We start from the raw sequence: 115,343 nt of genomic DNA, 5'->3' as shown, positions 1-115,343 counted from the left end.
GTGACTTTAGTATCTGATAAGCTCTGTTAATATTTTCCATGTTTTGGGACTGTCTTTCATTTATATCAGTTTTGCTTAGCTCAATATATTTTTTCTCTAACTCATCAAAGCTGATATTGAAAGTTGGTTCAATTTCAAACAATGTAAAATAGCTGCTAGACATGAAAACTCTCTCCACAACCACATTTTCCTTTCTCATTAGGATTTTTGAAAACAAAACCCGATGAAAATTTTTCTTCTACATAATCCATTTCAGAGCCAAGAATAAACATGACGGATTTTGGATCGATCAACACTTTAACTTTTTGGTCATCACTGCAGTTTTCCTCAATTATCGACTCTAAAGGACGAGTATCATACGCATATTCAATATCATATTTTAAACCAGAACATCCTTTTTGCTTAATTAGCACTCTTATTCCTATTGCTTCTTCCGGTTTCTCAAGGTTAGTATGCTTCTTTTGGTCCAATAAATACCTTATCCTTTCTACTGCTTCCGCAGTTATAGTGATAAGTTTTCTATTCTTTTTTACAGTTTCACCTCCGCCTACTTCTTGATATTCACTCATGCTTCTTAATTCTTTTGCTTACTTTGATAATCATGAATAGCAGCCTTTATAGCATCTTCAGCAAGTACCGAACAGTGTATCTTCACTGGAGGTAAAGACAACTCTTCCACTATTCGAGTATTCTTTATCTGTGTAACGTCACTGATGGTTCTTCCCTTTATCATCTCTGTTAACAAGGAACTTGAAGCAATGGCAGAACCACAACCAAAAGTTTTAAATTTTGCATCTTCAATAACACCTTTGTCATTGACCTTTATCTGCAATTTCATTACATCACCGCACGATGGTGCACCAACTAAACCAGTACCAACATTTGGATCATTTTTATCCAGAGAGCCAACATTCCTTGGATTTTCATAATGATCTAAAATTTTCTCATTATAACTCATAAAATTACCTATAAACTGCTATTTTACATTATAACATATTTAGGTTAAAAACTAAAGGAAAACAATCGTTTTACGTGATTTTTACTTTCAAAATTCCCGTAAAACGACTGTTTAACTTTACAAATACACATAATACGTGTATTTCTTTACAATCAGCGTCTCTATGTTGTCATTAAGTTTATAATTTAAAAAGGAGTATTCCCTTGAGTTTGTTTAGTAACCTTTATAAAGGCTTGTTAAAAACTTCTTCTCGCTTTAGCGACGGGGTGAAAAGTATTTTTTCTGGCAAAAAAAAATTAGATCAGTCGCTTTTAGATGAATTAGAGGAATTGCTAATTAGCATGGACATTGGTCATAAAACTTCTAAGTTGATTATCGATAGGCTCACAAGCATCAAGTTTGACAAGGAAGTTGAACATAATATTATCTCGCAGCAGTTAATGAACGAAATAGAAGCTATATTGAGCCCAGTTGTACAGCCGTTAATTTTAAATAAAAAACCACATATAATAATGGTATGCGGAGTAAACGGTAATGGTAAAACCACGACTATAGGTAAGCTTGCATATAAATATAAGGAGATGGGAAAATCCGTTATGCTTGTTGCGTGTGACACATTTAGAGCTGCTGCTAGTGAGCAGTTAAACATTTGGGCAGAACGTTCTGATTGCTTGATTGTTACTGGAGAGTACGGTAGCGACTCTGCAAGTGTGGCATATAGAGCTGTAAGTCAAGCTATAAAAGATAACGTTGATGTTGTTCTAATTGACACAGCAGGAAGGCTGCAAAATAATGTGAACCTTATGGAGGAGTTATCAAAAATATATAGAACGATAAAGAAATTGGATGATACTGCCCCTCATGACGTTATTTTAGTTCTTGACGCAACTACCGGCCAAAATGCTTATAGCCAATTAGAGGCATTTAGTAAGATGGTCCATGTTACCGGGCTAATCGTAACAAAGCTAGATGGCACCGCTAAGGGCGGAGTAGTAATTGGACTTGCAGAAGCTTATAAGGTAAAGTTACATGCTATAGGAATTGGCGAAAATATAGAGGACTTAAGGGAGTTTACTAGTAAAGAATTTGCTGAAGCATTATTTAATTGTAATTAAAGACTTCTCTTAATTCCCTTACATGACCAAGCTTAATTATCTCAATATCATGAGAAGAATAATTGCCATTTTTAGGCATAATTGCTTTTTTGAATCCTAACTTTTGTGCTTCTTTTAGTCTGAGATCAGCATGCGAGACATTCCTAATTTCTCCTGAAAGTGCAACTTCACCGCAGATTATTGAAGAAGTTGGCAGCGGTAAATTTACTACACTTGAAATAAGGGAAGCAGCAACAGCAAGATCAGCCGATGGTTCCTGTATTTTGAGTCCCCCTGCAATGTTTAGGTATACCTCTTTATCATGCAAAAACATTTTGCAACGAGCATTTAGCACCGCAATGATCATAGCCAATCGATTAATATCCCACCCAACTACTGCCCTTCTTGGGGTTGCCATATTAGTCCCTGCTATTAATGCTTGCACTTCCATTAAAATTGGTCTTGAACCTTCAATTCCTGCAAATACGGCGCTGCCAACTACTTCTCTGTCATGGGCCATCAGAAACAATGATGATGGATTATCAACAGGCACAAGTCCTGCTTCAGACATCTCAAAAACACCAATTTCATTTGCAGGGCCAAATCTATTTTTAATAGTACGCAAAATGCGATATTGATTGCTATTTTCACCTTCAAAATATAATACCGTATCCACCATATGCTCCAGAGTTTTGGGTCCAGCTATTTGTCCATCCTTAGTTATATGACCAACTATTAAAAGAGAAACACCATATTGTTTCGCAAGAATAGTTAATTCATGTGCGCAAGTACGAACCTGAGTTACAGTTCCTGGTGCCGATGTAATTCTGCTATCATACATTGTTTGTATAGAGTCAATTACTAAGAATTTAATACTTTTGTTTTCCTTTATTGTTGCTACTACATCAGTTAAAGACACTGTAGATAAAAGCTTAATTTTAGGTTCATTTATCTTAAGACGCTTTGCTCTGAGACTCACCTGCTCTAAAGACTCCTCGCCGGATACATAAAGACATTCAAAAGAGGAAAGTTGCACAACATTAGCTGCAATTCTAAGCAAAAGGGTGGATTTTCCAATACCAGGTTCTCCACCAATTAAAATGCTAGCACCTTGAACGATACCCCCACCAAAAACTCTATCTAATTCTTCTATTCCTGTTAAAAAACGACTTGGAGTGATAATTTCGCTACCCGATAACGTCTTTATTAAAATTGGTGCAGATATACTTCTTTTGCCCGTTTTTACTGCTATTTCCTCAACAATTGTATCCCAATTGTCACATGCGATGCACTTCCCTACCCACCTACCAGTGCTGTGACCACAGGATTGACATACATATACAGTTTTCATCAAAGCCAAAATTATTTTGTTGTAATTGTAATAAAAATTAGCTGAATATGCGAAGTAAATCTATAGCTAACCCAAGAAAGGGTTCCCTATGTCATACCGCGATTCATTCGCGGTATCTCAAAGCATAGATCCCGCTAACACGTAGCGGGATGACGAGGTCATGCCACCGCGCGAACCGTCATACCGTCACGGTATCTCTTAGCCGCTAACACGTAGCGGGATGACGGTTGTCGTTTAGCCATAAACATTAAGAAATTTACCAAACGAAAAAAAAGGCAAAAGAAGCCCTGGGGTTATTATCCGCTTTAAAATATTGGCGTTTTTTATGTTTTAAACGCTTGACAAGCAAGATTTAGCTGCTTTTAATTGCAACTAACTTACGCTGCAAATGTTTAAGAAATTTACTAAGCAGAAAAAAAGACAAAGAATCCCCGAGTTAGCTAGTCTTTTACTATCTCTGTCGAGTATTGGCATTTTTTGATGTCTTGTAACGCTTTATAAGCGCGTTCAGCTTATTTAGATAAAAATCTAGATGTAGATGAAGTTTTGTAAAGACATACAGTATCTATATACTGCAAAAAATTGAACATAAGACGCCAATACATTAAGTAATCCTTACCTTTTAATCTGCAGATTGGCGAAAGCAAATACAATAGCTTCAGTTTTATGATAAGGGGGCTGGCGAAGGGTGTCAAGCAAGTTTTTTGTTTCTATTCCCAATGTTATATGGTTATGTAATACCAATTCTCATTACTAGTGAATCAAATAAGCGGCATTGCAGAGTTTTTTAATTGTGGAGTGAGAAAGAGAGGTAATAAATTTGCACAAAGCGCTCTCAAGCAAAGCAATTGTGTCGTAGATTTTGTTACGCAAAATGTTCTGTTTTATATATAACCAAAACCTCTCAACAGGATTGAGGTCAGGTGAGTATGGTGGTAGGTATATAATGTCGATATTTTTAGGTACTTTTAAATTTTTTGACTTATGCCAACTAGCACAATCCATGATAAGAAATGCCTCCCTTGTTCCTAAATATTGTGACATCTGCTCAAGGAATATATTCATACAATCAGTATTGACGTTTGAGCTAGAACTTTCTCCATTTCTGGGATTAACTGCACTATAGAGATAAAAATTTTGCCTACCTAGTTTTACCTTAACCTGTGTCCTAATGCCTTTTTTAAACCACCCGTGTCCAATCTTTGAATGTGTCCCAAACCGCGATTCATCGAAGAAAAATAGCTCTTTTTCAGGATACATGACAATAGTTTCATTAAGATTTTTTTTAAATTCCTCTTGTTTACTTTTATCTTGTCCGTTATGCACTGGTCTTGGTGTGATATATGAGAATTTCATTCTTTGCATATTACGGTGTACTGTAGATTTGCTGATATTCAAACCAAACTTTTCTTGAATTCTTATTTTCATTTCTTTTATAGTAATATTGGGGTTTTCCTCTATCCACACCTCAACTTGTTCACGTTGACTTTGATTCAATATAGTTTTTCTACGGCGTTGAGGCGGAGCAAATAATTTTTCTTCTCTGCCAAATTTTAGGTCATGCAGTAAGTGCCTTTCTTGAAATGCAGCATATCTTTGCTACGGCTGTTATACTGTGCTTTTTTGCTGCAATTACAGCATTTAGTTTTTTTGCAACATATGCGTTATTTCTTACTTTCTTCAGCATTTCTTTTGCTGATTCCACCACTTTTTCATCCAATAATTTTGATCTTAATGCCATTTAAACCTCGCTACTTTACTTACTTCAGTATGGCTTTTTTTCTATTATTGTCTATCCGTTACTTGTGTAGCGGGAATTGGTATTACCACGAAGTCTAACTAAGTTCTTGCTTGTCCCTTCCATCGGCATTGCTATCTTTATTTTCAATAAAATTATTGTCCTATGCTCTTTTGATGTTTATTGATAATAAAATTCTGTTTTATCAACCAACATCCTATGCATAATTACAGCTAATTTTCTTGCTACTGCTACAATTGCTTTTTTCATTCCTTTTTTCTTCGCAACCCCAGTTTTTTAATTTAAATGTCCTCTTGGTAACTGTAAGCATTGTTTGTGCAGCTTCATAACATACTTCTACATTCCGGTGGTCCCATCTTTGATATGCTGCCATGCCGATCAACTTCTCCAGAAGAATATTGCCTTGGTGTCAACCCTATATACCCCAGTTGCGGATTAGCCAACGAAGTAAAGCTTAGAAATGCAGCGGCTGTATGGAATATGAAACAAGCGTAGAAAAAATGTGTACCAAAAAATTTATCGGTGATCTATGGCGAGTATGCTCAATCTCAAATTTGTTTTTCAGAGAGCCAAAAACTGTCTCAATAATCGATCTTTTTCTTAACAAAATCTTCTCATTTAGCGCCATTAATGAGTTTTTCATACCCTTTTTTATACTGGTTACAAGCTTTAACCCTCTATCGAATAATTCGTGAAAAAGATCTTTTTTGATATATCCTTTATCTCCAAACAATAATCCAGTCAATTTCTTAGTTAAATTTGGCACAGGTATCAACGTTGCCTTTTATCACCGTAACCCCTTGAATTTCGCCAGTTTCATTGATTACTAGATGTACCGAAAAACCACCCATAAGTAGTCTTTCCAATCTTTGCCAACCCTTTGAAAACTTTGTTTCTCGAGGTCCTTTTTGGATGGCAAACAGCGATAGATGTTGCATCTATGTACGAAATCCCTGTCACTTTTGACTGTTCGCAAAACCATTGCATTAAGAGCGCTAAATACCATAAATCCGCGATTTTAACCTGATAAACCTACTATAGGATGGCAATTTTGGAAACGCTGATTCGTATAATAATTTCAAATAATGCACATAGAAAATTTTAAAATTGTCGCACTTGATATAGCAATATTATGGTAAAAATCTCTGAATGCGTAATCTCTGGCGTTCTGGTTGGTTTTTTGCCACTTGGTAGAAGTTTTTCTGCAAAATTTTCATCGACTGTATTGCAAAAATCATCGACTATACAAAAGATTTCTGTTACTTTCTCTTTCATTGGTAACCTCCTATTTTAGGAATGAATATCAAATACCTCGGAGTTTACCCTATTTCCTTACCTTTTCTATTTTTTCTAATTTACAACTGGGGTTAGCAGTGCTGTGAGAATGGTTGAAAGCGCAAAAGAAAACCTCTCGGAAGTTAAAAATATACTGGTCGATGCAGGTTATACAGGAGAAAATTTTGCAACTAAAATAAAAACGATTATTGGAGCAACTGTAGAAGTAATAAAACGAAGTGAATTACATTCCTTTGCTGTATTGCCACAAAGATGGGTTGTAGAGCGATCTTTCGCTTGGTTAGAAAAATGCAGACGATTGTGGAAAAATTGCGAGCGAAAACTTAACACTAGCCTACAAATGGTCGTTCTTTCCTTCATTTCTCTTCTATTGAGAAGATTTTAAACAGGTTCTAAATCTTTATTTTAAAAATGTCATATTGACCACCGGTACCTGAAAATACTATTCCAATTGATCAGAGCTATCCATTTCCTTAATTTTTGTAACGTTGTCATAGGAGTACTATAACTTTAGTATCAACTATGTTTTATTGTTTTTGCATTTAAAAAAATTTAGCTTATTCAAGCAGCATTTTGCCTTTTTTTGGATGTAGGGATTTTTTAGGAATTGTCTTCTTGAATTCTATGGTATTTTGTTTAACATTGAAACAAGATTCCAGTGTCAGCTACTTGCATGACATTGTTGGTTAATGTTTTATGGCTTTACGATAGCTATACAACTTATCTTAAAAGCAATATAGTGTTTACTATACAATGCATCAAAGATAGTAAGTAAAGTCTATGGAATTTCAAATCGCTACACATTTTCAACCGGCTGGGGATCAACCACAGGCAATCGATAGCTTAATTGCAGGGCTAAATAGCAATAAAAGAGATCAGGTTTTGCTTGGAGTTACTGGTTCTGGGAAAACTTTTACTATGGCAAATGTTATTGCAAGGACAAACAGGCCTGCATTAATTATGGCACACAATAAAACTTTAGCAGCACAGCTTTATGAGGAAATGAAAGGATTGTTTCCCCATAATGCTGTTGAATACTTCATTTCTTATTATGATTATTATCAACCTGAAGCCTATTTACCACAAACTGATACTTATATCGAAAAAGATTCTGCAATTAACGAAAGAATTGAGATGCTGCGTTATTCCACCGTCTGCTCCCTTTTGGAGCGCAGGGATACGATCGTAGTTGCCAGTGTTTCCTGCATATACGGTCTTGGTTCGCCTGAGAGCTACCGCAGCATGATCATACCGCTTAGTGTTGGAAATAAAATTCGTATTAATGATTTCCTGAGCAACTTAACTGATCTTCAATACAAGCGCTCTGATGCCAGGTTTGAGAGAGGATATTTCAGAGTGCGCGGCGATATTATTGATATATTTCCTTCCCATTATGAAAATAAAGCTTGGCGTTTATCGTTATTTGGCGATGAAATAGAAGAAATTTCTGAAGTTGATGCTATAACGGGCAATGTTACCAAAGGCGTAAATAAAATCACCATTTTTCCAAATAGCTATTACATAACCCCGCGTGAGGCTTTGTTGCAGGCAATTGAACTAGTCAAAAAAGAGCTGCATGAACGCTTGGATTATTACTACTCGCAAAATAAGATTGTTGAAGCAAAGCGCCTCGAGCAACGCACTAATTTTGATATCGAAATGATGAGAACAACAGGAATATGTAAAGGTATTGAAAATTATTCGCGTTATCTCTATGGAATGGAAGCTGGGGATCCACCGCCTACTTTGTTTGAATATTTACCCAAAGACGTAATTTTATTTGTTGATGAGAGTCATGTCACCGTTCCTCAGGTTGGTGCGATGTACAGTGGTAATGAGGCGCGTAAAAAGAAATTGATTGACTATGGCTTCAGGCTCCCTTCCGCTTTTGATAATCGTCCATTAAAATTTGAAGAGTGGGAGGGAGTTAGGCCGCAGACTGTTTACATTTCAGCCACTCCAGGAAAGTATGAGTTGGCAAAGACCAATAATGTATTTATAGAGCAAGTTATCCGTCCAACAGGGCTTACAGACCCAATCTGCATTGTAAAACCAATAGAGAGTCAAATTGATGATGTAATTCATGAGGCACAAGTGACAATAGGGAAGGGATTTTGTGTTTTAATCACTACATTGACGAAAAAGATGGCTGAAAATTTAGCTGAATATATGAGTGAATTGAATATGAGAGTGAGTTATTTGCATTCTGATATTGCTGCGCTGGAGAGAATAGAAATTATATACAAATTGAGATCTAAAGAAATCGATGTTTTAGTAGGTGTTAACTTGCTGAGGGAAGGTCTTGATATTCCAGAGTGTGGGTTGGTTGCAATTTTGGATGCTGATAAAGAAGGATTTTTGCGATCGGAAACTTCATTAATTCAAACGATTGGTCGTGCTGCACGTAATGCTGAAGGTAGAGTAATTTTGTATGCAGATAAAATCACTGGTTCTTTAGATCGTGCATTGAGAGAGACCGAAAGAAGAAGAAAAAAACAAGAAGAACATAATATATTGCACAATATTATCCCGAAGACTATAATAAAACCTATATCAAACACCTTACAGGAGAGGGCAATAGCAGAACCGAAAGTAAATACTAATAAGGATGATTTGAGAAAGCAAATGATAGAGCATGCTAAAAATTTGGAGTTTGAAGAAGCAGCAAGAATAAAAAAAATTATTGTAAGGTTAAGTAATATATGATGCTATGGGCATAGCATGAAAGTGTAAATAATTTTATTGATATCTTTATATTAATACTTTTTAAACATTTAGTACCATGCAATACTTACAATGGATGAGAAAAATTAACACCAGTGCTCTCAGGGTCAGCTAATAAAACACTTAGGTGGCTGAGAGCAGTGGATTAGGTACAACTGTTAACTTTTTTCTCCTGCAAGTATTGCTCGATCTTAGTAGCATCCATTTTAGTTCTAACAGTGGAAGTACTGGAGTTCGATGAGACTGACGACCCACCACTAGCTTCTAGTCCATCTTCATCACTTCCAGTATCACTAGTCGATTTTTGTGAAGACGATCCTGAATAATCACTATCTTTAGAATTTGTAGAAGTGTTACCACTAATTTCTTGTTCATCAAAGAACTTAAAAAGTAAGCCTTTTTCTGCCTCCGAAGGTAAACCTGGGTGTAGTTGCTTTCCCTCCTTCTCAGGAGAAGAAAGGAGTAAGTTTAGCTTCTCTTTCCCACCAGGAGTATACAGCAAGTATTTTAACTGTGCATCCTCAAGAGAGTTGGAATCTAGTTTCTTCTGCAGCTTAGGACAAAGAAATGGGCGTAGTTCCTTCTTCTCGTCATTAGTAAGAGGTTTTTCTTGAGGAGAAGCCACTTTTGAGAGTGAAGAATTACGGTGAAGCCATTTTGCTAATTTGTCACGAAATGAACGGTGTGACATATTTTTAGGTTCTACACGAGAATAAATAAGTAAGGATATTATATTGCCTGCCTCAGGAGAGAAAGGTTTGGATATTCGCTCTCCCTCAGGAGACAAAAGTAAGGGTAATCGCTCCTTCCCTTCAGGAGAAAGAACTAAAGGTATCGTCTTTTGCCCCTCAGGAGAAGGTGAAAACAGCAGCTCTTTTCCCTTAGGAGAAAAAAGTGAATGCAGTTGTTGTTTATTCTCAGAAGAAAAAAGCGAGCATAGTTGCTTATTCCCCTCAGTAGAAAAAAGAAAGTCTAGTAGGTTTTCCTGTTCACGAGGATCCGAAATCGAGGATAACTGCTTTCCCGCCTCAGAAGAAAGAAGTAAGGGTAGTTGCTTCTTCCCTTCAGAAGAAGAAAAATAATCTAGAAAACACAAAAAAGCTTTTACTGTTTCATTACTAGCACAAGTAGAAAAATCCGCAAGTGGCAGTGACTGTGGCCGCTTATTGTCTACGGGAGGATTTAGATCTTTCCTTGATTCAGATATCCCTGGAACAGTACTAGTAGTTATAGAAGAATTCGACTGTGGCCACTCAAGCGACCCTAAACCACTATCTACAGAAATTTTAGAACTACGGTCCCCGGGCACATTTGGCTTGCTTACGGCATCTTGTGGCAAGTGTTCTGGAATACCACCAAAAGACGTGTTCTCTAGAGACTCTAATATACTAGATTGTCGTACCTTTGATGGAGTGCTACTACCTGAAAACGAATTACTTTCTGACCCTTTCCGGCTACTCGGAGATTCACTCTGTGGCTTTGCTTTAGAACACTCATCGTTACTTTCTAGATCACTTTCATCAGTAACTTGCTGTTTTTCAGGTTCCTCATTAGAAGCCACAGAATTTAAGGACATTGAATCATTCCATGCTGTAGGAAAAGGAGTCAATGATGGCCTATAGCTCACTTGCTGACCCTGAATCTTTATTAGCATACTTTCATCATCTGCCTGATCACCTTCCAATGCTCTCACACCCACCTGTGAGCAAGCCCCTTGCTCGCTTTTATCATGTTCTTCAGATTTCATACCCAAAATGTTCACATCTTTCAAACATGGAGAACGTGCAGAAAACTCAAGACTTGAGGACTTTTGATCATTCTTTGTCGTAAGTAGAATTGGTTTCGTCGATATTGTGTAATGAACTGGAGGAGTTATAACACGTGGAAAAGAAGTTAACGTTGATGGCAAAAAGTACGAATCCTCTTGCATACTTTCATCTCGTTTATCTATGTACGCGTATGAACTGGATGGCATGTCCGTTTGCTGAGAAGAAGTACTAGCCTGACCTATCTCTTCCCCCAGCACCCCCCGAAAAGGCTCTGTTTCTTTCTCTCTTTCTGATCCTTGCCTGGGATGCTTCTCTAACCCTTCACCACAACTTCGCTTGGGAAACTCCTGTGTCGGTGATGCTTCAGCTAATAGCGTTCGAGGAAGCCCAGGATCAATCTCTATTTGACCATCTTTATTGATTACAGAGTTTTCTATAATTACAGGAATTAAAAGAGCAATCTGTCTATTGGAAAAAGCATATACACCACCAAATCTACCTGATCGTGTGGTTTCAGTTTGACCTTTAATATCAGTCAAAAGATCATAACCAAATTGAGCATTAATCTTATTTGCCTCACCACGATTTAGGTACCTTGAAATATTACCCTCTTTGATTGTAGGTATAAAAGCAAAGCGATCTCCATTACTTATCTTGTCTTTATCGATAAACTCATCATAGTAATACCTGTGGATTGATATTTCAGTTAAGCGAAAGATTAGCTCGCCTATAGCATCCTTGTAGTGTTTAGCTTTCACTTTTAAATTATCACTGTGCTGAAGGTAAAAATTATACCCCACCTCTTTTTTAGAAGCTTCTGTTATATTTCTAATGAAACCAATATTTTCAACATCTTTAACATATACCTTATTGCCATCAATATGATAGAAATCTGAATAACTACAACCATGCTCCTCCATTTGTGCTTGAAGTGCCATCACAAAATACGTTTGCAGATTTGGGCCATTAAACAACAGACATTTTATATAACTAGATGACGGATCCATTTTTGCCTGCTTTATACTTGCGTTTAAAGTCTCTTCAATGCGTTTTTTACCAAGATGATGTTTTTCATCAATTTTCTTAATCACTCGGTCTTCGACATCATTTTCAAATTCCTCAGCAAAGTGCACCTTGAGATTAAAAATTACTCTAGAGTCTATAGGAACTGTGAGCTTAGTTATTCTTGTTTTCTTGTCATACTTTAACCATTTCTTATCAAAGTGAAATGGAAAAGATTCAAGATCAAAAACGTGACAAGCTACAAACTCATCAGAATAATATTCTCTTACTAAGTCTCTTGCCATCTGTGATAAGTACCTCTTTGCAGAGCGCCGACCACAATTAAACTTAACGACGATATTATCGCCCTCCACAACAAAATTAGTGTTGACTTTAGAGCCGTAATTACTAACGTTAAATGCATTAACCAGCTCCTTAACAAAATCTAAACTAGTCATAACTCCTCCCCTATCAAAATATTACTTTTCTTTATTTTTACTCCCAGCCTTATCAGCTTTAGTACCACTCATCCTCGTATAAGGATACTTACCACAATCATCAAACCTACTACGACCCTCGTGCATGTCTGGTCCACCACCTTCTCTAGGATTAGCTTTTAGCCAGGCAGCAGAATCATACCCACCAGAGCCTACCTTAAAACGAGGATCTCCTTGTGAACTAGAGCTCGCTTGTTGTTTTTTATCCATAATACCCTCCGTTAATAAAAATATTATGTAATCTATATATTATAAATAAATCATAAGTGCAACAACTTTTTTGCATTTTCATAAATTTTTTTTCATTTCCCTTTATAACCTCCTTTAGGCTGAACATTTATAGAATTAAGTTCTGATTCTGGTGAAATTTGATCCTGCTCAGCAAGTAATTCACCGCAAATTTTATCTATATCAATTGTTTCTTTGCCAGTATTACTACTCTTTTGTCCACCAATTGACCCTACTGTTTCTTTGCTAGCATTACCACTATTTCTCATATTTTGCTCACCAGTTGACCCTACTGTTGGTGTCTGCCCGCTAATATTCATGCTTTTCTTTTCTGATTTTTCACTAGACCGCCCTGTCTTTTCAACAAATATTGGCCCCTTCTCCGCAGGTTTCTGTGGACACACCTCTTTCTTCTGTTCCTCCGGCTTCGCTTTTTTCTCTTCTTTGTCCACTTTTTGTTTTTGTGAATTTTCATGAGATTTTCTTTCAAGCTCAGTAAGACGCAATAGATGTTTCAAAGGATCTGACACAATTTCAAGTTCTGGTTTGCTCAGAACAACCGGCCTTACAAATCCTGGTGAAATTTCAAAAAGGAAAACTGGCACTTTAGGTTTTTCTCTTTCATCCACTTTCATTTCTACGTTTTCGCAAACTTCTTTATTTTCTTCCTTTAATGATGTTTTTTCTGCTTTTTTATCTTCTTTTTCTGTAGATGCCTCTACCGCAGCCGCCAACTCAACTCCAAACATCTCTGCGAACATTGTAACAATCCATCCGACAACAGCCATTTGTAACCTGAGTTTCAGACCTTGCAATGCAGTTAATCTTTCTAACGCCCTTGCAAACTCTTCTTCTGATAACTCACCACTGCCTAATTTCTCCTGCAATTCTTTTATCTCTTTGTCCAACCTCTGATTGAAACTTAAATCGCGTGCAAAAATCTTCTTGATTAACTCCTTAAGCTTATCACGCAAAAACTTCATTATCGCAGCAATCAGGTTTTTTTCTTTCTTCTCCTTGAGCATTTGGTAGATTTTCGGATCATCTACATCTACTTCAAAAAGGGTAAAGAGAGATTCAAAGAAATTCCAGAAATCTCCGAGTACTCTTCCTTTTTCACCAGTGAAGTAATCCTCATCATCACCTTGCCCGATATGTAGCTCTGCTTGAGATGATATTTCATCGATACAACTAGAAGCCTGACGCTCACACTCGAGCCTCCTGAGCAAATCTTGTCTGGTGAGCTCCTCTATGGCTGCTTTTAGTTCATTTAGCTTCTGCTCTGCAGAGAAATCTTGCTCCCTGATTTTTCCTTGGAAGATCGAGCTACCGTTTCCGTTATTATCTGAAAAATTTTCCATTATTTTTGCCTCCTCAATAAAATTACTGCCTTTGTTGTTACCTGAAAAGCTTTCCACCATTTTTACTTCCTTCATAAAACTTAATAATTTAATTCTACAGTACTAAATATTTAAGAACTATTAATGTAAAGATGTCAATAAAATTATTTACATCTTTACACTATATATATATTATATCATGTGCTATTTAACCTTTCAATAATATTTTTTATTTTTACTGCTTCTTCAAACTCTAGCATGCACTTTTCTTAAATTATCCTTATTAATATTTGCTTTTGCCTCTATCCCACTTTTTCTTGTAAAGTATTTGATATAGATTTTATTATACTCTTTGGCATAACATTTGCAACATACTTTATCTATAAATGGAAATTATTATACTTGCAGCTAGACACAATTTGAAATAATTTACACTATAAAGTTAAGGAACGAGATCCCAGTGTCACGCACTGGGATGACAGCAGTCCTACGTCATACCGCGATTCATTCGCGGTATAGATTCCGCTAACAAGTAGCGGAATGACGAATTTTTGTTTTTCAAATTATCGTAAGTCACTTTAGCTATATCAGACAATAGAGGCAGTGCGTAGAGGAGCTCACCAGACAAGATTTGCTCAGGAGGCTCGAGTGTGAGCGTCAGGCTTCTAGTTGTATCGATGAAATATCATCTCAAGCAGAGCTACATATCGGGCAAGGTGATGATGAGGATTACTTCACTGGTGAAAAAGGAAGAGTACTCGGAGATTTCTGGAATTTCTTTGAATCTCTCTTTACCCTTTTTGAAGTAGATGTAGATGATCCGAAAATCTACCAAATGCTCAAGGAGAAGAAAGAAAAAAACCTGATTGCTGCGATAATGAAGTTTTTGCGTGATAAGCTTAAGGAGTTAATCAAGAAGATTTTTGCACGCGATTTAAGTTTCAATCAGAGGTTGGACAAAGAGATAAAAGAATTGCAGGAGAAATTAGGCAGTGGTGAGTTATCAGAAGAAGAGTTTGCAAGGGCGTTAGAAAGATTAACTGCATTGCAAGGTCTGAAACTCAGGTTACAAATGGCTGTTGTCGGATGGATTGTTACAATGTTCGCAGAGATGTTTGGAGTTGAGTTGGCGGCTGCGGTAGAGGCATCTACAGAAAAAGAAGATAAAAAAGCAGAAAAAACATCATTAAAGGAAGAAAATAAAGAAGTTTGCGAAAACGTAGAAATGAAAGTGGATGAAAGAGAAAAACCTAAAGTGCCAGTTTTCCTTTTTGAAATTTCACCAGGATTTGTAAGGCCGGTTGTTCTGAGCAAACCAGAACTTGAAATTGTGTCAGATCCTTTGAAACATCTATTGCGTCTTACTGAGCTTGAAAGAAAATCTCATGAAAATTCACAAAAACAAAAAGTGGACAAAGAAGAGAAAAAAGCGAAGCCGGAGGAACAGAAGAAAGAGGTGTGTCCACAGAAACCTGCGGAGAAGGGGCCAATATTTGTTGAAAAGACAGGGCGGTCTAGTGAAAAATCAGAAAAGAAAAGCATGAATATTAGCGGGCAGACACCAACAGTAGGGTCAACTGGTGAGCAAAATATGAGAAATAGTGGTAATGCTAGCAAAGAAACAGTAGGGTCAATTGGTGGACAAAAGAGTAGTAATACTGGCAAAGAAACAATTGATATAGATAAAATTTGCGGTGAATTACTTGCTGAGCAGGATCAAATTTCACCAGAATCAGAACTTAATTCTATAAATGTTCAGCCTAAAGGAGGTTATAAAGGGAAATGAAAAAAAATTTATGAAAATGCAAAAAAGTTGTTGCACTTATGATTTATTTATAATATATAGATTACATAATATTTTTATTAACGGAGGGTATTATGGATAAAAAACAACAAGCGAGCTCTAGTTCACAAGGAGATCCTCGTTTTAAGGTAGGCTCTGGTGGGTATGATTCTGCTGCCTGGCTAAAAGCTAATCCTAGAGAAGGTGGTGGACCAGACATGCACGAGGGTCGTAGTAGGTTTGATGATTGTGGTAAGTATCCTTATACGAGGATGAGTGGTACTAAAGCTGATAAGGCTGGGAGTAAAAATAAAGAAAAGTAATATTTTGATAGGGGAGGAGTTATGACTAGTTTAGATTTTGTTAAGGAGCTGGTTAATGCATTTAACGTTAGTAATTACGGCTCTAAAGTCAACACTAATTTTGTTGTGGAGGGCGATAATATCGTCGTTAAGTTTAATTGTGGTCGGCGCTCTGCAAAGAGGTACTTATCACAGATGGCAAGAGACTTAGTAAGAGAATATTATTCTGATGAGTTTGTAGCTTGTCACGTTTTTGATCTTGAATCTTTTCCATTTCACTTTGATAAGAAATGGTTAAAGTATGACAAGAAAACAAGAATAACTAAGCTCACAGTTCCTATAGACTCTAGAGTAATTTTTAATCTCAAGGTGCACTTTGCTGAGGAATTTGAAAATGATGTCGAAGACCGAGTGATTAAGAAAATTGATGAAAAACATCATCTTGGTAAAAAACGCATTGAAGAGACTTTAAACGCAAGTATAAAGCAGGCAAAAATGGATCCGTCATCTAGTTATATAAAATGTCTGTTGTTTAATGGCCCAAATCTGCAAACGTATTTTGTGATGGCACTTCAAGCACAAATGGAGGAGCATGGTTGTAGTTATTCAGATTTCTATCATATTGATGGCAATAAGGTATATGTTAAAGATGTTGAAAATATTGGTTTCATTAGAAATATAACAGAAGCTTCTAAAAAAGAGGTGGGGTATAATTTTTACCTTCAGCACAGTGATAATTTAAAAGTGAAAGCTAAACACTACAAGGATGCTATAGGCGAGCTAATCTTTCGCTTAACTGAAATATCAATCCACAGGTATTACTATGATGAGTTTATCGATAAAGACAAGATAAGTAATGGAGATCGCTTTGCTTTTATACCTACAATCAAAGAGGGTAATATTTCAAGGTACCTAAATCGTGGTGAGGCAAATAAGATTAATGCTCAATTTGGTTATGATCTTTTGACTGATATTAAAGGTCAAACTGAAACCACACGATCAGGTAGATTTGGTGGTGTATATGCTTTTTCCAATAGACAGATTGCTCTTTTAATTCCTGTAATTATAGAAAACTCTGTAATCAATAAAGATGGTCAAATAGAGATTGATCCTGGGCTTCCTCGAACGCTATTAGCTGAAGCATCACCGACACAGGAGTTTCCCAAGCGAAGTTGTGGTGAAGGTACGCTAACAGAGGCTAATATTCAGGATCAGAAAAGATCATCATCGATTCCTTCTTTTAGAGCATGGGATAGTTCAACATTCTTAAATTCTGAAGATTCTCTAAAAGATACGGAGAACATTTGTAATGAGGAACCTGAAAAACAGCAAGTTACTGATGAAAGTGATCGAAAAAGTAGTGATGAGTATTCTGAAGCAAAGTCACAAGATAGTAAATCTCCGAAGAAACATGGGGGTGGTGTTCAAAAAATAAAAAAATTTTTCTTTTCACATTTTAAGAAGCAACATGACGTAAACCTTAAGCGACATGATGAAGGGCGTGATTCGGTGTGTTTGATATCTTCAAGTGTAAGTGCTCCTGGGGGTTCTGTAAGTAAAAAGCCACCTATTTCTAAACGACTTTCATTACCAAATAGAGTAAGAGCAGAAAATAATTCACCCTCAAAAGAGACTTCTCCTGTAAGTTCTCTAGATGGTGATCCAGGCCCGTCACAAGGTACTATTTCGGGGAAAGGGGAGGTACTACCTGTAGAGTATAGATCTGATAACTCTAGTTCTAAAAAAGTTGATAGAGATAGTGGTTTTTGTTCTATGGGTTCTCCTGATGTGCAACATAAGGGAAGTGTCTCTTCAGAGCTTAAACATCCGCAACAGGTAAAGCATACGTCAGAAGCTTTGGGGAAAGAAATTTAGGTTTTTAGATATATCTTAACCACCCAAGTGTTTTATTAGGGTTGGGACCAAAATCCCTGACCCTGAAAGCACTGGTGTTAGTTTTTCTCATCCATTGCAGATATTGCACCGTACTATCCACTTGATCATCGTAGCGAGCTTCTGGGAACATTAAAATTTCGTACTCAAAATCATTGAGCCATACCGCTTGATGCGGCAGAAAAACCCTGCCAGACTCTATCACCGGAACAATTTGATAAAATCGAGTGAGTTTGTCATTGTGTGGCACAATTTCAATAATCGGTAGATCGCTATTTGCTTTTAGCTCTTGTGTTAATTGTTGACTACTCGTTTTTGCTTCGATCAAAATTGCGTGTGGTGCCCATCTTGCAGCTAGTGACAGAACTTGCTCTTTAAGCTTTGGGTACTCAAGCTTTGCTCGATATACATCAAGTAAATAGAATTTATTATCTATTTTTGCCCAGGTGGTGCAGACGCTAAAATCGCTGGAATCGTTTGTTGAAACTGCAGTGTCCCAGCTTTGAGTTACATGTGAGAGATTATCAGGGAAATTTTATAGCGCTTTAGCCACTCTTGTTTTATTATACCACTTGAAAGCGGCAGGGGGTTTTGTTGATATTGAGCAGCAAAAGCGTAACTCCCGAGTTCAACTTTTATCATCTCAACTTCTTCTCTTCCTCCCTCCAGGGGATATAATAACTCATTCTCTTCTCTTGAATATAAACCTTTTTCTTGTGTTATAATTGAGTCGATTATCTCCACTTTTTCAGAAATCATTGGCAAACAAATGTGATGCCATATGTTTTTTGGCTTGGATAAGAGGTGCCCTGTTAAGTCTTCCAGGTGGAGCCTATGCATCACAAGCACAATTACTCCTTTTTTTCTATCGTTGAGTCTCGTTACTAAAGTCTGATCGAACCAGTTTGTGGCACGTTTTCTAAATGTTTCACTCAAAGCTTGAGCAGGGTTAAGCGGATCATTCACAATAATAAAGTCACCACCTTCACCGGTTAATGTTCCTCCAACTGATGTTGCGATTCTGTATCCTCTCTGTACTGTTTGGAATTTGTATTTAGTGTTCTGGTCTTTGGATAGTTCTACCTCTGGAAATAGCTTTTTATACCAATCAGATTGCATTATGCACCTGGTATCGAGCGAATGTTTTTCACTAAGCAACTTAGAATAACTTGCAACTATTATTCTTGCAGTTGCCCAGTATCCATGCGGGCCACGCAACACTCATACATATGGACTTCATTGAACGCGGAGGCATATTGAATATTATGCGCCTTACTTCGCCAGCATTTGCTGCTTCCAGCCTGTCTGCTATGACTTTTATGTACTGATAATCATTATACTCACATCCCGGCACCACTGTTTGAAAGCACAGTTCAATGAATTTTAGAAAGTTCATGTTAGACCTCCTATAGTATCACCCAAGTAACCCCTATGGTGTCATCCAAGTAGCAGACACTGGTTCCTTTATGACGGCGTCATGCAAGTAGCTGACACTGGATCCAGTTTTTATTATACAGCTGCTCAATGTGCTCATTACAGTGAAGTTTCCAGTGTCTGGGCACTGGGATGACATCCTTTGGTTTTTTATATGGTTATGCAAGAAATCTAGTGTAGATTTTAATTTATTTTATAAGATTGAAGTGTTACAGTAGCGAGCTTACAACACTACTGTTTTGTAAATTTAGTGAATAAAATTACTTCTTTAACTTTATTGAAGCGAAAAATTGATTTCCATTGCGGTAAATGAGCAACATTATTGAATCTTTACCGTTTTTCTTTACTGCTGAATCAACTTGTTTTTGAAAATCATTAGTATTTTCTATATCGGTTCCATCTAATTGGATAATAATGTCTCCTTTTTTAATACCACGCAACGTGGCATTACTGTTACTATCTACATTGGTAACTATCACACCTTTTGTAGGTACATTATTTTTACTTTCTTTTGATTCTTTTGGCAGATTTGAAACAGTTAAACCGGTTACATAATCAGATGTTGATTTATTTTCTTCTTGATTGTTATCTTGGCCATCATTTGTAGATTCTCCGATCACAACTTTAATATTAACCTCTTTGCTCTTTCTAAGTAACTTAACTTGCACTTTTTTCTCAGGTCCAGCTCTTGAAACCATTTGAGGTAATTGTGTCATTCTATCGATTTTTTTACCGTCAAATTCTAATAATATATCACCTACTTTAATCCCACCTTTTTCTGCAGGACTATCCTTTACTATACTTGCAACCAATGCGCCTTTTATATCTTTTAAACCCAAGGACTCAGCAAATTCTTTCGTTATAGGCTGAACTTGCACACCAAGCCAACCATGTTTTATTTTTTTGCCACTTTTTAATGTGTCAATAATTGACATAGCTAAATTAGATGGTATGGCAAAACCTATACCCACATTGCCGCCAGACTCAGATGGAGAATAGATAGCAGTATTAATACCTATAACTTTTCCATTTAAATCAAATAACGGTCCTCCAGAGTTACCCCTATTAATTGCAGCATCAGTTTGAATAAATTCATTCATAGTGCCAATACTAATGTCCCTGGACCTTGCAGATATAATTCCTGTGCTTACAGAGCCACCCAAACCAAATGGGTTACCTATTGCCATAACCGTATCACCAACCCTTGCTTTATCAGAATCACCAAATGCAACAGAAGAAAGATCTTTATCAGAATTAATCTTAAGCACAGCAAGATCAGTTCTTGCATCATAGCCTAAAACTTCTGCTTTGAAATAAGTATTATCGTTCATAGTAACTGTGATATCTTTGGCGTTTTTAATAACGTGATAATTGGTTACTATAGTTCCACCTTTATCTATAATAAACCCAGAACCAAGCAACACCACCTCTTTGTTAACACTAGGGCCCCTATCCATAAAAAACTGATCAAAATGCTCAAAAAACTCTCTAAAATCATCAAAAAAATTATTTCCTGGCATAGATGGAACTCTAGTTCTGCTGTTATTTTCTTGTTTGATGATTTGTTCGCTTGAAATATTTACAACCGCAGGAATGAGTTCTTCCACTAAATCGGCAAGTCCTTGATTACAGTTGCATGCAGTAGTGCTAGCATCAACGACCTTTTTTGCATTCCAATCAAACATATTAGCATACGAAGAAAACGCAATTAGAAAATATGCAAATATAGATAAAATAAATGCCTTACTTTTCATAAATTATTTCCATCCTTTATTTAAAATATCTAAAAAGTTATTGTTTGGTGAAAGTACAAATTTAGTATTATTTTCGGCAAATGATTTACTGTAAGCGCTCATAGAGCGATAAAAGTTAAAGAACTCTTCATCAACCTTAAATGCCTCATTATAAATTCTAGTTGCTTCAGCATAACCACGGCCCCTTATTTCGTACGATTCTTTTACTGCACTGGAGATAATTTCCCTTTTTAATTTATCAGCTTTTGATCTAACTTCCTGCCCAGCTTGCTCTCCTTCTGCTCTAATTTCTTTTGCTTCTTTTTCCCTTTCAGTTTGCATACGGCGAAATATTGCAGAACTATTTTCTTCTGGTAAATCTGCTCTCTTAATTCTTACATCTATTATTTCTATGCCAAATTTTTCAGCTTCAGAATAAACTCCACGCTGAATCAATTGCATAACCTCTGATCTTTTTTCATTCAACAAGCTAATCAACGAAAATCTGCCTATATTTTCTCTTATGTGAGCTTCTATAACCGGATATAATCTTCTAACCAGACCTGATTCATTCCTCACAGCCTGGTAAAAAGTAATAGGATTCGTTATTTTATATTTTGCATACGCATCTACTATAATACGTTTTTGATCTGCAGTTATCACTTCTCTTGGAGTTTTGTCAGGACTTAAATCTAAAACTCTTTTATCAAGAAACTCTACACTATTTATGAATGGCAACTTAAAATATAAGCCACTTTCCCTAACATCCCTTACAACTTTACCCAGTTGTATAACTATTGCTTGCTTTGTTTCTTGCACAACAAATATTGAATTAGATAAAGCAATCAATAAAACAACAAATACAGAAACAAAAACAATTTTAATATTACTACTCATGGTTATTTTCCTAAATTTGTAAGAGGTAAATAAGAAAACATACCTTTCAGATCATCAGTTACAACAACTTTGTCTACCTTACTGAAAATATTTTCCATAGTTTCAAGATAAATACGATTCTTAACGAGAGAAGGATTCTGTCTATATTCCTCATAAAGAGATAAAAAGCGATTTGCATTACCTTTTGCTTCATTTATTACTTCATTTTCATATGCTTGTGCATCTAATTTTATCTTTATCGCTTCACCCTTTGCTCGAGGTATAATATCATTATTATAAGCATATGCTTCGTTTATAGTACGCTCTTTGTCTGCACGAGCACTTTGTACATCTCTAAACGAACTGATTACTTTTTCTGGTGGATCAATTTTTTTCATTTGAACAGATAAAATCTCTATACCCATTTGGTATCCATCAAGAATCTGCTGCAATAGAATTCTAGTATCTCTAGAAATTTCTGGTCTGCCTTGACCAAGTGCAAAAGAGATCGTGTTTTTACCTATTATTTCTCTCATGGCACTTTCAGCAGCATTTTTAACACTGAAACCGGGTTTGTAATCCCGCACTTTGAATAAATAGTCCTTAGCATCTCTAACGCGCCATTGAACCTCGAAGTTAACGTTGACTATATTTTCATCTCCAGTTAGCATCACGCCTTCACCGCGATCTGTATCTCGCCCATAAGAACTACTTACCCCAATTTCTTCACGATTTACTTCCTTAACGTTCACTTTAAAAACCTTGCCAATAGGGTAGGGGAAGTGATAACGCAAACCAGGTGTTTCCGTATTAGAATATTTACCAAAGGTAAGTTCTATACTTTCTTCACTAGGATGGACAATATAAAAGCCAGTGCAAGCATAGAACAGCAAAATAATGAAAATGATGAAATAAGGTTTTTTGCCCCTGTTTCTGGTTAATCCATTAAGAAAGAACCTTATATCAGATACAGCTTTACTTAAAATATCTTCATTATTAGGAGTTTTGTTCCCTACCGGTTTCTTTCCCAGATTCCAAGGATTATTATCATCAAACATAATGATTGATTCTATAATTAATACGCTAATATTACTTCTTTAATAAGAAAATGCAAACATAAATTGCTATTTTATTTACAAATTAATCATCAGGATGGAAAACATGATCGTACACTTCCTTTTCTCTATGTAATATGGTCGACTCTATGGAATTTTCTGGCTTTTTTTTGAATTCTTTGTTGTCACTCTTTAAGTGCACTACGTCTTTGTGAAAATGGGAATTATACCTAAATAGTAAAGCTATTATTATTAAAGTTATAACAGCCAAAAAGATGAGTGTTCTTTTTCTATACTTCATAAATGCTGCAGCTTCTTGACCTAATTTTTTATGTTACCACAAAACACGTCAAGCGAAATTATTTGAAGACAAATAAATACTGGCAATCAATTTAACACTAACTTAAGAATCAAGGAATACAATTATAATATATTTAATTAATAGTGAGGTTTAAAATGTTACATAATGAAAAAAATTCAAATTCTGTTGGAACTCAACAAAACCAACCAGAAGATAGTTTTGATTTGAATAAAACGATGCAAAATCTACCAAATTCAGATATTGCTAATGATCCCAAGAAGCTAAAAGAAAGAATTACTGACCTGTTAAAAGGGGATACAGAATTCTCTAAGATGAAACAAGGAGATAAGATTCTTATAGTAAGTGCAGCAAGTGGATTATTTACGGCAGTACTACCACTTTTGGCAGTTGGTGCAACACTTGCTATACCAGGTGCTATAGTTGGTCTTGCTTTATATTTCGCTGTAAAAGTCGCTGTAAAAACAGTTCAATCTGGATATAAAGGGCTCAAGTGGTCAGCAGAAAAAACAGTTGATGGGGCAAAATATACTGCTGGGAAAGTTAAGGACTCATCAACATACGCTGCCGGAAAAGTTAGAGATGGTGCTGTGCATGTTAAAGATAAGGTGAAAGAAGGTTATGAACATTCAGTAGATTCACTGAAAAAAGGCGCTAGTTTTGTAGGCGAAGGAGTGGCAAATAAATTCCATAAGGCATCTGGTGAGACGGACTATTTAGATAAGGTAAAAAGGTTTACTCCAGATGCAATTAAGAAATCTGACGAAATAAGAAATGATATGAAAGCAATTTTTGCTGATAAAGGAAATAATTCTGGGTTAGTGAAAAATATACTTTCTGGAATATCGTCAGAAATTGATTTAAAAATGGCAGAGAAGGCAAAATCAGGGGAGATTGAACATACTTCTGGATGGCAAGTACAGAAAGAATTCATTAATAATTTAAATGAAAAAAGCTTGCATAACTTGTTAACACAAAGGTCATTACCTAAAGGTAGTTATTTCATCGACAGTGTTTTCTCTGAACATTACGATGAAATTAAGAAGGTTATTAAAGAATGTAGAGAAAATCATTTGTACTCAAGCGTAAGCAATATGTTTGACAGAGCAGAGAAAAAAGCTAACAGGCCTTCTGTCAAAAGTTTAACTAGGTCTGTGTCATCATCATTCTCTTCACTGGGAAGAAAAGGCTCTGAACAATCTAACAGCTTGTCAAAAAGCAATTCACTAAATTCTGTAAAGACTGACAGTACTGTTAGCAGCGAAGCGGAATTGTTAAATCCTGCGGAGCATAAAGAAGTAAAAGCACCTTCTTCACTTTGGGATAGGGTTTCATCACCTTTCAAAAGTGGCAAAAAGTCAGAAAAAACTTCTGAAGTTAAATATCAAGTTCTTTCTGAATCAGACACGTTGCCTAGAAAAATAGGAAATAGCACTTTTTACGTTGATACTCCTACTCCAATTGAGAATACTAATAAAACTGCAACAATAGGAGGAAGACCAGGAGTTGCACGACGTAATAGTAATAGCAACCTTACTAGGGTAGGAACTCCAGAAGTACCAACTAGAAGCGCCTCATTGACTAACTTAAATGGACAAAGTTCTTTCAGTGAAGATGTTCTCAGTGATCCTAAAGTAAACCAATATCTTGGTAATTCGAATAAAGGAACTCTAACTCGCAGTAATTCTTTTGATAGTGCAAGAGGTTCATCTGGTCCTTCTACACCAACAAGCTCATTAGAAAGATTGGAACAATCTTTCAGTAAAGATGAAGTTGGGGCAGCAATGGAGAAAAACTTAAAAGAATTTAGTTTAAGTGCTAAAACTGAATCTACATTACACAATTCTTTTAGTAATCGTAATGGTTCTGATAGTGGATTCAATTCACCAACTTCTTCTCCAACACATACAATGTTTACTGAAAATGGCAAGGCAAAAACCCAAGCTGACTTAAGAAAGACAGGTCATCTGGACAAACTGGTGGGACAGCCTTCTACGAAAGTAGCTGTTGACACTGACGTTCAACAGCAAGCTGCACAAACAGCTGTGAAAACGAACTAAACAAAGCTATCCACCTTCTCCAAAAGGATGTTACTCAATGAGTAACATCCTTTTTTGTTTTTAAATTATAGAAAAATCCTAGATCCCAGCGGTATGCGTACAACCGTATGAACATTGTGATTTCTCTGCTAGGAAAGGTGTCATTCGAGTAGCTGACACTTGGATGGCTTTGTTGCATCGCTCAAGTGAAAAGAACTGGCAGTTACTGACAAAATTCATTATAAATAGCCATTTAACTGTTGAAGAAAAAATATGCCACAAAAAATGAGAGTCAGTAACTGCCATGAATATAACAAATTTCTCCAAGAAAGAGGAAGCATTTTTTGTTATATCAATGACGCCATAGAAAATTGGTACGAGAATTGTCCAAAAATGCAGGGCGGCAACTATATTTATAGTGATAAAGTTGTGATTTTGGTGCATATAATCGTCAGTTTCTTTAGAATTGGTTTAAGACAAACAGTCGGGTTTATAAAAGGGTATTTGCAACAAATAGGAAGAGATTTGGAAGTTATCAGCTATTCACAAGCATCAAGAAGGTTTAAGAAACTTAATATTAAGATAAATGATTGCAGAAAATAATATGGAAGATATCGAAATTGCTATAGACAGTACAGGAATTAGTATATACAACAACACTCCTGGTCACAGCAAGGAAAATAGCACTGACAGAAAATATCGTGGCTATGAGCAAACGAGAAAATTGCACGTAATGTTGAATATAAACAACAAAAAAGCCATAGCTGTAAAATACAGTAACGGTGTCTACTCTGATCACTATGGAGCTTGTGATTTGCTAAAAGAAGTTGATTTTCAGCATGCCATAAAAGCACTATATGCAGATAGAGCATGTGATAGGCACAAGTTTTATAAGTTGTGTAACGAATATGATATAAAGACAAAAATTCCACCAATAAACAATGCGGCAGAACATCCAGAAATAGATTATATGTCTGACAGGAATGCTGCTATTAGGTTAATAAAATTATACGGTGAAGATGGCATGAAAGAATGGAAAAAAGAAGTAAATTATGGGAAAAGATCTTATATTGAAGGGTTTTTCTCAAGATTAAAGCAAATATTCGGATTTAGTTTTAGGAATAAATCTGAGATAAATCGAGAAAAAGAACTGCTAATCAAATGCTATTTGCTTAATAAATTCACTGATATTGGTATGGCTAAATTTGAGATAGTTACATGAATTTACCATAAATCACCATCTCATAAAGTGTGATGCAACAAAGCCATCCCAGTGTCAGCTACTTTCATGACACCAACAGTTGATATTGGTTTGTTGCTTTGCTAGCCAACTACTAGCTATGCCTCAAGTTTCCTATTCAAAATTTTCAATATCAAATCCAATTCATTTGGATTATCATACCGTATCATAACTTTACCCTTAGAATTGTTGTCATTAATTTTGATCTTTAAACCAAGTTGAGAAGATATAGCGCCTTCTATTACTGTCATATCTTGATTTCTAGTATATCTCTGCTCTTTTTGATTGTTGTTTTGATGTAGGTCCTTTATCAGTTTTTCAGTTTGTCTAACGCTTAAGCCCTGAGAAACTATTTTTTCTGCAATACTTTCCGCATTTTCAACATTAATCAACGCTCTTGCATGACCCATAGACAATTTTTTCTCATTGATCATTGTTTTCACCCTATCAGGGAGCAACAACATCCGAATCATATTGGTTATGTGGCTGCGGCTTTTGCCTATAGCTGAAGCTAATTCCTCATGTGTATAGAAAAACTCATCTATCAGTTTTCTGTAAGCTTCACCTTCCTCTATTGGATTAATATCTTGCCTTTGTATGTTTTCAATAATGGATACTTCCAAGCATTCCTTGTCGCTCAGATCTTTTATGATAACCGGTACACTATCAAGATTTGCAATCTTGCTTGCTCGCCAACGACGTTCTCCAGCTATTATTTCATAACCATCATCATTTGAATCTTTGCGTACCACGATAGGCTGTATAATGCCACTTTTCTTTATCGAATTTGCAAGTTCTCTTAATGACTCCTCGTCAAAATGTTTCCTCGGTTGAAATTTGCTTGGGTGCAGTAATGAAATAGGCAAATGCTCTTGTCGATCTTCTTTATTATCATAATTATCGCCTATGAGGCCGGCAAGACCTCTGCCGAGGCGTCTATCATCCTTCATACTACGCCCTCGCTTACTAGTTTCTTCTCCTTACAACTGCTCGCGTGCTTTTTTAAAATTTCCCTTGCCAAACTTATATATGCTTGTGCACCAGGACACTTAAGATCATACACAATAGCGGGTTTTCCATGAGAAGGCGCTTCTGATAACCGTACGTTACGTGGAATAACAGTCTCATACAATGGGATGATAGTTTTGTATACTTTATCATTTAAATACTGGCAAATATCGTTTTTAATCTGTTCACTGAGTTTGTTGCGCCTGTCATACATTGTTAACACTATCCCTTCTATTGCCAAAAAAGGGTTTAGGTTATTTCTTTTTATCAGCTCTACAGTTTTAACTAAATGGCTTAATCCCTCCAAAGCAAAAAATTCACACTGAAGAGGGACAATAATAGAATTAGCAGCAGTCAAAGCATTTATGGTTAGAAGCCCAAGTGATGGAGGGCAATCGATGATTATATACTCATAATTATCGCGTATCTTCTCTAATGCGCTTTTTAGCACAAATTTTCCTCGCTCAAGTTGCGATAATTCAATTTCTGCAGCTGATAAATCAACTACTGACGAAATTAGTGATAAATTTGGAATTTCCTTTATATTGAAAATTGCCGATTCTATCAATTTATTTTCGCTGCTTAGTAGTATTTTGTATATATTTTTTTCTTCCCTACTACGATAAGAAATCCCGAGCCCGGTGCTAGCATTTCCTTGAGGATCAAGATCTACCAATAAAGTGCTTTTTCCCACAGCAGCAAAGGCTGTCGATAAATTTATACTAGTTGTGGTTTTGCCAACTCCACCCTTTTGATTTACTATTGCAATAATCTTGCTCACGCCTTTTATCTTATGTATAAAATAATTCTATTGTATATATGCAAGAAACTTTTGCATTAGAAAATTTTTTTGTTGTTAACCACACTAAAATTAGACTGTCTTTTTTGCTTTGTGTAACACACTTTGAACCTTGTTTCCTAATTCATTCAGAGTGAATGGTTTTGGCAAAAAGTGAAAATCTTCTATATTGATGTCATCACTCTTTAAAAAAGCATCTTCTGCATACCCAGAAATAAAAATAACGTTGATATTTGGCCTATGGATCAATGCTTCTTTAACTATTTCTGGGCCGCTCACCTCTGGCATGATTACATCAGTGATTATAAGATCTATGTGTTGACTTTTTTTACTGATTATTTCTAGCGCCTCGCTGCCTATGCTTGCTTCTATTACATCAAATCCTTTTCTTTTGAGTGCTTTAGAGATGAATTCCCTTACTGAATCTTCATCTTCGATTAATAAAATTATACCATTACCTTTAATTTCACTTACTACCGGTTTTTCTGTTTCTTCACTATCTTCCTCTCTATCATTTTCATCTGATATGTAAACCATGGGCAAAAATATGCTAAATTTAGTTCCATGATTTACTTTGCTAGCAACATAGATGTATCCTTCAGTTTGTTTAATAATGCCATATACAGTAGAGAGGCCAAGACCTGTACCAGAGGTAATATCTTTGGTAGAAAAAAATGGATCAAAGATCTTTTCAGTTGTATCACTCGTCATTCCACATCCAGTATCAATTACTTCAATCACAACATAATTTCCATGTTCAATCGCTTCCTTGTCTGGAGAAAACATATCCTGAGGTGTAGAATTTAATGAGTCAATCTTTTGATTAAAGGTTCGTATAGTTAATTCTCCGCCCTTTTCCATAGCAGCACTAGCATTGACTGCTAAGTTAAGTATAACTTGCTCTAATTGCCCTTGATCAGCCCTAATAGCACCCAAGTCTCTACCATAATAAATATTAAATTTTATATTTTCACCTATTAATCTTTTTATCATTTCATAAAGATTAGCTATAGTATTATTTACATCAATAATTTTTGGCTGCAAGGTCTGTCTTCTTGAGAAAGCAAGCAATTGTCTTACTAAATTTGATCCACGCTTTGCATTTTGCTGTATCTGTATTATATCTCCAAAAGATGGGTCACCAGCTGAGTGTTGGAGTAAAAGCAAATCGCAAAATCCTATTATCCCAGTCAATATATTGTTGAAATCATGCGCAATACCACCTGCTAACTGCCCTATAGCTTGCATCTTTTGATAATGCTCAAGCTTTATCTCTAGGTTTTTGTGTTCAGTATTGTCAATAAAATAACAAAGTATGAAGATCATTTTATTATGAAGAAACTTATTGAAATATATTTTTATGTTATTACCGCCGTTGAGCTGTACATCAAAGGACGCATTATTTATTCTATTACTCGAAAAATATTCACGTATTTTCACATGATAACTATCCAATATCAATGTAAAGATTGAATTATTATCTGACCCTGCAAGCTTTATTAGTGCCGTATTTTTCTTTACAAAGTTGCCGTTTATGTCACATTGTGCAATAGCAATTGATGAATTTGCAAAACAAGGGTGTAATTGATAATCAACAAGATTTGATTCGGTTGGTGTTATAAAGCCATATATATAGCTATGGTTGTATTTATCACAAAATATAGCAGTGCTCATATAAGCCTTGAATGGAATACCACTTATAGTAAAAAACAAAATTTCATTATCGGTTATTGTATTGTTATACTTAGATTGAGATATAAAATCACTGATTGAGCTACCTTTTTCCAGTTTTTTCAGTTCAAATATGTCTAAAAATCTTTTATTTACAGATAAAATCACTCCTTTGGCATTTGCAATGTAAGTTCCTATACTGTGTTTTTCTATTAACTCTTCATATATCTGCTCCTTGTTTATCTGTGTTGCTTTTAACACAAAATACCCATCTGGCCTTGCTATTGGCACTAATGATAAATTTAAAATCTTATTACTATTTATAGCAATTTGGGGATTATCTGGTATTGGCTCAAAGAGCAAAAGAAAGTTAGATACTCTATTCTTCTTGTTTAAGGAAATGCATACCTGTACAGAAGAGTTATTTTTTAGTGCATGATAGAGTACTTTTTTGTCTGCTTCTGAAACATCTCCTATTTCAAGAATCTTGCCTAACGTAATGTCATCATCTATTATATGATCTTTAAACCTTTCGTAGAACCTTGCATCAGCATAAATAACACCCTCATCTTTATGTAAAATAAGGCAAAATTCTGTATTATGATTTAGTGCATTTGCAAATATTGCATTTTGAAATTCTATAGTATTAAGTAGGTATCTGTAGCGTTTTACATTATACATCATAAAGAGAGTTGTTAGAATGCTAACTAATAAATTAATCTCTATATTAATATGCTGACTATATATATCAAAAAAGTAGAGTATCGATATTGCTACTGGAGGTAAGAGCATAATAACTGCCATCACAACAATTGACATTCCATAATTTCTTAGTATGAAGTCAACCCTGTTCTCTTTTTTGTTATCTATGTATCTTTTACTCATTATTGTTACTTGGCATTGTTGTACATACGAAAATGTTTTATTATATTGATTTAATTATTATAGATTTATTAACGTCTTTGATAGATAATTATCATCCAAATCTAATTAAGTTCCTTAAATATCAGATATAACAATGTTAATAAGCTAGCGAGAGGGTATTATGGAAAAACAAAGAACACAAGCATTTAAATGGTTCTGTGCACTAAGAGATAAGATCATAGAATCTTTCTTATTAATTGAAAAACAATCATCCGCAGAGCCAAAGATCGAAAAGAGAAAGTGGGATCGCCCAGGTGGTGGAGGTGGTGAATCTACAATTATTTTTGGTAATGTTTTTGAAAAAGTTGGAGTAAACGTTTCAAAAGTACACGGAAAATTTGCAGATTCAGCCATCAATGAAATTCCTGGTGCAAGTGAAAGTAACGGAGAGTTCTGGGCAAGCGGTATATCTTTAGTGTCTCATATGCAATCGCCCCTTATCCCTGCAGCGCATATGAACACAAGGCTGATATATACTTCAAAACAATGGTTTGGTGGAGGAATGGATTTTACGCCAATATATAGAAATGAAGAAGATTGCAAGTATATTCATGAATCAATCAAAATGACATGTGATAGATTTGACACCGGATATTATCCAAAATTTAAAGAGCAATGTGACAATTATTTTTTCTTACAACACAGAAAAGAGCCACGTGGCATTGGTGGCATTTTCTATGATAATCTGAGTTCTGGCAACTGGGAAAACGATTTTGAGTTCACAAAAGCAGTAGGTGAAGCCTTTTTGGAAATTTATTCGCACGTCATACGTAAACATATGCAAAAATCTTGGACAAAAGAACAACGAGAAAATCAATTAATAAAACGTGGCAGATATGTAGAATTCAATCTGTTATACGATCGTGGCACAAGGTTTGGTTTAATGACGGACGGCAATCCAGATGCAATTATGATGTCAATGCCACCACTTGTTAAGTGGTTATAGAGAGCTGCTATTAGTAGAAAATAAATCATCATAGTTTAAAATTGCACCATGATAGTGAGCTTTTATATAGGGGGTATAATCATGGGCATAATAGATAATTTTTTAATTAAATCTGTCAAAAACAATGACATAAAAGGTGTTAAACTGACTCTAATTCTCTATGATGCATTAAATAGTTTTAGAAAATTCTTTTCAAAGACTATGTCTCTCAAGAATACAGGATCATTTGATATAAATAATAATCAAGCTTTAAATCAGGCTTTAGGACATGCTACAGATCACAAAATAATGGAATTGCTGATTAATCGTGGAGCTGATATCCACTCAATAGATGAGAATGGAAAGAATGTTATAATTCGTGTTATTGAGAGTTTAGCAGAATCAAAAAATCTAAAATTGGATAGTGAGAAAAACTTACCAGCAGAGATAATTCTTCACCCCACAGTTTCCTTTTTACTAGGAAAAGGCGCAGAGTATTATTCTACAGATGATTTGAATGTTGAAGCTATACAACAAAAACCTCCTAGAACCTCTGAATATGAGCCAATAACTATGTACGCTGAGGTGAACAACAATGTAATACCACCTCAAAAACCTTCTAGAACTTTTGAGTATAAGCCAAAGAGCACTAATTATGATGCTTTGCCTTCAAAAGAGCCAATTTACGCTGAGGTGTATGATGCTAAGGTTAGTAACTCATTAGGGGAGAATGGTTATTTGAGTGTATCAGAAGAATCTATTTATGCTGAAATATATGATTCACATAAAAATCCACTGAAAATTTATCATTGGAAGATAGTGGTTATTTGAGTATATCAGAAGAACCTATTTATTGCACTATAGATGATCTTTCAGAACAAAAAGCCTGCTAGCCTAAAACAGAAAGAGCCAGAACAGTCGTCAGAACCTATTTATGCTAGGGTAGATTTGTCCAAGAAAAGAGCAGAAAGAAAAGCAAAAGACATAAAAGCTAATTCTGGAACTTGCCATGGGTTAGTGCAAGATAAAGTGAATGATTGGCAAGTGAAGCTAAATGAGCTAAGTGCTAATAAGTCGATAAGTCAGCAACAGACTAATGATCAAAAAATTAAGACCAAGGCTGGCTTTAGTGTAGAAGAAATAAGGCAGAAATATGAGCGTAGAGATTCTGGCTACGATTCTGGCTATGATTCCGATACAAAAGTTGAACAACAATTAGAATTAGCTCCTAAATCTGAGATAGGTTCAGTGAGTATTGAGCATGGAGTAATAGGAGGCTGTTGATATAAGATTACTGATATATCCCTCTAACTATGTGATTCAAAATAATTGAATTGACTTTATATATGTAATCGATATAACCTAGTTAGATTCAAGTTGACTCTTTCGTCTAGTGGTTAGGACACCACCCTTTCACGGTGGTAACACGGGTTCAAATCCCGTAAGAGTCACTCAAATAGAATATAATTAAAGTTTTAAATGGGAAAAATTAGGCTTTATGTTGAAGAAGCTTTATCACAAGGCGTGAGTTTAGCACTTAATCCACAACAAAGTCACTATATTTGCAATGTAATGCGGCTTAAGAAGTATGATAATCTCTCTCTTTTTAATGGAAAAGATGGAGAATGGTTAGGAGAAGTAGTTAATATATCGCGTAAATTGACAAAAATTACACTCAAAGAATGTGCCAAACAACAGCAATATGAGGAAAATTTATACCTGTATTGTGCCATGGTAAAAAGTGCTGCTTTGAACAACATAGTAAGACAGGCAACTGAAATGGGAATAACTTGCATTCAATTTATTTCAACGGAACGTACAGTAGTAAAAAACATTAACCTAAGTAGAGCAAAATTACAAGCAATCGAAGCAGCGGAACAATCCGGTAGGATGAGTATACCAGAGATTTTGCCTCCTATTAACTTTTGCGAATTACCTGATTCCCAGAGTAAAAATTTTGTTTTATGTGATGAAACAGGTAAAGCTGATAAAGTGCTGAAAGGTAAGAAAAATGTTGCTATTATTGTTGGCCCTGAAGGTGGTTTTTCATCTTATGAACTTGATCTTGCCGATAAGTTTTGTCAAAAACTGAGTCTAGGAAAAAGAATTTTAAGAGTCGATACCGCTGTGGTTGCTGCACTAACTTTCACCAATTGGTGTAGCTAGATTTTTAAATATGGCTAAGATAAAGAAATCTGGTTCAGTGTTGCGCGCACAAAAACCCTGTAGACTTTCTACGAAGCAGTCTGTTGTTAAAGAGGAGCTAATAAAAAACATATTCTAAGATAATATTAAATCTCATATTATATTTTTTCTAAAGTAAACAAATGAATCTTGCATTTTGCCTGAGTTATTGATACTCTGAGTAAAGAAGTCGGGGCGTAGCGCAGCCTGGTAGCGCATTTGGTTTGGGACCAAAGGGTCGGGAGTTCAAATCTCTCCGCCCCGATGTTAGTATAATTGTAAGAACGCTGTAACATAAGAGTAATCTCCATCAGTAAGCAAGTAGCTGACACTGGAATGACATTATTCACCATGTAAATTATGGCATATTACATTTTAACGCTCAAGTTTATAAAATAATTGACAATGTTAATTTTCTAATTTATAAATAGATTTTGAAATGATTACCGAAGGAGGTATAGAGTTTGATAGAAGTATCAGTCCATTATGGTGATGTAGACAGAGCTCTTCCAGTATTGAAAAAAACAATTCAAAAGGAAGGAAGAGGGTTGAAAATGAAAAAACAATATCATGAAAAAAAATCAGAAAAAAGAGCTAAAAAGAAAGCTGAAGCTAAAAAAAAGAGGTACCAACAAGAGTGCAGAAGGCAGCGTTATGGTTGGTAGTTTGTACTCAGGTTAATAGTTTATCATTGGTTATTTTATGAATATTCACGAATATCAAGCGAAAGAAGTTTTGCATAAATTTAATGTCCCAGTGCCAAAAGGTTTTGTTGCTACATCTGCGGAAGAAGTAAAGACTCAAGTAAGTCAATTAAAATCTGACGTGTTTGTAGTTAAAGCTCAAATTCATGCAGGTGGTAGGGGTAAAGCCGGTGGCGTAAAGCTAGCAAAGTCAGTTGAAGAAGCTCAACAGTTTGTAAAGGACATGATTGGTATGACTTTAGTTACTCATCAAACAGGGCCAAGCGGGCAGCAAGTAAGAAAAGTGTACGTTGAAGAAGGCTCAAGCATTAAGAAAGAGTATTATTTAAGCCTGGTAATCGACCCGAAGCTCAGTAGGCCAATATTCATATTTTCCTCAGAAGGTGGAATGGACATTGAAGAAGTGGCGAAAAATTCTCCTGCAAAAATTGTGAAATTTGATATTGATTCTGCTACAAGTTTTGATAGCAGCAAGTTAAGCAGCAGTTTTGATTTGAGTCCAGAACAAATAGAAAAGATATCGAACATTGCAAAAAAAATATATGATGCGTTTATTGCAACTGACGCGAGCCAAATTGAAATTAATCCACTGGTTGAAACAAATTCTGGAGATTTTATTGCGCTCGATGCGAAAATTAATTTCGATGACAATGCTTTATATCGTCACCCAGAAATTATGGAACTTCGTGATTATGATGAAGAAGTGAAAGAAGAAATAGAGGCTTCAAAATATGGGCTCAGTTACATCAAAATGGATGGCAGTATTGGTTGCATGGTAAACGGTGCAGGTCTTGCTATGGCAACAATGGATATAATAAAATACTACGGAGCAGAGCCTGCTAACTTTTTGGATGTTGGTGGTGGAGCGAGTAAAGAAACTGTAACTGAAGCATTTAAAATCATATTGTCTGATAGCAACGTAAAAGGAATTCTGGTTAACATATTTGGTGGTATAATGCGTTGCGATATTATCGCAAGTGGAATTGTTGCGGCTGCAAAAGAAATGAGCATTAAAGTTCCTCTAGTGGTTAGATTATCAGGTACTAATTTTGAAGAAGGAAAAAAAATCTTAGAAGAGTCAGGATTAAATATTATTGCTGCAGATGAACTGGGTGATGCTGCACAAAAGATAGTAAAAGAGGTAAAATAAAGCATGTCCGTTTTAGTAAACAAAGATACAAGATTAATATGCCAGGGTTTTACTGGTGCACAAGGCACATTTCATTCAGAGCAAGCAATTGATTACGGAACGAAAATGGTGGGAGGTGTAACTCCTGGAAAGGGTGGTAGCACTCACCTTAATTTACCGGTTTTTAATACTGTAGCAGAAGCCAAAGAAAAAACCGGTGCAAATGCTACAGTTATATATGTACCTGCTAAATTTGCTGCTGCTGCAATACTTGAAGCAATAGATGCAAAAATAGAATTGATAATTTGTATTACAGAGGGCATTCCTATACTTGATATGGTGAAAGTTAAGCGTGCGCTTATCGGCTCAAAAAGTCGATTGATTGGTCCCAACTGTCCGGGAATTATTACACCTGAAGAATGCAAAATAGGAATTATGCCTGGCCATATCCATAAGCGTGGACACATAGGAATTATGTCTCGCTCCGGAACTTTAACTTACGAGGCAGTAGCACAAACAACCGCTGTTGGTCTTGGTCAATCCACGTGTATCGGAATTGGGGGGGATCCAATTCATGGTATGACATTTGTCGACTGTATGGAGCTCTTTTTAAAAGATGACGATACTCATGGTATTGTAGTTATTGGTGAAATAGGTGGAAACGAAGAAGAAGATGTATCACATTTTGTGAAAACAGAAAAAACTAAAAAGCCAATCGTTGGTTTTGTAGCAGGCCAAACGGCACCTCCAGGAAGACGTATGGGACACGCTGGAGCAATCATCTCCTCCAGCGGTGGAAGTGCTGGTGCAAAACTAGAAGTTATGCGGAGTGCCGGGATTGCAATTGCTGAAACCCCTGCAGTAATTGGTAAGAAGGTATTGGAAGTAATGCATCACTAGAATTAGGGTCACAAAAACCCTATATCACCGGTCATGAATACGTTATTTGCCCATTCGATTAATAACTTGCCTCCTGGTAAATTTACTGAAGTATGTTGGGCAACCAGATATCCACGTAGTGTGGATGCAACAAGTGCTGCACAGGCTGCACTACCGCATGATGCAGTAATGCCTGTACCTCTTTCCCAAACTCTTAAAGCTATTTCTCCAGACTTTTCAACTTGTGCAATACTAACATTAATTTTCCGAGGAAATAATGCGTGATTTTCTAGCTTTGGTCCTAAATTTCGCAATGGTATTTCACTTATGTTATCAACAAAAAAAACTATGTGAGGATTGCCAATATTTACTGCAACAGGATCTTTTAGCATTTCAAGCTCTATAGGTAAGTGAAGAGTGTCACACTCAGTAGACAAGGGAATTTCATGCCATTTTAGCAAAGGTTTACCCATGTTAACCTTTATGGATTTATCACCCACTTTAAAACACTCTAAAATGCGTTTGCTTGTTAGCTCAATAATGGAGTATTCAGAACCTTTTTCTGACATTATCAAATATCCAACACAGCGTGCTGCGTTTCCGCACATTTCAGCTCGACTGCCATCAGCATTATAGATATGCATAAAACAGTCTGCAGCATTAGACATTGTTATAATTATCACTTGATCACAACTGCTTTGATCAGCAATTTGTCTATGGTTCCAGTCTAAATTGTTTGTTGAACGTGAGTCTATGATAACGAAATTGTTACCAGTGCCGTGCATTTTGATAAAATTTTCAGAATTTTGGCCACTCATCATAAAAAAATATTTCTTCTATTGGTCTTCTTTTCTTCTTACTTGTTTCAGCACCCTCTTCTTCGTAACCAACCGCTATCACTGACATTACGTTAAAGTCATTGGGTATATTGAACTCTTTCACTATTTTATCTCTATCAAATCCACCCATTTGATGGGCCATTAAGTTCATAACTGCAGCTTGTAACATAAGTCCATAATTTGCTGCACCAGTATCATGATTAGCCCAAAGATTTTCTCCTTTACCTTGTTTACGGAAGTTTTTAGCACTTAAAGATATGATTAACACTTGTGCATCTTTTGCCCATTTTTGATTAGATTCATCAAGGCAATTTAGCAGCTTTTCCCATGCGCTTTGATTGTTCTGTTTGTTGCATATTACGTATCTCCAGGGTTCATCACCAAAACATGAGGGAGTCAGCCTTACAGCTTCCATTAAAATATCCATGTCTTCCTGAGATATTGCTCTTGTAGGATCGTATGAACGTCCGCTGTGTCTTGCTTTCATCAACGATAATAGATCTTGTTTACTCATCATTTTTAATTTAATAGTGCATAAATAATTCATTGTAGCACAATATAAGCAAAATTTAAATTGCAAAACCTCTCATACACATATATTACATTTAATAAGTTATTTTTATTGGGAAGGTATGTTTATAACACAATCTAGCAGCAGATCAACACTGGCTGAAATATTGTCTTGCGTTTTACTTTTATTCTTGATGGCTCAAATAAGCATACCATTGCAGCCTGTGCCTATTACATTGCAAACTTTAGGAGTAATGCTTATTGGGCTTAAATTTAACCGCAGAACAGCATTCTATTCTGTGCTTACATATCTATCACTTGGTGCAGCAGGATTGCCTGTTCTTGCGAATTTTTCTGGTGGTTATCACGCTCTTCTTGGACCAACCGGTGGATATTTAATTGGCTGTTTAGCTGCTGTTATGGTAATGAGCAAAGTAAATGAATTACTGAACTCTAAGTATAAATCATTTGTATGTAATTCTTTAAGTTGTCTGGCTGGTACAGTTGTAATCTTTATTTGTGGTGTTAGTTGGCTTGCTGTTTACTTGGGTCTGGGACAAGCAATAATGGTGGGTGTTTTACCATTTATCCTTCCTGGTTTGATAAAAATTTTTCTACTTGTAGCAGCTTTGCAATATTTGAAAAAATGATAAAATTTCGCCCTCATCATTTCATGTGCACCCTCGCGTTTCGGGGATATGGGTATTCTCAGGGTTTTGTAGAAAATTATAAAAGGATAGCAAGCAAAGTAATTAGTACTCAAATCGAAGTAGTTGGTAACCTTGATAATATCTGTAGTGCTTGTCCAAATCAGACTAAACAAGGTAAATGCACCACACAAGCTAAAGTTTTAGAGCTAGATAGAAGGCATATGGAAATTTTAGGAATTAAAATTGGCGAGACTTTAACTTGGAATGAGGCAGTAAAAAAGATTAGGGAGAAAATGTCTTTAAAGAAATTCGAGTACGCATGTGAGGGGTGCAACTGGCAGCCATATGGAATATGTAAAAATGCCCTTTTAAATCTACAAAGGTAGTTGACAAAATGTTAAGATAAATTGAAGCATTTTTGTGGAAATAAAGCGAAATATGGAAGACAAAAGATAAATGCATTCTGAAAAGCTACACAGCATGTTCGTCCCGCTAATTAATAATATCTTTATTATTGTATGAGATAGGTAATTTAGCATTTATGAATTTGTAATGTGTTACGCATAGCTCAAAGAAATAAGGTTTACTGGTTACACGCTGCAGCCAATGCCACAACACTAGGACCTATGTTTATCTGCATGTTAATTTGCGTTGTGATTTTATGGAGGTCTTCTGTTACCTATGCTAGTGAAAATTTGGAGATACAAAAGGCCTTCGATAGTGTTGTCAAGCATATAAAAGCTGATAAAAAATATAAAGATTTTGATGTTATTGAGAGAAAAAGTGACAAATTTAATATCAAAATTTCGCAGAATTCTGGCAAGAGTTTTGACATATACTCTACTTTAAAAAAAGCAAAAGATTCCTTTGAATCAGGAGATAATGAAGCAGCTATTTCTCTCCTTAATCAGATTATCGCAAAGTTTCCTTATCATAAAAATGCTTTAATTGGATTGGGAAATATTTATTACGCTAATAAAGAATACAAAAAAGCTGTAGAGATTTACACAAGACTGTTAAAAGAACACCCTAGTAACCCTTACATATTAAAAAATTTTCTGACGATAATCTCACAATATGATCCTGATCTGGCGTTGAGTGAAATGTTAAAATTGTATGATATACATAAAAATTATGCTCCTTTATTAGCAAATTTAGGTCTGATCTATATGAAAAAGGAGGATTATGTAAAAGGTAAAGAGTATATGATAACTGCTATTTCCCTCGATGAAAACAATATTTTTTATACTTATAATTTAGCTGTTATTCTAGATAAACTTTCAGATTTTCAAAATGCTACAATATTCTACTTAAAGTTGTTAAACATGGCTACAACTTCGAAAGATGTGAGTGAAAAAATACCTTTATACAAAGTGACAGCAAGACTAAAATTTATAAAACTTCACAGCACGCACCCAAAGATTTCATAAAAGCTTATAGCTTACCTAAAGCTAATTTATCGTATCTGTTCAAGGGAGTGGCTAATGTGCAAATATTGAAGCAAAGTGTGTGACACACAGCTGTACGAACATTTGTTTGCAAAGGTAATTTGCACAACAAATGCATAACTGTACGAACATTGTGATTTTGGCCCATCAGGAGGGTGTCATCCCAGTGCTTGACACTGGGATGGCTTTGTTGCATCGCTACTTATGAAAGGCTAACTATAGTTAGGATTATAAGCAACCTATTGAAAATCTTGTTTTTTTGCAATCAATCTGATCAAATTTAAGAATAGTAATTTGTTATTTATATTAATAAATTTAATTCTATTGAAAATAGCTAAAGCATTGAAATTCTTGAATTTTAGCCGGATTGGTAAATGGTAGTGAAATTTCTTTTACTCAAATTTAGGTATTCATTGACCGTTCTTGTTATAAATACCAGAATAATAAGCTAATGATATTCCCTATCTTTTTTATCTTTAATCCATCATAGCTAGCGATGCAACAAAGCCCACTGGGATCCAGGAATTTTATTAAGTTGGCGAGCATAAAAATAGCTGTTTTATGTAAAAATACAACGTTTTAATGATTATGAAAAAGCTGGATCCCAGTGTCGGCTACTTGGATGACACCATTTATTGTAAGGACTTACCTCACATTTACTCTATGATTATCTTTTTAGATCACCTTGTCTACCTATTTTGCCACTCTGCTGAACGGATACAATTTATTGCTATTTTTGTTTACAATAATAATATTGAGCTATAGAATTAGATCTAAAGGGGCAATTAGCTCAGCTGGTAGAGCATTTCGTTTACACCGAGGAGGTCGGCAGTTCAAGTCTGTCATTGCCCATTTGCTTAACTGAATGTTAGTATTATTAATTACTTCAATTAAAGTATAGAAAATGCAGGATAATATAGTACCAATCTCAATAGTAAAAGAGCTGGAAGATTCTTATCTTTCCTACGCAATGAGCGTTATCATAAGTCGGGCTATACCTGACGTGCGGGATGGATTTAAACCTGTTCACAGGCGCATATTATATGCAATGTCAAGAGCTGGATTCGATGCCGGTAAGCCATATAAAAAGGCAGCTCGTATAGTTGGGGATGTAATGGGGAAATATCACCCACATGGTGATGCAGCTATTTACGATTCCTTGGTTAGAATGGCCCAAGATTTCTCTCTTCTTTTACCACTTGTTGATGGGCAAGGTAACTTTGGTTCGATAGATGGAGATCCACCAGCTTCAATGCGATACACAGAAGCAAGACTTCAAAAAGTGTCGCACTTTTTACTGAATGATATTGATGAAGATACAGTTAATTTTAGGCCAAACTACGATGGAAATGAAACAGAACCAGTTGTGCTGCCTGCAGAGTTTCCGAATCTATTGGTAAACGGTGCAAGTGGTGTTGCAGTTGGTATGGCAACCAATATTCCTTCTCATAATCTTGGAGAAATAATAGATGCTTGTATATTATATGTAAATAATCCTGAAGTTACTTTGGATGAGTTACTTGAAGTGATGCCAGGGCCGGATTTTCCAACTGGGGGAACAATTCTTGGAAGGTCTGGAATAAGATCAGCATTTGCAACTGGTCGTGGATCAATTGTTGTGCAAGGCAAGACTCATATAGAAGATCTGCCACAAGATAGGCAAGCAATAGTGATTGATGAAATACCTTACCAGGTAAATAAAGTAAAATTAATTGAGAAGATAGGTGAGCTTGTAAAAGAAAAAAGAATTGATGGTATAACAGAAATTAGGGATGAGTCCGATAAGTCTGGTATTAGAGTAGTAATTGACCTCAAAAGAAATGCTGAAGCAAGTTTTATACTTAATCAAATATTGGGGCTAACTCCACTAAGAAGTAGTTTTAGTGTTAACACTTTAGTGCTCAATAACAACAGGCCTGCTTTGATGTCATTGAAAGAAATCATAGAGGCCTTTATTGATTTTAGAAAAGAAGTGTTAATCAGGAGAACAGAATTTCGTCTAAGAAAAACGAGAGAAAAAGCTCATATATATATAGGGCTCTACATTGCGGTCCTCAGCATAGATGAAGTGATAAAAATCATCCGCGGTGCAAAAGATCCTGCGGAAGCAAGTAGAGAACTTTTAAATAAAGAATGGAAAACTTCGAATGAAATCAACACTATTATCGAGTTGATTTCAGATAGCGCAAGTTTTTTGAAAGATGGAGTGTATAGATTAACTGAGCTACAAATTAAAGCTATCCTTGATATGAAACTGCAGCGTTTAACAGGCCTTGAAAAAGACAAATTAGAAGCTGAGCTAAGTTCAATGATCAACCTGATAAAAGAATATATCGCTTTTCTTGGCTCAGGAGAGAAGTTGATGAAAGAAATAAAAAACAATCTACAAGAAATAAAGAACAGATTTGCTGTGCCGCGAAAAACTTCAATAGAAGAGTCAGACGCGGACATTGAAGCTGAAGATCTAATTCCACAAGAGGATATGGTGATAACCGTAACTATGAATGGTTATATCAAGCGTGTAAAACTTTCTCACTACAGAACTCAGCGTCGTGGTGGAAAAGGAAAGCTAGGACAGGGATTAAAAGAAGAGGATGTAATCACAGAATTATTTGTTGGAAATACCCATACTAGCTTTTTATTCTTTTCTAACATTGGTCGAGTTTATAGATTAAAAGTTTATAAGTTACCTCTTGCAGAGCCAACCGCACGTGGAAGAGCACTTGTTAACATATTTCCGCTTAGCGATGGTGAAACTATAACTAATATCATGCCATTGCCAAGTGAAAATGACGAAAATCAAAACATAGTTTTTGCTACTGCCTATGGAAACATAAGGCGTAACTCCTTAGCGGACTTTCACTATATTCCAAGCAATGGAAAAATAGCAATAAAGCTCGATGAAGGAGACAAATTAGTATCGGTTAAGGTATGTAATGAAATTGACCATGTTTTACTTTCAACAACGCTTGGAAAAAGTATCAGATTTGTTGTAAGTGATGTGCGTCAATTTAAGAGTCGCAATTCAGATGGCGTAAGAGGTATCAAACTTGTAAAGAATGACAGCGTGATATCCATGACCATATTAAATGGGATAGGTGTAGCAACAGAAACAAAAGAACTTTACTTAAAAGTTCCACTTGCAAAAAGACTGGGGACTGCAATTAATAACTCCATTGATTCTAAATTGGAAAAGACTTTGAATGATTTAGGAATAGATAACGAATTATTCTTAAAACTTGCAGTGAATGAGGAGTTTATATTAACTATTACTGAAAATGGCTTTGGTAAAAGAACTTCTGCGTATGAATATAGAGTAACTAACAGGGGTGGTGTTGGTATCACCAATATTCTTACTACTAGCAGAAACGGTAATGTTGTTGCTAGTTTTCCAGTTGAGCAGGGTGATAATATAATGCTTATTACAGATAAAGGAAAGTTAATTCGCATTTCGGTCAATGAGATTAGAATTGCAGGACGCAGCACTCAAGGAGTCACTCTGTTTAAAACAGAAAGTAGAGAAAAAGTGGTGTCAGTAGCGAAAATTGAAGATCCTGATTCCACTGAAGATAGTATTTTTGAAGTTGAAAACTCTATCTCTTCTCAACCGTAGTACAGGTTAAACAAAAAGCGCAAGTTTTTGTTGATTAATACGCAGTATTTAAATTAAAATATATACTTATGGCTAAGTAAAGATCAATGGACAAAAATTTAACTAAAAATAAAAAACCACTGGCAAACAAAGAGGATAAAAAAACACCTCCTGTTAAAGACCTTACTAAAAATAAGAGTAGGAGAGATTTTATAACATTAACTACATGCGCTATGGCAGGTATAGGAGCTGCAAGCGGACTTTGGCCACTGGTTAAATCTATGAATCCTTCTGCTGAAGTTCTAGCAACTTCCACAGTGGAGGTGAATTTGTCTGGAATTCATGAAGGACACGGAGTAAAAGTAAAGTGGCAAGGTAAACCAGTATTCATTCGTAGACGCACAAAGCAAGAAATTGAGGCTGCAAGAGCTGTGAATGTGAAGAGCTTGAGGGATCCTCAATTAGATGAGCAGAGAGTATACGAAGGAAAAGACGAATGGTTAATTATGCTTGGAATATGTACACATCTTGGGTGTGTACCGGTTGACCACGCTACAAGAGATGGTAATGGTTGGTTCTGTCCTTGCCACGGTTCATATTATGATACATCAGGCCGAGTGATTGGGGGTCCTGCACCGAAAAATATGGCTGTACCTGATTATTTTTTTCCCAGTGAGAATGTTGTGGTAATTGGCAAGAAGGCTTAACGGAACTCGTTAAAAAAAACTCACAGGATCAACATCTATTATCACTGCAATACTCGAATTCAAGTTACAATTTTTAATCCAATATTTCAGCTTTTTTTGTATAGATAAACTGTGTTTATTGTGTATTTTTAATAATACCCTATGCCGATACTTATTGTTTAAAAAATTTATTGCTGCTGGTGATGGGCCAAGAATTTCAAATTCCTTTTTGTCTACACCTACATTTTTTTCCTGGATACAAGTAGTTAAGCTACTTGGATAACAAAGAAGAGATTTTACTATTTCATTCGCTGCTTTTTGTGTTGCAATCTGATTCTTACCACAAATTATAAGCGCTATTAATCTGCTAAATGGTGGCATTTTGGCTTCGCGTCTTGACTTAAGTTCGATTTCATAAAATGAGTCTCTTTTTTGATGCAGCAATGCTTTTATTATTGAACTTTCAGGATTATTAGTTTGCACTATTACCATTCCTTTTTCATTAAACCTTCCTGATCTGCCTGCAACTTGGTGCAATAATTGATACGTCTTTTCCGCTGCTCTTAAATCAGAATTTTCGAGGCTCAAATCTGCATTTATTACTCCAACCAAAGTTAATTTGGGAAAATTGTGCCCCTTAGCAATTATCTGTGTGCCGATTATAATGTTCACCTCTTCCTTTAACACCAAATCAATGATGTTACTAACCGACTTCTGATCGCTGCTTATCATCGCAGTTTTTGCGTTTGGTATTAATTTCACCATTTCTTCAAGTAACCTTTCAATTCCTATGCCGTAGAGGGACAATGGCTGTTCACTTTGGCAATTAGAGCATTTTTCTGGAAGTTTCAATTGATAAGAGCAGTGGTGGCACAAAAGAGCATTTTTTTTCTTGTGATATGTAAGCCAAACAGCACAATTTAAGCAGGAAATTTTATATCCACACTTTTTACAAATTGCCAGTTGTGCATACCCTCTGCGGTTTAGAAAAAGCATAACCTGCTGTTTTTTCTCTATGGTTTGTTTGATGCTTTCAAAAAGCTCAGAGGAGATCCATTGCTTGTTGTTCCTCATATCTACTACTTTAATGAGTGGCAATTCTGCACCACCAAATCGCTTAGTTAGCTTTACATGATTGTAATTCCCGTTTTTAACATGATGAATCGTTTCAAGCAGTGGAGTAGCTGATGATAAAATAATCGGAATATTTTCAAATTTGGCTAAGATTATCGCCATATCTCGAGCATTATATATAATTCCCTGTTCTTGTTTAAAAGATGAGTCGTGCTCTTCATCAACGATAATCAATTTTAGGTTTTTATAAGGCAAAAAAAGCGCTGACCGTGCACCAATAATTATCTGCGCATTTCCATTTGCTATATTGAGCCAATTATTCCGGCGAGTTTTTGGAGTGAGCCCTGAGTGCCATTCAACTAAGTTTTTTGATATCTGACCGCGAACACGATTTACCAATTGTGAAGTTAAAACAATTTCAGGTAGGAGGATTAAAATTTGTGTATTACCTTCTCCTGATGTCATTTCAACATATTCTGGTGTCATACTAGTACGTGGCAAAGACGGTATGCTAAATGTTACAGTGGGTTTTGCCTTGAGTATAAAGGTGTCATTCCAGTGCTTGACACTGGAATCCAGGAATTTTGATTGTAAATTAGGTATTGGTTTTAAGTTAAAACAAACATTTGTAATGAGGTTATATGAAAAACTGGATCCCAGTGTCAGGCTACTCGGATAACACCCTCTTGGTAGACCCAAATCACAATGTTCGTACAGTTGTGTCTCTGGGCACTGGGATGGTAAAGTCTGAGCAGCATTTGGAACGGCAGTGTAATTCTTAATCAATTGTGCAATCACAGAGAGATAAACTTCGGTTTTTCCAGATCCTGTCTCACCGTCAAGCAAAGTCACTGAATACTCGTTCAAATTGCTTATTATTTTATCACTAGCTATCTGCTGTTCAGGGCTTAATTGGCAACTTATTTCACTTGTTTCCTGCTTTTGTTCAACACAAACCAATTTATCTATGTGATTTACTTTTAACACTCCTCCCATTATCACTTTGGCAAGCATACCAATAGGTATTAAATTGTATTGTGCAACCCACTCTGCAAATGCAATCAATTTTGGTCTAATATTTGGTAAATCGATTTTTTGCTCAATAAATTTTAATTCTCGGTTACTTTTATCACTGTATTTCCAAACTATTCCGATTAAGCGTTTTTTGCCAAATGGCACCACTACGTAATCTCCAAGTAAAATCTCAGTATTTTCCTCAATTGCATATGAAAATAACTGATCAATTGGAAGTGATAGTAATACGTCAACTGTTTTTGCCATAGTGATTGAGTTTAACATTGTTTTAAAGAGCTTGTAACTTTATTAAGCCTGGCAATATAGATGAATCGGTACAGAGAAAATCTTAACGTTTAACACATTTTTCATAGTACAGACCGTATGATTGATAAATAAAATGATTTATAGAATTTGTGGAGGCTACCAATGGTCAACGACAAGATTACTTTGAACTTTGAAATAGAAAAAGGCGAACCTATAGATCGATACTACTTTTCTGCACATATAAAGCTTACAGATGAAAGCAAAAATCTTTTGCGGGAGAAGCTTGGCAGTACAATTCAATTCGATAATCTAGATGATCACTTCAATCTTAACCATGAGAATTTTTATATCTACTACAACAAATATAGTGAGCACAATGGTAGAAGTGAGCTACACGTTAGGGATGATAACGGTAAATATTTAACCTCCAATCTTCCACTTAATTACTATGGATTCTCAATGGAACTATCACCTGACGGAGCGTCAATTGCAGATTATGGTTTTTATCCTCTGTATGCAATCTATAACCCAAATCACTATAATAAAGCAAAGGAAAAAGTATTTGATGATCACGGTGAATTGTCACCAATTGCATCAAATGTGTTAGATAATTTTTTAAGCAACACAAATAGCTTAACCACACAAGATATATTACAAAATGTATTCTCACAACTGCAGAAGAAAGCTGATGAAGAAGCAGAAAGATTGGCAAGAGAAAGAGAAGCAGAAAGACAAAGGGAGGAAGAGTTAAATGAAAAGAACGAGGAGTTAAAAGAACTTGTAGAAAAGGATGAGATTAAAATATTCAAAGTGGTAAAAGGTAATGATTTAGGTAATGGGCATTCAGCAGTAGTTTTACAACTTGATGGGGAAGAAGGTGACAAGATACCTCTCGACTCTAGTAAATACTACATAGCAGAGTATAGACACCACCCAGAATGGGAAGGCGATGAATATTTAAATTTTGTTAGCCCTGATAGTGATATGCTGGTTTATTATGAAAACTTATTTTTTGTGCTCAATCAAAGCTCCTACTCAGACTTTGAAAGTGGGTTTTATTCAGAAAACAGAACCGATCCCCATAATTATGCTAAATATTCAAAGGAACCATATTTGAGTGGTGACCAGCTATCTGAAAAATTATCTAATGAATTGGAGGAAGATAGCAATCAGATAGGTACTGAATTTACAATTGATGATGAGCAAGTAGACGAAGAAGTTGTGGTAGAGAGTGAAGCCAAGTCTGGGGAGAAAGGAACGGTTGGTGAGGATAACGCAAAAAATACTATACAGGAAGAAGAATCTAACTATATAGATCAAATGCAAGCGGATGATAGCAGCAGTTATAAACCAGCTTTGCAAAGCAATCGTGATGATTATGCTGATACGAAAAAAGCTCTGCAGGAAAAATTGCATGGAGATGAAATACACAAGCAAAGTAATGAGAAAGCTCAAAAAGATATAGAAGTAAAAAAAGTAACTGTGGAAACTGACAGTAGCAGTAATAAGACTGAAAAACAAACAAAACCAACAGAAGATGAACAAGAAACTGTTATGGCAAGTGTGATAGAAAATATGGATAAAAATTCTGATATTGAAGCAGAAACTTCTAACAGTGTTGCAAATTCACAACATCCCTTAAAAATAAAGACAGGAAGTCCTCTTGAAGTGGGAAAGTATAAGGTGGAGCTGCAAGTGACATATGATGATGTAAAGAATTTTTATGATACCGTACGTGGTAAATATCATGCTGGCGATGGATATAACTACGAACAAGTAATGGTTTTATATAATGAAATTGTTAGGCCCGCTCACAATCATCATTACGAGCTGTTTACTCTTGATGAAGCACATGTTGCTAATGATCACCTGTTTATCAAGGGTCAGGATTTTGGAACTCTAAATGATTTTAATGAGATGTTCTATAAAAGTGATGAGTTAATGTGATGTAAAAAGCAAGATTCAATCTGGTGAACGAGAGTTAACTGACAGAGGAGATTGACACGTATGCCTTTATCTTTAAGATTGTTTATCAAGTATAGACATCAGCTCGCCCCATTCTCTTTTACCAATATTACTTTCTTCTCTAGTAACGTTTTCCCCTTTAATTAATTTGCGAATTATTTCTAGACCAGTTCTTGAAATACAGGCTGATTCTAGGCAATATTCAACAAAGGCATTGTAGGCCAGTGGAACCCATTTTTTTATTATATCCAGCATAACTTCTGCATAAACTCTGATTTCATATTGGGCATGCTTATCAGCTCTAAGCTTCAAAAAATGAAGGAGATTATGCAGATCTATTTTCCAATAAAATTGCGTGTAGTAATTAAGCATTAGGTTAGTTCTGGCAATTTCTCTTGCAAGCCCCTGCTCAATAAATTTTTCATAATGAGAATATACTAAATTAGAGTCATTTGTTAGAGAATCTATTATTTCCTTTGAGGTATCTGGATCAAAAGCTTCCCCGCTACCTTGTTTATTATTGTCAGATTGTTTTGCAACTTGTTCTGGTTTAGGTGTATAAAATTCATTATCAAGTATTGAATACCTTGCTGAATATTCATTCACATTTGCAGTTCTATGCCTTATCCATTGCCTTGCAACAAAAATTGGAAGTTTCACGTGAAACTTAATTTCACACATTTCAAATGGAGTTGTATGATGATGTCTCATTAAATACTTTATAAGTGCTTCATCCTGACTTATCTGTTTTGTTCCCTTGCCATAAGAAACACGAGCAGCTTGAACTATAGCGCTATCAGAGCCCATATAATCCACTACTCGAATAAATCCATGGTCTAATACCTTATGTTCTTCATATAAGATTGCATCTATTTCTTTTACTATAGTTCGTTTGGTTGCTTCATTCATAAAATATCCTCAAGACGAAATGGAGATATCAGCTCTACATGAATTGAGTTTTTCATGCATTGCCTCATATCCTCTCCATAAATGATGTGAATTGTTTATTATAGTTTCTCCACCGGCTACCAAAGAAGCAAGCACCAAAGCTGCTGTTGATCTTAAGTCAGTAGCATATAGATTAGCTCCAGATAAGCTTTTTATTCCACTTATAGTAGCTTTGCTTTTCTCGATGCTGATATTAGCACCTAACTTTCTCAATTCATCTGCATGTGTAAATCTGTTTTCAAAAATGTTCTCTTCAATTACTGATATCCCATCAGCGATGCACATTGCAGACATCAGTTGTGGTTGCATATCACTGGGAAAATTGGGATATGGATCTGTCGCAACGTTAGCAGACTTAATAGAGCCATTTTTTCTGGAAATAACAATGCCTCCATCATACAGTTCAACCATAGCTCCTATAGTCTCCAACTCATTTGTAATACACCTTATATCAGATAGATTTATTCCTTCCAACTCCAACTTACCACCGGTTATTATAGCAGCTAGTGCATAGGTGCCTGCTTCTATGCGATCTGGTATTATTTTATGAACACATCCATTTAGTGCTTCAACTCCTGTTATTATGACCTTTGTATTATCAATTTCAATATCAGCACCCATTTTCTTCAGAAAATCTATTAAATCAAGAACTTCCGGCTCAGTTGCAGCATTGTTTATTGTTGTCACTCCTTCTGCAAATGTTGCTGCCATTATTACATTTTCTGTTGCGCCAACACTTATTTTCTCAAATGTGATTTCTTTTCCTTGTAGCTTTCCTTTCACTGTTGCAATTATATTATAGCCGTCAATTTCAATTTTAGCTCCCATTTCTTCTAATGCTTTAATATGCATATCAACGGGACGCTTTCCAATGTTGCATCCACCAGGAAATGCTGTTCTCGCTTTGCCAAATCTGCTAAGCATTGGACCCAATATTAGAAAAGAAGTTCTTAGCTTACTTGCGGTTTTATATGGCATCACGTGATTGTTGATATTGCTGCAGTCAATTTTCAAAGTATGGTTCGCTTTATAATTTTTATTGTGCATAAAGTTCACTTCTGCTCCAAGACTTTCAAGCAACTTAGACATTAGATGCACATCAATTAAATCAGGTACATTATGCAAAATTACCGGGGAGCTACTTAATAGACTTGCTGCCATTATTGGTAAAACAGCATTTTTTGAGCCATTAATCTTGATTTTTCCGACCAAAGGTTTGTAGTTATTTCTTATTAATATCTTGTGCATTTAATTAGATATAAAGTATAATTCATTAGTTTATTGAAGTCTTACTAAGTATAATAGATTGACCGTAAAAGGCAAAATTTGCTTTTTCTTCCTCATCATCCCAGTGTCATGCTACCTGCATGACACCTGATGCGAATTGCCCCCGAAATTTTATACTATGAATTACTCAAATGACGCTCTCGAGCTTTATCAAACCAAATAACACCAATTGCAACAATGAAATAACCAGCTGCTCCTAATGTAAGGCGAATTACTGCATCGAAAGTTGACAGAGGAGGAGACGGCATTAGAATGCTCAAAACACTATACACAAGATTATTTGTTGCATGAGCAATAGTTACTGGCCAAATCGAGTTGTCTTTTTCAAACAACCAGGTAAACATTATAGACATTGCACAAATATAAAGGGTATAAGCACAAATAGTCGGGAATGTAAAGCCATCCTTCCACAAAGCTGAGCCAGCAACCACATAAGTTGGTATGTGCCATACTGACCAAATAATACCGACAATAATTGCTCTGATATAAAAATTTGATATTTTGCTTTTAAGATTTTTCAAAAGATAGCCACGCCAACCGATCTCTTCACCAAGAGACATAATGATCCACATCACAAAGGTTGATAATAAAACAAATAACATCACTAATGGACTCAAAACTGCACTCAAATCCTTTACACGGTCTAACGTAAAAGACTCTCGGAAAAATGAAAAACCGCAGTAAATTGACAAAAGACCATTGGAAATTAGCATACTTACCAGAATAAGTATAAACCCTAATAGACAGTTTTTTGGCGAACTAAGTTTAAAAAGATCCCTTACCTTCTGTTTATTATAAATGGTTAGCAAAATTGCAACTGAAGCCGGAACAAATGTTGTTAATAATGTTATGTCTTTGAAAGGTAAGCACCAAGCTATAATGCACGTCAAAAAATATGTAATTACAACAAATAATGTACAATTAATAGTGGTTAAATTCATGCATACGCCCATCAATTCCTTTTCTGCATTATTGATCTTTATTCATAAATTGTCAATAAAATACTTCTTCAGGGATGAATAGAATATTTTTTCTTTTTGAATTGCTATTGATAGTTTAATTTTTATATGTATTCCATTTCACAACCGTTTGTCATCCCAGTGTCACGTGCTGGGATGACAGTAGGAGAGCTGCTTGCATGACAAGAGGAGGGTACTGGAATGACAAGAGGAAGACACTGGGGTGACATCAACTAAACTTGTCCAAATATGAGCGATGCATTAGTGCCACCAAAACCAAACGAATTAGAAAGTGCATATTGAATTTTATGCTCCTGAGCTTTAAACGGTACAAAATTTAAATCACATCCTTCTGAAGGCTTGTGTAAATTTAAGGTTGGTGGAATAATCCCATTATTTAATGCAAGAATACTGAATATTGCCTCAACGCTTCCTGCAGCACCAAGCAAGTGCCCTGTAGAGGATTTAGTTGAAGAAACGGGTATTTTATAAGCGTAATCGCCGAACAACTTTTTCATTGCTATCACTTCGATTTTATCTCCAAGTGGTGTTGAAGTTCCATGTGCATTGATATACCCTACTTGATTGGGATTAATTTGTGCACTATGAAGAGCAAGTTGCATTGCTTTAAATGCGCCTCTTCCTTCTGGATGCGGTGCAGTGATGTGGTGTGCGTCTCCTGTGAGTCCATATCCATTCAGTTCAGCATATATTTTTGCTCCCCTTTTTTTTGCATGTTCGTATTCTTCCAACACCAATATACCTGCTCCTTCACCCATAACAAAACCATCGCGTTCTGCATCCCATGGTCTGGAAGCTTCTTTGGGTTTATCATTGAATTTAGTTGATAACGCTTTCATAGATGCAAAACCTGCAATTCCAACTCTACACAGTGCACTTTCTGCTCCACCTGCAATCATCACATCCGCTTCACCAAGTTTTATAGTTCTTGCTGAGTTTATGATTGCATGCGCACCTGTTGCACATGCGGTTACTGCTGAATCGTTTGGACCTGTAAATTCGTATTTAATAGAAATATGGCCAGATATCAAATTTATTAGACTTGCAGGGACAAAAAATGGACTGACACGTCTGGGCCCTTTTTCCTGCATGGTAATAACATTTTCCTGAATTGACGGAAGACCACCTATACCAGAGCCAATAGTCACACCAACACGTTCCCGATTGATATTTTGGCTTTCCAAAATTAATGAATCATCTACTGCCTGAATAGCTGCTGCAATACCGTAATGGATAAAACGATCTGTCCTTTTTGAGTCTTTCTCAGAAATATAATCTAGTGGATTGAAATGGTGCTCAATGTTGTCTGATTGCAACGGCACCTGCCCTGCAATTTTGCAAGCAAGATCAGAAGAGTCAAATCTATCCGTATTGATTGCTTTTATGCCGGATTCACCTTTTATTAGCCTTAACCAAGTGTTGTCAACATCTGCTGCTAGTGGAGTGATTAAACCAACACCAGTGACTACTACTCTTCTGCTCATTTAACACTAACTATTAGCCTTTTTTATTATTAATGTACTCAACTATTTGCTCCATAGTTTCCATTTTTTGTGCGTCTTCATCTGGAATTTCTATCCCGAACTCTTCTTCTGCCGCCATGATGATTTCAACTGCATCTAAACTGTCCGTACCATGCTCCGAAAGCTTTGAAGAGCTGTTGAATTTCTCTACATCCTTACTAATGTGCTCTAGTATAATCTTTTTCACTTTTTCTTCTATGTCTTCTCTAGTGCTCTTTGCTAGTTCGCTATTCACATTTCTTACCAAAAAAATAACCTATTCTTTGATGTTATAAAAAATTTTTATGTTTGCAATATCTTTTATAACTGGTAAACTACAGCAAAGTTTTCTACTGCCCTAGCTGGCTAGCGTTACGTGCTAAACAATTAACAATTCAAAAATGCTAGACGAAACAACAAAAAATTTGCTTATTGTAGAAGTAAACAAACTCTTACCCGAAAATAGCGAGAATAAGCTTATATCAGCTATGCGTTATATACTCCTTGCTCCTGCAAAACATATACGCTCCTTTTTAGTCATAGCTTCATCGCAAGTGTTTAACGCGGAAGCTAAAAAAGTAATATCAGTTGCTGCAGCAATTGAATTTGTTCATGCTTACTCTCTAATTCACGATGATTTACCGTGCATGGACAACAGTGATACTCGCAGAAGCCAGCTAAGCTGCCATAAAAAATTTGATGAAGCAACAGCAGTGCTTGCCGGAGATGCACTACTTACTCTGGCTTTTGAGGTATTATCTTCGTTAAATGAGAAACGCTGTGAGATCATAAAAGTGCTCTCTCAAGCAATAGGAATTAGGGGAATGGTGGGAGGACAGGCTTTAGATATTGACACAGATTTTAACAAAATAAAAGAAATTCATTTGATGAAAACCGCAAAACTATTTGCAGCTTCATGTGAAATAGGTGCTATAATAGGGGGTGCTACAGATGAACAACGGAGAGCGTTATATAACTACGGGATAAACCTAGGGCTTATCTTTCAAGCTAAGGATGATATTGAAGACTACGAACAAGATAAAACAAATAACCTAATGTCTGTGCTTGGTAAAAGTGAAGTAGAGGACTATATAGACGGCCTCTTTAAACAAGGCTTGGATAATTTGAGTGCGCTTTCAGGGGATACTAATTATTTATATGATTTATTGAATCAAGTAAAGAAAGATGGTTAGAAAAATTATATTACAAATGCTTATTTCCGTAGTAATGATTCTCACTTTAACTTCTGCTTTTGTGTTTACTATTGTCTATATAAACAAAGGTAAACCGGAAAAAAAGGACAAGCTTTATGAGATAAATGCCACGCATGGTGGTTTGATACAGACGATAGCATATTACCTAGTGAAGCCAATACTTGAATCAGCACTTGACCGCTATATTGAAAAGCATGGGCTAACAGAATATTTAGAAGAAATGACGCAGCAAAAAGAAGAGGATTCGATAAATTTTTATGAAATTACTGAAGGCAGTGGCAGCAAGGCTTTTTGTGGCCTGGAAGTCCTATTGCAAATATATAAAATTTCTAATAATAACTCAGCAACACTCCCTAGCAAAGTTTCTGATGTTACTTTGAAAATAGGTCAAGATGACCTAAAAGAAGTGAGTTTAGGGGCAATAGGTATGAAAGAAGGCGGAGAGCGTGTAGTTACTATTGCCAATGAGAACAAAATGAATTTTAATTCTTATTACGTCAAACTGATCGAAGTAAAGGATAAATATCCCGACTCAGTAAATAATCTGATGGTTTTTAATGACTTAATTAACAAGACTGGAAAACAAGTAAGGTGCGGTGATGAGATATCGGTTAAATATAGCGTAAAGGAGCATAATGGGGAATATATAGTCAAAGATCAAACAGTGCAATTTAGGGTTGGCGATAAAAAAATACCACTTGCTATAGAGCTTGGAGTTGTGGGAATGAGAGCTGGTAATAAAAGAACTATTCTTTCTCCGCCTGACCTTTTGACTATTACTGACGATATGTTAATAAAAGACATAGATTATGATGAAAAAAATATCTCAATAATTGACTTAAGCTTAGATGTTAAGCAAGAGGTCGCAGCACACCATTCTACTGTTGAAAAACAGCCTAAAGAATATAGCTGAAATTTTAGGTCTACTGGCTAATCTTCTGAACACTCTCTATACTACTTAAAGTAGGCTTTTCGTTTTTCCTAAAGTATAAACTTAGATAAATCAAGCTGCTTCGAAATTGACTCAAGTTTATCTTTTACATACTTGCTGTCTATAATGAATTTTTCGCTATTTTTCTCAGAAGCAATGAAACTTATTTCATCTAAAAGCTTCTCCATGACAGTGTGAAGCCTTCTTGCGCCTATATTTTCCACTTGCCTATTAACTGTAAACGCTATTTCAGCTATGGTTTTTATACCATCATCAGTGAACTCAAGTGTCACATTTTCTGTTTTCATTAAAGCTATGTACTGCTTTAACAAACTAGATTCTGGTTCCTTTAATATTCTTATTAAATCCTCTTGAGTAAGTGCCTTAAGTTCTACCCTGATCGGTAATCTGCCCTGCAATTCCGGTAAGAGGTCAGATGGCTTAGACTGATGAAAAGCACCAGATGCAATAAATAATATATAGTCTGTTTTTACATGGCCATACTTAGTTGTAACAGTTGTTCCTTCAAGTAATGGTAACAGATCGCGTTGCACTCCTTCTCTGTTTACTTCACCTTTTACTTCTGTACGCGCTGCAATTTTGTCTATTTCATCCAAAAATACTATACCGTCATTACTAACAAGATCAATGGCTTCTTTGATTATCTTATCTTCATCCATTAGCCTTTCACTTTCTTCATTAATTAATATTTCACGCGCTTCTTTTACCTTCACCGTAATAGTTTTTGTTTTTTTGCTCCCGTTAAACATCTTGCCCATTATTTCTGTTACATTCATCACACCAACTTGCCCACCTGGCATGCCTGGTATATCGAAAGTAGGTAACATACTCTTGCTCTCTCTGACGTTAATAGAAACTTCTCCGTCCTCAAACTCTTTATTCCTCAACCTTTCTCTAAAAATTTTTTTACTCTCTTCGGTTGCATTTTCGCCTACCATAGAGTTTACTATTGTTTTCTCAGCTAAAATTAAAGCCTTTTTAGCTAAGGCTTTACGGGCTTTCTCTTTAACTAAAACTATTGCTGCATCAACTAAATCGCGTATTATCGAATCAACGTCACGTCCAACGTACCCTATTTCAGTAAACTTCGTTGCCTCAATTTTTATGAACGGTGCACCGGCAAGTTTTGCTAAGCGACGAGCTATTTCAGTTTTACCAACCCCTGTATGACCGATCATCAATATATTCTTAGGTATGATTTCATCACGCAATGGAAATGGAACCTGATTGCGACGCCAACGATTTCTGAGCGCAATAGCAACAGCACGCTTTGCATCATCCTGTCCGATTATGAATCTGTCCAATTCTTTAACTATCTTCTGTGGTGGTAGGTCATCTAACAAAACTTGAGTGCTGTCATTTGAATCAAAACCACTCTTAGTATCTTTATAGAGGTTATCTTTTTCATCGTAGGTGTCACTACTACAAGACCGCCCTTCTGAAAGGGTTATGGGCTGATTGGAAAAATTGGTGCATAAAGTTTTTTGCTTGGAAGACATATCACTCCTCTATCTTTTCAATAACTACATTATGATTTGTATAAACACATATATCGCCAGCTATCTTCATAGCCTTTTTCGCAATTTCCTCTATTGATATTCCTTTAATGTCAATTAAAGCTCTTGCTGCAGATAGAGCAAAATTTCCCCCAGAGCCAATAGCTGCGACTCCATCTTCAGGTTCAAGAACATCACCTGTTCCCGTAATTACTAATGAAATAGATTTATCTGCAACGATCATCATAGCTTCTAATTTCCTCAGATATTTATCCATTCTCCAGTCTTTTGCAAGTTCAACACATGCTCTCATTAATTGCCCTGGGTGCTTGTCAAGTTTAGATTCTAATCTTTCAAAAAGAGTAAATGCGTCGGCTGTTGCCCCGGCAAATCCAGCAATTACGGAATCACCAGAAAGACGCCTAACTTTTTTTGCTCCAGATTTTATAACAGTGTGGCCCAGTGAAACTTGTCCGTCACCTATTACTACTACACTTTTATCTTTTCTAATTGATAATATAGTAGTGCCATACATTTTATTGTTATCGTGTTGAATCATTTTTCTATCACTTTAAATAAGAATCTCATTATACTTTAATCTTTAGTCAAATTTACTAAATATGTTCAACTATAGCTTATAATATAATACCTTCCTTATAACATTTAAAGTGCAGATGCAAAACATAATTCACCCAGATTTGGAAAAAAGTATAAATAATTGGTTCGAAGCAAAATTTAATGGCCTTACATCGCCATTTTATAGCTCTATAGATCTTAGAAACTCTGGCTATAAAATCGTTCCAGTAGACGCTAATTTATTTCCTGCGGGGTTCAATAACTTAAGTGAAGAATCAAGAACGATGGCAGCAAGATTGATAAAAAGCTATTTTAAAAGACATCAATACAAAAAGGTTCTTATAATACCGGAAAATTATACACGCAATAAAATGTATATAGAAAACGTATTTGTTATAGAGAAAATACTACAACTCGCAGGTTTTGAGACTAGAATTGGCCTTTTATATAATGAAGTATACAATTTAATAGAACAGTATGAAACTGTTGTGAAAGAAAACTCTCTGCTAAAGACAACCTCAGGATTTGTGCCTGATGTTATTATACTGAACCGTGATATGACGAGCCACATTCCAGACACGCTGAAAGACGTAAAGCAAGATATAGTACCAAGCCCACTATACGGTTGGCATAGCAGGCAGAAATTTAAGTATTTTGAAATCTATCAAGAATTAGCATCTGAGTTTTGTGGCGAATTTAAAATAGACCCATGGCTAATTTCTGTGCTTACAGAGAGCTGTGATGGAGTTGATTTTGATGATGATTTGTCACTAGGAGCAGTAGCAACTAAAGTTGACCAAATATTATCTCTAGTGCAAAAAAAATATGAGGAATATGAAATAAAAACACAACCTTACGTTTTTATCAAAGCAAGCAATGGCACATATGGGATGGGCATTATAACAGCAACAAGTGGAGAGGAAATATTAAACCTCAATAAAAAAAAGCGTCATAAAATGAAAAAGATAAAAGAAGGAATAGCAATCAATAGCGTTATTATACAAGAAGGTGTACCAACCATTGACATGTTTAAAAGCAGTTCTGCAGAACCGCTAATATACTATATAGGAGATACTCCAACATGTTACTTATACCGATGTAATAGCAGAAAAGATGTATATTCTAGCTTGAATGCCACTGACTGTGAGTTTCATGATGTTAGCCAGGTTGTAGAAGGTAAAATTCTATCACTTTGGAGTATTGTTAGCAAATTAGCAGTACTAGCGTTGGCAGTAGAAATAAAATCTTTTCATCCCTAATTCTTATACCTCTACAGTGCTGTCATTAGAATGACCGTTTATATTATGAACATCATCAAGTTCAGTGGAAGGATCATCATTGACAGGTTGTTGAAACAATTTGTCAAGCTGAACTGCAAGAAATACTGCACTATATATTATGCTGACTGTTACGCTTAAGTTGAAATTATAGATTATACCATTACCTAAGTTTATTGGTATAGTTGGAGTCTCTATCCTTCTTAATATGAAGTTTAATAAACCTAACGACAAAGTTAATGTGCTAATAATAAGGTCCTTCTTACACTCAGCAGACTTTTCAGGATCCTTATTATCCAGATATTCCTTGCATGTATAATAATAGCTTATAGGTTCTGAAATGAACAAAAATAGGATCGTTGAGATTAAGTTAATATAACTTATTATGTCTGTATTGCTTCCAGTGCAAAAATGGATGATTTTCAACATCATTAGCGCTTCTATGGTGCTGCTTGCAAGATTAGCCGATTTACCCACAATTTTTGCCAGCTCTTTTTTACTCTCAGGGTTTCTGTAATCCTTAATTAGATCCTGTAGAGTAAATGCAGAATGGGCAATGTATAGAATAGATGTCGGAAACTTTACTAGTCGAGCAACATTCCGTATAAGAAAGATATTGGATCTATTATTGTCAATGAACTCGCAGCAAAATTGCAGTGAAATCTTACACAATAGGGCTGTTAAACCTGTTGTGATGCAGATTACCTTCCTGAAATCATGATCATAAATATCATGCACCCTTTGTGCGAGTATGTTAGATTTCTTTTTTAGCTTGTTTGGCATGAAATAGTTAATAACTTCCTGTTATTCTATCACATAAAATCCTAAAAGAAAAGCCCTATGAATCAGGACTTTAAGGGAGATTTATGCACAAATCGGCTAAGCATTTTATAAACAAGGGATCGGTACTGAGAGTTGGCACACGAAAGTAATATCCATCCTTGATAATTGCTTTATATTCTATATCAAGTTCAACTAGAGTTTCTGAATGCTCAGAAACAAAAGATATAGGTGATAGAACTACAGGTACACCATCAGCTTTTGCGCGTAATAGCTCACTTTCAGTGCTTGGCTCTAGCCATTTTACAGGACCAATCTTACTCTGATAACATATTGACCAATCTAAGTTATTGATAGCTAACTTTTCTACTATTAACTCTACGCTTCTTTCTACCTGTGAAGCGTAAGGGTCGCCCTTTTTAATGATACTAAGAGGTAAGCTATGGGCTGAAAATAGGACTCTTGGTTTACCGATTTTTCTAGCCAATTTATAGTACTTAGCTATCAGATTAGTGTGAGCTTCAATAAAATCTTGGTTATCATAATAACGGTGAATCATTTTTGTATTGCATTTTAGGCCATACCGTTTAGCATTTTTTTGCCAATTCTCGATGGATGACAGAGTTGTGGTAGTTGAATATTGTGGATACAGTGGCAGCAGAATTACTTCGTCAGGATCAAACTGTTTTACACTTTCAATAACTTCGTCAGCAAATGGACGCCAATAGCGCATGCAGATGAATACCTTGTGTACATGGTTTCTATTTTCGTTTAATTTTAGTTCTGAAGCATTAGCTTGCATTTTTGTATTCTCTAGAATTGGCGATTTACCTCCAATTTCCTCGTATATTTTTCGTGCAGTATTTTCTCGTTTCGCAGATATAAACTTTGCTAAAAGAAACCGAAAGGGATTCGGTAGATTGATTATTCTCCTGTCATAAAAAAGGTTGAATAAAAAAGGACGGACCGCATTTAGTGAATCAGGCCCGCCAAGATTAAATAAGATAACTGCCTTTTTCACCTACGCACTACTACAACAAGTTACTTCTGGGGTGCCTATAAAATTAGCTACACACTCATCAAATTTAGTTATAGGCACTAAATTTCTTACACTGGCATACAATAAGTGGCCTGATCTCTTCAGGTTACTCTTGGTAGATGTGAAGTTCCAATCGAAAAATGTATCGACAAAAAGACTTGGTACCGTTTCAAGAAGTTCAACAGCAGCTAAAGATAGCATTATACAACTTTGCAGGACATTCAGAAGAACCTTGAGGGGAAAAAGTAAAACTTTAACGAAAAGAGAGGTGCTACTTGTTTCATCCAGTAGTCGCCCTGAGTTAGGCGAATTATACTCGGTGTGTTTTCTATTTTGATCAAAGATAGGAAATTTTATAGTATCTTTCTTAAATTCCGCGTCTATTTCTTTTCTACTATGGTTAGTGATTTTTTCCATTAACTTCTCACGCAGATGAAAAGTTCTGACAATAAAACATGTGGCAATCATTAAGGAAGCACATAAAAGTGCGCATTGCATGAGGCTCATACTGCCTAGCATAGCTGGCAGTGCAAAACAAACAAATGGCACTATGATAGCCATTTCAAGAAATGGAATAGTGTTTCTTTTCATTGCAAAAGCAGCACCTTTTTTTAATTCTGTATTATGATGTAAGCTATATTCCAAAAAGCTTAAAAAGGCCAAATTAAAAGTTAAAAATCCTTTTGTTCCACAAAAAAGTGATGACTTAAAGTTACTTACTAATTTTTTAGTAGTAGATTTAGCTTGTTTTTTAGTGGTAGGCTCAGCTTGTTTAGTAGTGTTATTTTTACAACATTCACCCATACAATACCTCCTTGATGGTTTATTCTTAACTATAAATAAAAAACTACTTTTATCAAATCAAAATTTGCAATAAAATGAATCCATAAATATACAATCTTATATAAGGGAATAATATGGCAATTGAGAAGACACTTTCGATATTAAAACCTGATGCAGTAAAAAATAATATTACAGGCAATATAAATTCCTACATCGAACAATCTGGGCTGAAAATCACAGCACAAAAAATGATGTTACTAACAAAAAAACAAGCAGAGCTGTTTTATGAAATTCATAAAGATAGGCCTTTTTTTGGGGAATTAGTAGAGTTTATGACCTCTGGTTCTGTGGTAGTTCAAGTTTTAGTTGGTGAAAATGCAGTAAGTAAATACAGACAAATCATGGGAGCTACCGATCCAAAGCAGGCAGATAAAGGCACAATCAGGGGTGATTTTGCTGATGATATTAGTGAAAATAGAGTTCACGGCTCAGATAGTCTAGAAAATGCTCGTAAGGAGATAGCTTTCTTTTTTGCTGAATGTGAGTTGGTGTAGTCAACTCAGATTGGCGTCATCCAAGTAGCTGACAACNGATTCTTTGTCTTTTTTCCTGCTTAGTAAATTTCTTAAACATTTGCAGCGTAAGTTAGTTGCAATTAAAAGCAGCTAAATCTTGCTTGTCAAGCGTTTAAAACATAAAAAACGCCAATATTTTAAAGCGGATAATAACCCCAGGGCTTCTTTTGCCTTTTTTTTCGTTTGGTAAATTTCTTAATGTTTATGGCTAAACGACAACCGTCATCCCGCTGCTTGTTAGCGGGATCTAGAGATACCGCGAATGAATCGCGGTATGACGTAGATTGCTGTCATTCCAGTGCTCCTTTTTTTGTCATCCCAGTGTCTGGGCACTGGGATGACAAAGGAGAGCTACTCGGATGATACCTTTTTCTACTTAGTTTGGGTTATGCAAGAAGTCTATTATAATCAGGCTTTAAGTGTGCGGAAGTAATTTTTTGCGTTAGAGTAAAAAATTTTTTCTATAGCTAATCAAAGTGGATCAAGAGAAACTTACCACTTTCTTTACAAAGGGTTTGATGTTACCATTTGACTGCCTATTCTGAATTTATTGAATGAACGTTAACATAAAGAATCTAGTTCATGCTTTCTCTAAATTGCCAAGTTTAGGGCCATCATCATCACGCAGGTTAGTTATACATTTACTCCAAAACAAAGAAAAAGTTATGCTACCTCTTGCATCTTTGATTAAAGAGCTAGCAGATCTTATAATAGAGTGTGAAGTTTGCGGAAATCTAGATACTAAATCACCTTGTTCTATTTGTACTAACCCAAAACGTGACACTAAGTTACTGTGTGTAGTAGAAGAATTGGGTGATTTATGGGCGTTTGAAAAAGGAAATATATATTCAGGTTTATACCATGTTTTGGGGGGCAGATTGTCTGCGATAAATGGCATAGGTCCAAAAGAACTCAACCTTGATACTATTCTGAAAAGAGTGACAGAGTCTAAAATTGAAGAGATAATTATCGCAATTAATCCGACATTAGAGGGTCAAGTTACTGCACAATATATAATTGAATTGCTAAAAAATTTGGATGTGAAAATATCACGTCTTGCTTGCGGCATACCAATGGGCGGAGAAATTGACTATCTTGATGAAGGAACGCTGAGGATAGCACTTACTTCAAGACAAGAATATGAGTTAAATATAAAATAAGACATGTGCTTAAAAAAACTTATATCGCTAATAACATTCAAAAAGAAAGAAATAGCGCCACCACTTAAAGTGGTGGCTTGGGAAAATGACCGTCTAAACTATAAGCAATTTTCAGGTAAATTTAACAATATAATTAAAACAATTGATCAGTCTTTTACAATAATATCTTTGGAAGGATATGATGGATGGGGCAAGACGTTTTTTTTGAAAGAATGGGTAAAAGAGTTAAAACAGCAAAATGAAATTGCAGCTTATTATAGTGCATGGGATATCAATGCATTGGACCAACCACTGCCTTCTTTTTTAAATTTCCTATTTGAAGATTTATTTGTATCGTATAAAGTAAAAAGAAGTGTTATACAACAGTTCAAGAACATAAACCAAGAGCTATTTTCTCTAAACACACTAGGAAAGCTGATCAGTAAATCTCCACTTGCTATGCTTTCAGTATTTCTTGATGCTGCAAAAGAGGCTGATAAAAAAGACATAGGTTTTGTCTTGAGTGAATTAAGTCTTCTCCAAAGAAGAAAAGAGAGTACTAGAGATTTTAAAACACAGTTAGCGGATGTGGTTAATAAAATCAGAAAAGACAAAAACATTTATATAATGGTGGATAATCTTGATGTGTGCCGTCCTAAATTCGTTGTCGATTTTTTGGAATCTATAAAGTATATGCTTGATGTGGAGGGGCTGGTTTTCATTATTCCTGTAAGTAAAGATAAGAGTAATGTACAAAGAGCAATCAGCACAATACTTGGACTAAATTTTGACCTAAAATCTTTTACTGATCTCTCTTTACATTTGCCAAAACAACCGATAGAAAAATTTACAAAAGAACTATTTGAAAATATTAAATTACCGAAAAAGTCAAAAAATTTGATTGTAGATAGTTTTATATTTTATGCAGAAAGCCTGTCACTATCGTTAAAAACAATAGAATACTGCGTAAAAAAAATAAAGCTGTGTCTTCTGAATCACACAAGAGAAGAATTACCTGATCCGAATTTGTTTTCATTTTTGGTAATACTGCAATCGATAAATATTGATATATATGAGGAATTAGGTTTTTCATATCAAAGAGCATTGGAAAAAATTGAAAATGAATATAAATCTTTAGTTCTAAATGGTCAAGAAGAATGGGAAAAACTTAAAACCTCTCTAGAAACTGCTTTTGCAGAGAGGGAGTCAAAAATTAACAAAGCTATAAAGGATATACTATTTTGAAAAGATACCCTACCTTCACATATACAAAGATAGGGTAACATTTGATTAACGCCCTTTTACTATGTCATTACCTTGTTCAAACTTTCTGATTAATTCGCTTACATTGACATTAGATAATTTTTTACCTGCAGATTTGTCATTATGTGAAGCATCAGGTTTACGAAGGTCTTCCTTACTGTTACTCCTAGTAATATTACATCTAACAATGTTTGAATTATTAGACTTATCGCTTACATCTGAAATATTGCTTTTTTCACTACATGAAGACGAATTACTCGACATATTGCCTAAGCTAAAGAGCTTTTTACCTTGATAGATTGGATTCCAATCAAGTGGATTATAAGTTTTTTTGCTAGTCTCAACCTTTTGGTTATTTTGCTGTTTAGGAGAAAAACCAAGTTTTTCTCTTTCTTTCTTGCTTAGCGTTTTGAGAAATTTTACGGTTTCTAATTCATCAGTTGCTTGTACTTTATGTAAATCAAAGCTTTTTTGATGGTTATCCTGCTTAACATTTTCCATCATTTTATCTTTTATTGTTCTATCCTCATCATCAGAAGTGCTGCTACTAATATCACTGATACCACTATCCCCTGAATTGCGGCGTTGTTTGTTAGGAGTGCTATGAATGTTGTCTTCCATGAGTTTTTGCATTGTTGGGCCAAATGTTCTTCCAAGATTGCTACTCACTGTTTCATTACTATCATTTGCTTGAGAATGAGGTACATTTCGCTCAAAAATTGCTTTTATTCCAGCAAATTTAGCTTGGGAAGATTTCGGAGGAACAGGTGGGGCAACCATGCCTTTTGAGTTAATCTTTCCTTCATTTTGAGGAAAAATTTTGGATTATTTTTTTCTACTGTAGTATTCATTTTTTTACCTCTAAACCTATTAACTAATAAAAGTATAAACTTAGAGGTATTAATTTTGTAATAACAATGCTAATAGATTACCGCAGTTTCAATAAGCATCACCAGAGGATTCTCTATATAATGCTTAAAGGCATTTAAAAACTTTGCTCCGAGTGCCCCATCAACTGCTCTATGGTCAACAGAGAGCGTTACTGTCATTATTTCTGCTGTTTCTATTTTCTCATTCATAACAATTGGTTGTTTTTTAGATGCACCAACTGCCATAATGCAAGATTGCGGCGGATTGATTATAGCACTGAAGGCTTTTATACCAAACATCCCTAAGTTGGAGATAGTAAACCCTCCTCCTTGAAACTCTTCAGGTTTCAATTTTCCAGATCTTGCTCTGCTTACTAAATCTTTCACTTCTTTTGATATAGATAAAATACCCTTTTTATCAGCATTTTTTACTATAGGAGTAATTAGCCCATCTTCAAGTGCCACAGCGATTGAGATATCTACATTCGAGTATTTAAGTATTTTATTATCTATCCACGAAGAATTTATATCAGGAAATTTTTTCATGCTAAAAGCCACAGCTTTGATAATTAAGTCATTGATTGTTACTTTATTGTTTTCATCTGCTGAGTTAATCTCGTTTTTTAACGATATTAACTTATCAACCTGGCAGTCTACAGTTAAATAAAAATGTGGAACATTTTGTTTGGATTCAGTCAGGCGCTGTGCTATCACTTGGCGTATGTTGCTTACTTCAACTATCTCAGGACTTTCAGTATGTATACCACTGCCTAAAAACTCCAACACATCAGCCTTAATTATGCGACCGTATGGTCCTGTACCTTTTAATTGCTGCACATTAACCCCTTCATTTTGAGCTATTTTCTTAGCTAATGGGCTTATTTTTATTCTACCTTCTGTTGTCTTAGTATCTTCTTCTTTTCTAGATCCCAGTGTCAAGCACTGGGATGACATTGAGAGGTTGGATTCCAGCGTCACGCGCTGGAATGACACCGAAGAATGACTTATTGGCTTTCCGTTTAAATCTTGGTGTTCTGATTTTTGATTATCAACAGCACATTTTGTCACTTCCTTTTTAACTGCACTATTGATGGAAGTTGAGGTATAGTTGTTAAGTGCATTTTCATCCTCCCCTTCTTCCAGCATTAAAGCTATTGGTTGATTTACAGGCACGCCACTTGTTCCTTCTGTTACTAAAATTTTTGCTACAACTCCTTCATCTACAGATTCAAACTCCATTATGGCTTTATCAGTCTCTATCTCAGCAATTACGTCGCCTACTTCAACTTTGTCTTGTTCTTTTTTATGCCACTTTACAATTTTTCCTCCAGTTTTGCTCATTGTCGGTGAAAGAGCAGGCATTAATATTTCTATAGGCATTGATTTTGCATTTAAAGATCTATTCAATTTTTAATTTACTCTTTATCTTATGTCAACCTAATCGTGAATTATGATGAATAAGTCTGTTACACTATCCCTCACGTTATCCCAGTGCGTGACACTGGGATCTTGGTTCAGTACTATTATCCTATTGTTTTTATTATTTAGCCATAGCTTGTTTGCTAACAACTTTGTTTCAACCAAATCAAATAAGATCAACATGAGAACGGGGCCAGGGTTTCACTATCCTGTAAAATGGATATACACTTGCAAAAATCTGCCCCTGAAAGTGATAGAAGAGTTTGAGAGTTGGAAAAAGGTCTGCGATATAGATGAAGACTGCGGATGGATAAAAGGCAATCTTCTTAGTGATAAGCGCTACGCGATTGTAAAAGAAGATACTTATGGATATCAAAAACAGAGTGTAGACAGCAAGATTACTATAAAAATAGACAAATTTGTTGTAATGAAAATAGAAAAGTGTAACGAAGAGTGGTGTTTTCTTTCTACCCCAAAACGCAAAGCATGGGTACAAAAAAAACATATATATGGGGTTGATTAGGTTGACAAAAGATCTGAATTAACACTAGTTTCTAGGCCTTCTGTAGCATGCTCTTCATGTGAAGCAGAGGATGGCACTGACTTCTTCATGCTCTGGAGACTGTACAGGGCTATCACAGAAACTCCTTAACATCTCCTCAGCGGATGAATCTAAAATTTGTACAATAGACTTTTCACTTTGTTCTCTTAGCGATTGATCCACTCTAGAAATCAACTCAGAAAACTCGCTACCTGATTTTTCAGCTTCACTTTTTATTTTACTTTCTATGCTTGCAATATTACCTTGTTCAATTTCTTCTTTTGTTATGTTGAACGAATTTGCAGCATCTTGATATCCAATCTTGCAATTTCCACAACCAATTATGCAAAAAGCAATGGAATTAGATATTTCGCTTGCAGCCCACTTATGTATAGCGTAAGCCAAATAATTGTCATGGTATTTAATGCTAAATTGTTGTTCTATTAGCTCAGAAATTTTATTCTTTAGAGACATAAAGTACCCTCCTTACATTCGTTATACCTTTTTGTTAAGATACAGCAATTACACCATTTACTACATGCTTTACTTTAATTAATTATTAAAACGAGAGCATAATTTTCAGAGTTATATCTTTTTACCTTAACAATTCTTTTTTGAGTTCCTCTTCAATCATCTTAGTTAAACTCGTGTCAAACTCACTCCTCGAAAAATCCCTAACCTCCCCGGGATCATATCGATTTCCTATCATTTTTTCAATAGCATCATTTATTATGTTTATGTCAAATCCCTTTATAATAGTCGTTACCTTCACCTGCCCTGCAGAGCCTTTACCATAAATTCTTTTGCTTTTATCAATGCAACCACCTGCACCAGGTTTACTGCTTCCAAAACCCTTGCTACACTTTACTGTTTCATGCTTGATTTCACCATTTTCTATATATATTATTTTATTATCTTCAGTAACCCGCAATCCTGTTGTTGTGGTTTTTTCTTTTAATTTTACACTATCATCAATTATTGGTTCGGTATAATCCTTATACTCATATATTTTATAGATGCCTCCGCCTCCCATAGTGATTAAATCCTTGCACTCTTGTTTACCTAAACGACACTTTCTTATAAAAATAGGACCCCCATCCTTATCTGTATATTCCTTTTCCCTGTTACCTCCTCCCTGTTCAACTTTAATGTTAATTATAGGATAATCAAGATCAATTTCCAATTCAGCTTTAATATAATCTCCTGGCATTCCTACTCTACTTTCAGTGGAATTAGGTGTGTAAGTGTAAGGTGTATCTTTTATGTGACCTGCTTCACCACATCCCCACACTTCTATTTCAACACGGCTAGATGTTATTTGTGAGCCATCCACATCATAATCTCCACTTCCAAAAACATGGGACTTTTCGCTCTTTTTTTCCGGTTCTTGTTTCTCTTTTTCCAGTTGTTTCTCGATTATCTCTTTTAACTTCTCTTTGAGACCTTCTAAATCGAACCTACACAATTTATCAGCGTAAAAGACCTCCGTTCTGTTTGCTTTAATTGGTGCTTCTTGTTGTGTGACAACGCCATTTGTATTTTGTGAAATCTTTGTATAAAAAGGTTGAGTGTTTTCTTTGTCTACATATCGTGTTGAACGGCTGCATGTTCCAGTAAAGCAGATACAACCATCATCACCTTGATTACATTTTTCTCTATGCTCTACATCCGTCAATTTGTATAGTACTTTCAGTCCTTTACTAGATTTAAATGTATCGTCTATCTCATCATTTCTTTTTACACAGTAACTGCATTCTCTCTTCTTCTGCTCATTTTCATCAGGGAAGAAAACATACCCTTGTTTATTGAATATTATTTTATCTAACTCACTCTGATCTCTGTTTAAGAGATCGGCTCTTTTATTTTCCTTGCTTGGAAGATAATAGAACTGATTTGATTCCTTGGAGTAAACAGCATTGTATTTAGTATATCTTGTTCCCATTAATTTTAGTGGTATTATTTTATTTTCTCTTTTAAGAACAAACTCCTCTGGTTCTGGCTGCCATCCAGAAAGACAAAGCATTTTACTGTTAGAATTTCCTTTATACTTTACTTCTATTTCCGGCTGCCCAGAGTTATTAAATTCACATTGAATAGATTTGTCTTTTAACTTTTTCTCAAAATCATTAAAACTATAAAAACTTCCGCCTTTAGAACATTTAATTTGCACATCAGGAACATAGCCATATTCTTTCAGAACTTTAAATTGTTGCGGATTACTTTCTAATATACCTTCTATAATATTATCAATATTACTATCAGTTGTTTTTGCTACTATTGCTGGTTTTACTACTTTTAAAGATAGGGGGCCAATGTTTATAGGATGGTTGAGGTCAGTATTAACATTAAAAGTACAGGAACCATTACTATAGGTTCCATGTGCTTTAGCACAAGTGCTCTCACTCATCTTCATTTCTACTTTCAATGTATTTTTATTTACTATCTCCACTATCTCAGGTTCTGGAGCAGGTGGTGCAGGAAAACAGCGGACGAACTGTGGATTTTGTTCATTTATACTTTGAGTTCCAAGGTATTCAGCACAGAGCTGGCCCTTTTTTCTATAGGTTTTGAAGTAATAGTGAGTATCCTTATCTGTAACAGTATATGAGTGATTTGGAATGTTCTCATTATTTGAAACAACGTGTGGAAAACCTAACTCTTTTCTTTCCTCCAGTCCGCTAATTATCACCCCAACTCTTGGATCGAAGTAATCATTATCTTCATTTGTTATAGGAACAATTCTAACTTGTGGAGGTGACATCGCAAGTTGTTCACAGAATGGAGGGGGGCTAGGTGCAAGTGGCACAGGAGCACATTTTACTGCCGTTTGGTAGCAGGTATCACAGACTTTTTCCATCTCCCCAGGACGGAAAATATTCTCACCCGAAAATACTCTAGAATCCCATGAAGAAATTCCTGACATACAAGCCCATTTTTGACTGCAAGCACATATTTTAGGAGAGTTAGCGAATCTTCTTTTTTCCTCATCAGTAACACCGTCTGCCCATTCCCATTTAAGACCCCGAGCAATTTCTCCTCCAGCTTTTGTTTTATCTCCTTCCCAGTCGATAAAAGCTGCAGCAGAAACTCCAGCTCCTGTACCTTGCGTTCCATATATCTGGCGGCAGGATTCCCCACTTTGTAAGTCATAACAATAACTTTGTCCATCATAAGCACATACTCTAATTTTGGGATTAAAGTAACCATCAACTCCTTGATCTTTTATTGCTTGCACCTTAATTTCCTTTACCCAATCTCCACCAACTATTGCTTCCAACCAAGTATTACTTTCTACAAATGTTGGACAATCAGCATATCCTTGATACGAAAGACCAAGTATCAAAAAAAATATCAATAAGAAATTAAGCCTTACACTTCTCATAAAATACCGGTAACCACTCATTAACTTCTTCTCCTTTTTCCTTTATTGCCTCGTACATATACTTTATCGTCTCTTTGTTAGCTGAAAGTACATGTATTTCTTGCATATTCTTTAAATCTAAATTTAAAGTTACTAATCCTTTATACTGTTTTATCAAAAATAAACCTTCCTGCGTTGGCGTCTGCAGAATTATATTCAGCTCCTCTTTTGATAAAGAAAATGCTTTCATGTATAATCTATTTGCATTGACGTTCGGCATCAAGATTCTTGTATCAACATGTTTATCTAAATATTGAGTAAATTTGCTAGCAAATGCGAGATTTAAATTTTCAGTACTTAGGATTACTACAACATTTAGTTCCGTCATTCTTTGCATCCAGTTATCAAACTCTTTCTCTGTAGGAAAAATATTACTTATCTCCCATGCTTCATCCAAAACAAGTATTGCAGGCGAGCCATCACATTTTGCCTCAAAAGAATATAAAAAATAGTAAAGTATCACGGACATACATTCCTTTTGTTTTGTAAGGTTTGCGGTGTTGAGAGATATAATTTTTGTTTCCCAGTCAATATCTGATTCATTACCATCTTGAAATAAGTAAGCAAAGTCACCATCGTCACACCATCTACTTATCTTACCCCCAAGGAGCAAGAGCACCTCAGAAATTTGTGAAATAGAACGTGATTCCTTGGGTATAGCAAATATAGAATCCACAATTTTTCTTATCTTTTCTTCTACGTCCACCAAGCTCGTATCGGCTACCATTCTTCTGATCAGTTCAACCAACATATTGCGATTGGAAGCACTATCTTCAATGTTTAGTGGATTAAATTTTAGGCTTTTGTCCTTATATTTTGGATCGATTATGTAATATTTACCACTCACTGCTTTAGTAAAAATTATTGATTTTCCAGTGTTATCCAATATGACAATTCTTGGGTTAAACTTTCTTGATTCTGATAATAGAAAATTAATGAGTGAAGTTCTGCCTGAATTTGGAGCTCCGAGTATCGTAGTATGGCCATTATTTCTTTTTCCATGAAAATTAAAGAAGTAAGGATTTCCTTTTTTTGAGAAAAAAATCATTACCGCTTCTTTCCACCTTCTTCCTTTTAATGTACCTGACGTAAAATCGTGCAGCATAGCAAAGCTGCAAGCGTATTTTGTTAAGATATTTTTCGGTTGCGTAATAAAAGCAAAATTGCCTGGAAGTTGTGCCCAAAAATGACTTTCCATATGTAAATCAGTTCTAAACATCATGAAGCCAACTAATGACATTATAGAAGATAAATCACTAATACTTTCAGCTAACTTATTCCTATCATCTGCAAATATTGTAAAAATAATTTTCTGTTGGCAGAAGTCTATACTAGAGGTCTTTTCAAGCTCTATTATTTCTTCAATTCCTGAGCTTTTAAGTAAGGTATTATCCTCACTAATTTGCAGCATGTTGATTTGTTTTTTAAATTCTTTTATTGCTTTGTTATTACTAGTAAATATCATTATTTCTGTAATGATAAATTCAGATTCAAGCTGCAAGCATCTATCTATATTACCTAAAGAGATTTCCCGGTATTCTTTTATGCTGAAAATAGAGCCAAATTTCTGTTGATTTTCAAATATTGTTTGAAACGTATTGAAACCAAAAGCTATTTTAAAATTTCTAATATATTGCGACAGGTCCCTTTCATGTATTGGATAATCTTTGTGCGTTAATGTAACAATATAGTGGAGAAATTCTATCATTTCAGAATATATTTTACCTTCACTAAACCTTAGACTCAGTTTTTTAGCTCCAAAAGGTCCTAAATCATTTTGAATTACGTCAGTTATCTTTTGCAACTCCTGATGGCTTTCTTGTAAAGACAACTTATGCTTATTCTTTATTCTATTGAAAAAAAACGAATTATTAGTATGCTTGCCAAAATCGCTAAACAATATTACAATGTATAGTTCATTTATATACTGTAATTTACTATCAGTTAGTTTATTAAACCACGTTGAATGTAGGTTGTCAGAGAAGTCTTCAGTTTTATTCCATTTCAAGCTCAGTTTATTGCGCTTTCTAACGGTATGAATCCAAACGGTAAAACACAGGCTATTAATATTTTTTGATATGCTTTTTCTAATTTCAGTTCTGAGGTCGCTGTAGTTATCAACAGAAGAATAATCTTCTAACTTGATTATTTTTAACAATTCTCCCTGTTTTGTTAGTATGGTTTCTTCATCGTAATGACAAGCATAAGGAACAAAATCTAAATCAATGCTTTCTAGTAATGCTAAGTTGTTCTTTTTTTTAAGCTTAGAGTTAACTGTTGGTACTTTTAACTGCATATGCGTATTCAATAAAGATAATTAAAAAAGATAAAAATACTATCTTAATTTTTATCTTTTTTTTCGCTATCGGATTGTAATTTTATATCTTTTGCAAAGTTAAATTTTTCTTTTAAGTAGTCTGTTGCCTTTTCTGTACTACCGAACATCAGGACCAGTACACCAAACATTATCATAAAAAAGATTAGACCTCTGAACACTACTGCAAGTATCACTGCAGCTATACACAACCCTATGATTGTTGAAGGACTCATATTTTCTACAGTATCTTTAACTGAAAATGAAGAAATAAAATTTTTTACCGTTTCTTGTATACCCTTTAATTCATCACTCGCCGAACTTGCTTCGCTAGAATATGATGCAAAAATGAAACTTAATAAGGCTATAAAAACCAAAACTTTATTCAATTGAATGCGCATCAACTAAACACCTTTTAAACATTCCTCAAATATAACAACTTTTATATCAATAGGCAAGAACTGAATTCACTTATCCACTACAAGTAACACATATTTAATTTTTACCGCTGTGAACATGCTGTAAGCTCTTATCATCAACAAGAGGACTCACATTAATGGATGTTAATTTACTTGATAGGAAGTTTGAATGCAATTCAGCTACTGCTGCTATAGCAAGCACTGCAACCATAGCAAGTAGTCCTGCTCCTATCAATCCTGATGTCATTGCTCCTGCAACAATGCACCCTATTGTGGAGAGAGCACAACCTGCTACAAGTGCAACGTGAAGATTTCTGTTATTGGGTTGGTTTTTAAGTAGGATATCTTTCTTAACTTGATCTGGATTTGCTTGACCATCTGAGTTTTCATTTTCTTGCATTTTTGGCTCTTTTTTTACAGTCTGCTCTGGCTGCACTTGAGTCTCGTTTTCTTTTGGGGATTCCAAATTTGATTCTAATAACTCAGTTTTTTCTCCACCCTCTGGTTGTAAGCCATTATCTCCTTCAACAGAGCTCAATGTTGAGTTTAAACTTTCCTCAGATGAAGTGCTTGTTACTAAAGTTAAACTGCTCCTTCTGCTACTTACTGGTGATTTCAAACTTCCTTTACTCGTTCTAGGTGAGTCTATTCCACTATCTGAGTCATTGCCACTACTGAGTTTAGAAGTTTTCTTCTCCTCTATTTCTTTCACAACCTTGCTATATTTTTCAAACACTTCCTCTGCAACATCTGAATTACTAAGTATTTTATTATCACCACTTTTTTTCTCAGCTACATTCAAGGGTGTTTCTTGTGTGTTGTTTTGCTCTTCAATATGTTTTAGCTGCATTTGATCTTCAATATTTTCTTCAACAGCATTTGGTATTGAGCTTACACTGCTGCTCCTGTTAGTAATATCCAAAATTGTTTTTACTATTTTTCCTCTTATTGTTTGTGGTCTTTGTGATTGTTCTCTTTCATTGTTAAATACTGTAGGTACAGCTAGTTCTTCTGATTTTATTACTTCATCTTTCAATGCAGGAAGAAAGTTTTCGATATAATACTTATAATGTTTTTGATATTCCTCTTGTTTTTCTGGTGATTTTTCTAATTGTTCTCTCAGCGATTTTTCTAATTCAGTTAATACCTCAGGACTAGCTCCTTCCTTGAACAACTCTATGCATTTTTTGATAGTTCCATCTCCCTTTTGTGGGCTTCCATATTTATGATTTTCTTTTGTTACCTTTTTGTATATAGTGTCGTGCAATTGTTGGTTAATATCTTTTTTAGAACTTAGCATAGACTCCTCCATACATAACAAAATGTATAGATACCTCTTTAGCGTTAATTTTACATTAAAACTGGGCAATTATGCCATATTATAAATAATTGCGGCAACTTGCTTATTGGAAGGTCGCTTAACTATTTGCTTTCTGGGCTTTCTACTTCTACAGATTTGCTATTAATATGATTCTTTGCTTGTTGAACTAACATATTCACTACTTCTTTTACAGGCTTTTCCCTATCAACCATGCCAACACTTTGGCCAGCCATTAGAGATCCTGTTTCAACATCTCCATCAATTACTGCTCTTCTTAAAGCTCCAGCCCAGAATTTTTCTATTTCAAGCTGCCCATCTTCTTTTGAGATCTGGCCCTTTTGGTATTCATCAATAACTTCTTTTTGACGCTTCATGAAGTCATCACTTGCTTTGTTGGCTATAGCTCTTACAGGAATTACAGGAAAATCAGCACTTATCTGTACAGAAGGTATTGCATTACGTGCGGCCGATTTAATAAACACTTCCTTAAAATTTTTGTGGGCAATTGACTCATTAGTGCAGACAAATAATGTGCCTATTTGACAGCCACTTGCTCCCATTTCTAAGTAATTAACTATCACTTCGCCTCTGCCTATTCCACCTGCAACAAACACTGGTATTTGTTCATTTTTAAAATGAGGCAATATCTCTTGTGCAAGAACAGAAGTGCTCACTGGACCTATATGCCCACCTGCTTCCATTCCTTCTATTATTAATGCATCTACTCCCATTTTTACTAACCTTTTCGCAAGGCTTAATGCTGGTGCAAAGCACATAACTTTAATGCCTGCACCCTTGATTTTTTCTATATTGGGCTTTGTTGGCAGTCCACCGGCAAGCACTATATGGCTCACTTTCGTTTCAATACACACATCTATCAACTCACTCAACTTTGGGTGCATAGTAATTAGGTTTACACCAAATGGCTTGTTAGTTAATTTTTGTGTCTCTATGATTTCTTTTTCCAGTAAGTCTGGGAACATTGCACCACATGCAATCACACCAAAACCACCAGCGTTTGAGATTGCTGAGACCAAGTTTCTCTCTGAAACCCAGCTCATAGCACCACCCATTATAGCAAACTCACTGCCAAGAAAATCTGTTCCTTTTTTCCAGAGGCTACTTAACATATAACCTATATCATACGTTTAAAAATGTTTTGCTTATCTATAAATGTGTGCTTCAAAGCGCCAAGTATATGTAAGATTATAAAGAGTACCATAAAATATGCAAGCATCGAATGTAGCTCGTTAGCCGTGTTAGCTAGATCTTTGTTTTGATTAATCAACAAAGGGATATGGAAAAAATATTTGATCTGTTTGCCAGAAGCAGAAGACATGACATAGCCAGATAGTGGCATTAGCATCATTAAAGAATACAAACCAAAGTGCACTGCTTTACTTATATTGATTACAAACCGAGAAAAATTTGCTGGAAGTGGTGGAACATAAGTAAAGACGCGAAAAAATATGCGTACTATGATTAATCCAAGAATAGTGATACCGCAAGCCTTATGAATAGCGTATATGTTGAACTTAATTTCATTGCTAAGTGGTAAGCTTTTCATATAAAGTCCAGAGCAAAGCATACCGATAATAAAAACAGCCATCAACCAATGGATAACTCTTAAACCTAGGCTATATTTATTGTCTTCCATTTTGATTACTCTAAAGTAGCATTTATATAATAGAAAAACTATTTTTCAATCAAAATTATTAAAGCAATTTAGATTTACCAACAATGTAGCTATACAAATTCGACCCAGCCGGAAGTCAAGGGCACCTAAATCAAGAAACGGATTAAACGAAAAACTTACTTGACACCCTTCGCCAGCGCCCTTATCATGAAACTGAAGCTATTGTATTTGCTTTCGCCAATCTGCAGATTAAAAGGTAAGGATTACTTAATGTATCGGCGTCTTATGTTCAATTTTTTGCAGTATATAGATACTGTATGTCTTTACAAAACTTCATCTACATCTAGATTTTTATCTAAATAAGCTGAACGCGCTTATAAAGCGTTACAAGACATCAAAAAATGCCAATACTCGACAGAGATAGTAAAAGACTAGCTAACTCGGGGATTCTTTGTCTTTTTTCCTGCTTAGTAAATTTCTTAAACATTTGCAGCGTAAGTTAGTTGCAATTAAAAGCAGCTAAATCTTGCTTGTCAAGCGTTTAAAACATAAAAAACGCCAATATTTTAAAGCGGATAATAACCCCAGGGCTTCTTTTGCCTTTTTTTTCGTTTGGTAAATTTCTTAATGTTTATGGCTAAACGACAACCGTCATCCCGCTACGTGTTAGCGGGATCTATGTTAAGGTATAGTAGGGGATCTATGTTAAGAGATACCGCGAATGAATCGCGGTATGACGGTGTAGATGATGGTTAAGTAATTCGTCATCCCGCTGCTTGTTAGCGGGATCTCTTGTTAGCGCCGCGGCAGAATGACGGTTCGTAGCGGTATGACGGTTAAGCAATTTGTCATCCCACTACGTGTTAGCGGGATCTCTTGTTAGCGCCGCGGCGGTATGACGGTTCGTGGCGGTGACGATAAGGTTCCAGTGTCAAGCGTTTGGCATGCAAATTTCCTTAAACGTTCGTAAGCTTAAAACTTTACTTTAGATCAAACTGCTGTATAGTGACTTTATAGCTTTAGTTTTACAATGAGTATACCTAGTATAGAAAATTGTGATCTTCACAATAAAGCCGTCTTACTCAGAGTTGACTTCAATGTTCCTATAAAAGATGGAGAAATTCGTGACGTCACTCGTATTTTGAGAGCATTGCCTACTATTCAGTATTTAGTGAATGCGAGTGCAAAGATTATTATTATATCACATTTTGGACGCCCAAAGGCCAGAGACAATAATCTGTCGCTAAAAAATGTAATTGACACTTTATCGCAGTTACTAAATAAAAAAGTGAAATTCATTGACGATTGCTTTGGTGAAAAAGTACAAAGAGCAGTAAGTGTTATGGATGCAGGAGATATAATATTACTAGAGAATCTAAGATTTTATAAAGAGGAAGAGCAAAGTGACTCAAATTTTGCCAAACAACTAGCATCTCTAGCGGATATATATGTAAATGATGCATTTTCTTGCTCTCACAGAGCTCACGCTTCTATTTCACGCATTACAGAATTTTTACCTTCTTATGCGGGATTTTGCTTGCAAGATGAGCTAAAGTATCTTGAAAAAGCTGTATCATTTAAAGCTAAACCTATTACTGCGATAGTTGGGGGAGCTAAAATATCAACTAAAATAAAAGTGCTTATGAAGCTAACAGAAAAGGTTGATTACCTAGTTCTAGGTGGTGCAATAGCCAATAATTTTTTGTCATTTAGCAAAGTAAATATAGGGAAATCTTTCTTTCAAAATGGTGTTGACGACCTTCTACATAATATTGTTGAAACAGCAAATAAAAACAATTGCAAAATAGTTGTGCCAGAAGACGTTCTGGTTGCAGTAAACTCTGATTACAGCACTAGTATTTCAAGAAGAACTGAGTCCATTTTGGACGGTGATATAATTTTGGATATCGGACCACAAACTTTGAGTACAATAAGCAGTATAATAGCAAGCAGTAAGACTCTGCTGTGGAATGGACCTATTGGTGTTTTTGAACATTCAGCTTTTGCAAGTGGTACAATAGGGGTAATGAAAATCGTAAGTGACTTAACGCACAAAGGAAAGTTAACCAGCATAATAGGGGGAGGCGATAGTCTATCTGCAATAAGCGCTGCAGGCCTTACCGATAAGGATTTTACATATGTTTCCACTGGTGGAGGAGCATTTTTAGATTGGTTAAGTGGCGATGAAATGCCGGGAGTTGCTGCTCTGCAAAAACGATTAGATTAAAACTTTTTTAAATTATTTCTTATAGGCTAGCTTTTTTGTGAACGTGATTATGTCGAAGACAGTTAAACTAATTTTGTGTTTAATAATACCAATAATAGGATTTATTTTTTATATTAAGGATCATTATTTTCACACCGGCTATGTAGAAGAAAATGTTGAAGTCAATTTTGAACCATTTTTCAGTTCACAACCAGCCACCGTTTCAGAATTAACTGACTTCGATAGAGGAGTGTTGAAAGTTTGTGGAGATTGGGGAGCACATCCAGATAAAGAAGATTTCAAAATTTTACTTAGTTGTCCGCAGCATCAAGAAGTAGTGAAAGGAATATATAAGTGATTACGCCAGATGCGGATTTGGAGTTACTTAAAGATGAACTGGCTAACATTTGGTTTACAAATAGTGAAAGTGAAAAAGAAACTATAGGGTTTGGACATATTTTTTGTGGTGAGCCAAACGATAAACTAGGTGGTATGCATTTTGTAGGTAGATATGTTGAAGCTCAAAAAGATAAATGGGCAGGTGCAATTTGGAATGATAAGTCCCTATGCAATAAATCAGATATTAAGCCGCCAGTTTATACATTTGGAATGAAATATTTAGGTAAGGATGGGGAAGTGAAAGTTAAATGCCCAAATGGATACGCATATAACCTTCATGCCGATAATTTCTGCAACTAAGGCGTTTAAGGAATTAGGAAAAGATGGAATGTGTCTATATGAAATGGAAGATGACGATTATCAATCAGTGTTTGTAAGAAAGAATGATGCTATACTCACGTTCTATCCTGACTTAACACCAAAATGTGATGATAAGAGTACTTATTGTAGTTGCGGTAAATCTTAATTTCAAAACCAATAGGGTAAACAAATGATAAAAATGCTATAGGGTGTAGCAAATCCAAATGAGTTAAAATTTTGATTAAAGGGTTTTGTGAATAATAATGAAGAAGGGCATTATTCGTCTAATAAAAGCAATTCAATACTCTTGTGAAGGAATAAAATCAGCTTTTATATCAGAAATTGCGTTCAGACAGGAGTTACTGCTTTTTATAGTATGTGTCTCAATTTGTTTGTTTTGGATGTAAGTAATCTAGAACGTGCAGTAATGATAAGCAGCCTATTCCTGGTGTTAATTGTGGAAATTGTTAACACTGCTTTTGAAACGACAATTGAGCGTATTTCCAGTGAACAACACATACTTTCAAAAAAGGTGAAAGATCTAGGTAGTGCAGCAGTTTTTCTTTCATTAATTAACTTCCTGATAACATGGATGATAATATTGATAGGTTAATACGAATGTTATTAAGATATGTTGTCAAACTCACCAATTAAAGTTTTTATATCTTGCGGTAAATCAGAGACAAATTCCATGTATCCCTTACTTTTGGGGTGATATAAGCCCAGTGTATAAGCATGTAGTGCTTGTCTATTGAAATTACGAATAAAACTAGAGTTTTTAGCATATTTTGTGCTTTTACTACTATTTTTTCCATAAACTTGATCACCAACTATGGAATGTCCTATGTGGCTCATGTGGACTCGAATTTGGTGTGTTCTGCCTGTCTCTAAAGTGCATTTAACGAGGCTTACTTGTCCTATAACTTTTTGCACTAAATAGTGAGTGATTGCTAATTTGCCTGTGATTTTTGTTACACACATCATTTCTTTATTACCGCGTTTGGGAGCAATGTTAGTTTTTATCGTGCCTTGCTGAGAAGATAATGTTCCCCAAACTACTGCTAAGTATTCCCGCTTTATTTTGCGATTCGATAACAATTCAGACAAAAAACTATGGGCTGCTTCATTTTTTGCAATTACCATTAGCCCACTAGTATCTTTATCGAGTCTATGAACAATTCCTGGTCTTACATTAAGGTGAGCGATAACTGCGTTCAAAAGCGTATCATTGTTTGTCCCAGCACCTGGGTGCACTGTTAATCCACTTTGTTTACTCAGAACTATAATATCCTCATCTTCATAGACGATATCAAGTTTTATGTCATAATTAGGCTCAATTGATGTGGATATGTCAGGTTGAACGAGATGTACTATATACTCTTCACCTGGTTTTACTATGTGATCATTATTAATTATCGGTATGCCAAGTAATTTCACCTGCTCATTTTGTATCAATCTTTGAGCTTTACTGCGTGATATGTTGCATTTTTCAGCTATATAGGTGTCTAACCTTAATTTCTCTTTATCATTATTAACACTTAAGGTTATTATTGAGTGATCTATAGTGATTTACCCCGCGCCATTTCCCATGCTGCTTGAACATTTGGGTCTGTAAACATTGTTGCACTAGACTCAATTTGCAGATCACCTTGTTTTTTAATATGGCAAATTGTTTGAGAGCCATCTTTCCAGTAGATTGTAACTTTATTATCAAAATCTCGTAATGTTGCCTCAACCTTTTTTTCTTTATTATCTTTTTCTTCCAGCTTAATAGATTCTAATAAATAATATAGAAAGTCACTTGGTTTGCCGTTGATTTTTTCTTTCCATTCATCTGTTTTTTCTTGTTCAGATTTTTTTTGCTCTAACTTTTCCTTCTTTTGCTGCAGCTTATTTTGTTCTGCTTCCAGCTCTAACTTTCTAACTGTGTCACGTAGTTCTTTGACTTTATTTTCTAATACTAATAATTTATTAGTATTATTTCCATTGTTAGCTTCTAAATCAGGCGTACTTGGTTGAGCTTGCTTCTTTTTTATTTCTTCTAATTCATTCCTTACTACGTTTAATTGCTTCTTCAATTCCGTTTTTTCCTTTTCTGTATCCTCTTTTAACTTTTTTAGCATGCTAAGGAACTCGTTATTATTAGACTGCGTAGTTGATTGAAGCCAGCCTACAAAGCGGCTTGGTTCAAATCGTTCAATTTTACTTCAGCAATTTTAATAGCATTCTCTAACCTAGAAAAAGTACCTTCAATATCTAGTGAATGTGCTTTTTTTGTCAATTCTTTAGTGTTATTTAAAACTTCTGAAATTTCTGCATGTAGCCAATCTAAATCTTTTTTGATGTCTTCTCTGATTTTTTTTAGGTGATCAAGCGTTTCTTTAATGTTAATATTTGCAGGCTTTAAAAGACTATTATCAAGTAAATCGCAAGCTTTTTTAAGGTTACTGTCAAATGAGTTGCAAAGCGGACTAAGTAGTTTTTTCATTAGAGATATTAGTTCATTTTCCCTTTTACCAAGCTTATTTTCTACTACTGATACAATCATGCCCTTTCCAGACCAGTATGGAAATAGAAGACCTAAAGAACTGTGTTTTCTAATAGTATGATTTTCATGATCCACGCTATTACTTATTAGATTGCTAAGTGTTGATATGATGCATAAAAGAATAGCGACTAATAAAGCTATTAATATTATTGGAGCATTAATGGATTGTGATATTGCTGAAACTACTATAATAGTACCAAATACATATGATCCAGTAAACAAGAGAATCCTATTTCTATTTTCTGCTTCTATATCTTCTAGTATTTCTCTCTGCGTCTTAGAAATTGGTAAAACTATTGAAAGCTTTTCCCCCTTTTTATCTAAATTTGTTACAATTTCAATTTTTTCGGCTTCTTGAACAATCTGGCTGTACTGTTCATCAACTTGATAGTTTCCTACTTTTTTATCTATCTCATTCTCTTTTATTTTTTGTGTATTTATAAAGTTTATAACAGCAGTAAATAAGAGAACTATAAGAGGAATAAAGGCAAGAGGTGCTGGCGTGAACGCAAACCCAGCAATACTTACTGTAACAGGCTGAATAGAAAAGGCAGTAAATGCTATAAGAGTAGCAATGGTACTTGCTATCGATATAGTACCAGAATACTTTCTTATAGAGCTCAAAATTCTACTGGGCTGGTCAGAAAGTTTTCTAAATCCTAAAAAATCAAAATAGTCTTTGAAAGGATCTTGAGTGTCTGTAACCATAACATTTTTCTAGTTTAAACTTATTTAGGTATACATTAACCAAACCTTAAAATCAAGTTTCTTAATTTTTCAACATGTGCCAAGGCCTATTGGAGCGCACTGTATTAATCTTTACGTAACGATTTGTTAACCAAACAGAATGTGTGCCATACGTTTCTAGATCAGCATGTTTAATAATTTTAGCGTTGCAAGCTGAATAGTCAAACTCACTTAATTGAATTGTTAAATCAACTTTATCACAATTTTCTGAAATATCTTCTTTTTTATAAGCTAGCAGCACTAATTTATTATTTCCTTTATTATATATGCAGCCATACTTTAGTCTTTTATCTGGATTGCTATATTTTGTATGATTCAAAATTTGGTTCTGTCCGTTTTGCTTTGCCCACGTTTTGATAACAAAATTTCTGCTTTTTCTAGTGAGAGAATATAGTAAGTTATCACTCTCCTTTGCAGCAACATTATCAGCATTTATTAGGATGTCGGGGGTTTTATATGCAGCGCTAAAGCAAATACCTAGTACAATAAAAAAATCCCAAAAAACGCCAATTTCTTTCCCACAAGCACAGCCACAATAACCCAAATGTTATTATAATAATTGATGAGGCAGGAAAAGTACGAATGGGAATAACCAAATACTGAAGACTAGCGATAGCGTTTGTTATATACAAAATGCTGTCAATTGGGCGCTCTATAAGTGGCGCTATAATCCACTCAATACCCAAAGGAATCAAAAAAACATAGATTATTCCAAGTGGAATAATAATTAATGTAACTATCGGTATAGCAACTAAATTTGTGATAATGCCACTAATTGAAAAATAATTAAAATTATATATCGTATACGGAACAGTTGCTAAACTTGCTATTACTCAGCTGATCATTATCGACACAAAATATTTCATTATTTTTATTTGAATAATTTGTTGGCATTGATCTGATAACTGGCAACCAGTGCCAAAACAGCAGAAAATGACATCTGAAAGCCAGGCTTTAAAATTGCTTCTGGTTCTACTGAGAGTATCACTGAAGCAGCAAACGCAATTGCTATTAACCCTCGATATTTTCTCTCTATCATTATTGCAACGAGTACTAAAATCACCATGATGTAGGCACGCTGAGCAGAAATTTGCATACCGGTAATCAACAAATAAAACGTGGTTGGCAAGATAGTAAGGAATGCAGATATTTTCTTGGTGTTATACTTAAGAGTCAAAGTTTCAGATATTGCGAATAAATTACGAAACACTACAAAAAACAGACCAGCAACGAATGATAAATGCAAACCAGATATGGCAAACAAATGTGCTATACCTGAATCTCGTATCGCGTCCATAGTTTTTTGATCTATGCCATCTTTTTTACCGATCAGTAATGCAGAGATTATATCCGCATGTGGTTTCTTGATATTTTGCTGCAGGTTTTCATAAATGTATTGACGGAAAGATTCTATATATTCTTGAAATTTCCTTGCTTCAGCCTTTTTGTGCAGGGCTATTTTGCTTGTTGCAAAGCCTGTTGCACTTATTTTCTGGTAATATGCTATTCTTGCAAAATCGTATGCATACTCCGAGGGCGCAATCTTTAGAGGGAAGAGTTTTGCTGATAATTTTACTTGATCGCCTATTTTAATGCCTTTTTCCACTTTGGTTCTAACTGATATTCTGATGTTATCTAGAGCTCTATCCGGTGTCATTCCAGCGCGTGACGCTGGAATCCATATCTTTTTTTTCTGGATCCCAGTATCAAGTACTGGGATGACAAAAGGGGGCGCTGGGATGACAGGAGAGGATTTTGAGATAGTAGGGGATTTTTCAACAGAAAGCAGAAATTGTTTATATGAGCCCCTGTCGTTAATATCCTTCACTGTGGCAACGATATCTTTTACATATCTCTCTTTATCAAGAATTTGAGTATCAACTAAAGCTGTTCTTAATTTACTAGCTGTAAATCCTATGAGCACTGCAATTAAAGCGATACACAATATCGCGTACCTTTTATACAATATTGCAATCAAAATTAGTGTGGGTAAAAGCAAAAGAAAAATAGATATGCAGCTTGGTTCAAAACTTAGGGAAAAATAGGTTAGAATTCCTACACACTGAAAAACAGGAAACCACAGTATCAAGTTATATTGTTCATTGCGCAGATTGTTACGTATATAACTAACTATTATGTCAAGAAAAGTTAATAAGTGTGTCGATATTTGCATGTGGTGAAATTTTATTTTTCTTTTTTCATTATTTGTATATATAATAACTAAATAAGCAACGACGCGGGATGGAGCAGCTCGGTAGCTCGTCAGGCTCATAACCTGAAGGTCGTAGGTTCAAATCCTACTCCCGCAACCATTTTTAAGGATATAGTTGTTCCACTTTCCAATCGCTTCCCTCAACAAGAGTGTATCTAAATCTAATATGCTTCCTATATTCACCTTCTTGCCAAAATTCAATTACTTTTGGGATTACGCAAAATCCCACCCAAAAATCAGGACGAGGGACCTTTTGATCATAAAATTCTTTATTCTTCAATTCAATAGCTTGCTCAAAATCTTGCCAATCTTTCAGAATGCTCGATTGTTTTGAGCACCATGCGCTAATTTGACTATCACGTGCTCGAGAAGAGAAGTATTTGTCAGTTCTTTCATCGTTTAGAAGTTTAACCTCTCCTTCAATTCTTACCTGCCTAGAAAATTCTATCCAGTGAAACACTAACGCAGCTTTGGGGTTCTCAGTCAATTCTTTCCCTTTTTTACTGTTTACGTTAGTGAAAAACACAAAACCTTCTTTGCTATATTCCTTTAGTAATACCACTCTTGCAGATGGAATACAGTCTTTGCTACAAGTTGCTAGCGTCATTGCAGTTGGTTGTTCACACGGAGAATTAAGTACTGCTTTGTACCACTTTGAAAACAAATCAAATGGATCTTTTTCAAGTGAAAATATCATATCAAAAAATAAAATCTTAATTCTGGCACGCGTTGCAAAAATAAGTGCTACGGCCATTTTGTCGTATAAGTGTTATGATATTATTGCAAATCTTGCAAGGTTTTTGAACTTTACCATATACGTAAAAGTTATTTTGAAAGTATCCAGCAGATCCAGATGGCTGTGCATAATCTTTCAGTGTTGAACCGCCTGCAGCAATTGCATCACTCAGAGTATTTTTTATTTCAGCAGCAAGTTTTTCGCACTCTCTATAGGTCAAGTTTTTTGCTGACCTGAGTGGTGATATACAGGCTCTAAACAAGCTCTCAGAAGCATATATGTTGCCTACGCCAACTATTGATTTATTGTCCATTAACGCTGATTTGATATTCACTTTTTTGTTTTTCAGCAACTCCTGTAAATAGTCTCCACTGAATTCATCCGTGAGGGGCTCTATTCCAAAATCGCTAAAAAATCCGTTTCTTGTTCTTTATTTAAAACGATAACTAATCCAAATCTTCTTGGGTCATTAAAAATTATTGAAGTATTGTCAGAAAATAAAAATACCACGTGATCATGCTTATTCCGCATTTGATCGTGGTCAGCATATATAAGCTTTCCGCTCATGCCAAGATGTATGATTACAGCCACACTACCATCTGTATTCCAGATGGTATACTTACCTCTACGCTTGATGTTGCGTATGACTTTGCCCTTTAGCATATCATCAATATTTTTTGTTATTGGGGCACGTAAATTCCAATTATTCACTATAACATTACTGATTTGCTTGTTTTTAATTTTATCAAGCAAAAAATTAGAGATTACTTCCACTTCCGGTAGTTCTGGCATGATACCTCCTTCAAAACTTAAGTTTCTGATGGTAATTTTGTCGTTCTCAAATACATTCGAGTATTCTGCGGTGCTTTCTCCTAAAAATTCCTCACCACAAACGAGTTTTGAAAGGGTTCTCTGTCTACTCTGTTGCTGCTTTTTTCTTTTCAAAATATTTTGCTTTAAAGCTTTCGCTAATCTTTTTTTCTCCTCTTCTTTTTCCTTATTCTTTTTTGTGTTATTCATTATCATAATATATAAACTTGCCGTTGTAGCTCAGGTGGTAGAGTACGTCATTGGTAATGACGAGGTCCCAAGTTCGAGTCTTGGTAACGGCACACTGATTATACTTATAATATTGCATAACTTGTAAGCAAGGCTTAGAAGAAAGTTACAGAGGTAAGTTGTCATGCTTTTTCCATATCCTTTCTACCTTCTTGTTTTTGAGTAGCTCTAATGCTTTACAAAAGTGATACCTTGTTTTACTTGGCACTATAATGTCATCAATGTATCCATATGATGCAGCAAAAAATGGGTTAGCAAATTTTTCTTTATATTCTTTAATTAACGTTTGCTGATCTTTTTCGTGTCGAAATATAATCTCAACTGCACTTTCAGGGCCCATCACAGCTATTTCAGCAGTTGGCCAGGCATAATTTATATCACCTTTTAGATGTTTCGAATTCATAACAATGTATGCACCACCATACGCTTTTCTAGTGATAAGGCTAATTTTCGGCACGGTCGCTTCAGCGTAAGCGTAAAGCAGTTTCGCTCCGTGTTGTATTATATTATTGTATTCTTGATTTGTACCCGGCAAAAATCCTGGAACATCAATAAGTGTGATGATCGGAATGTTAAATGCGTCACAAAACCTTACAAACCTCGCAGCTTTTCTTGAAGAATCAATATCCAAACATCCTGCAAGGTGCATAGGTTGATTTGCAACAATACCGACAGTATTTCCTCCAATTCTACCAAAACCAGTTATGATATTACGAGCAAAATCAGGTTTCAGTTCAAAGAAATTCCTTTCATCACAAACTTTTTCAATGAGTTCATACATATCATAAGGAGTATTAGGATTGGTAGGAATTAGAGTGTTTAAGGATTCATCAATGTCGTCAACATCATTACAGATTGGTGCAGATTTTGGTGATTCTTGATTATTTGCTGGTAAGAAAGTAAAGAATTCACGCATTTTTAGCAGCATTTCAACATCATTATTGAATGCAAAATCCGCTACTCCTGTTTTGCTTGTATGAATTTTTGCTCCACCGAGGTCTTCGAAACTTACATCTTCGTAGGTAACCTTTTTTACTACATCTGGCCCGGTTATAAACATATATGAACTGTTTTTCACCATGAAAGTAAAGTCAGTTAATGCTGGGGAATAAACTGCACCTCCTGCACATGGGCCCATAATTAAAGAAATTTGTGGTATAACACCCGATGCATTTACGTTTCTTTGAAAAATTTCTCCATAACCAGCAAGAGAATTTACTCCTTCCTGAATTCTGGCTCCACCAGAATTATTTAGTCCGATAATTGGAACTCTGGCATTAATTGCCATATCCATAATTTTGCATATTTTTTTTGCATGTGACGCACCAAGTGAACCACCAAAGACAGTAAAATCCTGAGAATAAACAAAAACTTTTCTGCCATAAATAGTACCATGACCAATCACTACCCCATCACCTAAAAAATTAGCATTTTGCATGCCAAAATCATTTGCATGATGTTTTACGAATTTATCGTATTCTGCAAAAGAACTTTCATCGAGCAATATACTGAGCCTTTCTCTAGCAGTTAATTTCCCTTTTTCATGTTGTTTGGTAATCCTGTCAGAACCGCCTCCTTTTTCAGCTTCTAGTGCTTTGGTTTTTAGATTTTCTAGTATTTTAAAGTCTTGCATACAATAAAGTAGTTTTCAAATTAGTTGTAGACTTTATTAAGTTTACAAACCCTACTAACTATACACATACACTATTGCTATATGCAACAATGTATGTATGATAATTGTTAATGCTCTGGTGATTCATGGTCACTACTTTGAAAATGTTGCGATGTGTCAACACTTTTCATATTAGAAAGAGGTGGACTAACTGCACTGCTTTTTGTTTGTGCAAAACTTTTAGCAGCTTCAACAACCTTGCTTATACGAGGTTCTTTTTCTAGCTCTTTTAGGTACTTTGAGAAGATTTCACAACTTTTGTCATCCATATGTACCATTATTTTACCAAAACTTTCAGCTTTTTCAGAAGATAAAATCATTTCGATCTTTTCATCGCCTACCCTAAAGGTCATTTTTACTTTGCCTTGCATATCATGATATTGCCAGCTTTTTATTCAGATTAGATTATCTCCTTCTCCTATTCGCAATGCACCATATTCTAAGTCCTTAAATTCCGGGGAGTTCATAAATTTTGCAGGAGTGATCACACTTTTTTCTGGACACTGTACATAATAAAATTTATTATCTCTTTCTACTACAATTTCTTTTTTTTTGTCATTTTCAATACTATCACTTACAATTTGTTTTAGACGTGACAAATATTCGCCGCGTTCTTTCAGTATATCTTCTGGCAATAATCTCCGAACTTCTTGGCTCACATCAGTGCCTGTTGAAACTAGATTAAACATTTCTAACATAAGAGGCCGTAGTTTTTCTTTTCCAGTCTCAGTAACATTTTTATCTTGCTCCATGAGGTGGTATAAGATCAGTATCGAATAATCTATTATTGATGACTTTTTTCTCCTTGGAATACATCAACACTAAACATGACCTTGTGCTTTTTTGCATCGTCTATAGATTTTTGAAGTCTCTTTGCTATGTTTTCGATAGCTTCATCATTAGGTAACCGTTCACACAATGGCGTCAACTTAAGGAAAAATATCAGCGATAGTGTATAAAATTTCTCTCTAAATTTTTTATCATTAAATTATCCAAAGAGTGCAAGGGACAGCACTTTTGTTTCTGTTTTATTTCAACAAAGAAGTCTAAAATGTGTCCTTTTTAGGTGAAATATGCAAAAAGGAAAAAACCTTATTCTACAAATTAAAAATATAATATACTCGAAAACTTTTCAGAAAATCCATTGTGTTGAGTTTTACACGAACAAGAAAACTTCCTTTTTCGACAGTATTTTCTATGATTTTAAAGTTAGTTAAAAAAAGTTTGGGAATAGAATGTGAACTTATGGAGCCATTGACATGTACCCTCAAAGCAAGCTTTTTCTAAAGCAAGGTATAAGATTTGCCATACAGGCTTTCAAGAATTTAAGCATCCAAACAGCCTATCAGGATGAACCTGAGTTGGAGAGGCTATAGACTTATTGCAGCAGATGGTTCTGGTATGAGATTACCCAGCTCTGGGGAAATTGTATCCGAGTTTGAACCAAATGGAACAACAGGCACCATTGGCAATTTGTTTGTTGATTTGTGTACTTCGCTAATTTGTAGTGCTCGTCTTGCAGCTTGGAATATAGGTGAACAAACGTTGGCGGCAGAGCAATTACCCGAAGTTATCACTCAAATGCGTTTATTAAATCAAGAGAAATTATTATTTATCTATGATCGTCTTCAGTAAAATTCATTCAGCAGCATTATGATTTGGAAGTAGATTTTATTTTTCGCTTGCAAAAAAGAAATTATAGTAAGCTATGGGAACGCTGGCGAATTAGATTTTGATTTTATATTAGAAAATGAAAAGCTAAAAAATAAAATGAAAGGACAGAAAGTAAGAGTTATAGTGCTGACATTAGCCAACTGAGAAACAGAGTTTGACCGAGACTTTGGAGCAAAGCTTATGTGTTAAGGTGGCACATAGAGGAGTGCTATAAACGACTCAAAGTAGGAGCAGAGTTAGAGAATTTTTCTGGAGAGGCTGTATTACAAGAATTTTGGGCAAACTTGGTCATGTGCAATATATTATCGCTTCATATGTGTGATGCACAAGGGCCTTGGAACCCAGATCAAATTACTGAGTATCGTTTAAATTTTTCAGTTTTATTTGGTGTAATGAGGCAGAAACTCTATCAGGTACTTATTGCGCCAAAAAACTTTCAAGCCCTTTTTAAGTATACGCGCTAAAGTTAAAATCCGACCGGGACAGCCGCAATAAAGTAGATAAGCCTAAACGCCATCATGTCTTTAGGAGAGTTTGCTAATGAAAGTTCTTAAGTTGACGCCATTGGCTGTTCCGATTCGTTATATGACATAAGAGCATCATATATTTCATGCAATGTATTTGAGATGTTTTTTTCCATATGTTGATTAATATGCCCATATATTGTCGTCTCTTCCGAACACTCTGTATCTTTATGTATATGATTTTGTTGCTTTAATTCTTCTCTATCTACACTCTCTATTTGCTCTGACACTAGCATAACTACCCCATATTTTACATAACGAAATAAAAAAATTCTAACTGTAGTATGCTTATATAATCTACGAAGTCAATAGTTAAATTGAAAAGTTTCGGTTATAATTTACTTCATATAGAACATGCCCTTGAATTATGCTAAAAATCGCCATAGTAGGCCTACCAAATGCTGGAAAATCGACCCTATTCAACAGATTAGTAGGAAGAAAAGCAGCAGTAGTGAGTAACATTCCAGGAGTGACAAGGGATAGGCGAGAGGGAATGGGGAGAATTAGCGATTTGGAGTTTAAAGTTATAGATACAGGAGGATGGAACGACCAAACTAATTTTTCACTACAAGTTATTGAACAAATCGAATTTTCTTTATCCAATTCAAACATAATTTTCTTTCTTGTTGATGCAAAAGTGCAAAATGAGCGAAATGAAGAGTTTGCAAAGTGGCTGAAGAGAAAAATAAATAAACCTGTAATACTAGTAGCAAATAAATGCGAGAGTCATAAATCCGAAAATGTTGATTATTTGCAGTTTTTTGATTTTCTTGGCCCGGTGTATATCTCTGCCGAGCATAATCTTGGCATGGTTGATCTTTATGATGCATTAGCTGGTGTTATTGAAAATTTTAACGAGAACACTGAGTTACCTAACAATGAACTGAGTAGGCTGAGGATCGCGATCATCGGCCGTCCGAATGTTGGAAAATCAACTTTTTTAAATGGTTTACTTGCAGAAAACAGACTAATAACAAGTTCAGAGCCAGGTACCACACGTGATTCTGTGGATATTACATATGATCATGATGGAGAGTTAATTACTCTAATTGACACTGCCGGAATCCGCAGAAAGGCGAATGTTGTAGATGGCTTAGAATCAAGATTTGTTGAGAAAAGCATGGAATCAATCAAGCGCTCTCATGTGGTAGTTTTAATGCTAGACTCCCTAGTTGGTATTGAGCAGCAGGATTTATCAATTGGTGAAGCTGCAATTAAGGGAGGGAAAGGGATTATTGTTGTTTTAAATAAGTGGGATTTAATAGGTAAGGATGACAGAAGCAGGTTAATAAAATTTGTCAAACAACAGGAAGTAACCAGGTTATTCTTGGAAGTGCCAACTATAACAATTTCTGCGTTAAAAGGCATGCGCTGCGGTGATGTGATAGATAAGTGTCTTGAAGTGAGTGAATCCTTGAACAAGAAGATCAGCACTGCAAAACTGAATAAGTGGCTCATAGATGCTGTAGGAAAACATTCTCACCCTCTTGTAAAAGGCAAAGCAGTTAAAATGAAGTATATCGCTCAAATTGGTACTAAACCTCCAGCTTTTTCTTTGATATGTAACATACCTGAAAGTGTTGATGAAAGTTACAAACGCTATTTAATTAACGATCTCAGAAAAAATTTCTTTGCAGACGGTGTGCCAGTTAGATTGCTTTTGAAAAAAAATAAAAATCCCTATGTAAAATGAATACTCTGCTTTATACTTTCAGGGATAATTTACTTAAAGTTATGTGTAATAATTCCAGAATTCCTGCAATCTTTCTGCTGTCGAGTGCCGCTGCTCTAATTTTTGCATATGTGCTAGAATATTTTTTCAACATGCTGCCATGCAAGTTATGTACATACGAGCGAATAGTTTACTATATCGCCGGATTACTTGCAGTAGCGTGCATGCTTAAAGACAACAAAATTCTAATCTATGCAATGTTTTGCAGCTACCTCATAGGTGCAGTAATATCTTTTTATCATATAGGTCTTGAACTCCACTTATTTCATGATGTTTTAGGTTGTACAGAGCAAGCAAGTGGTAACGTTAGTATAGAAGAGCTCAGAAATAATCTACTAAATCCTAATTACTCTCCATCTTGTGACAGACCTCATTACGTTCTAGGTGTTTCCTTAGCAACATGGAATCTAATTTATCTCATAGTAGCTCTGTTCGTATCAGGTAAGGTGTATTGTGGAGAAAGAAAGAAATCTAAATAATTTAAGGTACAGCAACAATCAGTTCTTGCAACAGGCAATTAGAGTAGATCACGCTGGAGAATATGGAGCTATTTGCATTTATTCTGGTCAAAAATTTATTCTTAAGAAATCTTCTATAATCAATGAAATAATTGAAATGGAAGAGCAGGAAAAAAAGCATTTTCACTATTTTAATGAGAAAATCAAAGAGCAAAAAGTTCGTCCTACTGTTTTGTTGCCTGTTTGGCGTGTTTTAGGAGTGTCGCTTGGCGTTGCAACTGCCATTATGGGCAAAAAAGCTGCTATGGCTTGCACTGCTGCAGTTGAAGAAGTTATCGGGGAGCACTACAAAGAGCAAGTTTCACATTTAGAAGATGGGGAATTAAGAGAAACTATAAGTAAATTTCGCGACGAGGAGTTAGAGCACAAAGATATTGCAATTCAGCACAATGCTGAAAGCGCATTTGGCTACAACATTTTATCATCATTCATAAAAACAGGCTGCAAAACTGCTATTTACTTGTCTAAGTTAATTTAACTAAGCAGCTTTCTTAAAGTGTTTTAAATGTTCTGATAACAACAGAAACCAGGAAGGAATTCAAGTGTAACAATTATTTTATAACTATATTTACATATCACCATTATTAATAAATAATTAGTATTTGTAAATTAAATACATCTAAAGTATAGACTGCAAAGGAGGCAAAAGTGCGTTTTAATTTAGAAGAGGGAAATGCTCTTATGTAATACCTGCCACAGGTTCACAACTGTACGAACATTCATTTTTGAAGGTAAATTGCACAGCAAATGGTGTCATTCCAGTCTGGAATCCAGAAATTTTGCTTATAACTGAGCTGATAAGCTAAAGGTAATTGTCTTACACTAAAACAAACGTTTTTAATTAAGTTGCATAGAACCAGTGTCTGGGCACTGGGATGACACCCCACTGGTGGTCCAAACTACAACGTTCGTACAGTTGTGGATTCCAGACGGCTTTGTTGCATCACACTTTATGAGATGGTGATTTATGGTAAATTCATGTAACTATCTCAAATTTAGCCATACCAATATCAGTGAATTTATTAAGCAAATAGCATTTGATTAGCAGTTCTTTTTCTCGATTTATCTCAGATTTATTCCTAAAACTAAATCCGAATATTTGCTTTAATCTTGAGAAAAACCCTTCAATATAAGATCTTTTCCCATAATTTACTTCTTTTTTCCATTCTTTCATGCCATCTTCACCGTATAATTTTATTAACCTAATAGCAGCATTCCTGTCAGACATATAATCTATTTCTGGATGTTCTGCCGCATTGTTTATTGGTGGAATTTTTGTCTTTATATCATATTCGTTACACAACTTATAAAACTTGTGCCTATCACATGCTCTATCTGCATATAGTGCTTTTATGGCATGCTGAAAATCAACTTCTTTTAGCAAATCACAAGCTCCATAGTGATCAGAGTAGACACCGTTACTGTATTTTACAGCTATGGCTTTTTTGTTGTTTATATTCAACATTACGTGCAATTTTCTCGTTTGCTCATAGCCACGATATTTTCTGTCAGTGCTATTTTCCTTGCTGTGACCAGGAGTGTTGTTGTATATACTAATTCCTGTACTGTCTATAGCAATTTCGATATCTTCCATATTATTTTCTGCAATCATTTATCTTAATATTAAGTTTCTTAAACCTTCTTGATGCTTGTGAATAGCTGATAACTTCCAAATCTCTTCCTATTTGTTGCAAATACCCTTTTATAAACCCGACTGTTTGTCTTAAACCAATTCTAAAGAAACTGACGATTATATGCACCAAAATCACAACTTTATCACTATAAATATAGTTGCCGCCCTGCATTTTTGGACAATTCTCGTACCAATTTTCTATGGCGTCATTGATATAACAAAAAATGCTTCCTCTTTCTTGGAGAAATTTGTTATATTCATGGCAGTTACTGACTCTCATTTTTTGTGGCATATTTTTTCTTCAACAGTTAAATGGCTATTTATAATGAATTTTGTCAGTAACTGCCAGTTCTTTTCACTTGAGCGATGCAACAAAGCCCACTGGGATCAGGAATTTTATTAAGTTGGTAAGCATAAAAGTAGCCGTTTTATGTTAAAACATAACGTTCTTGATGAGATTACGGCAAGGCTGGATTCCAGGCTGGAATGACATCGTTTACTATGTGCCATATTGCAATGTTCGTACAGTTGTGGAATGAATTGCGGTATGACATAGGGCTGTGCTAGCTATAGGCGCATTATATAAAGAAGTCTAGTATTAGAAAAAAAATACTTACACTAAAAGAAACTTCAGTAGTAAATTCAAAAAGGAAGTTTAAATCCAGGTGGTAAACCCATCATACCTGCGAGATCAGAAGTTGCATTTGCCATATCTTCTTCTGCTTTTTTAACGGCATCATTAAACGCTGCTGTTACTAAATCCTCTACTATATCTTTTTCCTCATTTCTCATAAGTTCTAAGTCTATGTTCACCTTTTTAGCTTTATAGCTACCTATTTTTATGACTTCCACTAATACAGAAACTTTGCCACCACCAGAAATACCTTGAAACTCTTTTCCAATATATTTTTCTTGAGCTTCTGCAAGCTTTTTTTGCATCTCTTGCGCTTGTTTCATTATTTGACTAAAATCCACAACTTACTCCTTATTTTCTATATTAACTACTTTTGCACCTTTAAACATGTCAAGTATATCCTTGACTGCAGGTGCATAATTTAAATTACTCACTTCCCTGTTTATATAACCCGTATCAACTGTAATAACCCACTCCTGCTGAGTTGCCTGGTTTAAGTAATTTTTTAAATCATTGCAAAAATTACTGTCCAACTTAGATACAGCTTTTAATTTTAAATACCCAGGTTTACAATCTATTAATTGTAGATTATTACACAGTTGTTTGTAAAGATAAATTTGGTTACTCCGCCTTAATAGTTGCAAAATCTTATCAAAATCGTAATTTTGTTGTTTATTTTCCACATGGATCCCAGTATCACGCACTGGGATGACAGAGTGGGGTTGTTGTTTACTTTCCACATATTTTTTTGGATCTGAGTAGTCAGCTACTTGGATGACAGAGGGGGAAGGTGCAACAGGTCTGCCCTGTCTATTTCCTTGCTCTACATTTTGTGAAAGAACTTTTTTGATCACCTGTTCTGGAGAAGGTAGATCAGAGAGATAGCAAAGACTAATTAGCATCATTTCAGCAGCAACATCGTTGCATGTTGAAGTTTTTATATCTTGAATACCTTTAAGCAACACCTTCCACAATCTTGAAAAAAATATTAAAGATCTCTTTATACTTAAATCTTTTATCCTATTCTTTTCATACTCTGTAACTGCACTATCAATCTCTTTCGTAATTAAAAAACGGCATACTAACTGAATTGTTTGCAATAGACCTTCAAAAATACTAAGTGGGTTTGCTGTTTTTATCGCCTTGTCAAACACTGATAGAGCTTTCTGTAAATCACCTTCTAATATTGCCCCTAATAGATCAAATATAATATCTTTATCCACTAGGCCAAGTATGTCTGTCACATTTTTAGTGGATATTGCACCATCTTTGCTATATAGCACTGCTTGATTCATCAAAAACAAGGCGTTACGCATTGAATTTCCAGAGTGTCGTGCAATTAATTCTAATGCTCCCTTTTCAATAGAATAACTCTCTTTTTGTGCAACATCATTTAAACGTTCCACTATTTTAGCTACAGGAATGTTGTGTAAATCAAATCTTTGACAACGTGCAATAATAGTTATCGGTATCTTTTTTATTTCCGTAGTTGCTAAAATGAATTTTACACTAGATGGTGGCTCTTCTAGGGTTTTAAGTAATGCGTTAAATGCACTGCTGGATAACATATGTACTTCATCTATAATGTAGACTTTGAATTTAGAGCTTATAGGTGAATAGCAAATATCTCCCAGGATTACTTTAATATCGTCAATGCTAGTGTGACTTGCTGCATCGATTTCAATCACATCTGGATGGCTTGAATTTTTTATTGCTAGACAATTTTCACATGATCCGCAAGGTTCAAAAATTGGCCCCAGGGAACAATTCAAACATAAAGCTATTATCCTTGCAGTGGTGGTTTTACCAACTCCACTACTACCAGAGAGCAGTATAGATTGTGGGATTTTGTTTAAAATAAAAGCATTTTCTAATACACGCACTAATATATCTTGACCTACTAGATCTTTAAAGCTACTAGGACGATGTTTTAATGCTATATTCACAGCTTCGGATAAAACAAATAATGAAGTAGGTATGCAACCCAAAAAGGTTCTGATATGGCTGCTTCATTTCTGATCTGACCAAATTACAGAGTTTTTGCCTGCATACCTTATAAAATATTATACTTTTTTTTTTATTTAGCAAGGTATATCCTATATTAGTCTTATAATTTATATGTTAGACCTCTTGCAACATTACTTTGGAGTAAACAACTGTTACCTAAAATACTCTTCTCTTGTCATCCCAACTTGGATCCAGAGAAAAAAGATGTGGATTTCAGTGTCACACACTGGAATAACAACCTATAGGTACTGGGATAACAAAAGAGGAATATTATGATTTTATATCATTTTCCTCTTTGTCCATTTTCACGAAAAGTTAGAGCCCTTCTCAAAGAAAAAAAGTTGGGCTGTGATCTAGTGTATGAAAATCCGTGGGAAAAACGGAATGAATTTATGGAGATCAATCCAACCGGGCAAGTACCAGTATTAATAGATAATAACTTTGTAATAGCGGATAGTAATGCCATTTGTGAATATATAGAAGAAACTTACAATAGCGACGTCAAATTATTTGGTTCATCCACTATTATTAAGTCTAAAATACGCGCTCTAATCAATTGGTTCGATAACAAATTTTACAATGAAGTTACTAAGTATATTATGAATGAAAAAGTAATTACTAACCGCAGCCCTGATTCTAGGTTTATCTATGCAGCTCAGCATAATCTGCTTTGCCATATAGAATATGTTGAACACTTAATTAACAAGAACATTTGTCTTGCAACCGATAAGTTCACTTTGGCTGATATTACTTTAGCATCGCATATTTCTGTAATAGACTATGTAAGTAGTTTTCCATGGGAAAAAAGTAAAATTTTAAAAGAATGGTACTCCATTGTTAAATCAAAGCCTTGTTTTCGTGAGATATTATTAGAGAGGATTTCTGGTTTAATCCCTCCTAAACATTATGCTGACCTTGATTTTTAACTTATGTTAGCTTTAAAGCTACAGTCATTCCTTCATCAGTTGGAATCAATATAGAGAAATATTTTTTTTCATCTGATAATCTATTATTAAACTCCCTCATAGCATGCCATGATTTTTCTGATACTTCTTTTGGAGGCGATTCTAAAAATACTGTGTTAAACAATAGAGTGTTATCTGCAACGATTAGCCCATCTTGTTTAATGTATGACTCTGCCCAATCTAAATATTTAGGATAACCACCTTTATCAGCATCGATAAATATCATGTCAAATGGTGCTTTTGCTGATAATTCATTAAGTTTTTCCAATGCATTGCCTTCTATTAGAGTAATTTTATCACTCAGATTAAAAGCACTAAAATTTTTTTTTGCTATTCTTGAGTATTGAGGGTTATTTTCTATTGTATATATGTGACCATCTTCCAGTAGAGCTTTTGCCATGCAAATCGACGAATAACCGTATAACGTGCCAATCTCAACAATACTTTTGATTTTATGGATTTTTATAAATAAACTTAATAGCTTTCCTTCTTCATGGCCGATCTGAATATGTTGCTTTTTTTCAAGAATACAATATTCTTCTATTGTTTTAAATTCTTTTGCAAATAGATTTCTTATGTATGACAATTTTATACTAAAATTATTACGCATAGATTATAAATTAGGGAAGCTTAATTCATACACAATTTATAAATATAATAATATAGTTTGAAATAATAAAAACATTTATTTTAAGTTATTATTTCATAGTATAAAATTTTAAGTGACAAGAATTATTATATATTGTACTATAGTTAACTAGTATAATAAGCAGTCGATTATTGTGCTGGAATTAAAGAGATTGTTTATGCGCATTTCTCTTTATTAAAATATAATTTTTATAATCAATTAGAGGGGGTTATATGTCTTATACTATTGCTAGCGAAGTTGAAACGTTAAACAAAAAATCTAACAAGAATGAAGGGGTTATGTTACTAAATAATCCAGCTTATCGTGAAAAGTATAAAGAACGTTTTGATGAAGCTCAGAGAAAAGTTATGGATATGGTTCAGTTTTATGATGGAACAATAGTATTAATAGAGAATAAAATTGCTATGTATTACTACGCTTGGCACAGTAAAAAAAGAGAATTTGAGCGTAAAAAACAACAAACAGTCGTAAAAAACAATGACTCAGCATAGAGTCTTTTATATGGTAAGCTACAGTGGTATTACTTCACTATAGCTTTTCCATATAATTTATCTATTACATCAGTGAGGTATTTCAGCTCTTTATACCCTTCATGTTTAACTTTATTATGCTCTATATATGACTTACCATCGTTAAGCTTGATGAAAAATATTGGGGTAGCTGTGATACCAAGTTTATTAATTGCCAGTGATTTATCATTTATGATTTTATCCATAATTTTCTTATCATTAATGCATTGGTTAAATGCATCTTGCTTTAAGTTGCTTAGTGCAGCAATTCTTTGTAGTAAAGTCAAATCACTTAAATTGTAGTAATTCCACGAATCTATTGAGTTAAAAACAGCTTTGTTAAAATTAAAGTAGTCTTCTTGTTTTTCGTAGCAATGACTTAGCATTGCAGCCTTTAGCCCTCTGTAATCCAAAGGAAAATGACGAAATATATATAACATCTTACCTGTGTCTATATATTTCTCTTTTATTTTAGGAAAAACATTCTTATGAAAAAGAGAGCAGTGATAGCAAGTTAATGAAGCATATTCTATCATTAGAATTGGTGCTTTTGGATCTCCTAATAATTTATCATCGGGTAATAGTGATAGTAACTCCTTTGATGTTATTTCATTAGTTTCTTTTTGAATATGTTGGTTAACAACTGCATAAGAATTAACACTTATAAAAATTGATAAAAGCAATAGTCTAAAAATCATTACGATATAAATACTTAACTTACTAAAAAAATTATATATTTATATAAATAGTGTCAAGGTAACTTTTGTTTAGCAAGGCTTTCAGCCCTGTCTTTAAATGCAGCAATTATTTTACTTTGTGTATATTTATATACTGAGTTTAATAGGGTTGAAAATGAGTTGGACTTAAACTTAAACTCTATATAAAACTTTACCATAGTTTTATTTTCATCTATGGGAATGAATTGCCATTTATTGCATAGATGTTTAAATATTCCATTTGATGATACAGCTTTTATCCAACCTTCGTTTGTTCTACTTGGAGAAAGAAAGGTTACCTCTGATGTATATCTTCCTTTAATTCCATGAAAAGCTGCTAGAAGGTCCACAACCATTTGATTGTCAATTTTTTCTTTTATATAAACGGCTTTGCACCAAGGAACAAAATCAGGATACCTTTCAACATCAATTACAATTTGGAATACTTCATTAGGCGAACATAGGAAGGTACCTTGTTCTCTGTATTGATGAAGCATAAATTTAGTACCAATCAAAAAAGGATCCGTATCTACCGTCAGCCTTAGTAGATTCCTGAGACCTGAAGTTAAGGTGGGCATCGCATATTAGTTTCAACGAAACCAGCAGAGGCAATTCCCTTCTCTAGAAATTATCGCTCGGGAAATTTAACTTAACTCATAACGCATAGCACAGACCCCTACTTGAATTATAGATGATTTACACAGGGCATGTCTATAGGTATATTAAAGTCAGTAATTGTTATTTAATCTTTATTAAACTTTGCATTTTAAGTATATCTTATGAATATTACTAAAGTTTTAATCATTATTGTTTTTATTGTAATTTCTTCAAGTGCTTACACTAATTGTACAGATCACAAAATTTTTGTGCATACTATGAAACAACAAGTAGACAGCATATCTACAAAAGGAAATAGAAAAAACCTAGAGCATGTACACGAAAAGCTTCAGGAGGTCATTCAGAATAATGTTAACCTCAAAGAAATATCTCGATTTGTCATGGGAAAATATTGGGTTTTGACTACCCGGAAGGAAAGGGAAGATTTCTTAAGAGAGTATGAAGTGTATCTTACACGTTTGTGCGTTAAAATTTTATCTAAATACATGAGTAATAGTGAAATGATCATAATGAGTACAAAAGCAGTTGACGATGAAACTTGCTTAATTGGCACAAGGTTCTCTTACGGTGATGAAGAATTTACAAATATTGATTTTAAAGTTACTAAAAATCACAGTTCTTTCTTGATAAGTGATGTTGTAATGAGTGGAATAAGTATTGCTATTAATCAACGTTCTCAATTTAGTGAGAAGATTGACACGCATGGCATAGCAAGTGTGATAGGTGAATTAAAATGTAACAATAATCTATGATATATATGCCTCATTGGCCTAAGCCACTTGGTAGCAGGCCGAATGATTTTTCTCTTGATCGCATAAAAAGCTTTCTTAGTAAACTAGATAATCCCGAGAAAAAAGTGCCTCCCGTAATTCATATAGCTGGAACTAATGGGAAAGGCTCAACACTAGCATTTATAAGATATATAATGCAAGCAGCAGGGTATAAGGTACACGCATACACTTCTCCACATTTGGTGAATTTTAATGAAAGAATAGTTATTGCAGGCAGTTATATCGACGATAATGAATTATATAGCTTGTTAGAAGAATGCCGTGCCGTAATTGCAGAACAACCTATCACTCTGTTTGAAGCTGCAACTATTGCAGCTTTTTTAGCTTTTTCTCGTCACAAAGCCGATATAACTTTAATTGAAGTGGGTATGGGTGGAAGACTTGATACAACAAATGTTATAGATAGTCCGATTTTAACAATAATTACTTCCATTGCACTTGATCATACGGAATATCTTGGCCCTACTATAGAAATTATAGCAGGTGAAAAGGCTGGAATAATGAAACCTAATGTTCCTTGCGTGATAGCACCACAAGAAAAATCTATAATGAACACGCTAGAATACCACGCAATAAATAAGAAATCTCCCTTATATAGAGGAGGTTTTGAATGGAATTGCAAAAAAAAGAACAACAAAATGGTTTTCCAATCAGCTATTCAATCAATAGAATTTCCTTTGCCGTCTTTAAAGGGTGATCACCAAATAATCAATGCAGGCAATGCTATTGCAGCATGTAGCATTTTGAGTGGAAAATATGGATTTGATATTGGAGAAGAGGATATCACTTCAGGTTTACAGTGCACTTATTGGCCTGCACGACTGGAGCGTATAAAAGAGGGCAATTTAATTTCTTTACTACCAAAAGATTGGCAATTATTTTTAGATGGTGCGCACAATAATGATGGTGCTAGAGTACTATTTCAGTGGGTAAAAGATAATTTTGCTGAAGGTATCTATATAATTTTTGGTGTTACTCGTAACAGAAATGTGGAAGAGTTCTTAGAGCACTTAAAGCCATATATCAAGCTACTATGTGCGGTTTGTGTTAAGTCTGAGCCCAAAGCAACAAATACAAACTTGACTAGGGAAAAAGCCAATAACATAGGAATAAAAGCAATTGAGTGTGAGTCAATTGGCGATGCAATATCAAATCACATATTAAAAGCCTCTATCCAAAACGTCAAAACCATACTAATCTGTGGCTCATTGTTCCTAGCTAGAGACTTCGCTATGGAGAATAGCTAACTTTGATGATATTAACTGACCGATGGGGAAATAACTTTGATTGCTCATAGTACTGCTTGGCTTTTCGTTATCGACTTCTATAAACTGATCATCACCTTTAAATTGCTCCTCAATTGAATTTATAGCTGTCTTTTTGAGAATATAATTACTTGCAGCATTTAAAATAGGTGAAGTAACAATTAAAAGCGTGAATGGTAATGAAAGTAATAAGCCGGATAACATCATAGAGTTAGTTATACCAAAGCCGTTGGCAACTAAATCTAATCCCACACCGAAAAACATTAAAGATGTACAGATTGTGTTGCTCAAAATAACTGAATTTTTTAGCCACTTTAATTTAGTCCTATCACTCTTTGAAAAATTTTCGCATTCTTGGTCAAAGTTAAACAATAATAAAATATTAGTCTGATGATTAAACTCTTTCCCATTTCTAGTATAAATGCTCTTAACAGCTAGACTCAAAATAGATCCTGCTAACAAGGGAGCAAGAAAACCTACTGCTATTGGTACATTAGAAGAAATACCATTAATTATTAAAAATGCAATTGATGTGAAGGATACTAAAAGAACTCCTAAGAGATTTGAATAAGAAGAATATTTTACATAAGCAGTTACATTATTGTTAATTGACTGCTGCTTATTATAGAGTTTATTTCTGCACTTATCATCTAAGTATTTTTGCAATTCTTCATAACTGCGACTCCACAACTTACCGCGTAATTCTTTTATAAAATTATTTCTTTTATTGAGACCTTTCTCCAATGGCTCTATTATAAATTCTTCAAAAAATGGCTTATTTAATGCAATAACCTTAAATTTCTCCTCCGCTTCTTTATTGTTTGGGTTTTTATCTGAGTGATATTTTAACGATAATTTACGGTATTGTTGACTAAGCTTTTTCTTAATATTCTTAATGTCAGAATTTACCACATCCTCCTTTTGAATATTAAATGTTAAAAACAACTGCTTTAAAGCGTGGTACTTATTTTCATTCAAAACATTTCTAGCCACATTACACCTACAAATTAACTAACTATTAATGTTCTATAATATACATATTTCCAAACTATGTCAATTATTTCATAAATATCTTTGGTAAAAATTATTTCTGTTATGACTAGCATGATAAGTGTATGAAGCGACTAAAATTGTCATTACAGCGCTTAGTGTACGACAGTGCTCCAACATTTAGGGTTGCAGTTTTCATGGCAGATCTGAGTAGCTGACCCATCTAAGAGGTGTCATTCAAGTAGCTGACACTGGAATGGCTTTGTTGCATCGCACCTTATACGGTAGTAATTTACAATAAATTCATGTAGCCATTTCGAATTTAGTCATTTCAGTGTTGGCTACTTGGATGACACCACCTGCTATGCTGCAAATTGCAACGTTCGTACACTAAAGTATAGTGTGTTACTAACGAAGGCAAACAAATATCTGCTTTATGAAAACGTTAATATTTTTCATTGAAATAATACATAAATACTAGAAAAACCTTGGCAGGTTATTCGCGTTTGATTATCATAGAGAATTATATAAATTAATAAATGATCTATGGCAAGTAACCCAGAAGAAAGAAATAGTGATAAACAAAAAGCGCTAGATAACGCAATAAGCCAGATTGAAAAAGCATTCGGTAAAGGTGCAATAATGAAGTTGAAGCAAAACCCTGTAGAAAAAATAGACACAATATCCACAGGATCAATTGCGCTTGATTCGGCTCTAGGTGTTGGAGGTCTGCCAAAAGGGCGTATAATTGAAATATTTGGCCCCGAGAGTTCTGGTAAAACCACTCTTGCCTTGCACGTGATTGCTGAAGCACAAAAAAAAGGAGGATCATGCGCATTTATCGATGCAGAACATGCATTGGATGTCTTATATGCTCGTAAACTTGGGGTAAGCACTGATGATTTAGTGATTTCACAACCAGACACTGGAGAGCAGGCGTTGCATATTGTTGAGTATTTAGTGTGTTCTGGTGCGGTTGATGTGATAGTTATTGACTCTGTCGCAGCATTAACTCCAAGAGCTGAAATTGAAGGTGATATGGGTGATCAACATATGGGGCTGCAAGCAAGGCTTCTAAGTCATGGGCTACGGAAACTAACCTCTGCCGTTTCAAAAGCGAACTGTATATTGATATTTATTAATCAAATTCGTATGAAAATAGGAGTAGTGTATGGAAATCCTGAAACTACCACGGGTGGAAATGCATTAAAATTCTATACTTCTGTAAGGCTTGATATAAGAAAAGTTGGTGTAATAAAAGACAAAGAAAATATTACAGGTAATGAAACAAGAGTTAAAGTTGTAAAAAATAAAGTTGCTCCTCCATTTAGAGAAGCGAAATTTGATATAATGTACAATGAAGGTATATCAAAACTCGGAGAAATAATAGATATGGGAGCAAAGCTTGGTGTGCTTGAAAAAGCAGGCGCTTACTATTCATATAACAACACACGTCTTGGGCAAGGAAGAGAGAATGTAAAAACTTACCTAAAAACAAACAAAGAAGTCGCAAATGAAATAGAAACGAAAATCAGAGATTTACTCAGAAATCATGATAATTCTATCATAATAGACGAGGATAGTGAGCAACTTTTAGAAGAATCAGTTTTCTGATCTAAACTTAGGCATTAGATTTTGTGTTGGACGGGTTGTTACAGTATGACGGTAATTCTATGTGCTAATATAACAATCTGTAATGTTACCTTGTATCAAAAAGACTTTGCTGAAGCAGTTAAAAAAAGCTTTTCATGAGAAATTATAAATGATAAATTGTTAACAATAGGTTATTGTTAATAAGATTATGTGTTTTGGTTTACCTAATATAAACAGGGAAGGTTATTCATTTATAGTAGTTTCCTTTATAGTAACGTGTATAGCATTCTCTATATCTTGGGGGTTTGGCGTTACGTGCTTGTTTCCGACATTATTGTGTACTTATTTCTTTCGTGATCCAGCAAGAGCTGTGCCAAACAATAAGAATCTTATATTAAGTCCTGCTGATGGTGTGATTTCAAAAATTGAAGAAGTTAATTATCCTTTATCAGCAGAAAACGGAGAGGAGAAGAAGTTTACGCTTGTTAGCATATTTTTAAGTGTTTTGAACGTCCATGTGAACCGTATACCAATATCTGGTACGATAAAGGAAATGAGTTATAAAAAAGGCAAGTTTGTATCCGCAATGAGCAATAGGTCTAGTAATGAAAATGAAAAGCAGGTTATTGTAATTGAATACGAAAAGGGGAAAGAAATTATTGTGGAGCAAATAGCTGGATTAATTGCACGTCGTATCGTTTGTAATTTAGGAATATCCCAGAACGTAAAAGCAGGTGAAAGGTTTGGAATTATAAGGTTTGGCAGTAGAGTGAATATCTATGTTCCTGCTGATACAGAAGTCAGAGTTTCAGAAGGGCAAACTGTTATTGGTGGTGAAACAATTATAGCAAACTTAAATAAGGAAAACGTTCAAGAGAAGCTTACTTTTGACGTTATATGAATAACGATGGAAGTAACAGTAGATTCTTACCTATTACTAAATTATTCCCAAACTTTATAACTTTATTGGGTTTATGTTCTGGTCTCACTTCACTTAAATTTACATTTAATGAACAATGGGAATTCTCAGTAATTTTTATCATCATTGCAGCAATAATAGATGGAATGGATGGCAGAATAGCTAGAATTCTAAAATCAACTAGCGATTTTGGAGCCCAGCTTGATTCTTTTGCAGATTTTCTAAATTTTGGTGCAGCGCCTGCATTTCTTTTGTATTTTTGGAAGCTAAACGAAATCAAAGTCATAGGTTGGATTTTAGTAATGATATACGTAATCTGCATATCAATAAGACTTGCAAGATTTAATGTTTCGCTACACTCAGAACAACCATACTGGGAAAAATTTTTCTTTTCTGGTGTTCCAGCTCCAGTGTGTGCTTTACTTTCTTTGTTACCAATAATTATTACCTTTCAATCTCATGAGAGTGAATACTTACTTCTCATAGAGCGATTTTTTAACACAAGAAACGTAGCTTGTTACTTTCTGGCCATTTCATTTTTTTCGATAAGTCACATTCCAACTTTCTCTGCAAAATATATTTATATTCCCAAAAGCCTATCCTATATATTTGTGTCATTTTTTGGAGTACTTATTGTATTTTTCATCAGTAAGCCCTGGATGACTCTACCAATTTTAGGTATAGTGTATACACTTACCATTCCAATAAGCATCGGGTTTTACATATATTTTACATATAAAACTCGTTAGCTAACAAAAAATAGAAAACTGCATGATTTTGAAGATAAGTGAACTATTAAATTCATTTCTGTATATAAAGATATTCAACATTCCATTTATAATTATTTGGGTAATTGCAACTGGAATCTTTTGTACTGCCCAGTTCAAATTCATTAACTTTAGGTTACTTAAATATGGAATACAGACGCTATTCAATCTAAAGTGTAATAACAGCAACAATGGCATAATCACTCATATTCAAGCGTTTGCAACAGTAATTTCAGGAACAGTTGGTCTTGGAACAATATCAGGAGTTGCAATAGCTATCACAATAGGGGGCCCAAGTGCAGTTTTTTGGATGGTAATTACCGGAATACTTGGTATGTCGATAAAGTTTGCCGAGGTGGTGCTTGCATTTACTTATCGCTCTGAAAATACAACTGGCGGGGCTTTTTATTACATGAAGTACGGGCTTGCAAAAATTGGATTTGCAAAAACTGGTAGATTTCTTGCCTTCACTTATGCGATTATGCTACTTATTGCAATGATTTTGGGCGGTATACCATTTCAAGCAAATCAAATAGCAGCACTATCAAATAACCTCCTAGAATACAACGCATCCATTATTATATCCCTGCTTGTCTTTATTGTAATATTGGGAGGAATAAAGCGCATTGCTTTCGTTTCAACGAGCTTAGCACCAATTATGATAGTGCTATATGTGGGTATGTGTATATATTTAATTTATGTAAACGGAAGTAATTTGCTGAATGCTCTATCCATAATATTCCAAGATATCTTCAATAAATCAGCTATAGGAAGCGGAGTATTGAGCGGATTAATAGCCGGAGTGAGAAGATCAGTGTTTGCTAACGAAGCAGGTACCGGAACAGCAGCTATAGCACATTCAGCTGTAAAAGAAGAAGATCCAATTAAAGTTGGGTGCGTTGCAATGATTGCACCACTTATAGACACAATATTAATCTCATTTTTGACTGGTATTGTGATAATTATCACTGGTATGCATAGCACTGATAACGTGGGTGATATTACACTAATTAGTTCGATATTTTCAACAGCTTTGCCCTTGTTCAGCAAGTTAGTTTTTCCGCTAATGATGTTTTCCTTTGCATTTTCCACAATAATAGCTTATTGTTACTACTGTGAAGTTGCTTTGCTGTATTTATTTGGTAGTAAAAAAATACTGATACCGTTCCAAATTCTTATAGTGGTTTCAGTGTATATCAGTTGTATGTCAAAGAATATAGAATTTATATCTTATCTAGGTGACAGTTTGTTTATGTGCCTTATGATTCCAAATGCTGTTGCAATATATCTACTGAGAAGGGAAGTCTTGAGTACAATAGATTCCTATTACAATTCTAAAAGGTATTAAACATGACTTATAGATTACTTTGTATGGTGTTATTTTGTCTATTGTTTAATGATGCGCATGCTGCTTCAGGTTTTTACGAAAGTTATGACGCTGTGTTGAATGGAATAAATAACTTCATGAATGAAGTGCTGTTTTTCAAGATCCTTTACGTGCCATTTATAATCCTTCTACTAGTTTTTGGTTATGTGTTTCTAACATTACGTTTTGGATTTCTCAACATAAGAATGTTTAAGCATGCATTTGCTATTTTATGTGGAAAATATGACACGAATCACCATGATGGTCATATTACGCATTTTCAGGCATTTATGACTGCACTTTCAAGCACAGTAGGCCTTGGAACTGTTGCTGGAGTCGCAATTGCAGTTTCAATGGGAGGGCCAGGAGCGGTGCCTTGGATGATGATTACAGGTTTTTTTGGTATGTCAGCAAAATTTGCTGAGGTAACGTTGGCGTTTAGACATAGAACAGAAGATCAGGACCAATTGTTTAGTGGTCCCTTTCAGTATATAAGGAATGGTCTGGAGGAATTTGGATTTAAAAAACTTGGTATTGTGCTGGCTGCCATGTATGCAGTATTCTTTGTATTATCAGGTCTTGGTGGAAGTGTAGCGTTTCAAACCAACCAAATGGTTTCCATATTATCTGGCTATTCAAGTTGGGTAGATGGTCACTCTTGGTTTCTTTCTTCCATAATCTCTGCGCTGCTTGCTCTAGTGATTATTGGTGGAATTAAAAGGATAGCTAGAGTATCTTCTGCACTAGTGCCTATTATGTCACTTATATATATCTTTAGTTGTATTATTATTATTGCATTTAATATTCATAACCTTGGTTATACGTTGAAAATATTATTTTCCACTATGATAGATTTCAATGCTGTTGGCGGAGGGATGGTAGGAGCATTTGTTGCTGGAATTCAAAGGGCAATCTTTGCCAGCGAAGCGGGTGTTGGTTCTGCTTCAATTACTCATGCAACAACTAAAGATGAAGAACCAGTAAGAACAGGGCTTGTTGCAATGATAGAGCCGTGTTTTGATACAATGCTCATTTGCTGTTTAACTGGAATAACGATAGTAATAACAGGTGCATACCAAACAGGTGTTGGTGAGGGAATATTAATTACTCAAAAGGCATTTGAGACAGTTTCTCCATGGTTTCCTATCCTTCTAACAGTAGCTGCTCCTTTGTTTGCATTTTCTTCGGTAATTTCATTTGTATATTGTTGTGAAATGGGGTGGCTATATTTATTCGGTGCAAAAAGTATAGTGATATACCGCATAGCGGTAATAATTGTGGCGTTTTTCTCTGGCCTTTCTAAAGATATAATGGCTATTGCCAATATCGGTGGAACTTTGTTCTCTTGTTTAGCTTTGATCAACATGACAGCTCTTATACTGTTTAGCAATCAGATTAACGATGAAGTTCAGTGCTACCTAAAAAGGCTGAGGAATAATAAAATTAATTAAATTTTGGCATATGAAGGTACAACAACAGATGTCATTTCAGTACCATCTTCTTGTTACCTCAGAACTCTCTCTTGTCATCCCAGTGCGTGACACTGGGATCCAGTCTATTTCATCATGGACATTATTTTTAAGATATGCTCCTAGAATCCGTTGTCAACTGCATAATTTGCAAATACTTTTATATCTGGATTCCAGTGTCAAGCACTGGAATGACACCCTTCTGGTACTCAGATGATACGAAAAGAAACGCTGGAACGACGTCGTTCAAGGCAACAAATTGCCTTCAAATTACAACAACTGTGGATATGATGGAGAGGTACGTAATCCTTATACTATCCTACATACTCGGTTCAATACCGTTTAGCTTAATCATTACAAGAATAAAAGGGATAAACTTAAGAGAAATAGGTTCAGGTAATATTGGTGCTACAAACGTTGCAAGAACAGGAAATAAATTTCTTGCTGCTTTGGCATTACTTCTGGATTCCTTTAAGGGATTTATTGCCGTTTATATAGCACAACAATTTTTTGATGATAATCTTTGTATATACATATCTGCAATTTTAGCAGTTTTAGGACACATGTTTCCTGTATGGCTAAAATTCAGTGGAGGAAAGGGCGTTGCAACCACTCTAGGGATACTGATAGCATTTAACATTGATATTACTTTAGTATTCGTAATAATTTGGATAATAGTCTTTCTTGCCTTTAGATACTCTTCCCTTGCTTCACTCAGTGCTACTTCAACGGCTGTAGCATGGTCCTTTTTTTTTCAGAGGAATTTGTTCTTAACATTACTAATTATAGGAGCACTAGTTTTCTTAAAGCACCACAGAAATATTGTGAATCTTCTGCAAGGTAAGGAAAATAAATTTTTATAAGCATGCTGACTCTGCTGCTATATTACTAACAGATACTTCATGCGAGAAACGACTTGAGACTACTTCCTCTACTTCTTTTATCATTTCTTCCATGCTTTTTCCACTTTTCTTACATGCATCATCAAGTGCTAATTTTAGCTTACGTATATCATTCTCTTCTAGCATCTTATTCATTTCTTTTTTCGTTATCTCTAATTTTTTTAGTAAGATGTTCTCCATTATCTCTCTTTCATCACCTTTATACTGGCTACTTAGTCTGCTATACGCAATGCAACACTTCTTTTCTCGTGGCAAGGCTGACAGATTTTGCAATGTAGCATCTACTTGAACTTCTATAGGGTTAACTTTCCTAGCCTTTTCAACAGCTTCTGACCTAAATTTCTCGACTTCTCCTATTATTATTTTGCTAGCTATTCTTTTAGCTTCATCCACAGATGAATCCTTGAGAGAAAAATCTGTCTTGAGTAAATTTTGGTTTAAAAGCTCTAGAAAAACTTTTTCTTTTATATCAGCACAACATCTTGTGTTTGTTTCTTGTGCAATATAAAAAGATAAGCGCTCATCCAAGAATTCTACTAACTTTATAGAACTAATATCTTTCATTAACATCAGCACAATTTGTTCACTATATTGAGAAGTGAAACTCAATAATTTTCTCATTAAAGGAATACTTACTTCTGAAATAAAATTATCAACTATCTTCTGACTTTCATCGTTAGGGTCATTCTGAGCTTTGTACCAAGCCTTAAGAATTTCTTTACTGTTTTTTTTGTTTTTTAACCTGTCTAACATGAACTTACGTGCTTCATTTTTTGCCTCTGAAATTGATATTTGCTGCGGAGCAGTAAATCTAATTTCTGGATCAGGATGAATACCCTCTAGTGTGCTTAACATTCTGTAGACAATACCGGTAAAACAGGTGTTAGGGATTCGCTCTTTTCTAGAGAAAGTTTGGCTATCAAGCAAATTTGTAATTAACGCGTCTTTTTTATTTTTTACAGCTTCTCTGTCTCCATCATTGCAGGCTTTCAGAACTAAAAGTAAAATCTGTCCACCTGTAAAGCCGGAGCTATGCTTTTGATCATCTTTGCAAAAGTCATTTAAAAATGTAATTACTCTTCCTTTATCCTCATCACTAAATTGACGATAATTAAGTTCATTTAAATCATTTATATATTCAATAAATTGCTTAAATTCTCTATCATTAATAACGTCTTCGGATACTTTTTCACCATACTTATCTTTTAATTTATCAATATTTTTAATGATATCATCATTTAATTGATGGGGCAGTAAATGTTCAAGCTTAACATCAAAACTATTAACCATACCACGTAAATTCTCTTTTATACCCTCCAAAAAGAAATTTATAGAAGCTTTAAGCAGCGTAAATGGGTTAAAATCTTTTGGTCTCAGTTCACTCTGCAATAAAACCAATAGCATTGTAAGTGGTATAGTTCCCAGTAACGAAATAAGCAAAAAAGTGGTAGTGAAAGTTAGATATGTTATAAAAGCAGAAAACAAGAGGAAGGCTGCTACCTTGATTGTATTGTTCTTAAAAAATATTTCCCAATATTCCCTTTTGCTCATCTTTTGCTGTTTTGCCGTTTTTATTTCTTTGTAGATATAAAGAGTTTTAATTTCAGACCTGAAGAATATAGTACCAAGAGAAAAAAGAACATTAACGGGATTAGTGATAATGCTTAAAGAAACAAAAGTTGCAAAATAACTAACAAACTTTAGCCTGCTAGATTCCTTTGAAGGAAATTGTATTTGAGAAATACCTATCATAGCTTACCTTCAACATCATTACACTTTAGTAATAGCATAATAATTTAAAACGTCAATGTTTAAGTATCTTATTATCCGCACATTCATCATACTCGATTTCAACTGTAGAGTGTGCTATTTCGAACTTATCTAGCAATATTTTTTTTATTTCATATAAAACATTGGTGTGCTGCACATTTTGCTTTATTTTAGCATGCATGGTAATTATAAAATAATTATCAGACAGCGACCATGTATGTATGTGGTGCACATCTATCACTTCAGGTAATTCTGATGTGATCTTACTTTTTATCTCTTCAGCAGATATACCCTCAGGTGTACCTTCAAGGAGTATATGGCAAGAATTCTTTAGAATTTTGTAGCCACTATTTAGAATTATCACACTAACAAATACTGATAAGATTGGATCTACTATTTGCCATCCAGTAAGCATGATAATTATGGATGCAAGTATAGCAGCTACAGAACCTAAGATATCTCCTATAACGTGTAGTACAGCACTTTTTATGTTTATATTGCTCTCGCATTTACTATGTAATATAAAAAAGACTATGATATTAGAGATCAGGCCAAGTGTAGCAATTATTAACATTACTTTCCACTCAACATTGACTGGAAAAATAAACCTTTTTATTGACTCAATTATAATGATTACTGCAATGAGGAATAGAGTTAAACCATTAACAAATGCTGCAATTATCTGCAACCGATGATACCCGTATGATCTCTGCAAATCGGATTTCTTAGCTGAAAACCTATGTGCTAACCAGCTTAAAACCAAGGCGAAGAGGTCAGTGAGCATATGCCCTGCATCTGATAATAGAGCAAGCGAATGTGAAATTATTCCACCTACTATTTCCATAAACATTGTTATCGCAACTATTATTATGGAATAGATTAAGCGCTTGGACTGCGCTGCTGAGTGTTTACCGTTATGCACTGCTGTCATATAAAATCTTTTCATGAACAAAAACGTGGGTAACACTGGGTTCGAACCAGCGACCGCTTGCACGTCAAGCAAGTGCTCTACCAACTGAGCTAATTACCCATCGTGGTTTTAGTATAGTGCTTTGGTGGAATGAAAGTCAATAAACCACTTTGCTTTTGTCCTTGTCCAATGTGATTCCGAAATATAGCTGTATAGAATTTCAGCCATATTCTAAATTTTACATATTAAGTTAACTATCTATACTTTATTTATTAAGATATAAATTATATTAATACAGGAATTTACGTTTTTTTTAGGGAAATTACTTTATGCTTGATATTTGAAGAGTTAATAAATTATAGGTTAGAATCATGGCAATCAATCAACAAGTAAATAAAAATATAACTAAAGAAGAATACTTCAACAATAACGGCAAAGGGTTTAATTCGCCACATGTTATAGAAGTTGAAGATTTAAATATTAAAGTAGAGGTTTATTCTCACAATTTAAGAGCAAGTAAAGTTGCTAACATTGAAAGTGAGATAAGAGAAACAGCTACTAGTTTTAAAGATACATTCAAGTTAGAACGCGGCAGTTCAGAACAAACATTTAAAATTTACATGTTTGATGACAAGGATGATTACACTCACCTTGGTGGAAGCGAGCGTTTCGGTTCTTACCTTGGAGACGAAGGTGGTAAATGTTACTACAAAGGGAAAGCTGATGTTTTTGCTGAAATGTACGTCTACCAGCAAGGTGGCGTTCATAATCTTCAGCATGAATTTGCACATGGTTTAACTTACTTGGCTACAGGAGGCAAATCTTTACCTACAGTATTAATGGAAGGAATTGCAGATTACTTTGAGCATCATTCAGATCATAAATTCAATTCTCAAGGATCAAGTATTGACAAGACCGAAGCTGCAAATTTGGATTTAGATAAAATTTTAAGTTTAGAATACTCAAAGGACAGCGAAGCAAATAGCCTAGTTTATAAAACAGGTCATGCGTTGATAATGTACTTACAGGAAAAAGATCCTAGTTTATTAAGAGACTACCTAGATGCTTTACGTCAAGGTAACTCAGATGAGTCAAAAAGTTTCTTGAAAGACATAAAAGGACACGATACTGACTTCAAAAGTTGGCTTGCTGAGAATGATACAGAAACTGCAATGGAACATCTCAACGCTTTGCAAGTTACAAAAGGAGATTTCATAGCAACTGGTCAAGAAATAGTGGGTGGAGAAATTAAAAACGTATCCTACTATAAAGCAAATATAGAAAAAATGGATGGAGAAAACGTTGGAAGTTTTTCTCCTGTAGAACACGTTGCATTTTATGATGTTGCTCGTGCTATAAATAGGGCAACAAATGATACACTTGATATATCAAAGGAATATCATTTCCTCAAGGTAGTAAAAACTTCCGATGGACAAGATAAACTAACTTACTCTGACCAACAAGGTAATGAGTACCGAAACAGTCTAGAGTATAAAAATCAGGCTTTTAGAATGCTATCAAAGTATGATGAAAATTTAAAGAAAGCTTATGATGATGCATTAAAAAATCTGGATGAGCAGAGGCAAATGGAATATCCCAAGATAAATAAAGAATATAGCGAAGGGAAGATTTCTTACGAAGAGTATTCAGACAAATATTATTCAATTCCCTCCAAATATGAGGAATTAAAAAGTACCTTACTTGATGAAACCATAAACACTGGCTTAGAACAAGTAAAAGCGACTAAGAACATCGATGTAGAAAAGATGTTAGAAGAGATGATCAATATCGATTCAAACTTGATAAGAGGTACAAATCATATTGATCTACAA

General features: G+C 35.0%; 100 protein-coding genes, 6 tRNA genes, 2 other RNA genes and 10 pseudogenes (2 of these 118 cut by a window edge). 55 read left to right on the top strand and 63 right to left on the bottom strand.

The window, feature by feature from the left end; genetic code table 11:
- The 3 genes in view from HUB95_RS01220 to iscU are tightly spaced (at most 5 nt apart) and all read right to left on the bottom strand, a layout consistent with a single transcriptional unit that may run on beyond the window.
- Positions 1–163, bottom strand: partial view of an iron-sulfur cluster co-chaperone HscB C-terminal domain-containing protein gene (locus tag HUB95_RS01220; protein WP_015589237.1) — the 5' end (the start) only. 296 nt of this gene lie to the left of the window's left edge; only the first 163 of its 459 coding nucleotides appear in the window; the start codon lies at positions 161–163; the stop codon falls past the left edge of the window.
- A complete protein-coding gene (locus HUB95_RS01215) occupies positions 156–569 on the bottom strand; it encodes a HesB/IscA family protein (RefSeq protein ID WP_015589236.1) in 414 nt (137 codons plus the stop codon). The genes HUB95_RS01220 and HUB95_RS01215 overlap by 8 nt, the downstream gene beginning before the upstream one ends.
- A gap of 5 nt (positions 570–574) precedes the next feature.
- A complete protein-coding gene (gene iscU / locus HUB95_RS01210; RefSeq protein ID WP_209452456.1) occupies positions 575–958 on the bottom strand; it encodes a Fe-S cluster assembly scaffold IscU in 384 nt (127 codons plus the stop codon).
- Between the two features lie 203 nt (positions 959–1,161).
- Between iscU and ftsY the strand changes: the two genes are divergently transcribed.
- Positions 1,162–2,073 carry a signal recognition particle-docking protein FtsY gene (gene ftsY, locus HUB95_RS01205; RefSeq protein ID WP_015589234.1) on the top strand — a complete coding sequence of 304 codons (912 nt, stop codon included), beginning with the start codon at positions 1,162–1,164 and terminating at the stop codon, positions 2,071–2,073.
- Here ftsY and radA read toward each other — a convergent pair.
- The 4 genes and pseudogenes from radA to HUB95_RS01185 all read right to left on the bottom strand — a co-directional run bounded on the left by radA (position 2,060) and on the right by HUB95_RS01185 (position 6,437).
- Complete coding sequence (radA, locus tag HUB95_RS01200) at positions 2,060–3,403, bottom strand: DNA repair protein RadA (protein WP_141457221.1); 1,344 nt, start codon at positions 3,401–3,403, stop codon at positions 2,060–2,062. The genes ftsY and radA overlap by 14 nt on opposite strands.
- 753 nt (positions 3,404–4,156) lie before the next feature.
- Positions 4,157–5,144, bottom strand: a pseudogene (locus HUB95_RS01195) (IS630 family transposase).
- Between the two features lie 341 nt (positions 5,145–5,485).
- Positions 5,486–5,575 (bottom strand): transposase, encoded by a 90-nt coding sequence (locus HUB95_RS06455; protein ID WP_209452455.1) that lies wholly within the window; start codon positions 5,573–5,575, stop codon positions 5,486–5,488.
- 22 nt (positions 5,576–5,597) lie between these two features.
- Positions 5,598–6,437, bottom strand: a pseudogene (locus tag HUB95_RS01185) (IS982 family transposase).
- 85 nt (positions 6,438–6,522) lie between these two features.
- On the opposite strand from HUB95_RS01185, the pseudogene HUB95_RS01180 reads away from it, so the two are divergent.
- Together HUB95_RS01180 and uvrB are read left to right on the top strand one after the other, a co-directional pair.
- Positions 6,523–6,843, top strand: a pseudogene (locus HUB95_RS01180) (transposase); the annotation flags it as partial.
- A 395-nt stretch (positions 6,844–7,238) separates the two neighbouring features.
- A complete protein-coding gene (gene uvrB / locus HUB95_RS01175) occupies positions 7,239–9,164 on the top strand; it encodes an excinuclease ABC subunit UvrB (RefSeq protein WP_209452454.1) in 1,926 nt (641 codons plus the stop codon).
- Positions 9,165–9,327: 163 nt separating this feature from the next.
- Here uvrB and HUB95_RS05975 read toward each other — a convergent pair whose 3' ends face one another.
- The 3 genes from HUB95_RS05975 to HUB95_RS01160 form a co-directional block, all read right to left on the bottom strand.
- Complete coding sequence (locus HUB95_RS05975) at positions 9,328–12,411, bottom strand: hypothetical protein (RefSeq protein ID WP_244662772.1); 3,084 nt, start codon at positions 12,409–12,411, stop codon at positions 9,328–9,330.
- A gap of 21 nt (positions 12,412–12,432) precedes the next feature.
- A complete protein-coding gene (locus HUB95_RS01165; RefSeq protein WP_015589227.1) occupies positions 12,433–12,660 on the bottom strand; it encodes a hypothetical protein in 228 nt (75 codons plus the stop codon).
- A 92-nt stretch (positions 12,661–12,752) separates the two neighbouring features.
- Positions 12,753–14,099, bottom strand: coding sequence for a hypothetical protein (locus tag HUB95_RS01160; protein ID WP_209452521.1), 1,347 nt, complete (start codon positions 14,097–14,099; stop codon positions 12,753–12,755).
- A 550-nt stretch (positions 14,100–14,649) separates the two neighbouring features.
- On the opposite strand from HUB95_RS01160, the gene HUB95_RS01155 reads away from it, so the two are divergent.
- From HUB95_RS01155 to HUB95_RS01145, 3 genes are all read left to right on the top strand, one after another.
- The gene (locus HUB95_RS01155) at positions 14,650–15,804 is read left to right on the top strand and encodes a hypothetical protein (protein WP_209452453.1); all 1,155 of its coding nucleotides are present in this window, start codon (positions 14,650–14,652) and stop codon (positions 15,802–15,804) included.
- 92 nt (positions 15,805–15,896) lie between these two features.
- Entirely contained in the window at positions 15,897–16,124 is a 228-nt protein-coding gene (locus HUB95_RS01150) for a hypothetical protein (protein ID WP_015589227.1), read from the top strand.
- A 21-nt stretch (positions 16,125–16,145) separates the two neighbouring features.
- Complete coding sequence (locus HUB95_RS01145) at positions 16,146–17,978, top strand: hypothetical protein (protein ID WP_209452452.1); 1,833 nt, start codon at positions 16,146–16,148, stop codon at positions 17,976–17,978.
- 4 nt (positions 17,979–17,982) lie between these two features.
- On the opposite strand, the pseudogene terL reads toward HUB95_RS01145, so the two are convergent.
- The 5 genes and pseudogenes from terL to hflK form a co-directional block, all read right to left on the bottom strand.
- A pseudogene (gene terL, locus HUB95_RS01140) lies at positions 17,983–19,392 on the bottom strand (phage terminase large subunit).
- A 33-nt stretch (positions 19,393–19,425) separates the two neighbouring features.
- A complete protein-coding gene (locus HUB95_RS05970) occupies positions 19,426–19,596 on the bottom strand; it encodes a hypothetical protein (protein WP_244662770.1) in 171 nt (56 codons plus the stop codon).
- 94 nt (positions 19,597–19,690) lie between these two features.
- The gene (locus HUB95_RS01130) at positions 19,691–21,184 is read right to left on the bottom strand and encodes a DegQ family serine endoprotease (RefSeq protein WP_015589225.1); all 1,494 of its coding nucleotides are present in this window, start codon (positions 21,182–21,184) and stop codon (positions 19,691–19,693) included.
- Positions 21,185–21,187: 3 nt separating this feature from the next.
- A complete protein-coding gene (gene hflC / locus HUB95_RS01125) occupies positions 21,188–22,060 on the bottom strand; it encodes a protease modulator HflC (RefSeq protein ID WP_015589224.1) in 873 nt (290 codons plus the stop codon).
- A 2-nt stretch (positions 22,061–22,062) separates the two neighbouring features.
- On the bottom strand, positions 22,063–23,097 hold the full coding sequence (hflK, locus tag HUB95_RS01120; protein ID WP_006279849.1) for an FtsH protease activity modulator HflK: 1,035 nt from the start codon (positions 23,095–23,097) through the stop codon (positions 22,063–22,065).
- A gap of 453 nt (positions 23,098–23,550) precedes the next feature.
- On the opposite strand from hflK, the gene HUB95_RS06395 reads away from it, so the two are divergent.
- Entirely contained in the window at positions 23,551–25,473 is a 1,923-nt protein-coding gene (locus HUB95_RS06395) for an actin-bundling T4SS effector WalE1 family protein (protein WP_338062221.1), read from the top strand.
- A 252-nt stretch (positions 25,474–25,725) separates the two neighbouring features.
- Positions 25,726–26,674 (top strand): annotated as a pseudogene (locus HUB95_RS01100) (IS5 family transposase).
- A 116-nt stretch (positions 26,675–26,790) separates the two neighbouring features.
- Here the strand turns inward: HUB95_RS01100 and HUB95_RS01095 are convergent.
- The 3 genes from HUB95_RS01095 to HUB95_RS01085 form a co-directional block, all read right to left on the bottom strand.
- Positions 26,791–27,642, bottom strand: coding sequence for a ParB/RepB/Spo0J family partition protein (locus tag HUB95_RS01095; protein WP_209452451.1), 852 nt, complete (start codon positions 27,640–27,642; stop codon positions 26,791–26,793).
- Entirely contained in the window at positions 27,639–28,481 is an 843-nt protein-coding gene (locus HUB95_RS01090; RefSeq protein ID WP_006280226.1) for a ParA family protein, read from the bottom strand. The genes HUB95_RS01095 and HUB95_RS01090 overlap by 4 nt, the downstream gene beginning before the upstream one ends.
- 90 nt (positions 28,482–28,571) lie before the next feature.
- Entirely contained in the window at positions 28,572–31,055 is a 2,484-nt protein-coding gene (locus HUB95_RS01085) for a response regulator (RefSeq protein WP_209452450.1), read from the bottom strand.
- A gap of 160 nt (positions 31,056–31,215) precedes the next feature.
- Between HUB95_RS01085 and hemF the strand changes: the two genes are divergently transcribed.
- From hemF to sucD, 9 genes are all read left to right on the top strand, one after another.
- Positions 31,216–32,040: an oxygen-dependent coproporphyrinogen oxidase gene (gene hemF / locus HUB95_RS01080; RefSeq protein ID WP_015589449.1), complete on the top strand. Its 825-nt coding sequence runs from the start codon at positions 31,216–31,218 to the stop codon at positions 32,038–32,040.
- Between the two features lie 81 nt (positions 32,041–32,121).
- Complete coding sequence (locus tag HUB95_RS05965) at positions 32,122–32,850, top strand: hypothetical protein (RefSeq protein ID WP_244662769.1); 729 nt, start codon at positions 32,122–32,124, stop codon at positions 32,848–32,850.
- A gap of 33 nt (positions 32,851–32,883) precedes the next feature.
- A complete protein-coding gene (locus HUB95_RS05960) occupies positions 32,884–33,303 on the top strand; it encodes a hypothetical protein (protein WP_244662768.1) in 420 nt (139 codons plus the stop codon).
- A 95-nt stretch (positions 33,304–33,398) separates the two neighbouring features.
- Positions 33,399–33,470: transfer RNA gene (locus HUB95_RS01070), tRNA-Glu, on the top strand.
- A gap of 28 nt (positions 33,471–33,498) precedes the next feature.
- Positions 33,499–34,185 (top strand): 16S rRNA (uracil(1498)-N(3))-methyltransferase, encoded by a 687-nt coding sequence (locus HUB95_RS01065; protein WP_015589447.1) that lies wholly within the window; start codon positions 33,499–33,501, stop codon positions 34,183–34,185.
- 209 nt (positions 34,186–34,394) lie between these two features.
- Positions 34,395–34,468: transfer RNA gene (locus tag HUB95_RS01060), tRNA-Pro, on the top strand.
- A 199-nt stretch (positions 34,469–34,667) separates the two neighbouring features.
- Positions 34,668–34,868, top strand: a complete 201-nt coding sequence (gene rpsU / locus HUB95_RS01055) for a 30S ribosomal protein S21 (protein WP_006279819.1) — start codon at positions 34,668–34,670, stop codon at positions 34,866–34,868.
- A 37-nt stretch (positions 34,869–34,905) separates the two neighbouring features.
- The gene (gene sucC / locus HUB95_RS01050) at positions 34,906–36,057 is read left to right on the top strand and encodes an ADP-forming succinate--CoA ligase subunit beta (RefSeq protein ID WP_015589445.1); all 1,152 of its coding nucleotides are present in this window, start codon (positions 34,906–34,908) and stop codon (positions 36,055–36,057) included.
- Between the two features lie 3 nt (positions 36,058–36,060).
- The gene (gene sucD / locus HUB95_RS01045; protein ID WP_015589444.1) at positions 36,061–36,936 is read left to right on the top strand and encodes a succinate--CoA ligase subunit alpha; all 876 of its coding nucleotides are present in this window, start codon (positions 36,061–36,063) and stop codon (positions 36,934–36,936) included.
- Between the two features lie 8 nt (positions 36,937–36,944).
- Here sucD and dapF read toward each other — a convergent pair whose 3' ends face one another.
- Together dapF and HUB95_RS01035 are read right to left on the bottom strand one after the other, a co-directional pair.
- Positions 36,945–37,733: a diaminopimelate epimerase gene (gene dapF / locus HUB95_RS01040; protein WP_209452519.1), complete on the bottom strand. Its 789-nt coding sequence runs from the start codon at positions 37,731–37,733 to the stop codon at positions 36,945–36,947.
- Positions 37,714–38,301 carry a nitroreductase family protein gene (locus HUB95_RS01035; RefSeq protein ID WP_006279823.1) on the bottom strand — a complete coding sequence of 196 codons (588 nt, stop codon included), beginning with the start codon at positions 38,299–38,301 and terminating at the stop codon, positions 37,714–37,716. The genes dapF and HUB95_RS01035 overlap by 20 nt, the downstream gene beginning before the upstream one ends.
- A gap of 85 nt (positions 38,302–38,386) precedes the next feature.
- Here HUB95_RS01035 and HUB95_RS01030 point away from each other — a divergent pair, with 85 nt between their 5' ends.
- The 6 genes from HUB95_RS01030 (at position 38,387) to petA (ending at position 44,661) form a co-directional block, all read left to right on the top strand.
- On the top strand, positions 38,387–38,914 hold the full coding sequence (locus HUB95_RS01030; RefSeq protein ID WP_015589442.1) for a biotin transporter BioY: 528 nt from the start codon (positions 38,387–38,389) through the stop codon (positions 38,912–38,914).
- The gene (locus HUB95_RS01025; protein ID WP_006279825.1) at positions 38,911–39,300 is read left to right on the top strand and encodes a DUF1284 domain-containing protein; all 390 of its coding nucleotides are present in this window, start codon (positions 38,911–38,913) and stop codon (positions 39,298–39,300) included. Before HUB95_RS01030 ends, HUB95_RS01025 begins: the two co-directional genes overlap by 4 nt.
- A gap of 168 nt (positions 39,301–39,468) precedes the next feature.
- On the top strand, positions 39,469–40,344 hold the full coding sequence (locus HUB95_RS01020) for a tetratricopeptide repeat protein (protein WP_174516848.1): 876 nt from the start codon (positions 39,469–39,471) through the stop codon (positions 40,342–40,344).
- Between the two features lie 797 nt (positions 40,345–41,141).
- Positions 41,142–41,214: transfer RNA gene (locus tag HUB95_RS01015), tRNA-Val, on the top strand.
- A 52-nt stretch (positions 41,215–41,266) separates the two neighbouring features.
- Entirely contained in the window at positions 41,267–43,975 is a 2,709-nt protein-coding gene (gene gyrA, locus HUB95_RS01010) for a DNA gyrase subunit A (protein WP_141456691.1), read from the top strand.
- An 86-nt stretch (positions 43,976–44,061) separates the two neighbouring features.
- Positions 44,062–44,661, top strand: coding sequence for a ubiquinol-cytochrome c reductase iron-sulfur subunit (petA, locus tag HUB95_RS01005; RefSeq protein WP_209452449.1), 600 nt, complete (start codon positions 44,062–44,064; stop codon positions 44,659–44,661).
- A 9-nt stretch (positions 44,662–44,670) separates the two neighbouring features.
- On the opposite strand, the gene priA is transcribed toward petA, so the two are convergent.
- On the bottom strand, positions 44,671–47,013 hold the full coding sequence (gene priA, locus HUB95_RS01000; RefSeq protein ID WP_209452448.1) for a replication restart helicase PriA: 2,343 nt from the start codon (positions 47,011–47,013) through the stop codon (positions 44,671–44,673).
- A gap of 144 nt (positions 47,014–47,157) precedes the next feature.
- On the opposite strand from priA, the gene HUB95_RS00995 reads away from it, so the two are divergent.
- Complete coding sequence (locus tag HUB95_RS00995; RefSeq protein WP_197907068.1) at positions 47,158–48,942, top strand: hypothetical protein; 1,785 nt, start codon at positions 47,158–47,160, stop codon at positions 48,940–48,942.
- A 72-nt stretch (positions 48,943–49,014) separates the two neighbouring features.
- Here HUB95_RS00995 and thyX read toward each other — a convergent pair whose 3' ends face one another.
- The 3 genes from thyX to HUB95_RS00980 all read right to left on the bottom strand — a co-directional run bounded on the left by thyX (position 49,015) and on the right by HUB95_RS00980 (position 52,085).
- Positions 49,015–49,869: an FAD-dependent thymidylate synthase gene (gene thyX, locus HUB95_RS00990; protein ID WP_015589436.1), complete on the bottom strand. Its 855-nt coding sequence runs from the start codon at positions 49,867–49,869 to the stop codon at positions 49,015–49,017.
- Positions 49,870–49,878: 9 nt separating this feature from the next.
- On the bottom strand, positions 49,879–51,156 hold the full coding sequence (gene murA, locus HUB95_RS00985; protein ID WP_209452447.1) for a UDP-N-acetylglucosamine 1-carboxyvinyltransferase: 1,278 nt from the start codon (positions 51,154–51,156) through the stop codon (positions 49,879–49,881).
- A 155-nt stretch (positions 51,157–51,311) separates the two neighbouring features.
- A complete protein-coding gene (locus HUB95_RS00980; protein WP_416635899.1) occupies positions 51,312–52,085 on the bottom strand; it encodes a CPBP family intramembrane glutamic endopeptidase in 774 nt (257 codons plus the stop codon).
- On the opposite strand from HUB95_RS00980, the gene HUB95_RS05955 reads away from it, so the two are divergent.
- The gene (locus HUB95_RS05955; protein WP_010082031.1) at positions 51,994–52,218 is read left to right on the top strand and encodes a hypothetical protein; all 225 of its coding nucleotides are present in this window, start codon (positions 51,994–51,996) and stop codon (positions 52,216–52,218) included. The genes HUB95_RS00980 and HUB95_RS05955 overlap by 92 nt on opposite strands.
- 40 nt (positions 52,219–52,258) lie before the next feature.
- Here HUB95_RS05955 and HUB95_RS06320 read toward each other — a convergent pair whose 3' ends face one another.
- From HUB95_RS06320 to acpP, 3 genes are read right to left on the bottom strand one after another with little or no spacing between them, the layout of a single operon-like run.
- Positions 52,259–52,384: a hypothetical protein gene (locus HUB95_RS06320; protein WP_255324783.1), complete on the bottom strand. Its 126-nt coding sequence runs from the start codon at positions 52,382–52,384 to the stop codon at positions 52,259–52,261.
- Positions 52,385–52,387: 3 nt separating this feature from the next.
- Positions 52,388–53,659: a beta-ketoacyl-ACP synthase II gene (gene fabF, locus HUB95_RS00975; protein WP_015589434.1), complete on the bottom strand. Its 1,272-nt coding sequence runs from the start codon at positions 53,657–53,659 to the stop codon at positions 52,388–52,390.
- Positions 53,660–53,672: 13 nt separating this feature from the next.
- Positions 53,673–53,933, bottom strand: coding sequence for an acyl carrier protein (gene acpP / locus HUB95_RS00970; protein ID WP_006279836.1), 261 nt, complete (start codon positions 53,931–53,933; stop codon positions 53,673–53,675).
- 145 nt (positions 53,934–54,078) lie between these two features.
- Between acpP and HUB95_RS00965 the strand changes: the two genes are divergently transcribed.
- Entirely contained in the window at positions 54,079–54,870 is a 792-nt protein-coding gene (locus HUB95_RS00965; RefSeq protein ID WP_141456688.1) for a polyprenyl synthetase family protein, read from the top strand.
- A complete protein-coding gene (locus tag HUB95_RS00960) occupies positions 54,863–55,804 on the top strand; it encodes an FKBP-type peptidyl-prolyl cis-trans isomerase (protein ID WP_015589432.1) in 942 nt (313 codons plus the stop codon). Before HUB95_RS00965 ends, HUB95_RS00960 begins: the two co-directional genes overlap by 8 nt.
- Before the next feature lie 68 nt (positions 55,805–55,872).
- Here HUB95_RS00960 and hslU read toward each other — a convergent pair whose 3' ends face one another.
- Both hslU and hslV read right to left on the bottom strand, forming a co-directional pair.
- Positions 55,873–57,342 carry an ATP-dependent protease ATPase subunit HslU gene (gene hslU, locus HUB95_RS00955; protein WP_209452446.1) on the bottom strand — a complete coding sequence of 490 codons (1,470 nt, stop codon included), beginning with the start codon at positions 57,340–57,342 and terminating at the stop codon, positions 55,873–55,875.
- A 1-nt stretch (position 57,343) separates the two neighbouring features.
- A complete protein-coding gene (gene hslV, locus HUB95_RS00950) occupies positions 57,344–57,898 on the bottom strand; it encodes an ATP-dependent protease subunit HslV (RefSeq protein WP_006280198.1) in 555 nt (184 codons plus the stop codon).
- A gap of 115 nt (positions 57,899–58,013) precedes the next feature.
- Between hslV and gshA the strand changes: the two genes are divergently transcribed.
- Complete coding sequence (gene gshA / locus HUB95_RS00945) at positions 58,014–59,174, top strand: glutamate--cysteine ligase (protein WP_015589431.1); 1,161 nt, start codon at positions 58,014–58,016, stop codon at positions 59,172–59,174.
- Between the two features lie 3 nt (positions 59,175–59,177).
- Here gshA and HUB95_RS00940 read toward each other — a convergent pair whose 3' ends face one another.
- From HUB95_RS00940 to HUB95_RS00930, 3 genes are all read right to left on the bottom strand, one after another.
- Entirely contained in the window at positions 59,178–59,975 is a 798-nt protein-coding gene (locus HUB95_RS00940; protein WP_209452445.1) for a hypothetical protein, read from the bottom strand.
- A 70-nt stretch (positions 59,976–60,045) separates the two neighbouring features.
- A complete protein-coding gene (gene hemH, locus HUB95_RS00935) occupies positions 60,046–60,993 on the bottom strand; it encodes a ferrochelatase (RefSeq protein ID WP_010082099.1) in 948 nt (315 codons plus the stop codon).
- A complete protein-coding gene (locus HUB95_RS00930; RefSeq protein ID WP_015589429.1) occupies positions 60,994–61,815 on the bottom strand; it encodes a hypothetical protein in 822 nt (273 codons plus the stop codon).
- Between the two features lie 113 nt (positions 61,816–61,928).
- Here HUB95_RS00930 and ndk point away from each other — a divergent pair, with 113 nt between their 5' ends.
- From ndk to HUB95_RS00915, 4 genes are all read left to right on the top strand, one after another.
- Positions 61,929–62,348 (top strand): nucleoside-diphosphate kinase, encoded by a 420-nt coding sequence (gene ndk, locus HUB95_RS00925; protein WP_015589428.1) that lies wholly within the window; start codon positions 61,929–61,931, stop codon positions 62,346–62,348.
- Positions 62,349–62,667: 319 nt separating this feature from the next.
- Complete coding sequence (locus HUB95_RS06315; RefSeq protein ID WP_256433080.1) at positions 62,668–62,802, top strand: hypothetical protein; 135 nt, start codon at positions 62,668–62,670, stop codon at positions 62,800–62,802.
- A gap of 121 nt (positions 62,803–62,923) precedes the next feature.
- Positions 62,924–63,529, top strand: a complete 606-nt coding sequence (gene recR / locus HUB95_RS00920) for a recombination mediator RecR (RefSeq protein WP_010963080.1) — start codon at positions 62,924–62,926, stop codon at positions 63,527–63,529.
- Between the two features lie 3 nt (positions 63,530–63,532).
- Positions 63,533–64,753 carry a KAP family P-loop NTPase fold protein gene (locus tag HUB95_RS00915; RefSeq protein WP_197907070.1) on the top strand — a complete coding sequence of 407 codons (1,221 nt, stop codon included), beginning with the start codon at positions 63,533–63,535 and terminating at the stop codon, positions 64,751–64,753.
- A 45-nt stretch (positions 64,754–64,798) separates the two neighbouring features.
- On the opposite strand, the gene HUB95_RS00910 is transcribed toward HUB95_RS00915, so the two are convergent.
- Positions 64,799–65,551, bottom strand: coding sequence for a hypothetical protein (locus tag HUB95_RS00910; RefSeq protein ID WP_244662767.1), 753 nt, complete (start codon positions 65,549–65,551; stop codon positions 64,799–64,801).
- 140 nt (positions 65,552–65,691) lie between these two features.
- Complete coding sequence (locus HUB95_RS00905; RefSeq protein WP_141456686.1) at positions 65,692–67,020, bottom strand: pyruvate dehydrogenase complex dihydrolipoamide acetyltransferase; 1,329 nt, start codon at positions 67,018–67,020, stop codon at positions 65,692–65,694.
- Between the two features lie 73 nt (positions 67,021–67,093).
- On the opposite strand from HUB95_RS00905, the gene HUB95_RS00900 reads away from it, so the two are divergent.
- Positions 67,094–67,582: an SH3 domain-containing protein gene (locus HUB95_RS00900; RefSeq protein ID WP_242049509.1), complete on the top strand. Its 489-nt coding sequence runs from the start codon at positions 67,094–67,096 to the stop codon at positions 67,580–67,582.
- A 54-nt stretch (positions 67,583–67,636) separates the two neighbouring features.
- Here the strand turns inward: HUB95_RS00900 and HUB95_RS00895 are convergent, their stop codons facing one another.
- From HUB95_RS00895 to HUB95_RS00865, 7 genes are all read right to left on the bottom strand, one after another.
- Positions 67,637–68,074, bottom strand: coding sequence for a WBM0748 family T4SS-associated protein (locus tag HUB95_RS00895; protein ID WP_242049510.1), 438 nt, complete (start codon positions 68,072–68,074; stop codon positions 67,637–67,639).
- Positions 68,075–68,195: 121 nt separating this feature from the next.
- On the bottom strand, positions 68,196–70,982 hold the full coding sequence (locus HUB95_RS00890) for a hypothetical protein (RefSeq protein ID WP_209452444.1): 2,787 nt from the start codon (positions 70,980–70,982) through the stop codon (positions 68,196–68,198).
- On the bottom strand, positions 70,963–73,317 hold the full coding sequence (locus tag HUB95_RS00885; protein ID WP_141456684.1) for a VirB4 family type IV secretion/conjugal transfer ATPase: 2,355 nt from the start codon (positions 73,315–73,317) through the stop codon (positions 70,963–70,965). The genes HUB95_RS00890 and HUB95_RS00885 overlap by 20 nt, the downstream gene beginning before the upstream one ends.
- Before the next feature lie 44 nt (positions 73,318–73,361).
- Positions 73,362–73,736: a hypothetical protein gene (locus HUB95_RS00880; RefSeq protein ID WP_022626145.1), complete on the bottom strand. Its 375-nt coding sequence runs from the start codon at positions 73,734–73,736 to the stop codon at positions 73,362–73,364.
- Between the two features lie 94 nt (positions 73,737–73,830).
- Complete coding sequence (locus tag HUB95_RS00875) at positions 73,831–75,054, bottom strand: hypothetical protein (protein ID WP_209452443.1); 1,224 nt, start codon at positions 75,052–75,054, stop codon at positions 73,831–73,833.
- A gap of 122 nt (positions 75,055–75,176) precedes the next feature.
- Entirely contained in the window at positions 75,177–76,205 is a 1,029-nt protein-coding gene (locus tag HUB95_RS00870; RefSeq protein WP_015589418.1) for an NAD(P)H-dependent flavin oxidoreductase, read from the bottom strand.
- A 5-nt stretch (positions 76,206–76,210) separates the two neighbouring features.
- On the bottom strand, positions 76,211–76,732 hold the full coding sequence (locus HUB95_RS00865) for a cytochrome b (protein WP_209452442.1): 522 nt from the start codon (positions 76,730–76,732) through the stop codon (positions 76,211–76,213).
- 1,009 nt (positions 76,733–77,741) lie between these two features.
- Here HUB95_RS00865 and HUB95_RS00860 point away from each other — a divergent pair.
- From HUB95_RS00860 to HUB95_RS05935, 3 genes and pseudogenes are all read left to right on the top strand, one after another.
- Positions 77,742–78,938, top strand: coding sequence for a phosphoglycerate kinase (locus HUB95_RS00860; RefSeq protein WP_015589416.1), 1,197 nt, complete (start codon positions 77,742–77,744; stop codon positions 78,936–78,938).
- A 49-nt stretch (positions 78,939–78,987) separates the two neighbouring features.
- A pseudogene (locus tag HUB95_RS06560) lies at positions 78,988–79,782 on the top strand (EndoU domain-containing protein).
- Between the two features lie 231 nt (positions 79,783–80,013).
- Complete coding sequence (locus tag HUB95_RS05935; protein WP_244662765.1) at positions 80,014–80,229, top strand: diacylglycerol kinase; 216 nt, start codon at positions 80,014–80,016, stop codon at positions 80,227–80,229.
- An 11-nt stretch (positions 80,230–80,240) separates the two neighbouring features.
- Here HUB95_RS05935 and HUB95_RS00845 read toward each other — a convergent pair whose 3' ends face one another.
- The 4 genes and pseudogenes from HUB95_RS00845 to HUB95_RS00830 all read right to left on the bottom strand — a co-directional run bounded on the left by HUB95_RS00845 (position 80,241) and on the right by HUB95_RS00830 (position 85,084).
- Complete coding sequence (locus tag HUB95_RS00845; RefSeq protein ID WP_041573544.1) at positions 80,241–81,185, bottom strand: RluA family pseudouridine synthase; 945 nt, start codon at positions 81,183–81,185, stop codon at positions 80,241–80,243.
- A complete protein-coding gene (locus tag HUB95_RS00840) occupies positions 81,176–81,739 on the bottom strand; it encodes a hypothetical protein (protein ID WP_209452441.1) in 564 nt (187 codons plus the stop codon). The genes HUB95_RS00845 and HUB95_RS00840 overlap by 10 nt, the downstream gene beginning before the upstream one ends.
- Before the next feature lie 47 nt (positions 81,740–81,786).
- Positions 81,787–82,872 carry a hypothetical protein gene (locus HUB95_RS00835; protein WP_209452440.1) on the bottom strand — a complete coding sequence of 362 codons (1,086 nt, stop codon included), beginning with the start codon at positions 82,870–82,872 and terminating at the stop codon, positions 81,787–81,789.
- Positions 82,873–82,933: 61 nt separating this feature from the next.
- Positions 82,934–85,084 (bottom strand): annotated as a pseudogene (locus HUB95_RS00830) (ComEC/Rec2 family competence protein).
- A gap of 62 nt (positions 85,085–85,146) precedes the next feature.
- Between HUB95_RS00830 and HUB95_RS00825 the strand changes: the two are divergent.
- A tRNA-Met gene (locus tag HUB95_RS00825) sits at positions 85,147–85,223 on the top strand.
- 3 nt (positions 85,224–85,226) lie between these two features.
- On the opposite strand, the gene pdxH is transcribed toward HUB95_RS00825, so the two are convergent.
- Positions 85,227–85,820: a pyridoxamine 5'-phosphate oxidase gene (gene pdxH / locus HUB95_RS00820; protein ID WP_015589412.1), complete on the bottom strand. Its 594-nt coding sequence runs from the start codon at positions 85,818–85,820 to the stop codon at positions 85,227–85,229.
- 16 nt (positions 85,821–85,836) lie between these two features.
- Positions 85,837–86,651: pseudogene (mutM, locus tag HUB95_RS00815) on the bottom strand (bifunctional DNA-formamidopyrimidine glycosylase/DNA-(apurinic or apyrimidinic site) lyase).
- 247 nt (positions 86,652–86,898) lie between these two features.
- Here mutM and HUB95_RS00805 point away from each other — a divergent pair.
- A tRNA-Thr gene (locus tag HUB95_RS00805) sits at positions 86,899–86,971 on the top strand.
- Positions 86,972–87,024: 53 nt separating this feature from the next.
- Here HUB95_RS00805 and HUB95_RS00800 read toward each other — a convergent pair.
- From HUB95_RS00800 to HUB95_RS05925, 3 genes are all read right to left on the bottom strand, one after another.
- Entirely contained in the window at positions 87,025–88,551 is a 1,527-nt protein-coding gene (locus tag HUB95_RS00800) for an acyl-CoA carboxylase subunit beta (protein ID WP_209452439.1), read from the bottom strand.
- 107 nt (positions 88,552–88,658) lie between these two features.
- Positions 88,659–88,961 (bottom strand): hypothetical protein, encoded by a 303-nt coding sequence (locus HUB95_RS05930; protein WP_231115838.1) that lies wholly within the window; start codon positions 88,959–88,961, stop codon positions 88,659–88,661.
- Between the two features lie 24 nt (positions 88,962–88,985).
- Positions 88,986–89,342, bottom strand: coding sequence for a hypothetical protein (locus tag HUB95_RS05925; protein WP_227738564.1), 357 nt, complete (start codon positions 89,340–89,342; stop codon positions 88,986–88,988).
- Positions 89,343–89,663: 321 nt separating this feature from the next.
- Between HUB95_RS05925 and HUB95_RS00790 the strand changes: the two are divergent.
- A pseudogene (locus HUB95_RS00790) lies at positions 89,664–90,805 on the top strand (transposase).
- A 9-nt stretch (positions 90,806–90,814) separates the two neighbouring features.
- Here HUB95_RS00790 and HUB95_RS00785 read toward each other — a convergent pair.
- A complete protein-coding gene (locus HUB95_RS00785) occupies positions 90,815–91,024 on the bottom strand; it encodes a hypothetical protein (RefSeq protein ID WP_012673405.1) in 210 nt (69 codons plus the stop codon).
- A gap of 131 nt (positions 91,025–91,155) precedes the next feature.
- Here HUB95_RS00785 and der point away from each other — a divergent pair, with 131 nt between their 5' ends.
- Genes der through HUB95_RS00770 form a run of 3 tightly spaced genes read left to right on the top strand, consistent with a single transcriptional unit; the run spans position 91,156 to position 93,516 of the window.
- Positions 91,156–92,481: a ribosome biogenesis GTPase Der gene (gene der / locus HUB95_RS00780; RefSeq protein WP_010963041.1), complete on the top strand. Its 1,326-nt coding sequence runs from the start codon at positions 91,156–91,158 to the stop codon at positions 92,479–92,481.
- Entirely contained in the window at positions 92,478–92,999 is a 522-nt protein-coding gene (locus tag HUB95_RS00775; RefSeq protein WP_015589379.1) for a disulfide bond formation protein B, read from the top strand. The genes der and HUB95_RS00775 overlap by 4 nt, the downstream gene beginning before the upstream one ends.
- Entirely contained in the window at positions 92,974–93,516 is a 543-nt protein-coding gene (locus HUB95_RS00770; protein ID WP_006279362.1) for a demethoxyubiquinone hydroxylase family protein, read from the top strand. The genes HUB95_RS00775 and HUB95_RS00770 overlap by 26 nt, the downstream gene beginning before the upstream one ends.
- Positions 93,517–94,014: 498 nt before the next feature.
- Here HUB95_RS00770 and HUB95_RS00765 read toward each other — a convergent pair.
- The 4 genes and pseudogenes from HUB95_RS00765 to ffs form a co-directional block, all read right to left on the bottom strand.
- Positions 94,015–94,963 (bottom strand): annotated as a pseudogene (locus HUB95_RS00765) (IS5 family transposase).
- 350 nt (positions 94,964–95,313) lie between these two features.
- Positions 95,314–95,628 carry a YbaB/EbfC family nucleoid-associated protein gene (locus HUB95_RS00755; RefSeq protein WP_041573540.1) on the bottom strand — a complete coding sequence of 105 codons (315 nt, stop codon included), beginning with the start codon at positions 95,626–95,628 and terminating at the stop codon, positions 95,314–95,316.
- Positions 95,629–95,649: 21 nt separating this feature from the next.
- The gene (dnaX, locus tag HUB95_RS00750; RefSeq protein WP_141457288.1) at positions 95,650–97,251 is read right to left on the bottom strand and encodes a DNA polymerase III subunit gamma/tau; all 1,602 of its coding nucleotides are present in this window, start codon (positions 97,249–97,251) and stop codon (positions 95,650–95,652) included.
- A 15-nt stretch (positions 97,252–97,266) separates the two neighbouring features.
- An RNA gene (gene ffs / locus HUB95_RS00745) (signal recognition particle sRNA small type) lies at positions 97,267–97,366 on the bottom strand.
- Positions 97,367–97,423: 57 nt separating this feature from the next.
- Here ffs and HUB95_RS00740 point away from each other — a divergent pair.
- Together HUB95_RS00740 and HUB95_RS00735 are read left to right on the top strand one after the other, a co-directional pair.
- Positions 97,424–97,588, top strand: coding sequence for a hypothetical protein (locus tag HUB95_RS00740; RefSeq protein WP_187297265.1), 165 nt, complete (start codon positions 97,424–97,426; stop codon positions 97,586–97,588).
- On the top strand, positions 97,585–98,238 hold the full coding sequence (locus HUB95_RS00735; protein WP_209452438.1) for a glutathione S-transferase family protein: 654 nt from the start codon (positions 97,585–97,587) through the stop codon (positions 98,236–98,238). The genes HUB95_RS00740 and HUB95_RS00735 overlap by 4 nt, the downstream gene beginning before the upstream one ends.
- Before the next feature lies 1 nt (position 98,239).
- Here HUB95_RS00735 and HUB95_RS00730 read toward each other — a convergent pair whose 3' ends face one another.
- Positions 98,240–98,887 carry an O-methyltransferase gene (locus tag HUB95_RS00730; protein ID WP_015589357.1) on the bottom strand — a complete coding sequence of 216 codons (648 nt, stop codon included), beginning with the start codon at positions 98,885–98,887 and terminating at the stop codon, positions 98,240–98,242.
- Between the two features lie 251 nt (positions 98,888–99,138).
- On the opposite strand from HUB95_RS00730, the gene HUB95_RS00725 reads away from it, so the two are divergent.
- Positions 99,139–99,417, top strand: coding sequence for a DUF2671 domain-containing protein (locus tag HUB95_RS00725; RefSeq protein ID WP_007551133.1), 279 nt, complete (start codon positions 99,139–99,141; stop codon positions 99,415–99,417).
- Between the two features lie 29 nt (positions 99,418–99,446).
- On the opposite strand, the gene HUB95_RS00720 is transcribed toward HUB95_RS00725, so the two are convergent.
- The 3 genes from HUB95_RS00720 to ssrS all read right to left on the bottom strand — a co-directional run bounded on the left by HUB95_RS00720 (position 99,447) and on the right by ssrS (position 100,829).
- Entirely contained in the window at positions 99,447–100,133 is a 687-nt protein-coding gene (locus HUB95_RS00720; RefSeq protein ID WP_015589356.1) for a DsbA family protein, read from the bottom strand.
- Positions 100,134–100,186: 53 nt separating this feature from the next.
- A complete protein-coding gene (locus HUB95_RS00715) occupies positions 100,187–100,648 on the bottom strand; it encodes a type II toxin-antitoxin system RatA family toxin (RefSeq protein ID WP_041573611.1) in 462 nt (153 codons plus the stop codon).
- 19 nt (positions 100,649–100,667) lie between these two features.
- Positions 100,668–100,829: non-coding RNA, 6S RNA (ssrS, locus tag HUB95_RS00710), on the bottom strand.
- A 101-nt stretch (positions 100,830–100,930) separates the two neighbouring features.
- Between ssrS and HUB95_RS00705 the strand changes: the two genes are divergently transcribed.
- Together HUB95_RS00705 and HUB95_RS00700 are read left to right on the top strand one after the other, a co-directional pair.
- Positions 100,931–101,521 (top strand): MlaC/ttg2D family ABC transporter substrate-binding protein, encoded by a 591-nt coding sequence (locus tag HUB95_RS00705; protein WP_015589354.1) that lies wholly within the window; start codon positions 100,931–100,933, stop codon positions 101,519–101,521.
- Complete coding sequence (locus HUB95_RS00700; RefSeq protein WP_197907432.1) at positions 101,518–102,807, top strand: bifunctional folylpolyglutamate synthase/dihydrofolate synthase; 1,290 nt, start codon at positions 101,518–101,520, stop codon at positions 102,805–102,807. The genes HUB95_RS00705 and HUB95_RS00700 overlap by 4 nt, the downstream gene beginning before the upstream one ends.
- On the opposite strand, the gene HUB95_RS00695 is transcribed toward HUB95_RS00700, so the two are convergent.
- Positions 102,775–103,737 carry a J domain-containing protein gene (locus HUB95_RS00695; RefSeq protein ID WP_410543625.1) on the bottom strand — a complete coding sequence of 321 codons (963 nt, stop codon included), beginning with the start codon at positions 103,735–103,737 and terminating at the stop codon, positions 102,775–102,777. The two genes, HUB95_RS00700 and HUB95_RS00695, sit on opposite strands and share 33 nt — an antisense overlap.
- A 624-nt stretch (positions 103,738–104,361) precedes the next feature.
- Here HUB95_RS00695 and recA point away from each other — a divergent pair.
- From recA to plsY, 7 genes are all read left to right on the top strand, one after another.
- Positions 104,362–105,429, top strand: a complete 1,068-nt coding sequence (recA, locus tag HUB95_RS00690) for a recombinase RecA (RefSeq protein ID WP_010963008.1) — start codon at positions 104,362–104,364, stop codon at positions 105,427–105,429.
- Between the two features lie 187 nt (positions 105,430–105,616).
- Positions 105,617–106,309, top strand: a complete 693-nt coding sequence (locus tag HUB95_RS00685) for a phosphatidylserine decarboxylase (protein ID WP_007548750.1) — start codon at positions 105,617–105,619, stop codon at positions 106,307–106,309.
- A complete protein-coding gene (locus HUB95_RS00680) occupies positions 106,306–107,076 on the top strand; it encodes a CDP-alcohol phosphatidyltransferase family protein (protein ID WP_015589351.1) in 771 nt (256 codons plus the stop codon). The genes HUB95_RS00685 and HUB95_RS00680 overlap by 4 nt, the downstream gene beginning before the upstream one ends.
- Before the next feature lie 22 nt (positions 107,077–107,098).
- The gene (locus tag HUB95_RS00675; RefSeq protein WP_015589350.1) at positions 107,099–108,442 is read left to right on the top strand and encodes an alanine/glycine:cation symporter family protein; all 1,344 of its coding nucleotides are present in this window, start codon (positions 107,099–107,101) and stop codon (positions 108,440–108,442) included.
- Positions 108,443–108,444: 2 nt separating this feature from the next.
- Positions 108,445–109,911, top strand: a complete 1,467-nt coding sequence (locus tag HUB95_RS00670) for an alanine/glycine:cation symporter family protein (protein ID WP_015589349.1) — start codon at positions 108,445–108,447, stop codon at positions 109,909–109,911.
- A gap of 10 nt (positions 109,912–109,921) precedes the next feature.
- Positions 109,922–110,146: a hypothetical protein gene (locus tag HUB95_RS00665; protein WP_209452546.1), complete on the top strand. Its 225-nt coding sequence runs from the start codon at positions 109,922–109,924 to the stop codon at positions 110,144–110,146.
- Between the two features lie 73 nt (positions 110,147–110,219).
- Positions 110,220–110,792 carry a glycerol-3-phosphate 1-O-acyltransferase PlsY gene (gene plsY, locus HUB95_RS00660; RefSeq protein WP_015589348.1) on the top strand — a complete coding sequence of 191 codons (573 nt, stop codon included), beginning with the start codon at positions 110,220–110,222 and terminating at the stop codon, positions 110,790–110,792.
- Here plsY and HUB95_RS00655 read toward each other — a convergent pair.
- From HUB95_RS00655 to HUB95_RS00645, 3 genes are all read right to left on the bottom strand, one after another.
- Positions 110,787–112,583 carry a hypothetical protein gene (locus tag HUB95_RS00655; protein ID WP_015589347.1) on the bottom strand — a complete coding sequence of 599 codons (1,797 nt, stop codon included), beginning with the start codon at positions 112,581–112,583 and terminating at the stop codon, positions 110,787–110,789. The two genes, plsY and HUB95_RS00655, sit on opposite strands and share 6 nt — an antisense overlap.
- 52 nt (positions 112,584–112,635) lie before the next feature.
- Positions 112,636–113,532 carry a cation diffusion facilitator family transporter gene (locus HUB95_RS00650; protein WP_015589346.1) on the bottom strand — a complete coding sequence of 299 codons (897 nt, stop codon included), beginning with the start codon at positions 113,530–113,532 and terminating at the stop codon, positions 112,636–112,638.
- A gap of 26 nt (positions 113,533–113,558) precedes the next feature.
- A tRNA-Val gene (locus tag HUB95_RS00645) sits at positions 113,559–113,631 on the bottom strand.
- Between the two features lie 251 nt (positions 113,632–113,882).
- On the opposite strand from HUB95_RS00645, the gene HUB95_RS00640 reads away from it, so the two are divergent.
- Positions 113,883–115,343, top strand: the beginning of a protein-coding gene (locus tag HUB95_RS00640) for a peptidase M2 (RefSeq protein ID WP_174516957.1). The gene runs 1,917 nt beyond the window's last position; the window shows 1,461 of its 3,378 coding nt (coding positions 1–1,461); it begins with the start codon at positions 113,883–113,885; its stop codon lies off the right edge, out of view.

Source organism: Wolbachia endosymbiont of Ceratosolen solmsi, assembly GCF_017869155.1.
In the GTDB taxonomy this organism is placed as follows: domain Bacteria; phylum Pseudomonadota; class Alphaproteobacteria; order Rickettsiales; family Anaplasmataceae; genus Wolbachia; species Wolbachia pipientis.
Note: the sequence above shows the minus strand (reverse complement) of the source record. Positions and strands in the feature narration are given on the sequence as shown.

Bases quoted from the DNA above. Each gene is read 5' to 3' on its own strand.
- plsY (WP_015589348.1), top strand. From the start codon at position 110,220: ATGGAGAGGTACGTAATCCTTATACTATCCTACATACTCGGTTCAATA.
- HUB95_RS00875 (WP_209452443.1), bottom strand. From the start codon at position 75,054: ATGCTAAGTTCTAAAAAAGATATTAACCAACAATTGCACGACACTATA.
- thyX (WP_015589436.1), bottom strand. From the start codon at position 49,869: ATGAATGAAGCAACCAAACGAACTATAGTAAAAGAAATAGATGCAATC.
- HUB95_RS00665 (WP_209452546.1), top strand. From the start codon at position 109,922: ATGAAGGTACAACAACAGATGTCATTTCAGTACCATCTTCTTGTTACC.
- HUB95_RS00655 (WP_015589347.1), bottom strand. From the start codon at position 112,583: ATGATAGGTATTTCTCAAATACAATTTCCTTCAAAGGAATCTAGCAGG.
- HUB95_RS00735 (WP_209452438.1), top strand. From the start codon at position 97,585: ATGATTTTATATCATTTTCCTCTTTGTCCATTTTCACGAAAAGTTAGA.
- hslV (WP_006280198.1), bottom strand. From the start codon at position 57,898: ATGATTCAACACGATAACAATAAAATGTATGGCACTACTATATTATCA.
- HUB95_RS00670 (WP_015589349.1), top strand. From the start codon at position 108,445: ATGACTTATAGATTACTTTGTATGGTGTTATTTTGTCTATTGTTTAAT.
- uvrB (WP_209452454.1), top strand. From the start codon at position 7,239: ATGGAATTTCAAATCGCTACACATTTTCAACCGGCTGGGGATCAACCA.
- HUB95_RS00730 (WP_015589357.1), bottom strand. From the start codon at position 98,887: ATGCGTAATAATTTTAGTATAAAATTGTCATACATAAGAAATCTATTT.
- HUB95_RS00905 (WP_141456686.1), bottom strand. From the start codon at position 67,020: ATGCCTATAGAAATATTAATGCCTGCTCTTTCACCGACAATGAGCAAA.
- HUB95_RS00960 (WP_015589432.1), top strand. From the start codon at position 54,863: ATGGTTAGAAAAATTATATTACAAATGCTTATTTCCGTAGTAATGATT.
- HUB95_RS01150 (WP_015589227.1), top strand. From the start codon at position 15,897: ATGGATAAAAAACAACAAGCGAGCTCTAGTTCACAAGGAGATCCTCGT.
- HUB95_RS00965 (WP_141456688.1), top strand. From the start codon at position 54,079: ATGCTAGACGAAACAACAAAAAATTTGCTTATTGTAGAAGTAAACAAA.
- HUB95_RS01130 (WP_015589225.1), bottom strand. From the start codon at position 21,184: ATGAAAAGTAAGGCATTTATTTTATCTATATTTGCATATTTTCTAATT.
- ndk (WP_015589428.1), top strand. From the start codon at position 61,929: ATGGCAATTGAGAAGACACTTTCGATATTAAAACCTGATGCAGTAAAA.
- HUB95_RS00860 (WP_015589416.1), top strand. From the start codon at position 77,742: ATGAGTATACCTAGTATAGAAAATTGTGATCTTCACAATAAAGCCGTC.
- iscU (WP_209452456.1), bottom strand. From the start codon at position 958: ATGAGTTATAATGAGAAAATTTTAGATCATTATGAAAATCCAAGGAAT.
- HUB95_RS00725 (WP_007551133.1), top strand. From the start codon at position 99,139: ATGTCTTATACTATTGCTAGCGAAGTTGAAACGTTAAACAAAAAATCT.
- HUB95_RS05965 (WP_244662769.1), top strand. From the start codon at position 32,122: ATGGGCATAATAGATAATTTTTTAATTAAATCTGTCAAAAACAATGAC.
- pdxH (WP_015589412.1), bottom strand. From the start codon at position 85,820: ATGATATTTTCACTTGAAAAAGATCCATTTGATTTGTTTTCAAAGTGG.
- HUB95_RS01065 (WP_015589447.1), top strand. From the start codon at position 33,499: ATGGGAAAAATTAGGCTTTATGTTGAAGAAGCTTTATCACAAGGCGTG.
- HUB95_RS00895 (WP_242049510.1), bottom strand. From the start codon at position 68,074: ATGTCTCTAAAGAATAAAATTTCTGAGCTAATAGAACAACAATTTAGC.
- HUB95_RS01035 (WP_006279823.1), bottom strand. From the start codon at position 38,301: ATGAATTATTTATGCACTATTAAATTAAAAATGATGAGTAAACAAGAT.
- HUB95_RS00680 (WP_015589351.1), top strand. From the start codon at position 106,306: ATGAATAACGATGGAAGTAACAGTAGATTCTTACCTATTACTAAATTA.
- HUB95_RS00880 (WP_022626145.1), bottom strand. From the start codon at position 73,736: ATGCGCATTCAATTGAATAAAGTTTTGGTTTTTATAGCCTTATTAAGT.
- HUB95_RS05960 (WP_244662768.1), top strand. From the start codon at position 32,884: ATGATCTTTCAGAACAAAAAGCCTGCTAGCCTAAAACAGAAAGAGCCA.
- HUB95_RS00870 (WP_015589418.1), bottom strand. From the start codon at position 76,205: ATGTTAAGTAGCCTCTGGAAAAAAGGAACAGATTTTCTTGGCAGTGAG.
- gshA (WP_015589431.1), top strand. From the start codon at position 58,014: ATGCAAAACATAATTCACCCAGATTTGGAAAAAAGTATAAATAATTGG.
- HUB95_RS00995 (WP_197907068.1), top strand. From the start codon at position 47,158: ATGGTCAACGACAAGATTACTTTGAACTTTGAAATAGAAAAAGGCGAA.
- HUB95_RS00840 (WP_209452441.1), bottom strand. From the start codon at position 81,739: ATGCTAAAAAAGTTAAAAGAGGATACAGAAAAGGAAAAAACGGAATTG.
- HUB95_RS00705 (WP_015589354.1), top strand. From the start codon at position 100,931: ATGAATATTACTAAAGTTTTAATCATTATTGTTTTTATTGTAATTTCT.
- HUB95_RS06320 (WP_255324783.1), bottom strand. From the start codon at position 52,384: ATGTCACCCCAGTGTCTTCCTCTTGTCATTCCAGTACCCTCCTCTTGT.
- HUB95_RS01160 (WP_209452521.1), bottom strand. From the start codon at position 14,099: ATGGTGGAAAGCTTTTCAGGTAACAACAAAGGCAGTAATTTTATTGAG.
- HUB95_RS01025 (WP_006279825.1), top strand. From the start codon at position 38,911: ATGATAAAATTTCGCCCTCATCATTTCATGTGCACCCTCGCGTTTCGG.
- hemF (WP_015589449.1), top strand. From the start codon at position 31,216: ATGGAAAAACAAAGAACACAAGCATTTAAATGGTTCTGTGCACTAAGA.
- HUB95_RS05975 (WP_244662772.1), bottom strand. From the start codon at position 12,411: ATGACTAGTTTAGATTTTGTTAAGGAGCTGGTTAATGCATTTAACGTT.
- HUB95_RS00915 (WP_197907070.1), top strand. From the start codon at position 63,533: ATGTGCTTAAAAAAACTTATATCGCTAATAACATTCAAAAAGAAAGAA.
- der (WP_010963041.1), top strand. From the start codon at position 91,156: ATGCTAAAAATCGCCATAGTAGGCCTACCAAATGCTGGAAAATCGACC.
- petA (WP_209452449.1), top strand. From the start codon at position 44,062: ATGGACAAAAATTTAACTAAAAATAAAAAACCACTGGCAAACAAAGAG.
- HUB95_RS00910 (WP_244662767.1), bottom strand. From the start codon at position 65,551: ATGGTTGCCCCACCTGTTCCTCCGAAATCTTCCCAAGCTAAATTTGCT.
- HUB95_RS00800 (WP_209452439.1), bottom strand. From the start codon at position 88,551: ATGCAAGACTTTAAAATACTAGAAAATCTAAAAACCAAAGCACTAGAA.
- HUB95_RS00890 (WP_209452444.1), bottom strand. From the start codon at position 70,982: ATGAGAAGTGTAAGGCTTAATTTCTTATTGATATTTTTTTTGATACTT.
- HUB95_RS01165 (WP_015589227.1), bottom strand. From the start codon at position 12,660: ATGGATAAAAAACAACAAGCGAGCTCTAGTTCACAAGGAGATCCTCGT.
- HUB95_RS05955 (WP_010082031.1), top strand. From the start codon at position 51,994: ATGGTTAGCAAAATTGCAACTGAAGCCGGAACAAATGTTGTTAATAAT.
- hslU (WP_209452446.1), bottom strand. From the start codon at position 57,342: ATGTCTTCCAAGCAAAAAACTTTATGCACCAATTTTTCCAATCAGCCC.
- hflC (WP_015589224.1), bottom strand. From the start codon at position 22,060: ATGAGTAGTAATATTAAAATTGTTTTTGTTTCTGTATTTGTTGTTTTA.
- HUB95_RS00755 (WP_041573540.1), bottom strand. From the start codon at position 95,628: ATGAAACAAGCGCAAGAGATGCAAAAAAAGCTTGCAGAAGCTCAAGAA.
- HUB95_RS05925 (WP_227738564.1), bottom strand. From the start codon at position 89,342: ATGGAGCAAGATAAAAATGTTACTGAGACTGGAAAAGAAAAACTACGG.
- gyrA (WP_141456691.1), top strand. From the start codon at position 41,267: ATGCAGGATAATATAGTACCAATCTCAATAGTAAAAGAGCTGGAAGAT.
- murA (WP_209452447.1), bottom strand. From the start codon at position 51,156: ATGCACAAGATATTAATAAGAAATAACTACAAACCTTTGGTCGGAAAA.
- HUB95_RS00720 (WP_015589356.1), bottom strand. From the start codon at position 100,133: ATGATTTTTAGACTATTGCTTTTATCAATTTTTATAAGTGTTAATTCT.
- HUB95_RS00835 (WP_209452440.1), bottom strand. From the start codon at position 82,872: ATGGTTACAGACACTCAAGATCCTTTCAAAGACTATTTTGATTTTTTA.
- HUB95_RS00715 (WP_041573611.1), bottom strand. From the start codon at position 100,648: ATGCTTCATCAATACAGAGAACAAGGTACCTTCCTATGTTCGCCTAAT.
- HUB95_RS01030 (WP_015589442.1), top strand. From the start codon at position 38,387: ATGTTTATAACACAATCTAGCAGCAGATCAACACTGGCTGAAATATTG.
- radA (WP_141457221.1), bottom strand. From the start codon at position 3,403: ATGAAAACTGTATATGTATGTCAATCCTGTGGTCACAGCACTGGTAGG.
- priA (WP_209452448.1), bottom strand. From the start codon at position 47,013: ATGTTAAACTCAATCACTATGGCAAAAACAGTTGACGTATTACTATCA.
- HUB95_RS01085 (WP_209452450.1), bottom strand. From the start codon at position 31,055: ATGAGTAAAAGATACATAGATAACAAAAAAGAGAACAGGGTTGACTTC.
- HUB95_RS01215 (WP_015589236.1), bottom strand. From the start codon at position 569: ATGAGTGAATATCAAGAAGTAGGCGGAGGTGAAACTGTAAAAAAGAAT.
- HUB95_RS00675 (WP_015589350.1), top strand. From the start codon at position 107,099: ATGATTTTGAAGATAAGTGAACTATTAAATTCATTTCTGTATATAAAG.
- dapF (WP_209452519.1), bottom strand. From the start codon at position 37,733: ATGAGTGGCCAAAATTCTGAAAATTTTATCAAAATGCACGGCACTGGT.
- HUB95_RS00930 (WP_015589429.1), bottom strand. From the start codon at position 61,815: ATGGGTGAATGTTGTAAAAATAACACTACTAAACAAGCTGAGCCTACC.
- HUB95_RS00700 (WP_197907432.1), top strand. From the start codon at position 101,518: ATGATATATATGCCTCATTGGCCTAAGCCACTTGGTAGCAGGCCGAAT.
- hflK (WP_006279849.1), bottom strand. From the start codon at position 23,097: ATGTTTGATGATAATAATCCTTGGAATCTGGGAAAGAAACCGGTAGGG.
- HUB95_RS00785 (WP_012673405.1), bottom strand. From the start codon at position 91,024: ATGCTAGTGTCAGAGCAAATAGAGAGTGTAGATAGAGAAGAATTAAAG.
- sucC (WP_015589445.1), top strand. From the start codon at position 34,906: ATGAATATTCACGAATATCAAGCGAAAGAAGTTTTGCATAAATTTAAT.
- sucD (WP_015589444.1), top strand. From the start codon at position 36,061: ATGTCCGTTTTAGTAAACAAAGATACAAGATTAATATGCCAGGGTTTT.
- HUB95_RS00900 (WP_242049509.1), top strand. From the start codon at position 67,094: ATGAATAAGTCTGTTACACTATCCCTCACGTTATCCCAGTGCGTGACA.
- HUB95_RS00775 (WP_015589379.1), top strand. From the start codon at position 92,478: ATGAATACTCTGCTTTATACTTTCAGGGATAATTTACTTAAAGTTATG.
- HUB95_RS01145 (WP_209452452.1), top strand. From the start codon at position 16,146: ATGACTAGTTTAGATTTTGTTAAGGAGCTGGTTAATGCATTTAACGTT.
- fabF (WP_015589434.1), bottom strand. From the start codon at position 53,659: ATGAGCAGAAGAGTAGTAGTCACTGGTGTTGGTTTAATCACTCCACTA.
- HUB95_RS00940 (WP_209452445.1), bottom strand. From the start codon at position 59,975: ATGCCAAACAAGCTAAAAAAGAAATCTAACATACTCGCACAAAGGGTG.
- HUB95_RS00740 (WP_187297265.1), top strand. From the start codon at position 97,424: ATGTTAGACCTCTTGCAACATTACTTTGGAGTAAACAACTGTTACCTA.
- recA (WP_010963008.1), top strand. From the start codon at position 104,362: ATGGCAAGTAACCCAGAAGAAAGAAATAGTGATAAACAAAAAGCGCTA.
- HUB95_RS00650 (WP_015589346.1), bottom strand. From the start codon at position 113,532: ATGACAGCAGTGCATAACGGTAAACACTCAGCAGCGCAGTCCAAGCGC.
- HUB95_RS00685 (WP_007548750.1), top strand. From the start codon at position 105,617: ATGTGTTTTGGTTTACCTAATATAAACAGGGAAGGTTATTCATTTATA.
- HUB95_RS05930 (WP_231115838.1), bottom strand. From the start codon at position 88,961: ATGCAAGGCAAAGTAAAAATGACCTTTAGGGTAGGCGATGAAAAGATC.
- HUB95_RS01095 (WP_209452451.1), bottom strand. From the start codon at position 27,642: ATGAAGGATGATAGACGCCTCGGCAGAGGTCTTGCCGGCCTCATAGGC.
- HUB95_RS06395 (WP_338062221.1), top strand. From the start codon at position 23,551: ATGTTACATAATGAAAAAAATTCAAATTCTGTTGGAACTCAACAAAAC.
- recR (WP_010963080.1), top strand. From the start codon at position 62,924: ATGAACGTTAACATAAAGAATCTAGTTCATGCTTTCTCTAAATTGCCA.
- HUB95_RS00885 (WP_141456684.1), bottom strand. From the start codon at position 73,317: ATGCAGTTAAAAGTACCAACAGTTAACTCTAAGCTTAAAAAAAAGAAC.
- HUB95_RS00865 (WP_209452442.1), bottom strand. From the start codon at position 76,732: ATGGAAGACAATAAATATAGCCTAGGTTTAAGAGTTATCCATTGGTTG.